General features: G+C 71.0%; 108 protein-coding genes (2 of these 108 only partly in view). 77 read left to right on the plus strand and 31 right to left on the minus strand.

Annotation, left to right across the window (positions count from 1 at the left end; genetic code table 11):
• On the plus strand, positions 1-137 hold the 3' portion of the coding sequence (locus R8Z57_RS05545; RefSeq protein WP_318352786.1) for a type II secretion system F family protein. The gene continues 1,102 nt to the left of window position 1, outside the view; 137 of the gene's 1,239 nt are visible here — the last part of the coding sequence; its start codon lies off the left edge, out of view; its stop codon occupies positions 135-137.
• A gap of 235 nt (positions 138-372) precedes the next feature.
• Here the strand turns inward: R8Z57_RS05545 and R8Z57_RS05550 are convergent, their stop codons facing one another.
• Positions 373-2,046: a GspE/PulE family protein gene (locus R8Z57_RS05550; RefSeq protein ID WP_318352787.1), complete on the minus strand. Its 1,674-nt coding sequence runs from the start codon at positions 2,044-2,046 to the stop codon at positions 373-375.
• 85 nt (positions 2,047-2,131) lie between these two features.
• Between R8Z57_RS05550 and R8Z57_RS05555 the strand changes: the two genes are divergently transcribed.
• Together R8Z57_RS05555 and R8Z57_RS05560 are read left to right on the plus strand one after the other, a co-directional pair.
• Entirely contained in the window at positions 2,132-3,349 is a 1,218-nt protein-coding gene (locus R8Z57_RS05555) for a YihY/virulence factor BrkB family protein (protein ID WP_318352788.1), read from the plus strand.
• Positions 3,346-4,125, plus strand: a complete 780-nt coding sequence (locus R8Z57_RS05560; RefSeq protein WP_318352789.1) for an NAD(P)H-hydrate epimerase — start codon at positions 3,346-3,348, stop codon at positions 4,123-4,125. Before R8Z57_RS05555 ends, R8Z57_RS05560 begins: the two co-directional genes overlap by 4 nt.
• Positions 4,126-4,148: 23 nt before the next feature.
• On the opposite strand, the gene R8Z57_RS05565 is transcribed toward R8Z57_RS05560, so the two are convergent.
• The 3 genes from R8Z57_RS05565 to R8Z57_RS05575 form a co-directional block, all read right to left on the minus strand.
• Positions 4,149-4,697: a hypothetical protein gene (locus R8Z57_RS05565; RefSeq protein ID WP_318352790.1), complete on the minus strand. Its 549-nt coding sequence runs from the start codon at positions 4,695-4,697 to the stop codon at positions 4,149-4,151.
• 80 nt (positions 4,698-4,777) lie between these two features.
• Entirely contained in the window at positions 4,778-5,509 is a 732-nt protein-coding gene (locus R8Z57_RS05570) for a glutamine amidotransferase (RefSeq protein WP_318352791.1), read from the minus strand.
• A 77-nt stretch (positions 5,510-5,586) separates the two neighbouring features.
• Complete coding sequence (locus tag R8Z57_RS05575; RefSeq protein WP_318352792.1) at positions 5,587-8,127, minus strand: rhamnogalacturonan lyase; 2,541 nt, start codon at positions 8,125-8,127, stop codon at positions 5,587-5,589.
• Positions 8,128-8,492: 365 nt separating this feature from the next.
• Between R8Z57_RS05575 and R8Z57_RS05580 the strand changes: the two genes are divergently transcribed.
• Positions 8,493-9,293: an endonuclease domain-containing protein gene (locus R8Z57_RS05580; protein WP_318352793.1), complete on the plus strand. Its 801-nt coding sequence runs from the start codon at positions 8,493-8,495 to the stop codon at positions 9,291-9,293.
• Between the two features lie 247 nt (positions 9,294-9,540).
• On the opposite strand, the gene glgP is transcribed toward R8Z57_RS05580, so the two are convergent.
• The gene (glgP, locus tag R8Z57_RS05585; RefSeq protein ID WP_318352794.1) at positions 9,541-12,090 is read right to left on the minus strand and encodes an alpha-glucan family phosphorylase; all 2,550 of its coding nucleotides are present in this window, start codon (positions 12,088-12,090) and stop codon (positions 9,541-9,543) included.
• A gap of 149 nt (positions 12,091-12,239) precedes the next feature.
• Here glgP and R8Z57_RS05590 point away from each other — a divergent pair, with 149 nt between their 5' ends.
• The gene (locus R8Z57_RS05590; protein WP_318352795.1) at positions 12,240-12,473 is read left to right on the plus strand and encodes a response regulator; all 234 of its coding nucleotides are present in this window, start codon (positions 12,240-12,242) and stop codon (positions 12,471-12,473) included.
• Positions 12,460-13,110, plus strand: coding sequence for a CYTH domain-containing protein (locus R8Z57_RS05595; RefSeq protein ID WP_318352796.1), 651 nt, complete (start codon positions 12,460-12,462; stop codon positions 13,108-13,110). The genes R8Z57_RS05590 and R8Z57_RS05595 overlap by 14 nt, the downstream gene beginning before the upstream one ends.
• 169 nt (positions 13,111-13,279) lie before the next feature.
• Here the strand turns inward: R8Z57_RS05595 and lpdA are convergent, their stop codons facing one another.
• Both lpdA and R8Z57_RS05605 read right to left on the minus strand, forming a co-directional pair.
• A complete protein-coding gene (gene lpdA / locus R8Z57_RS05600) occupies positions 13,280-14,680 on the minus strand; it encodes a dihydrolipoyl dehydrogenase (RefSeq protein WP_318352797.1) in 1,401 nt (466 codons plus the stop codon).
• 9 nt (positions 14,681-14,689) lie between these two features.
• A complete protein-coding gene (locus R8Z57_RS05605; protein WP_318352798.1) occupies positions 14,690-15,388 on the minus strand; it encodes a copper resistance protein CopC in 699 nt (232 codons plus the stop codon).
• A gap of 105 nt (positions 15,389-15,493) precedes the next feature.
• On the opposite strand from R8Z57_RS05605, the gene R8Z57_RS05610 reads away from it, so the two are divergent.
• Positions 15,494-15,895 carry a hypothetical protein gene (locus tag R8Z57_RS05610; protein WP_318352799.1) on the plus strand — a complete coding sequence of 134 codons (402 nt, stop codon included), beginning with the start codon at positions 15,494-15,496 and terminating at the stop codon, positions 15,893-15,895.
• Between the two features lie 61 nt (positions 15,896-15,956).
• Here the strand turns inward: R8Z57_RS05610 and R8Z57_RS05615 are convergent, their stop codons facing one another.
• Complete coding sequence (locus tag R8Z57_RS05615; protein ID WP_318352800.1) at positions 15,957-16,307, minus strand: hypothetical protein; 351 nt, start codon at positions 16,305-16,307, stop codon at positions 15,957-15,959.
• A 161-nt stretch (positions 16,308-16,468) separates the two neighbouring features.
• Here R8Z57_RS05615 and R8Z57_RS05620 point away from each other — a divergent pair, with 161 nt between their 5' ends.
• The 3 genes from R8Z57_RS05620 (at position 16,469) to R8Z57_RS05630 (ending at position 18,334) form a co-directional block, all read left to right on the plus strand.
• Entirely contained in the window at positions 16,469-16,972 is a 504-nt protein-coding gene (locus R8Z57_RS05620) for an FHA domain-containing protein (protein ID WP_318352801.1), read from the plus strand.
• Complete coding sequence (locus tag R8Z57_RS05625; RefSeq protein WP_318352802.1) at positions 16,972-17,661, plus strand: MerR family transcriptional regulator; 690 nt, start codon at positions 16,972-16,974, stop codon at positions 17,659-17,661. The genes R8Z57_RS05620 and R8Z57_RS05625 overlap by 1 nt, the downstream gene beginning before the upstream one ends.
• A 130-nt stretch (positions 17,662-17,791) precedes the next feature.
• A complete protein-coding gene (locus R8Z57_RS05630; protein ID WP_318352803.1) occupies positions 17,792-18,334 on the plus strand; it encodes a MerR family transcriptional regulator in 543 nt (180 codons plus the stop codon).
• Between the two features lie 85 nt (positions 18,335-18,419).
• On the opposite strand, the gene R8Z57_RS05635 is transcribed toward R8Z57_RS05630, so the two are convergent.
• Together R8Z57_RS05635 and R8Z57_RS05640 are read right to left on the minus strand one after the other, a co-directional pair.
• On the minus strand, positions 18,420-19,634 hold the full coding sequence (locus tag R8Z57_RS05635; protein WP_318352804.1) for a trans-sulfuration enzyme family protein: 1,215 nt from the start codon (positions 19,632-19,634) through the stop codon (positions 18,420-18,422).
• A 132-nt stretch (positions 19,635-19,766) separates the two neighbouring features.
• Complete coding sequence (locus tag R8Z57_RS05640; RefSeq protein WP_318352805.1) at positions 19,767-20,576, minus strand: ParA family protein; 810 nt, start codon at positions 20,574-20,576, stop codon at positions 19,767-19,769.
• Positions 20,577-20,649: 73 nt separating this feature from the next.
• On the opposite strand from R8Z57_RS05640, the gene R8Z57_RS05645 reads away from it, so the two are divergent.
• From R8Z57_RS05645 to def, 3 genes are read left to right on the plus strand one after another with little or no spacing between them, the layout of a single operon-like run.
• Positions 20,650-24,057, plus strand: a complete 3,408-nt coding sequence (locus R8Z57_RS05645; protein ID WP_318352806.1) for a pyruvate carboxylase — start codon at positions 20,650-20,652, stop codon at positions 24,055-24,057.
• Between the two features lie 51 nt (positions 24,058-24,108).
• The gene (locus tag R8Z57_RS05650; protein WP_318352807.1) at positions 24,109-26,331 is read left to right on the plus strand and encodes a MinD/ParA family protein; all 2,223 of its coding nucleotides are present in this window, start codon (positions 24,109-24,111) and stop codon (positions 26,329-26,331) included.
• 8 nt (positions 26,332-26,339) lie between these two features.
• Positions 26,340-26,831 (plus strand): peptide deformylase, encoded by a 492-nt coding sequence (def, locus tag R8Z57_RS05655; protein WP_318352808.1) that lies wholly within the window; start codon positions 26,340-26,342, stop codon positions 26,829-26,831.
• 145 nt (positions 26,832-26,976) lie between these two features.
• Here the strand turns inward: def and R8Z57_RS05660 are convergent, their stop codons facing one another.
• Entirely contained in the window at positions 26,977-28,803 is a 1,827-nt protein-coding gene (locus tag R8Z57_RS05660; RefSeq protein WP_318352809.1) for an AMP-dependent synthetase/ligase, read from the minus strand.
• A gap of 153 nt (positions 28,804-28,956) precedes the next feature.
• Between R8Z57_RS05660 and R8Z57_RS05665 the strand changes: the two genes are divergently transcribed.
• From R8Z57_RS05665 to R8Z57_RS05680, 4 genes are all read left to right on the plus strand, one after another.
• Positions 28,957-29,892, plus strand: coding sequence for an ROK family glucokinase (locus R8Z57_RS05665; protein ID WP_318352810.1), 936 nt, complete (start codon positions 28,957-28,959; stop codon positions 29,890-29,892).
• 4 nt (positions 29,893-29,896) lie between these two features.
• The gene (locus tag R8Z57_RS05670; RefSeq protein ID WP_318352811.1) at positions 29,897-30,586 is read left to right on the plus strand and encodes a lysophospholipid acyltransferase family protein; all 690 of its coding nucleotides are present in this window, start codon (positions 29,897-29,899) and stop codon (positions 30,584-30,586) included.
• 74 nt (positions 30,587-30,660) lie between these two features.
• Complete coding sequence (locus R8Z57_RS05675) at positions 30,661-31,998, plus strand: class II 3-deoxy-7-phosphoheptulonate synthase (protein ID WP_318352812.1); 1,338 nt, start codon at positions 30,661-30,663, stop codon at positions 31,996-31,998.
• Between the two features lie 385 nt (positions 31,999-32,383).
• Complete coding sequence (locus R8Z57_RS05680) at positions 32,384-33,334, plus strand: hypothetical protein (protein WP_318352813.1); 951 nt, start codon at positions 32,384-32,386, stop codon at positions 33,332-33,334.
• Positions 33,335-34,741: 1,407 nt separating this feature from the next.
• Here the strand turns inward: R8Z57_RS05680 and pknB are convergent.
• Together pknB and R8Z57_RS05690 are read right to left on the minus strand one after the other, a co-directional pair.
• Complete coding sequence (gene pknB / locus R8Z57_RS05685) at positions 34,742-36,700, minus strand: Stk1 family PASTA domain-containing Ser/Thr kinase (RefSeq protein ID WP_318352814.1); 1,959 nt, start codon at positions 36,698-36,700, stop codon at positions 34,742-34,744.
• Positions 36,701-36,803: 103 nt separating this feature from the next.
• A complete protein-coding gene (locus R8Z57_RS05690; RefSeq protein WP_318352815.1) occupies positions 36,804-37,865 on the minus strand; it encodes a LysM peptidoglycan-binding domain-containing protein in 1,062 nt (353 codons plus the stop codon).
• Here R8Z57_RS05690 and R8Z57_RS05695 point away from each other — a divergent pair.
• Positions 37,858-38,058 carry a hypothetical protein gene (locus R8Z57_RS05695; RefSeq protein WP_318352816.1) on the plus strand — a complete coding sequence of 67 codons (201 nt, stop codon included), beginning with the start codon at positions 37,858-37,860 and terminating at the stop codon, positions 38,056-38,058. The two genes, R8Z57_RS05690 and R8Z57_RS05695, sit on opposite strands and share 8 nt — an antisense overlap.
• Positions 38,059-38,225: 167 nt before the next feature.
• Positions 38,226-38,576 (plus strand): Rv2175c family DNA-binding protein, encoded by a 351-nt coding sequence (locus tag R8Z57_RS05700; RefSeq protein WP_318352817.1) that lies wholly within the window; start codon positions 38,226-38,228, stop codon positions 38,574-38,576.
• A gap of 30 nt (positions 38,577-38,606) precedes the next feature.
• Here R8Z57_RS05700 and R8Z57_RS05705 read toward each other — a convergent pair whose 3' ends face one another.
• Positions 38,607-39,701 (minus strand): polyprenyl synthetase family protein, encoded by a 1,095-nt coding sequence (locus R8Z57_RS05705; RefSeq protein ID WP_318352818.1) that lies wholly within the window; start codon positions 39,699-39,701, stop codon positions 38,607-38,609.
• 64 nt (positions 39,702-39,765) lie between these two features.
• On the opposite strand from R8Z57_RS05705, the gene R8Z57_RS05710 reads away from it, so the two are divergent.
• From R8Z57_RS05710 to R8Z57_RS05755, 10 genes are all read left to right on the plus strand, one after another.
• Entirely contained in the window at positions 39,766-40,131 is a 366-nt protein-coding gene (locus R8Z57_RS05710; RefSeq protein WP_318352819.1) for a DUF3040 domain-containing protein, read from the plus strand.
• Between the two features lie 195 nt (positions 40,132-40,326).
• Positions 40,327-40,758, plus strand: a complete 432-nt coding sequence (mraZ, locus tag R8Z57_RS05715; RefSeq protein WP_056367092.1) for a division/cell wall cluster transcriptional repressor MraZ — start codon at positions 40,327-40,329, stop codon at positions 40,756-40,758.
• A 119-nt stretch (positions 40,759-40,877) separates the two neighbouring features.
• Positions 40,878-41,831 (plus strand): 16S rRNA (cytosine(1402)-N(4))-methyltransferase RsmH, encoded by a 954-nt coding sequence (rsmH, locus tag R8Z57_RS05720; protein ID WP_318352820.1) that lies wholly within the window; start codon positions 40,878-40,880, stop codon positions 41,829-41,831.
• A complete protein-coding gene (locus R8Z57_RS05725) occupies positions 41,828-42,451 on the plus strand; it encodes a hypothetical protein (protein WP_318352821.1) in 624 nt (207 codons plus the stop codon). The genes rsmH and R8Z57_RS05725 overlap by 4 nt, the downstream gene beginning before the upstream one ends.
• 82 nt (positions 42,452-42,533) lie before the next feature.
• Complete coding sequence (locus R8Z57_RS05730) at positions 42,534-44,318, plus strand: penicillin-binding protein 2 (protein ID WP_318352822.1); 1,785 nt, start codon at positions 42,534-42,536, stop codon at positions 44,316-44,318.
• 25 nt (positions 44,319-44,343) lie between these two features.
• Positions 44,344-45,759, plus strand: a complete 1,416-nt coding sequence (locus R8Z57_RS05735; RefSeq protein WP_318352823.1) for a UDP-N-acetylmuramoyl-tripeptide--D-alanyl-D-alanine ligase — start codon at positions 44,344-44,346, stop codon at positions 45,757-45,759.
• A complete protein-coding gene (mraY, locus tag R8Z57_RS05740) occupies positions 45,756-46,868 on the plus strand; it encodes a phospho-N-acetylmuramoyl-pentapeptide-transferase (protein WP_318352824.1) in 1,113 nt (370 codons plus the stop codon). Before R8Z57_RS05735 ends, mraY begins: the two co-directional genes overlap by 4 nt.
• On the plus strand, positions 46,865-48,439 hold the full coding sequence (gene murD / locus R8Z57_RS05745) for a UDP-N-acetylmuramoyl-L-alanine--D-glutamate ligase (protein ID WP_318352825.1): 1,575 nt from the start codon (positions 46,865-46,867) through the stop codon (positions 48,437-48,439). The genes mraY and murD overlap by 4 nt, the downstream gene beginning before the upstream one ends.
• Positions 48,369-49,667: a putative lipid II flippase FtsW gene (gene ftsW / locus R8Z57_RS05750; RefSeq protein ID WP_318352826.1), complete on the plus strand. Its 1,299-nt coding sequence runs from the start codon at positions 48,369-48,371 to the stop codon at positions 49,665-49,667. The genes murD and ftsW overlap by 71 nt, the downstream gene beginning before the upstream one ends.
• Before the next feature lie 44 nt (positions 49,668-49,711).
• Positions 49,712-50,797 (plus strand): UDP-N-acetylglucosamine--N-acetylmuramyl-(pentapeptide) pyrophosphoryl-undecaprenol N-acetylglucosamine transferase, encoded by a 1,086-nt coding sequence (locus tag R8Z57_RS05755; protein WP_318352827.1) that lies wholly within the window; start codon positions 49,712-49,714, stop codon positions 50,795-50,797.
• Between the two features lie 92 nt (positions 50,798-50,889).
• Here the strand turns inward: R8Z57_RS05755 and R8Z57_RS05760 are convergent, their stop codons facing one another.
• Entirely contained in the window at positions 50,890-51,264 is a 375-nt protein-coding gene (locus R8Z57_RS05760) for a GntR family transcriptional regulator (protein ID WP_318352828.1), read from the minus strand.
• A gap of 209 nt (positions 51,265-51,473) precedes the next feature.
• Between R8Z57_RS05760 and murC the strand changes: the two genes are divergently transcribed.
• The 9 genes from murC (at position 51,474) to R8Z57_RS05805 (ending at position 59,248) form a co-directional block, all read left to right on the plus strand.
• A complete protein-coding gene (gene murC / locus R8Z57_RS05765) occupies positions 51,474-52,886 on the plus strand; it encodes a UDP-N-acetylmuramate--L-alanine ligase (protein WP_318352829.1) in 1,413 nt (470 codons plus the stop codon).
• A gap of 108 nt (positions 52,887-52,994) precedes the next feature.
• A complete protein-coding gene (locus tag R8Z57_RS05770; protein WP_404810346.1) occupies positions 52,995-53,909 on the plus strand; it encodes an FtsQ-type POTRA domain-containing protein in 915 nt (304 codons plus the stop codon).
• Between the two features lie 173 nt (positions 53,910-54,082).
• Positions 54,083-55,237: a cell division protein FtsZ gene (ftsZ, locus tag R8Z57_RS05775; protein WP_318352831.1), complete on the plus strand. Its 1,155-nt coding sequence runs from the start codon at positions 54,083-54,085 to the stop codon at positions 55,235-55,237.
• 50 nt (positions 55,238-55,287) lie between these two features.
• Positions 55,288-55,974 carry a YggS family pyridoxal phosphate-dependent enzyme gene (locus R8Z57_RS05780; protein WP_318352832.1) on the plus strand — a complete coding sequence of 229 codons (687 nt, stop codon included), beginning with the start codon at positions 55,288-55,290 and terminating at the stop codon, positions 55,972-55,974.
• Between the two features lie 32 nt (positions 55,975-56,006).
• Complete coding sequence (locus tag R8Z57_RS05785) at positions 56,007-56,471, plus strand: cell division protein SepF (protein WP_318353556.1); 465 nt, start codon at positions 56,007-56,009, stop codon at positions 56,469-56,471.
• A gap of 9 nt (positions 56,472-56,480) precedes the next feature.
• On the plus strand, positions 56,481-56,780 hold the full coding sequence (locus R8Z57_RS05790) for a YggT family protein (RefSeq protein ID WP_318352833.1): 300 nt from the start codon (positions 56,481-56,483) through the stop codon (positions 56,778-56,780).
• A 160-nt stretch (positions 56,781-56,940) separates the two neighbouring features.
• Positions 56,941-57,516, plus strand: a complete 576-nt coding sequence (locus R8Z57_RS05795) for a DivIVA domain-containing protein (RefSeq protein ID WP_318352834.1) — start codon at positions 56,941-56,943, stop codon at positions 57,514-57,516.
• A gap of 3 nt (positions 57,517-57,519) precedes the next feature.
• A complete protein-coding gene (gene lspA, locus R8Z57_RS05800) occupies positions 57,520-58,326 on the plus strand; it encodes a signal peptidase II (RefSeq protein ID WP_378722602.1) in 807 nt (268 codons plus the stop codon).
• A gap of 1 nt (position 58,327) precedes the next feature.
• Positions 58,328-59,248: an RluA family pseudouridine synthase gene (locus tag R8Z57_RS05805; RefSeq protein ID WP_318352835.1), complete on the plus strand. Its 921-nt coding sequence runs from the start codon at positions 58,328-58,330 to the stop codon at positions 59,246-59,248.
• Between the two features lie 21 nt (positions 59,249-59,269).
• On the opposite strand, the gene R8Z57_RS05810 is transcribed toward R8Z57_RS05805, so the two are convergent.
• A complete protein-coding gene (locus R8Z57_RS05810) occupies positions 59,270-59,743 on the minus strand; it encodes an NUDIX domain-containing protein (protein ID WP_318352836.1) in 474 nt (157 codons plus the stop codon).
• A 92-nt stretch (positions 59,744-59,835) separates the two neighbouring features.
• Here R8Z57_RS05810 and R8Z57_RS05815 point away from each other — a divergent pair, with 92 nt between their 5' ends.
• The 7 genes from R8Z57_RS05815 to R8Z57_RS05845 all read left to right on the plus strand — a co-directional run bounded on the left by R8Z57_RS05815 (position 59,836) and on the right by R8Z57_RS05845 (position 68,793).
• Positions 59,836-60,405 carry a GNAT family N-acetyltransferase gene (locus R8Z57_RS05815; protein ID WP_318352837.1) on the plus strand — a complete coding sequence of 190 codons (570 nt, stop codon included), beginning with the start codon at positions 59,836-59,838 and terminating at the stop codon, positions 60,403-60,405.
• A gap of 9 nt (positions 60,406-60,414) precedes the next feature.
• Positions 60,415-60,864 carry a hypothetical protein gene (locus R8Z57_RS05820; protein WP_318352838.1) on the plus strand — a complete coding sequence of 150 codons (450 nt, stop codon included), beginning with the start codon at positions 60,415-60,417 and terminating at the stop codon, positions 60,862-60,864.
• Positions 60,865-61,120: 256 nt separating this feature from the next.
• Positions 61,121-64,591 carry a DNA polymerase III subunit alpha gene (gene dnaE / locus R8Z57_RS05825; protein ID WP_378722610.1) on the plus strand — a complete coding sequence of 1,157 codons (3,471 nt, stop codon included), beginning with the start codon at positions 61,121-61,123 and terminating at the stop codon, positions 64,589-64,591.
• Between the two features lie 121 nt (positions 64,592-64,712).
• The gene (locus R8Z57_RS05830; protein ID WP_318352840.1) at positions 64,713-65,867 is read left to right on the plus strand and encodes a hypothetical protein; all 1,155 of its coding nucleotides are present in this window, start codon (positions 64,713-64,715) and stop codon (positions 65,865-65,867) included.
• A gap of 30 nt (positions 65,868-65,897) precedes the next feature.
• Positions 65,898-67,235 (plus strand): histidinol dehydrogenase, encoded by a 1,338-nt coding sequence (hisD, locus tag R8Z57_RS05835; RefSeq protein WP_318352841.1) that lies wholly within the window; start codon positions 65,898-65,900, stop codon positions 67,233-67,235.
• Between the two features lie 12 nt (positions 67,236-67,247).
• Positions 67,248-67,733: a transcriptional regulator NrdR gene (gene nrdR / locus R8Z57_RS05840; RefSeq protein ID WP_318352842.1), complete on the plus strand. Its 486-nt coding sequence runs from the start codon at positions 67,248-67,250 to the stop codon at positions 67,731-67,733.
• Positions 67,734-67,767: 34 nt separating this feature from the next.
• Positions 67,768-68,793: a quinone-dependent dihydroorotate dehydrogenase gene (locus R8Z57_RS05845; RefSeq protein WP_318352843.1), complete on the plus strand. Its 1,026-nt coding sequence runs from the start codon at positions 67,768-67,770 to the stop codon at positions 68,791-68,793.
• Positions 68,794-68,864: 71 nt separating this feature from the next.
• On the opposite strand, the gene R8Z57_RS05850 is transcribed toward R8Z57_RS05845, so the two are convergent.
• Complete coding sequence (locus tag R8Z57_RS05850; RefSeq protein ID WP_318352844.1) at positions 68,865-69,446, minus strand: DUF3043 domain-containing protein; 582 nt, start codon at positions 69,444-69,446, stop codon at positions 68,865-68,867.
• A gap of 47 nt (positions 69,447-69,493) precedes the next feature.
• Between R8Z57_RS05850 and R8Z57_RS05855 the strand changes: the two genes are divergently transcribed.
• The 5 genes from R8Z57_RS05855 to R8Z57_RS05875 all read left to right on the plus strand — a co-directional run bounded on the left by R8Z57_RS05855 (position 69,494) and on the right by R8Z57_RS05875 (position 74,712).
• Positions 69,494-70,909, plus strand: coding sequence for a dipeptidase (locus tag R8Z57_RS05855; protein ID WP_318352845.1), 1,416 nt, complete (start codon positions 69,494-69,496; stop codon positions 70,907-70,909).
• A gap of 124 nt (positions 70,910-71,033) precedes the next feature.
• Positions 71,034-71,399, plus strand: a complete 366-nt coding sequence (locus tag R8Z57_RS05860) for an iron-sulfur cluster assembly accessory protein (protein WP_318352846.1) — start codon at positions 71,034-71,036, stop codon at positions 71,397-71,399.
• 169 nt (positions 71,400-71,568) lie between these two features.
• The gene (gene coxB / locus R8Z57_RS05865) at positions 71,569-72,474 is read left to right on the plus strand and encodes a cytochrome c oxidase subunit II (RefSeq protein WP_318352847.1); all 906 of its coding nucleotides are present in this window, start codon (positions 71,569-71,571) and stop codon (positions 72,472-72,474) included.
• Complete coding sequence (gene ctaD / locus R8Z57_RS05870) at positions 72,474-74,237, plus strand: cytochrome c oxidase subunit I (RefSeq protein ID WP_318352848.1); 1,764 nt, start codon at positions 72,474-72,476, stop codon at positions 74,235-74,237. The genes coxB and ctaD overlap by 1 nt, the downstream gene beginning before the upstream one ends.
• Before the next feature lies 1 nt (position 74,238).
• Complete coding sequence (locus R8Z57_RS05875; protein ID WP_318352849.1) at positions 74,239-74,712, plus strand: cytochrome c oxidase subunit 4; 474 nt, start codon at positions 74,239-74,241, stop codon at positions 74,710-74,712.
• A gap of 97 nt (positions 74,713-74,809) precedes the next feature.
• On the opposite strand, the gene R8Z57_RS05880 is transcribed toward R8Z57_RS05875, so the two are convergent.
• The 5 genes from R8Z57_RS05880 to R8Z57_RS05900 all read right to left on the minus strand — a co-directional run bounded on the left by R8Z57_RS05880 (position 74,810) and on the right by R8Z57_RS05900 (position 79,843).
• A complete protein-coding gene (locus R8Z57_RS05880) occupies positions 74,810-75,229 on the minus strand; it encodes a rhodanese-like domain-containing protein (RefSeq protein WP_318352850.1) in 420 nt (139 codons plus the stop codon).
• 169 nt (positions 75,230-75,398) lie between these two features.
• Complete coding sequence (locus R8Z57_RS05885; protein ID WP_378722608.1) at positions 75,399-77,231, minus strand: cytochrome b; 1,833 nt, start codon at positions 77,229-77,231, stop codon at positions 75,399-75,401.
• Positions 77,232-77,257: 26 nt separating this feature from the next.
• A complete protein-coding gene (locus tag R8Z57_RS05890; RefSeq protein ID WP_318352851.1) occupies positions 77,258-78,337 on the minus strand; it encodes a ubiquinol-cytochrome c reductase iron-sulfur subunit in 1,080 nt (359 codons plus the stop codon).
• Positions 78,338-78,374: 37 nt separating this feature from the next.
• Positions 78,375-79,178, minus strand: coding sequence for a cytochrome c (locus tag R8Z57_RS05895; RefSeq protein WP_318353558.1), 804 nt, complete (start codon positions 79,176-79,178; stop codon positions 78,375-78,377).
• A 20-nt stretch (positions 79,179-79,198) separates the two neighbouring features.
• A complete protein-coding gene (locus tag R8Z57_RS05900; RefSeq protein ID WP_318352852.1) occupies positions 79,199-79,843 on the minus strand; it encodes a heme-copper oxidase subunit III in 645 nt (214 codons plus the stop codon).
• Positions 79,844-80,030: 187 nt separating this feature from the next.
• Here R8Z57_RS05900 and trpD point away from each other — a divergent pair, with 187 nt between their 5' ends.
• The 3 genes from trpD to R8Z57_RS05915 all read left to right on the plus strand — a co-directional run bounded on the left by trpD (position 80,031) and on the right by R8Z57_RS05915 (position 82,690).
• Positions 80,031-81,092, plus strand: a complete 1,062-nt coding sequence (gene trpD / locus R8Z57_RS05905) for an anthranilate phosphoribosyltransferase (protein WP_318352853.1) — start codon at positions 80,031-80,033, stop codon at positions 81,090-81,092.
• A gap of 91 nt (positions 81,093-81,183) precedes the next feature.
• Positions 81,184-81,672, plus strand: a complete 489-nt coding sequence (locus tag R8Z57_RS05910) for an aromatic ring-opening dioxygenase LigA (RefSeq protein ID WP_318352854.1) — start codon at positions 81,184-81,186, stop codon at positions 81,670-81,672.
• 16 nt (positions 81,673-81,688) lie between these two features.
• Positions 81,689-82,690 (plus strand): PHP domain-containing protein, encoded by a 1,002-nt coding sequence (locus R8Z57_RS05915; protein ID WP_318352855.1) that lies wholly within the window; start codon positions 81,689-81,691, stop codon positions 82,688-82,690.
• Between the two features lie 51 nt (positions 82,691-82,741).
• Here R8Z57_RS05915 and R8Z57_RS05920 read toward each other — a convergent pair whose 3' ends face one another.
• Positions 82,742-83,665, minus strand: coding sequence for a 5'-3' exonuclease (locus R8Z57_RS05920; protein ID WP_318352856.1), 924 nt, complete (start codon positions 83,663-83,665; stop codon positions 82,742-82,744).
• A 152-nt stretch (positions 83,666-83,817) separates the two neighbouring features.
• On the opposite strand from R8Z57_RS05920, the gene R8Z57_RS05925 reads away from it, so the two are divergent.
• Genes R8Z57_RS05925 through R8Z57_RS05940 form a run of 4 tightly spaced genes read left to right on the plus strand, consistent with a single transcriptional unit; the run spans position 83,818 to position 88,230 of the window.
• The gene (locus tag R8Z57_RS05925; protein WP_318352857.1) at positions 83,818-84,729 is read left to right on the plus strand and encodes a hypothetical protein; all 912 of its coding nucleotides are present in this window, start codon (positions 83,818-83,820) and stop codon (positions 84,727-84,729) included.
• The gene (locus R8Z57_RS05930) at positions 84,726-85,973 is read left to right on the plus strand and encodes an acylneuraminate cytidylyltransferase (RefSeq protein ID WP_318352858.1); all 1,248 of its coding nucleotides are present in this window, start codon (positions 84,726-84,728) and stop codon (positions 85,971-85,973) included. Before R8Z57_RS05925 ends, R8Z57_RS05930 begins: the two co-directional genes overlap by 4 nt.
• Positions 85,970-86,842: an N-acetylneuraminate synthase family protein gene (locus R8Z57_RS05935; RefSeq protein WP_318352859.1), complete on the plus strand. Its 873-nt coding sequence runs from the start codon at positions 85,970-85,972 to the stop codon at positions 86,840-86,842. The genes R8Z57_RS05930 and R8Z57_RS05935 overlap by 4 nt, the downstream gene beginning before the upstream one ends.
• Entirely contained in the window at positions 86,839-88,230 is a 1,392-nt protein-coding gene (locus R8Z57_RS05940; RefSeq protein ID WP_318352860.1) for a DUF6716 putative glycosyltransferase, read from the plus strand. Before R8Z57_RS05935 ends, R8Z57_RS05940 begins: the two co-directional genes overlap by 4 nt.
• Here R8Z57_RS05940 and R8Z57_RS05945 read toward each other — a convergent pair.
• Together R8Z57_RS05945 and R8Z57_RS05950 are read right to left on the minus strand one after the other, a co-directional pair.
• Positions 88,149-88,640, minus strand: a complete 492-nt coding sequence (locus R8Z57_RS05945; protein ID WP_318352861.1) for a hypothetical protein — start codon at positions 88,638-88,640, stop codon at positions 88,149-88,151. The genes R8Z57_RS05940 and R8Z57_RS05945 overlap by 82 nt on opposite strands.
• Before the next feature lie 266 nt (positions 88,641-88,906).
• Complete coding sequence (locus R8Z57_RS05950) at positions 88,907-89,449, minus strand: hypothetical protein (protein ID WP_318352862.1); 543 nt, start codon at positions 89,447-89,449, stop codon at positions 88,907-88,909.
• 324 nt (positions 89,450-89,773) lie between these two features.
• Here R8Z57_RS05950 and R8Z57_RS05955 point away from each other — a divergent pair, with 324 nt between their 5' ends.
• From R8Z57_RS05955 to R8Z57_RS05975, 5 genes are all read left to right on the plus strand, one after another.
• Entirely contained in the window at positions 89,774-90,139 is a 366-nt protein-coding gene (locus R8Z57_RS05955; RefSeq protein WP_318352863.1) for a hypothetical protein, read from the plus strand.
• 49 nt (positions 90,140-90,188) lie between these two features.
• Complete coding sequence (locus R8Z57_RS05960; protein WP_318352864.1) at positions 90,189-90,554, plus strand: TraR/DksA family transcriptional regulator; 366 nt, start codon at positions 90,189-90,191, stop codon at positions 90,552-90,554.
• Between the two features lies 1 nt (position 90,555).
• Complete coding sequence (locus tag R8Z57_RS05965) at positions 90,556-90,996, plus strand: YchJ family protein (protein ID WP_318352865.1); 441 nt, start codon at positions 90,556-90,558, stop codon at positions 90,994-90,996.
• Positions 90,997-91,035: 39 nt separating this feature from the next.
• On the plus strand, positions 91,036-91,812 hold the full coding sequence (locus R8Z57_RS05970; RefSeq protein WP_318352866.1) for an isocitrate lyase/phosphoenolpyruvate mutase family protein: 777 nt from the start codon (positions 91,036-91,038) through the stop codon (positions 91,810-91,812).
• A 62-nt stretch (positions 91,813-91,874) separates the two neighbouring features.
• Complete coding sequence (locus R8Z57_RS05975) at positions 91,875-92,969, plus strand: NAD(P)-binding domain-containing protein (protein WP_318352867.1); 1,095 nt, start codon at positions 91,875-91,877, stop codon at positions 92,967-92,969.
• Between the two features lie 4 nt (positions 92,970-92,973).
• Here the strand turns inward: R8Z57_RS05975 and R8Z57_RS05980 are convergent, their stop codons facing one another.
• Positions 92,974-93,555, minus strand: coding sequence for a helix-turn-helix domain-containing protein (locus R8Z57_RS05980; RefSeq protein WP_318352868.1), 582 nt, complete (start codon positions 93,553-93,555; stop codon positions 92,974-92,976).
• 71 nt (positions 93,556-93,626) lie between these two features.
• Between R8Z57_RS05980 and R8Z57_RS05985 the strand changes: the two genes are divergently transcribed.
• Complete coding sequence (locus R8Z57_RS05985) at positions 93,627-94,031, plus strand: VOC family protein (RefSeq protein ID WP_318352869.1); 405 nt, start codon at positions 93,627-93,629, stop codon at positions 94,029-94,031.
• 92 nt (positions 94,032-94,123) lie between these two features.
• Positions 94,124-94,768, plus strand: coding sequence for an NAD(P)H-binding protein (locus tag R8Z57_RS05990; protein WP_318352870.1), 645 nt, complete (start codon positions 94,124-94,126; stop codon positions 94,766-94,768).
• 3 nt (positions 94,769-94,771) lie between these two features.
• Here R8Z57_RS05990 and R8Z57_RS05995 read toward each other — a convergent pair whose 3' ends face one another.
• Entirely contained in the window at positions 94,772-95,065 is a 294-nt protein-coding gene (locus tag R8Z57_RS05995; protein ID WP_318352871.1) for a DUF503 domain-containing protein, read from the minus strand.
• A gap of 51 nt (positions 95,066-95,116) precedes the next feature.
• On the opposite strand from R8Z57_RS05995, the gene R8Z57_RS06000 reads away from it, so the two are divergent.
• The 5 genes from R8Z57_RS06000 to R8Z57_RS06020 all read left to right on the plus strand — a co-directional run bounded on the left by R8Z57_RS06000 (position 95,117) and on the right by R8Z57_RS06020 (position 99,617).
• Positions 95,117-96,166, plus strand: coding sequence for a zinc-dependent alcohol dehydrogenase family protein (locus R8Z57_RS06000; RefSeq protein WP_318352872.1), 1,050 nt, complete (start codon positions 95,117-95,119; stop codon positions 96,164-96,166).
• Between the two features lie 112 nt (positions 96,167-96,278).
• On the plus strand, positions 96,279-96,446 hold the full coding sequence (locus tag R8Z57_RS06005) for a hypothetical protein (RefSeq protein ID WP_318352873.1): 168 nt from the start codon (positions 96,279-96,281) through the stop codon (positions 96,444-96,446).
• 1 nt (position 96,447) lies between these two features.
• Entirely contained in the window at positions 96,448-97,221 is a 774-nt protein-coding gene (locus R8Z57_RS06010) for a PH domain-containing protein (protein WP_318352874.1), read from the plus strand.
• Between the two features lie 246 nt (positions 97,222-97,467).
• Positions 97,468-98,916: a 30S ribosomal protein S1 gene (gene rpsA / locus R8Z57_RS06015; RefSeq protein ID WP_318352875.1), complete on the plus strand. Its 1,449-nt coding sequence runs from the start codon at positions 97,468-97,470 to the stop codon at positions 98,914-98,916.
• 131 nt (positions 98,917-99,047) lie between these two features.
• The gene (locus tag R8Z57_RS06020; RefSeq protein WP_318352876.1) at positions 99,048-99,617 is read left to right on the plus strand and encodes a GIY-YIG nuclease family protein; all 570 of its coding nucleotides are present in this window, start codon (positions 99,048-99,050) and stop codon (positions 99,615-99,617) included.
• Between the two features lie 33 nt (positions 99,618-99,650).
• Here the strand turns inward: R8Z57_RS06020 and R8Z57_RS06025 are convergent, their stop codons facing one another.
• The gene (locus R8Z57_RS06025; RefSeq protein WP_318352877.1) at positions 99,651-100,625 is read right to left on the minus strand and encodes a hypothetical protein; all 975 of its coding nucleotides are present in this window, start codon (positions 100,623-100,625) and stop codon (positions 99,651-99,653) included.
• A complete protein-coding gene (locus tag R8Z57_RS06030; protein WP_318352878.1) occupies positions 100,622-102,076 on the minus strand; it encodes a hypothetical protein in 1,455 nt (484 codons plus the stop codon). Before R8Z57_RS06030 ends, R8Z57_RS06025 begins: the two co-directional genes overlap by 4 nt.
• 195 nt (positions 102,077-102,271) lie before the next feature.
• On the opposite strand from R8Z57_RS06030, the gene R8Z57_RS06035 reads away from it, so the two are divergent.
• The 3 genes from R8Z57_RS06035 (at position 102,272) to R8Z57_RS06045 (ending at position 105,828) form a co-directional block, all read left to right on the plus strand.
• On the plus strand, positions 102,272-102,919 hold the full coding sequence (locus R8Z57_RS06035; RefSeq protein ID WP_318352879.1) for a hypothetical protein: 648 nt from the start codon (positions 102,272-102,274) through the stop codon (positions 102,917-102,919).
• A 75-nt stretch (positions 102,920-102,994) separates the two neighbouring features.
• Positions 102,995-104,665, plus strand: a complete 1,671-nt coding sequence (locus tag R8Z57_RS06040) for a sensor histidine kinase (RefSeq protein WP_318352880.1) — start codon at positions 102,995-102,997, stop codon at positions 104,663-104,665.
• The gene (locus R8Z57_RS06045; protein WP_318352881.1) at positions 104,662-105,828 is read left to right on the plus strand and encodes a hypothetical protein; all 1,167 of its coding nucleotides are present in this window, start codon (positions 104,662-104,664) and stop codon (positions 105,826-105,828) included. Before R8Z57_RS06040 ends, R8Z57_RS06045 begins: the two co-directional genes overlap by 4 nt.
• A 27-nt stretch (positions 105,829-105,855) precedes the next feature.
• Here R8Z57_RS06045 and R8Z57_RS06050 read toward each other — a convergent pair whose 3' ends face one another.
• On the minus strand, positions 105,856-106,665 hold the full coding sequence (locus tag R8Z57_RS06050) for a response regulator transcription factor (protein ID WP_318352882.1): 810 nt from the start codon (positions 106,663-106,665) through the stop codon (positions 105,856-105,858).
• A gap of 498 nt (positions 106,666-107,163) precedes the next feature.
• On the opposite strand from R8Z57_RS06050, the gene coaE reads away from it, so the two are divergent.
• The 3 genes from coaE to uvrB all read left to right on the plus strand — a co-directional run bounded on the left by coaE (position 107,164) and on the right by uvrB (position 110,633).
• Positions 107,164-107,787 (plus strand): dephospho-CoA kinase, encoded by a 624-nt coding sequence (gene coaE, locus R8Z57_RS06055; protein ID WP_318352883.1) that lies wholly within the window; start codon positions 107,164-107,166, stop codon positions 107,785-107,787.
• A 26-nt stretch (positions 107,788-107,813) separates the two neighbouring features.
• Complete coding sequence (locus R8Z57_RS06060; protein ID WP_318352884.1) at positions 107,814-108,470, plus strand: hypothetical protein; 657 nt, start codon at positions 107,814-107,816, stop codon at positions 108,468-108,470.
• 81 nt (positions 108,471-108,551) lie between these two features.
• Positions 108,552-110,633: an excinuclease ABC subunit UvrB gene (gene uvrB, locus R8Z57_RS06065; protein ID WP_318352885.1), complete on the plus strand. Its 2,082-nt coding sequence runs from the start codon at positions 108,552-108,554 to the stop codon at positions 110,631-110,633.
• A 48-nt stretch (positions 110,634-110,681) separates the two neighbouring features.
• Here uvrB and R8Z57_RS06070 read toward each other — a convergent pair whose 3' ends face one another.
• Positions 110,682-110,936 (minus strand): hypothetical protein, encoded by a 255-nt coding sequence (locus R8Z57_RS06070; protein WP_318352886.1) that lies wholly within the window; start codon positions 110,934-110,936, stop codon positions 110,682-110,684.
• A gap of 42 nt (positions 110,937-110,978) precedes the next feature.
• On the opposite strand from R8Z57_RS06070, the gene R8Z57_RS06075 reads away from it, so the two are divergent.
• Both R8Z57_RS06075 and uvrA read left to right on the plus strand, forming a co-directional pair.
• Positions 110,979-111,422: a MarR family transcriptional regulator gene (locus R8Z57_RS06075; RefSeq protein WP_318352887.1), complete on the plus strand. Its 444-nt coding sequence runs from the start codon at positions 110,979-110,981 to the stop codon at positions 111,420-111,422.
• Between the two features lie 68 nt (positions 111,423-111,490).
• Positions 111,491-113,862 carry the 5' portion of an excinuclease ABC subunit UvrA gene (gene uvrA, locus R8Z57_RS06080; protein ID WP_378722572.1) on the plus strand. 598 nt of this gene lie beyond the right edge of the window, so 2,372 of the gene's 2,970 nt are visible here — the first part of the coding sequence; its start codon is at positions 111,491-111,493; its stop codon lies off the right edge, out of view.

The following is a 113,862-nucleotide window of genomic DNA, read 5'->3' on the forward strand; positions in this document are numbered from 1 at the left end:
AGACGGCCACCGCCCAGCTGTCGTCGACGATCGAGCCGATCCTCATCGTGGGCCTCGGCATCGTCATCGGCGGCATGGTGGTCTCGCTGTACCTGCCGATCTTCACCCTCTACGGCGAGCTCGCGCAGCAGGGGTGAGGCACGGGGTTCGGGGCGTTTCGTCTCGCTTCGCTCGCTCAGCGACCGGGGGCCGGTCGGTCGTTGAGCGAGGGAGCGCCAGCGACCGAGACGAAACGGGGTGTGCGGTCGCAGGGCCGCGTTTCGTCTCGCTCCGCTCGCTCAACGACCGGGGGCCGGAGTTCCGGTCATTGAGCGAGGGAGCGCCAGCGACCGAGACGAAGCGGGGTGTGCTGCCGCAGGTCCGGCTGCCGGCTCATACCGTGACCCGGAGCACCTCTTCGATCGTCGTCAGGCCCTGCGCGACCTTCGACCAGCCGTCCTCGCGAAGCGAGATCATGCCCTGCTCGAGCGCGACCTGGCGGATCTCGGTTCCGGTCGACCGCGTGACGACCAGCGACTCGAGCTCGTCGCTGAGCGTCATCACCTCATGGAGCGCGACGCGCCCGCGGTATCCGGTGCTGCTGCATGCGGGGCATCCGACCGCCTTGTACAGCTGCGGCACGTCGGCCGGGTCGTGCGGGAAGCCCAGCGACGAGAGCACCTCGCTCGTCTCGACGAGCGGCTCGCGGCAGCGCATGCACAGGCGGCGCGCCAGGCGCTGCGCGATGACGGCCGACAGCGCCGTGGCGACGAGGAACGGCTCGCACCCGATCTCGGTCAGTCGCGTGAGCGCCGACGGCGCGTCGTTCGTGTGGAGCGTCGACAGCACGAGGTGACCGGTGAGAGCGGCCTCGATGGAGATGTTGGCCGTCTCGTGGTCGCGGATCTCGCCGACGAGCACCACGTCGGGGTCGGAGCGGAGGATCGAGCGGAGGGCCGTCGAGAAGGTCAGCCCCGCGCGGTTATTCACCTGCACCTGGTTGATGCCGGCGATGCGGTACTCGACCGGGTCTTCGACCGTGATCACGTTGATCTTCGGGTTCGCGATCGCGCGCAGCGCGGTGTACAGGCTGGTCGACTTGCCGGAGCCGGTGGGCCCGGTCGCGAGGATCATGCCGTGCGGCTTGGAGATCGCGTCGCGGAACCGCTTCTCGTTGACGCTCGAGAAGAGCAGATCGCGCATCGTCATCGTCTGACCGGTGTTGTCGAGGATGCGCATGACGATCTTCTCGCCCCACACCGTGGGGAGCGTCGCCACGCGCAGATCGACCGTGCGGTTCTCGTGCGTGACCGACAGCCGGCCGTCCTGCGGCTTGCGCTTCTCGGCGATGTCGATGGCCGACATGATCTTCAGGCGCGAGATGATGCCGTCCTGGATCGCACGGTCGGCCTTCTGCATCTCGTGCAGCACGCCGTCGATGCGGAACCGGACCGTCAGCTGCTTCTCGCCGGGCTCGACGTGTATGTCGCTGGCACGGTCGTTGATCGCCTGCGCGATCAGCAGGTTCACGAACCGGACGATCGGCGCCGAGTCGTCCTGCTCTTCGAGGCTCTCGGTGAAGGCCGCCTGGTTGGACTCGGTGGACTCCTCGATCGTCATCGACAGCTCGCTGAGCTCTTCGTCCGAGCGGAGGAACCGCTCGAACATCTGCGTCAGCGCGTCTTCGGCCACCACGACCGGCTCGACGAACAGGTCGGTGATGCTCGCGACGTCGTCGAGTGCCACGATGTCGGTGGGGTCGAGCACGCCCACGGTGAGGCGGTCGCCCCGGAGGTCCACCGGGATCAGCCCGTACTTGCGACAGAGGTTGCCCGGCACCAGCGCGACCACGTTCGGATCGAGCGGCATGCTGGCGAGGTCCACGTAGCGATGGCCGGTGTGCAGGGCGATCGCCTCGGCCACCTGCCCCTCGGTCACGAGCTTCGAGCTCACCAGCAGACGCTGCAGCTCGGGACCGTCCGCGCCGCCCGCTTGGGCGATCGCGGCTGACATGTCGGCGGCTCGTACGGCTCCGGTGAGCACGAGCGTCTGCGCAAGACCCCTCATGGTGATTCCCCTATCCCCAGGGACATACTAGGCCGCGCGCGTCAAGCCTGGGGGGGACGTCGCGCGCGCTGGATATCGTGAGGCCATGGCCTCCTCCACGGACTCCGCGACCGGTTCACGCTCCGCGACCGGAGCGGACGCCGGCGCCACGGACGCCGTGACCGGCACGGACGCCGCAGGCTCCGCGACGGCGAGCGGCTCGGCGACCGGCTCGGAGGCCTCCAGCCCCAAGACCGCCACTGCCGACGCGGGGTGGATCGCCAAGGTCACGGCGTGGGCCCTGTCTATCCGGCCGGTGCGCGTCTGGCTGCACTACGCCGAGCGCCGCGGCCCCATGCTCTCCGACAGCGTGACGTACCGCGCGCTGTTCTCGGTGTTCGCGGGCGTGCTGCTCGGGTTCTCGTTCGCCGCGATCTGGCTGCGTGACAATCCGCAGGCGTGGCGCGCACTGGTCGATGCCGTGGATGCCGCGATCCCGGGTCTCGTCGGAAAGGACGGGCTCGTCGACGTCGCGGCCATCGAGGCGCCCGCCGGCCTCACCGTCGCCGGGATCATCGCGCTCGTCGGTCTCGTGGGCGCGGCGATCGGCGCGATCGGCTCGCTGCGGGTGGCGCTGCGCACCCTCGCCGACAAGGTGCACGACGACGTCTTCTTCGTGTGGGTGCTGCTGCGCAACCTTCTGCTGGCCATCGCGATCGGCGGCGGCTTCGTTCTCTCGGCCGGCGCGACGTTCGCCGGCACCGCGTTCGTCGGCTCGATCCTGGACTGGCTCGGCATCACCCAGGACTGGCTGGCGAGCCTTGCCACGCAGAGCGTCTCGATCCTCGTGGTCTTCGTGCTCGACATGGCCGTCGTCGCCCTCGCGTTCGTCTCGCTGAGCGGCGTGCGCGCGCACCCGCGCTCGCTGTGGACCGGTGCGCTGATCGGTGCGCTCGGGCTCACCGTGCTGCAGCAGCTCTCGGGCCTCTTCGTCTCGGGTGCGGGGTCCAACCCGCTCCTCGCGACGTTCGCCTCGCTCATCGCGCTGCTGCTGTGGCTCAACCTGTCGGCGCAGGTCATCCTCCTCGCCGGCACCTGGATCATCGTGTCTGAGCGGGAGCGGGTCGACCGCGTGCGCGAGCGGTTCGGCTCTCCGACGTTCGTCCTCCGCCGCGTGCGTCAGGCGGAAGATGCCGTGCGCGTGGCCACCGAGGAGCTGCAGCATGCGCGCGCCGCCGCCGACAAGGAGCGCAGCGACGCCGCCACGCACGACGCCAAGCGCGCCAAGACCGACGCGCCCCAGGGCGGGGGAGCCGGGTCGTGAGCGAGCGCGTGCCCGCCTACACCGCCGCGCAGGTGCGGGCCGCCGAGCGCCCGCTGCTCGACGCCGGGGTGCCGCTCATGCAGCGGGCCGCCGCGGCGCTCGCCGAGGTCGTGCGCGACGAGCTCGCGCGCATCGAGCCCACGGCCGTCACACCGCCGCACCGCACCCTCGAGCCGGTCGTGCGGCAGTCGCCCGACGCGCCGCTGCCGCGCGTGCTCGTGCTCGCCGGCAGCGGCGACAACGGCGGCGACGCTCTCTACGCCGCCGCCCGTCTCGCCGCCGACGCCGACGCGGATGTCGACGCGCTGCTCGTCGCCGACCGCTTCCACCAGGACGCCCTCACCTCCGCGATCGGCGCGGGCGTGCGGCGCATCGACCTCGCCGAGGCCGGCGACGTCGGCGTGCACTACGCGCTCGTGCTCGACGGGATCCTCGGGATCGGCGCCTCCGCAGACCCCGCCCTCCGTGGCTCTGCACGTGAAGCGGTCACCGACCTCCTCTCCCGTGCCCGCGCCGAGGGACGGATGCCGCGCATCGTGGCCGTCGACATCCCCAGCGGGCTGCATCCCGACACCGGCGAGGCCGACGACGCGGTGCTCCCGGCATCCGTCACCGTCACGTTCGGAGCCGTCAAGGCGGGCCTCACGTCCGGACGCGGACCGGAGCTCGCGGGCGACCTCGTGCTCGTCGACCTGGGCCTCGGCGAGGGCCTTGCGACGAGCGAGCCGGCGGGCGAGGCATCCGTCACCCGCATCGTCGAGGCGCGCGAGCCGTAGCGCGCCGCCGTCGCCGAGCCGGTTCAGTCGTTCTCGGGCTCGTGCGGATTCCCGCGCCCGTTGCCGGGGAAGTCGGGCGAGTCCTTGTGGTGGCCCCACGCGTGGCCGCGGCCGTTGTTTCCGGGACCGTCGTCGTGCTTGCCCGCGTCGCCCGGGTGCCGGTCGACGTTGTCACCGTTGTTCCCGGGGAAGTCGGGGGAGTCCTTATGGTGCCCCCACGCGGTGCCGCGTCCGTTGTTCCCGGGGAAGTCGGGGGAGTCCTTATGGGGCCCCCACGCGTTGCCGCGTCCGTTGTTCCCGGGGAAGTCGGGGAAGTCCTTATGGTGCCCCCACGCGTTGCCGCGTCCGGTGTTCCCGGGGAAGTCGGGGGAGTCCTTATGGTGCCCCCACGCGTTGCCGCGTCCGTTGTTCCCGGGCCCGTCGTTCCCCGGCCCGTCGTCGGGTGCGACGATCGCTGCGGGCGGGAACAGGCGGGCCATCGGCGCGCCCGCCGCGACGCTCGGCACCACGATCGCGACGGCCGCCACGACGGCGATCACCGCGCCGGTGATCAACAGCTTCTTCGAGCTCATCAGGCACCTCTTCTCGGGCGGGGGAGGCAACCGGTGAGCGGAGGGTACCACCGCGCGGGGGCCGTGCGAAGGGGTGCGCTTCAGCGCGCGTAGCGCGACACGAAGGTGCGCAGCATGCGGCTCGGATGCGACACCGCCGCGCGCCGCACTGCGGTGAGCGTGAGCTCGAGCTCTTCCGCCGCGAAGTAGCCGTGCCCGGCGTACGCGTGGATGCGCGTCGTGATGCCGTCGACGTCGAGCTCGGGGTGGAACTGCGTCGCGTACACGTTCTCGCCGACCTTGAACATCTGCACCGGGCAGGTCGGCGACGACGCGAGCAGCGTCGCCGAGGCGGGCAGCCGCGAGATCGCCTCCTTATGCCCGACGAAGGCTTCGAAGGTGGCCGGCAGGCCCGCGAGCAGGGGATCGGATGCCCCGGCCGCCGTGAGCGACACCGGCACGACGCTGATGGGCTCGGAGTGGGTGCGGTCGATGACGGCGCCCTGGTGCGCACCGAGCGTGCCGACGCCGTAGCAGGCGCCGAGGAACGGGAAGTCGCGCGCGACCACCTCGTCGAGGAGGGCGGCGAACTCGGACTCGACCCGGTGCTGCACCGGGGACTTCTTCTCCGCCGGATCCGACGCGTTGAACGGTCCGCCGCCGACGAAGATGCCCGAGATCTCGTCGAGGTCGAGGCGCGGCATCGGTCCGGCCTCGAGCCGCACACGGCGCAGCTCGTCGGGCGCGAGACCGGTGTAGCGCAGGAAGAGCGCGTACTCCTCGTCGGCCGGGACGTCCTCGGCGCGCGTGGCGAGGAGGACGAACGGCTTCACCACCCCAGCCTACGTGTGAGAGACGGATGCCTCGGCCCGGCGCAGTGCGCCGGGCCGAGGCATCCGTCATCCCGATGTCAGCGGTCGCTGCCGAACTGGTGCGTCCAGGTCGACACCGCGCCCGCGTCGACCGCGTAGCCGGCCTTCGGCACCGCCGTGACGCGCACCTCGGAACCCGCGGGCACCTTGACGAGCGGCTTCTCGGCCTTGACGCCGTTGACGTAGTAGTCGAACGCCGGGTCGGGCGTGACGACGACGTGGTCGGACTTCGAGCCGCGCGGGTCGACGAACCGCGGCTCGCCGGGGGTCGCCGCCTGGGTCAGCACGGGCACGTTCGCGAAGTCCATGTCGCTCGCGAAGTAGTAGCTCGTGTACGACGGCTGGTTGTAGGTGGTGTTCTGCCGGGCCACCTCGGCGCGGTACTGCACGTCGTGCAGCAGCGTCGGCAGCTTGTGCGTCGTCACCTCGGTGCTGATGAAGATGCGCAGCGCCTTCGAGTCCGCGGTGCGGACGAGCAGCTCCTCGCGCCAGTCGCCGAACACGTCGGCCACGAGCGACGGGTTGCCCTTCGTGCCGTTGTTCGTGCGGGTGCCGGTCGCCGTCAGGAGGCGGCCGTCGGTCCAGCTGTCGATCGTGACGTCCTGCTCGCCGCTGCCGTTCACGATCTGCGTCGTGAGGTCGGCCGCCCACCGGATGGACTGGTTCGTGCCGGGGATGGTCGAGCCGAGGATGTCGCCGGTCGCGCTCATCAGCCCCGACGCCTCGGTGCCGCCGGGCATGCTCGCCCACGTCTCGAGGCCGCGGACGTCCGATCGGACATCGCCGACCATGCTGCGGCCGGTGTCGCGGCCGGAATAGGCGCCGAAGATGACTTCACCGGTGGCCGCGTCGCGCAGCACCGAGCCGTAGGGGGCGTACGTTCCGCCCTCGTGCGACGTCCAGATCTCGAGGCCCGGGCGGTCGGGGTCGATGTCGGTCACGTGCATCGCGTCGCCGTGCCCGAGGCGCACAGTGTCGCCCGGTGCCGCGCTGCCCGCGGGCAGCACGTCGAACGAGCTGTAGAGCAGCCCGCCGTCGTCGTCGATCGTGGCCGCGCCGTAGACGATCTCGTGCTTGCCGTCGCCGTCGACGTCGGCCGCGCTCAGCGAGTGGAAGCCCTGCGTGGTGATCGTGCCGTACTCGGGGTCGGTGCCGTCGCGGCCGTGGGGACCGTCGTTGAACGGGTTCGTCATCGGCACATGGCCGCTGTCGACGAGCCAGCGCGTGCTGAGGTGCTCGCCGTCCCAGTCGTAGGCCGCGATCGTCGAGCGCGTGTAGTAGCCGCGGGCGAAGATCGCCGACGGGTGCGCGCCGTCGAGGTACGCCACGCCCGCGAGGAAGCGGTCGACGCGGTTGCCCGGCTCGATGCGCGCCATCGCGTAGTCGCCCCACAGCAGGCCGTCGTCGCCGCGGCCCGGCTCGTAGCGCACCGTCTCGAGCTCTTCACCCGTCGCGGAGTCGAAGACCGTGAGGTACTCCGGCCCGTCGACGATGAACCCCTCGAAGTTGCGCAGCACGTTGCGCGCGCTGCGCGACGGCGCGTAGGTGTCGATGAAGTAGTCGACGAGCGTGGTCGCGTCGGCCGTCGAGAGCGGGTACGTGTAGGCGACAGGGATTCCGAACGCCTGCTCGAGGGTCGCCGGCCAGTTTCCGGCCACCACCTCGGGGTGCTCGCTCCAGCCCTCGAACATCTCGATGAGGTGCTGGCGGTAGTCCGCCGCGCTCATGCGGTAGTCGCTCTCGTCGGTGACGCCCGCCTCGACGTCTTCGGCGAGGAGGGTGATGTAGTCGGATGCCACCACCGACCCGTCCGCGTTGTACGCCGTGGACTTGGTCCCCGGCGCCGTCTTGAGCATCGTCTCGGAGCGCCCGTCGCCGTCGAAGTCGTAGACCATGAACTGCGTGTAGTGCGCGCCGGCGCGGATGTTGACGCCGAGGTCGATGCGGTTGAGGAGCGTGCCGTCGAGCTCGTACGTGTCGACGTACACCGGGCCGGTGTAGCCGACCTGCGACACGTCCTTCGAGTTCGACGGGTCCCACTTCACGATGAACTCGAGCGCGCCGTCGCCGTCCACGTCGGCGACCGAGGCGTCGTTGGCCGAGTAGGTGTACTTCTCGCCGTTGGGGTGGATGACGCCGGGCGGGGTGACACCGTCGGCCGGCTTCTGCAGCGGCAGGTCGTAGTAGCCCGTGCTCCATGCGGAGACAGGCGCCGACTGCTCGCCCGTGATGTCATGCCAGGCGGGCGCGACGGTGTACGTGGAGTCCGCCGTGCCGGCGGCATCGGCGTAGTTCGTGCTGTCGTCGACCGTGGCGATGCGCTCGCCGTCGCGGAAGACGGCGAACGACGGACCGCTCACCCCGGTATCGGTGGCAGGTCCTGCCTCGGTGGCGAGCAGGCGCCAGCTGAGGAAGACGCCTTCGCCGGTCGAGACGGCGACGAGACCCCGGTCGAGGGCTTCGAGCTGTGCGCCGGCGGGGACGGCGCCCTCGGCGGTGGCGGTCTGCGCCAAGCCCAGGGTCAGGGCGCACGCGGCCGTGCCGGCCACGAGCGCGCGGGAGGTTCTGCGGAGGTTCATCGTCGAATCGCTCTCCTGGATCGGTGGCCCGGGTGCGGACCTGCATCGTTGCAAACGCGGGGAATACGTTTTCCTGAGCGACGATAGCCGCCGGGTCCTCCCGGGTCAACGATTTCGGCGGCGGGATTGGAACGATTTAATGTTCAGCGCCGCCGTCACAACATCGGAGCTTTCGCGCGACACGCCGGTCCGAGGCATCCGTACCCGGCGTGTCGCGGGATTCTTCCGATTCTGTGTCGGCAGTCGCCCTTCCTCCCCGTCGGCCGGTGGTGCGCAATGATCCACAGATGGCGCGACGTGGCTGTCTGCCACGCCCGCCGCACGCGAGCCTGGGCCGCATGTGCACGTCAGCATCGCCGGCGGTCGTGACCTTCGCCGAGCTGCGAGCGTCGGGCCTCACCCGCGCGAGTATCTCGCAAGCACTGCAGACGGGCGGGCTCAGGTCGCTGCGGCGGGGAGTCTATGAACGCCTCGGCTGCTGTCCGGCGGTGACGGATGCGGCGGCGCACGGCGGATCTCTCGCGTGCGTGACGGCGGCAGAGCACCTGGGGCTCTGGGTCGCCGAGCACGACGGCGGACTGCACGTCGGCCTCCGCCGGAACGCGCGGGCCTATCCGCACGGCGGGTGCGCGTGCATTCCGCACTGGAACGATGATCACGCGAAGGTGAGCGCCTTCGGCGTGCCGTCCGTCCGGGTCGTGCTGCGCCAGATCCTCCGGTGTCAGGGGCTGGAAGCGTTCTTCGTCGCGCTGGAGTCGGCGCTTCGACAGCGTCGGCTGTCGAAGGCGGACATCGCGTGGCTCGGTGCGCACACGAATCCGGCCGCCCGGGACGCCATCGCATTCGCTCGAACGGATGCCGACAGCGGCCTCGAATCACTGCTGCGCTGGCGGCTGCGTCGACACGGGCTCTCCGTGCGCACGCAGCAGTCGATCGTGGCGGTGGGCCGGGTCGACTTCGTCATCGGGCGGCGGTTGATCGTCGAAGTCGACGGCGCGCCGAACCACGACGGAGAGTCCCACCGGCACAAGGACCTGGTCCGCGACGCCAACGCGGCAGCCTGGGGTTTCGTAACCCTCCGGTTCGACTATGCGCTCGTCGTCCACGACTGGGAGACCGTCGAACTGGCGATCCTCGGTCACGTCGACCGCGGTCTGCACCTCTGAGACCAGCCCGCCCTCCGTCGCCCCAGCGTGCACAACATCGGAAGTTCTCGCCGACACGCCGATTCTCGACGTCGGTTGGCGGCGCGTTGCGAGGAACTTCCGATTCTGTGCACGTCACGAAGGCGACGGATGCCGCGCCCCGGCGCCGTGCGCGAGGACGACGGATGCCGCGACCCGGCGCAGTGCGCAGGGCGCCACGGATGCCGCGACCCGGCGCAGTGCGCAGGGCGCGGCATCCGTCGATCAATCAGGAGGCGTACGTCACCAGGCCGAGCTCGACCGGCGAGACGAGGCGCGGGTGGGCCGGCCGGACGCGGACGGTGTAGCCGAACGTGCCGGTCACGGTGAGCGGGAGCGTGCCGGTGAACGTGACCACGCCGTCGACGGCCGCGCCGGGGGAGAGGCGGTACACCGAGTGGTCGCGGGCGAGCGCGTCGTCCTCGTCGGTGCGGCCGTAGGCCAGCTCCACGGCGACGTCGTCGGGCGAGAGCCCGTCGAGCCGCACGTCCGCGCGCACCTCGAGGGTGTCGCCGGCCTGCGCCTGCTGCGGGATGCCCGAGCTGTCGACGCTCGCGATCGACACGCGACCCCACGCCTCGGTCACCCGGCCGACGAACGCCGCGACGGCGCGCGCCTCGAGGAACCCGTTCGCGCGCAGCGCCACGTCGTGCGCGGCCGCCGGCACGTATAGGCGCTGGACGTAGTCGCGCACCATGCGGTCGCTCGTGGCCTTCGTGCCGAGCTCGGTCATCGTGTGGCGCACCATGTCGAGCCACGCCGTTGGGATGCCGCCCTCACGCTCGTAGAACCTCGGCACCAGCTGGTGTTCGATGAGGTCGTACAGCGCGGCCGCCTCGGCGTCGTCGCGCTCCTCGTCGTTCGCGGCGGTGTCGGCCGTCGGGATCGCCCAGCCGTTGCGGCCGTCGAACCACTCGTCCCACCAGCCGTCGAGGATCGACAGGTTCAGCGCGCCGTTGAGCGCCGCCTTCATGCCGCTCGTGCCGCACGCCTCCAGCGGGCGCAGCGGGTTGTTCAGCCACACGTCGCAGCCGGGGTAGAGGTCCTTGGCGAGGGCGATGTCGTAGTCGGGCAGGAACACGATGCGCCCGCGCACCTTCGGGTCGCGGCTGAACCGCACGAGCTGCTGGATCAGGATCTTGCCCGAGTCGTCCGCCGGGTGCGATTTGCCGCCGATCACGATCTGCACCGGACGCTCGGGGTCGGTGAGCAGCTTCGTCAGCCGCTCGGGGTCACGCAGCATGAGCGTCAGGCGCTTGTAGGTCGGCACGCGCCGCGCGAAGCCGATCGTGAGCACCTCCGGGTCGAGCAGCTCCTCGACCCACGACGGGGTGTGGCCGTTGGAGACGGATGCCGCGACCCGCCGCCGGGCCTCCGCCACGAGCTCGCCCTTCATCTGCTGGCGGACGCCCCACAGCTCGGCATCCGACACGGCGCCGCGGTCGGTCCAGTCGTGCGTGTCGGTGTGCGCGTCACCCCAGGCCCGCTCGCTCACGGACTTGAGCGCCGGATGCACCCAGGTCGGCGCGTGCACGCCGTTGGTGATCGACGTGATCGGCACCTCGTCGGTGTCGACGCCCGGCCACAGCATGCCGAACATGCCGCGGCTGACCTCGCCGTGCAGCACCGAGACGCCGTTGGCGTGCTGGCCGAGGTGCAGGCCGAGCACGGCCATGTTGAAGACGCCCTGGTCGCCGCCGTCCCACGTCTCGAGGCCGAGGGCGATCGCCCGGCCCGCGTCGAGTCCCTGGAAGAGGCCGCTCGCCAGGTAGTCCGCGATCAGGTCGCGGGGGAAGCGGTCGATGCCCGCGGGCACCGGCGTGTGCGTGGTGAACACCGTGCCGGCGCGCACCTGGGCGAGGGCCTCGTCGAAGCTCAGGCCGTCCTGCGTGATGAGCTCCGACATCCGCTCCAGGCCCTGGAACCCGGCGTGGCCCTCGTTCGTGTGGTAGACGTCCGGCGCGGGGCGCCCGGTGAGCTCCGACCACGCGCGCACCGCGCGCACGCCGCCGACGCCGAGCAGCAGCTCCTGCAGCAGGCGGTGCTCGCCGCCTCCGCCGTAGAGGCGGTCGGTGACGCGGCGCATGTCGTCGGTGTTCGACGGCGTCTCGGAGTCGAGCAGGAGCAGGGGCACCCGTCCGATGTCGGCGACCCAGACGCGGGCGTGCAGCCGGCGGTCGCCGGGCAGGTCGAGCGCGATCTCGACGGGCGCGCCCCCGCGGTCGCGCAGCAGCGTCAGGCCGAGGCCGTACGGGTCGAGCAGCGGATAGCTCTCGCGCTGCCAGCCGTCGTCGCCGATCGACTGCCGGAAGTAGCCGGCGCGGTAGAACAGGCCGACGCCGGTGAGCGGCACGCCGAGGTCGGACGCGCTCTTGAGGTGGTCGCCCGCGAGGATGCCGAGACCGCCGGAGTACTGCGGCAGCGAGCCGTCGACGCCGAACTCGGGGGAGAAGTAGGCGATGTGCACGGGCTTGTCGCCCTCGAGCCGCTGGAACCACCGGTCGCCCTCGAGGTAGGCGGTCAGTCGTTCGTCCTCGTCGCAGACGCGGGCGACGAACGCGTCGTCGCGCGCCAGCTCGTCGAGGCGCTCCTGACCGAGGGCGCCGAGCATGCGCGCGGGGTTGGCGCCGATCTCGTCCCACAGGGCGGGATCCATCGACGCGAAGAGCGCGTGGGTCGCCCGGCTCCACGACCATCGCCAGTTCGAGGCGAGCCGGTCGAGCGGGGCGAGGGAGTCGGCGAGGACGGGGCGGACCGTGAACGTTCGGATGGCCTTCACGCGAGCGATTCTAGGGGGACGAGCTGGAAGCGCTTGCACGGCGAGGGAACAGCGGATGAAGATCACGCGAATCGCACCATGCCTGGCATGTCGCGCCGCGTTCCGCAAGGGACCGCGGCGCCGGGCGATGCCGGGTCTACGCTGGCCCCATGGCAATCGCACGACTGCACGGAGGCCCGCTCGACGGGCAGCTCCTTCCCCTCGAAGACCCCGACCTCGATCGCATGATCGTCCCCTACAGCGAGACCCAGGTGGTCTATGCGCGGCGCGGCGACCTCGAGAACACCGGCGAGAACGACGGTCCCACCGAGGCGGAGTTCTGGTTCGTCGAAGCCGAGGACGAGATCGATCCCGACAGCGACCAGCCGCGTGAGCGCCGCTGACCGCTCGCCCGACGACGTCGCGCCGAGCGCATCGATCGAGCTCGAGCTGAAGTTCGACGTCGACGACGCCACGCCCCTGCCCGACTGGTCGGCGGTGCCGGGCGTCGCCGTCGTCGGCGCGGCCGAGCTGCGCGAGCTGGATGCGCTCTACCTCGACAGCGACGACCTCGTGCTGGCGCACGCCGGCTACGCGGTGCGGCGTCGCACCGGAGGCCCCGACGCGGGATGGCACATCAAGGGCCCGCGCCGTGCCGACGGAGGGCGCGTGGAGCTGCAGTGGCCGCTCGGTGACGACGACACGATTCCGGATGCCGTGACCGACGCCCTCGCGGCGGTCACGACGATCACCGGGCTCGCGCCCATCGCGCGCATCCGCAACCGGCGCACCGCCTATGCGCTGCAGGACGAGCGAGGCGGCGTCGTCGCGGAGTTCGTCGACGACCGCGTGGTGGCCCGCGATGAGCGCGCGGGCACGGAGCGCACCTGGCGCGAGTGGGAGTTCGAGCTCGGGCCGGCCGCACCCGCGGCCACCGAGGAGCGTGCCGCCCTCTTCGCCGCCGCGCGCGCCGCCGTGGAGGCCGCAGGCGGCCGGCCCGCGGCATCCGATTCCAAGCTCGCCCGCACCCTCGGGCACTGACGCGCCGGACGCCCAACCAGCGACCGAGACGAAACGGCCCCGGACCATCGAGTAGTCCGGGGCCGTTCGGCGTTAGATCATCGGGTCTCGATACGGCTCGTTCCTCGCCTACTCGACCTTGACCCGAGTCGCATCAACGCGGGCTCCGCTCGCATTGATCCGCCTCGCGTCAAAGGTTGATCATGTGACCCGCCAGGCCGTGGAAGGCCTCCTGCACGGCCTCCGACAGCGTCGGGTGCGTGTGCACGTTGCGGGCGGCCTCGAGCGCGGTGAGGTCCCACTTCTGCGCGAGCGTGAGCTCGGGGAGGAGCTCCGACACGTCGGGTCCGATCATGTGGGCGCCGAGCAGCTCGAGGTGCTCGCCATCGGCGATGACCTTCACGAAGCCGATCGGCTCGCCGAGGCCGTTGGCCTTGCCGTTGGCCGAGAACGGGAACTTCGCGACCTTGACGTCGTAGCCGGCGTCGCGCGCCTGCTGCTCGGTGAGGCCGAACGACGCCACCTGCGGCGAGCAGAACGTCGCGCGCGGCATCATGCGGTAGTCGCCGAGCGTCTGGGTCTCGGCCTTGCCGATGGTCTCGGCGGCCACGACGCCCTGCGCCTCGGCCACGTGGGCGAGCTGCAGCTTGGCGGTGACGTCGCCGATCGCGTAGATGTGCGGCACGTTCGTGCGCATGTGGTCGTCGATGTCGATGGCGCCGCGCTCGGTCAGCTTCACACCGGTCGTCTCGAGACCGAAGCCCTCGACGTTCGGCGCGAAGCCGATCGACATGAGCACCTTGTCGGCGTCGATCGACGTGGTCTCGCCACCCGCCGCGGGCGTGTACGTCACGGTGACGCGGTCGCCGTGGTCGGTGACCGACTCCACCTTCGTCGAGGTGAGGATGTCGACGCCGTACGACTTGTACTGCTTGGCGATCTCTTTCGAGACGTCGGCGTCCTCGTTGGGGAGGGCGCGGTCGAGGAACTCGATGATCGTCACCTTGACGCCGTAGTTCGTCATGACGAACGCGAACTCCATGCCGATGGCGCCGGCGCCGACGATGACGATGGACTTCGGCAGCTCGCGCGAGAGGATCTGCTCCTCGTAGGTCACGACGTTGTCGCTCAGGGTGACGCCCGGCAGGAGCCGGACCTTCGAGCCCGTCGAGATGATCGCGTTGTCGAACGTGACGTCGTCGGTGGTGCCGTCGGCCTTGGTCACGCGGATCGCGTTGGGGCCGGTGAACGACCCACGCCCCTCGTACTCGGTGACCTTGTTCTTCTTCATCAGGTAGTGGATGCCCTTGACGTGGCCGTTCGCCACGGTGCGGCTCCGGTCGAACGCGACGCCGAAGTCGAAGTGCACGTCGCCCGAGATGCCGAAGAGCTCGGCCTTGTGGTGGAACTGGTGCGCGAGGTCGGCGTTCTTGAGGAGTGCCTTCGAGGGGATGCAGCCGACGTTGAGGCACACACCGCCCCAGTACTTCTCTTCGATGATCGCGACCGTGAGGCCGAGCTGAGCAGCACGGACGGCCGCGACGTACCCGCCGGGCCCCGCGCCGAGGATGGCGACGTCGTAGTGAGGCATGCTTCCAGCCTAGTGGTCGGCCGGGGGCTCGGAGCCGGGGCCGGGAGCGGTGCCGTCGGGGCCTCGCGACCCCTCGGCGAGTGCCTTCTCGCGGCGTGCGCGAGAGGCCAGGAGGTAGACGACGGCACCCCCCAGCGCGATCGCGACGAGGCCGACGATCACCCACGGCCACACGTCGGCGAACGTCGAGTCCTCATCGGCCGGCACGGTCTCGGTCGCACTCGGCGTCGGCTCGGCCGTCTCGGTCGGCGCGGCGGTCTCGGTCGGTGTGGGCGCGGTGGTCTCGGTGGGTGCCGGCGCCGGGTTGCCGGCGACCGTGAAGGAGTACTCGCCGGAGATCGGATGCCCGTCGCTCGACACGACCTTCCACAGCACCGTGACGGCACCGGATGCCTCGCCCTCGAGCGGCTGGGTCAGCGTGTTGTCGCGGACGGTCGGCGCGCCGGCGACGAGAGAGGTGCCCGCGGCATCCGTCACCTCCACCACGGAGGCGCCGTCGTCGTCGGCGATCTCGGCGCTGTAGGTGAGCGTGAGCGCGGCCGGCAGCGCGTCGACGGTGGCGCCGGCCGCCGGATCGGTGCCGATGAGCTCGTCGTGGGCCTGTGCCGGCGACGCCGTGGACAGCATTGCGGCGAACGCGAGGAGCAGTGCGGCCAGGAGTACCCAGACGCGGGCGGCGAGGGGCTTGTGAATTGTTTGTGACAACACCCGATCGAGCCTATCCGCCTCTTTGATCCCGACCCTGTGAGGTCTAGCCTGGCGACAGGCGGGCCCCCTGCCCGTCGTTCCCCACACAGCGGAAGGATGCGGCGGATGGACGCGATGATGATGGGCGCGATGTCCAAGGACATGATGTCGATGCCCGGCATGGAGAACATGGACATGTCGGTCATGCAGGCCTGTATGGATGCCTGCTCGGCCTGCGAGCAGGCGTGCACGGTGTGCTCCACGCAGATGATGTCGTGCGCCCCGGCGTGCATGAACTGCGCCGACATGTGCAACACGATGATGCGCGCCATGATGCGCATGCAGGGCATGAATCAGGCCACGATGATGTCGATGCTCGACGCCTGCATCGCCATGTGCCAGATGTGCATGGACGAGTGCGTGGAGCACGCCGACCACAGCGAGGTCTGCAAGATGTGCGCTCAGGCGTGCCAGGCCTGCATGGACGCCTGCATGGCGGTGAAGAACCAGATGATGGCGATGAGCTGAGGCTCGTCGCCCGTTCTCTGTACGGCTGCGGTTGGGGTCGCCGACGCGAACCCGGCTGCTGTCAGCCCCGGACGACGTTGAACCGCGCGCCGCCGACGGCGAGCACGTGGTAGCGCTCGTGCAGCGCGACCGGGGTGCCCGGGGTCGCGGCCGCGGCCGCGCCGGTGCCGTTCCACAGCGCGACGGCCTCGCCATCGCTCAGCGTGCGGACGATCACGAAGCCCGAGCGGGCGTCGGATGCCTCGACGATGGCGTCCGCCCAGTCGGACGGGGTGGCGGCCGCCAGTCGCGCCTGGATCAGGTGCAGCGCGTGGCCGGGCGCGAACGAGGAGCAGCTGTCGCCGTGGTCGCACATGCACGCCGCACGCTCACGCACCTGAAGGGGCGGGATGTGGCTGTGCGGGCTGGACACGGTGATCTCCTCGGTCGACGGAGCGGGTGGGTCCTGCCAGGCTAGGCGGACCGGTTCCGCACGGCATCCCGGGCGACACGCGGCGAAACATTGCTCCGGCAATCCGTCTCGTCGGCGCCGGGATCGATCGGATAGGCTGGCCGGACGCGAAGGAGGAAACCGTGGAGCACGACCGCCGACCCGATGAGGGCGACATCCGCCGGGCCGCCGGGGCAGACCCACACGAGTCCGACCGCGGCGCCGACACGACCCAGACCTTCGGGCACGACTCCGACCTGTCGTTCGTGCCCTTCGGCAGCGAGCTGGGCGAGGCGGAGCTCGACGCGATCGACGCCCTTCCGTCCGGCGCCGCACTCCTCCTGGTGCGCTCGGGGCCGACGGCGGGAGCCCGCTACCTGCTGGACTCCGATGTCACCACCGTGGGGCGGCATCCCGAAGCCGACATCTTCTTCGACGACGTCACGGTCTCGCGCCGGCACGCCGAGATCACCCGCTCGGGCACGGCGTTCGAACTCGTCGACCAGCGCTCGCTGAACGGCACCTACGTCAACGGCGAACGGGTCGACCGCGCGGCGCTCGTCAACGGCGCCGAGGTGCGCGTCGGAAAGTTCCGCCTCAACTTCTTCGTCTCACCGGCCGACCTCTCGCGGGCGGCGGACGCCTGATGCCCGCGGCTTCCGCCCGTGAGCGGGCGTCCGCGGGTCTTCTCAGCATCGGGCAGGTACTGGCACGGCTGTCGCCGGAGTTCCCGTCCCTGACCTCGAGCAAGCTGCGCTTCCTCGAGGTGCAGGGGATCGTCACGCCGCTGCGCACCGAATCGGGCTACCGCAAGTTCTCGCAGGACGATCTGGAACGGCTGCGGCTCGCGCTCACCCTGCAGCGCGACCACTACCTGCCGCTCTCGGTCATCCGCGACTACCTCGAGGACGTCGACGCGGGTCGCGATCCCGCGACGCCCACCGCGGTGCCGCCGCCCTCGATCGTGCCGGCGCCGCGCCGTTACCGCCGCGACGAGATGCTCGCCGCCGCCGGCGCCGCCCCGCAGCTGCTCAACGACGCCATCAGCACCGGCATCATCGCGGGCGCCGAGTCGTACACCGAGCAGTCCGTCACGCTGCTCCGCGCCCTCGTGGCGCTCGACCGCCACGGCATCGAGCCGCGCCACGTGCGGGCGCTGCGGCAGAGCGCGGAACGCGACGTGGCACTGGTCGAGTCGGCTCTCGCGCCGCTGCTGCGGCGGACGGATGCCTCGTCGCGGGGCCGTGCGGGCGAGCTCGCTCCCGAGCTCACCCGGCGCCTGGACGACGTCCGCGGCATCTTCGTGCGGGCCGCGCTGGACCGCATGCTGTCCTGAGGTGCGCACGTCCGCGCCGGGGTGGACTCGTCGACGTGCGCGACACGCCGACGCCCGAAAGCCGGATGTCGTTGCCGGGAGGGGGAGGCTGATCTAGCGTTGAGGTATTCGATCCGGAGGGGGGACGAGCATGACCGGAGACGTGGCTTCTGGAGAGCCGTTCGGCGCTGAACTCCTCTTCACCGACGGACTCCCCGCGATGGACGACGAGGTCGGGTACCGCGGCGCGGCCGCGGCAAAGGCCGCCGGCATCACCTATCGCCAGCTCGACTACTGGGCCCGCACCGAGCTCGTCCAGCCGACGGTGCGCGGGGCGAGCGGCTCGGGATCCCAACGTCTGTACGGCTTCCGCGACATCCTGGTGCTCAAGCTCGTCAAGCGCCTGCTCGACACCGGCATCTCGCTGCAGCAGATCCGCACCGCCGTCGACCAGCTGCGCGCCGCCGGCATCCGCGATCTCGCCGGCACCACGCTCATGAGCGACGGCGCCTCGGTGTACCTCTGCACGTCGAACGACGAGGTCATCGACCTCGTCAGCCGGGGCCAGGGCGTCTTCGGCATCGCGGTCGGCAAGGTGCTCCGCGAGGTCGAATCCGAGCTGGTCGAGTTCGCGGTCGAGAAGCCCGACCCGATGGACGAGCTCGCCGCCCGCCGCGCCGCCCGCACCGCCTGACCCGTCGGCCGCACCGGCTGAACTACCCGCCGCTCGCACCGCCCCACTCGCCGTGCCGCCTGGCGCCCCGGCGGCACGGCCTGACTCACCCCGTCGTCGACGCGGCCCGCTGCCGTGCGAACGCTGAGACGTCGAGCGCCTGCGCGAGATCGGCGATGAGGTCGTCGGCATCCTCCAGTCCGATCGACAGCCGCACCAGCGCGTCGGACGGCTTCGCGTCGGAGGCGACGGGTCGATGCGTCAGCGCCGCGGGGTGCTGGATCAGCGAGTCGACGCTGCCGAGCGAGACCGCGTGGGTGAACAGCTCCACGGCGCCCGTGAGAGCCGCCGCCGCGTCGAAGCCGCCCGCGAGCTCGATCGCGATCATGGCGCCCGGACCCGCCTGTTGCGTGCCCACGAGTCCTCGCGGGTCGCTCTCGGTGAAGCCGGGGAAGTGCACGCGCGCCACCTCGGGCCGCGTACGCAGCCACTCGGCCACGAGGCTTGCGCTCTCCTGCTGCGCGCGCACGCGCACCGGCAGCGTCGCCAGGCCCCGGTGCAGCAGATAGGCCGCCAGCGGATGCATGATCGCGCCCGTGATGGCCCGGGTGCGGCGGAGCGCCGAGGCCAGGCGGGCATCGCACGCGACCACACCGCCCACGACATCGCCGTGGCCGCCGAGGTACTTGGTCGCGCTGTGGAGCGACAGGGCGGCGCCGAGATCGAGCGGATGCTGCAGCACCGGTGTGGCGAACGTGTTGTCCACGAGCACCGGCACGTCGCCCGCCGCAGCGGCGACGGCGGCGATGTCGACGAGTTCGAGCGTCGGGTTGGCGGGAGTCTCGAGGACGACGAGAGCCGTGTCGGCGCGCAGCGCCGCGTTGACGCCCTCGGGAGTGCAGAAAGTGGTCTCGACGCCGAGCAGCCCCGAGGCGAGCAGGTGATCGGTGCCGCCGTACAGCGGGCGCACGCCGACGACGTGCCGGCGTCCGGACTCGTGCGTCAGCGCCAGCAGGACCGCGGTGACGGCCGCCATGCCCGACGAGAAGGCCACCGCCTCCTCGGCGTGCTCGAGCCGGGCGAGCGCCTCCTCGAACCGGGCCACCGTCGGATTCCACAGACGCGCATAGACGTTCGAGCCGCCCTCGAAGGGGTGGCCGCCGGTCGCAAGCACCTCGTACGACATGCCGCCCAGCTCGAGATCGGGGAGCGGGTTCGTCGACGAGAGGTCGAGGGGGAGCGCGTGCACACCCAAGCTCGCGAGGTCTTCGCGGCCGGCGTGCACCGCAAGGCTGTCGGGATGCAGCGTCTTCGGTGCCATGGCGATATGGTCAGCGACTTCGCCGGAGATCGCAAGTCCCGCTCACTCGCACGTGCAGAAATCGTGCAATGTGATCATCCGGTGAGCAAACTGGTCACCCAGCGGATGCCGCGGGCCGCGGCATCCGTCAGATCACGAGCGGGAGTCCTCGGGGACCGGGATGCGGCCGGTGCGCATGATGCGGTCGAGCAGCGAGTCGAAGTCGGCGGCCAGCTCCTGGGCCGAGTCGCCGGGCCAGATGTGCAGCGGCTTCGCGGCGCCCTGCGCCTGCTGCAGCGACGTGCGCTCGGGCAGCTGCGGCGAGAGGACGAGCGGGCCGAACATGTCGCGGAGCTCTTTGATGCGGAACTGGTGCTCGATGGACTGTGGACGCACCCGGTTCACGACGATGCCGAGGGGCTGCAGGCGGGGGGAGAGGCCGCGGCGGATCTCTTCAATCGCGCGGAGTGCGCGGTCGGCCGCGGCCACCGAGAAGAGGCCCGGCTCGGTCACGACGATGACGCGGTCGGACGCCGCCCACGCGGTGCGGGTCAGCGCGTTGAGGGACGGCGCGCAGTCGATGAGCACGAGGTCGTAGTCGGCCTCGATGGTCGCCAGCGCCTCCTCCATCTTCCAGACGTCGCGCACGCTCGGGTGCGGTCCGTCGAAGTTGATGGCCGAGGGGCTCCCGATCATGACGTCGATCGTGCCGGGGTGCACCTTCGCCCAGCCGCTGGAGGTGATGGCCTGACGGACCGTCTTCTCCTTCGGATTGGCCAGGACGTCAGCGACATTGAGGCGGCCGGCCACCTGGATGTCCATGCCCGTCGAGACGTCGGACTGCGGGTCGAGGTCGACGACGAGCGTGCGGACACCGCGGGCGAAAGCCGCCGACGCGAGTCCGAGAGTCACGGTCGTCTTGCCGACGCCACCCTTGAGCGAGCTGACGGATAGGACGTGCACAAGTCACAACGTTACCGTCCCCTAGGCTGAGAGCACACTCAGGCCCGCCCGCACTGTTGCACCCGGAGGTCGTATGTTCACGAAGATTCTCGTTGCCAACCGTGGCGAGATCGCCATCCGAGCCTTCCGCGCGGCCTATGAGCTGGGGGCGCGGACCGTCGCGGTGTTCCCCTTCGAGGATCGCGGCTCGCTGCACCGGCAGAAGGCCGACGAGTCCTACGAGATCGGCGAGAAGGGGCATCCCGTCCGGGCCTACCTCGACGTCGACGAGATCATCCGGGTCGCGAAGCAGGCGGGCGCCGACGCGATCTACCCGGGCTACGGGTTCCTCTCGGAGAACCCCGAGCTCGCCGAGAAGGCCGCCGCCAACGGCATCGTGTTCATCGGCCCGCCGTCCTCCGTGCTCGAGATGGCCGGCAACAAGGTGACCGCCAAGCAGCACGCGATCGAGGCCGGGGTTCCCGTCCTGCGCTCGACCGAGGCATCCGACGACGTCGACACGCTGGTGGCGCAGGCCGACGAGATCGGCTTCCCCATCTTCGTGAAGGCGGTCGCCGGCGGCGGCGGCCGCGGCATGCGCCGGGTGGAGCGCCGCGAGGAGCTGCCGCCGGCGCTGGCCGAGGCCATGCGCGAGGCCGGCAGCGCGTTCGGCGACCCGCGCGTGTTCCTCGAGCAGGCGGTGCTGCGCCCCCGCCACGTCGAGGTGCAGATCCTCGCCGACAAGACGGGCGAGACCGTGCACCTCTTCGAGCGCGACTGCTCGGTGCAGCGGCGCCACCAGAAGGTGATCGAGATCGCGCCGGCGCCGAACCTCGATCCCGGCATCCGCGACTCCCTGCACGCCTACGCGATCGCCTTCGCGCGCTCGATCGGCTACGAGAACGCGGGCACCGTCGAGTTCCTGCTGGAGACCGCCGGACCCCGCACGGGTGAGGTCGTCTTCATCGAGATGAACCCGCGCATCCAGGTGGAGCACACGGTCACCGAAGAGGTCACCGACGTCGACCTGGTCCAGTCGCAGATGCGCATCGCCGCCGGCCAGTCCCTCGCCGACCTCGGACTCACGCAGGGCGACATCCACCTGCGCGGCGCGGCGCTGCAGTGCCGGATCACGACGGAGGACCCGTCGCAGGGCTTCCGGCCCGACACGGGCAAGATCACCACGTACCGGTCGCCCGGTGGCGCCGGCATCCGCCTGGACGGCGGCACGACCGCCGCCGGCTCGCAGATCAGTCCCCACTTCGACTCGATGCTCGCCAAGCTCACCTGCCGTGGGCGCGATTTCACGGCAGCCGTGGCGCGTGCCCGCCGGGCGCTCGCGGAGTTCCGCATCCGCGGCGTCTCGACGAACATCCCCTTCCTGCGCGGGGTGCTCGATGACCCCGCGTTCCTCGCGGGCGACGTCAGCACCTCCTTCATCGACGAGCGCCCGGAGCTGCTGAAGAGCAACCCGTCGCGCGACCGCGCGACGAAGCTCCTCAACTGGCTGGGCGACGTCACCGTCAACCGTCCGTACGGCGAGAAGCCGCTGTCGGTGTCGCCGGGAAGCAAGCTGCCCGCCATCGACCTCGACGCCCCGCCGCCCGCCGGAACCCTCGCGCGTCTGCGCGAGCTCGGCCCCGAGGGCTTCGCCCGGGCGCTGCGCGAGCAGACCGCGCTGGCGGTCACCGAGACGACGTTCCGCGATGCCCACCAGTCGCTGCTCGCCACGCGCGTCCGCACCCGCGACCTCGTGCGCGTGGGGCCCCACGTGTCGCGCATGACGCCGCAGCTGCTGTCGGTCGAGGCATGGGGCGGCGCGACCTACGACGTCGCGCTGCGATTCCTCGCCGAGGACCCGTGGGAGCGCCTGGCCGCCCTGCGCACCGCGATGCCGAACATCCCCATCCAGATGCTGCTGCGCGGCCGCAACACCGTGGGGTACACGCCGCGGCCCGTCGAGGTGACCGACGCGTTCGTGCGCGAAGCCGCCGCCACGGGCGTCGACGTGTTCCGCATCTTCGACGCGCTCAACGACGTGTCGCAGATGCGCCCCGCCATCGATGCCGTGCGGGGCACGGGCACGGCGCTGGCCGAAGTGGCCCTCTGCTACACCTCCGACCTGCTCGACCCGGCCGAGCGCCTCTACACGCTCGACTACTACCTGCGCCTGGCCGAGCAGATCGTCGAGTCCGGCGCGCACATCCTCGCCATCAAGGACATGGCGGGCCTGCTGCGTCCGGCGGCCGCCGCGAAGCTCGTCACGGCGCTGCGCGAGCGGTTCGACGTGCCGGTGCACCTGCACACGCACGACACGGCGGGCGGTCAGCTCGCCACGCTCCTCGCGGCGAGTGCCGCGGGAGTCGACGCGGTGGATGCCGCGGCCGCGCCCATGTCGGGAACCACGAGCCAGCCGTCGCTCTCGGCGCTGGTAGCGGCGCTCGCCCATACCGACCGCGACACCGGGCTCGACCTGCAGGCGGTGAGCGACCTCGAGCCGTACTGGGAGGCCGTCCGCCACCTCTACCGGCCCTTCGAGTCGGGCCTGCCCTCACCCACCGGCCGCGTGTACCACCACGAGATCCCGGGCGGCCAGCTGTCGAACCTGCGCCAGCAGGCCATCGCACTGGGACTCGCCGACGACTTCGAGCTCATCGAGGACATGTACGCCGCCGCCGACCGGATCCTCGGTCGCATCCCCAAGGTGACGCCGTCGTCGAAGGTGGTCGGCGATCTCGCCCTGGCCCTGGTGGCGGTGCGCGCAGATCCCGCGGACTTCGAGGAGAACCCGCAGAACTACGACATCCCCGACTCGGTGGTCGGCTTCATGGCGGGCGAGCTCGGCGACCTGCCCGGCGGGTGGCCGGAGCCGTTCCGTTCGAAGGTGCTCGCCGGACGCTCGGTCGCGATCGACGTGCCGCCGCTCACGGAGGACGAGCGGACGGGGCTCGCGGGCGACGCCGACGACCGGCGCCGCACGCTCAACCGCCTGCTGTTCCCGGGCCCGGCGCGGGAGTTCGAGAAGAACCGCGAGGCGTACGGCGACCTCTCGGCGCTCGGCACGCCGGACTACCTGTACGGGCTCAAGCCGGGGGAAGAGCACGTGGCCGAGATCGACCCCGGCGTGCAGCTCTTCGTCGGCCTCGAGGCGATCGGCGAGGCGGACGACAAGGGCATCCGCACGGTGATGACGACGCTCAACGGTCAGCTCCGACCGGTGTTCGTGCGCGATCGCAGCATCAAAGTCGAGGCCCGGCAGGCGGAGAAGGCCGACACGTCGAAGCCCGGGCAGGTCGCGGCGCCGTTCTCGGGCGTCGTGACCCTCAAGACCCAGGTGGGCGACACCGTCACGGCGGGTCAGCCCGTCGCGTCGATCGAGGCCATGAAGATGGAGGCGGCCATCACCGCCCCCGTCGACGGCGTGGTCGAGCGGCTGGCGATCCCCGAGACCGCCCAGGTGGACGCCGGAGACCTTTTGGTCGTCCTCCGTCCGGCGCAGTAGCCTGGAGGGCGGCATCCGCCCGACACGCCGCCTTCTCAGGAGAACTTCGCAGTGACGCCCGATCGCACCGAACACACGCCCGACGAGCCCGAGAACGGGGTGCTGTCCGAGACCGGCAGCATCGACACGACGGGCCTCGGCATCCTGGGCGGTGCCACGGCGCAGGTCAACGTCGAACTGCCGACGGAGTCCGACGACGACCTCGACGATGACGGCGTCATCGACGGCGAGGTGCCCTTCGTCATCGAGATCCCGGCCGACGCCGACCTGCCCGTGATCGAACCCGTCGTCTTCGAGCCGGCCGCCGTCACCACGGAGGCCGAGATCGTCGGCGAGGACGATGATCTCGAGGAGTGGACCGTGGAAGGCGAGGGTTCGGCGCCCGCGCCCCTCACCGAGGACATCGCCGACGCCGAGGTGCTGCCCGACGTCGAGGAGTCATCCGACGCTGCTGTGCAGGCGGTCGAGTTCGAGCCGGCACCAGGGGCCGACGGGGTCGCGCACGCCGACGGGGGGCAGCCCGACGACGGCGAGTCCTTCGAGGGGGAGTCCTTCGCGGATGCCGCGCTCTCGGGCGCCATCGAGGACGCTCCGGATGCCGCGGCCGACGCCGCCGAAGCCTCCGACGCCGAAGCCGCCCCGCCCGTGGCCGAGGCTGCGACCGACGAGGCGATCGGCACCTCCGAGGCCGCCGAGCCCGAGCCCGAGCCCGAGGCCCGTGTCGAGGAGCAGCCCGCTGCCGTCATCGAGTCCTCGGGCGACATCGGCGACGCAGCCGCGGCCGATTTCCTCGCCGCGGGCGCACCCGCCGAGGGTGACGGCAACCTGGCGGACTTGGACGTGGCCGACTTCGATGTGGCCGACTTCGACGAGGCCGACTTCGACGGCGAGTTCGACCCTGCCGCCGAGTTCGACATCGCGCTGGCGGAAGACGACGCCGCCGCCCTGGCGGAGAACTCCGCCGCGGGGGACGATGTCTTCGCACCCGCAGACACTCCGGAGGAGCCCATGAGCCCGAAGACCCCGTCGGACGACGGCACGGCCGCTGCGCCCGCTCCCGACGCCGGTGCGGCGGCCGAGTCCGCGCCGAAGACGGCTCCGGCCTCGGCGGCGACCGCGGCGGCTGCGACCGCAGCGGCCGCGACCACCGCCTCGGGCTCGATCCCGACCACGCGCCGTGAGGCGCAGCAGACCGGGGCGAATCCGGTGGTCGAACGGCCCGCCGAGCGCCCTGTCGAACGGCCCGCCGAGCGCCCAGTCGAGCGTGCCTTCCCGCGCGCCGACGTGGCGCTGACCTCCAAGCGCCTCGGCGAGTTCGAGCCCGACCGCGAGACGGCCGACCTGCTCACCGCCGATCGGCTGCTCGACCCGCACCAGGTGGTGCGTCCCGAGCCCGAGGGCGCGTGGCAGCACTTCGTGTACTCGATCTCGGGCAAGCGCATCAACCTCGGCGACAGCAAGCGCGCGAAGGCCCGCAAGGACCTCGACCGCCGCATCGCCGCCCCGCTCGCCGGCGGCGCACGCTTCGTGCCGGTGCTCTCGCGCAAGGGCGGCGTCGGCAAGACGACCGTGACGACACTGCTGGGTCAGGCTCTCGCCGACGCGCGCGACGACCGCGTCATCGCCGTCGACGCCAACCCCGACCGGGGGACGCTCGCCGAGCGGATCTCGCGCGACAGCGGCAAGACCGTGCGCGACCTCGTGCGCATCAGCCCGGAGGTCGTGGGCTTCAACGATCTCTCGAGCATCGTCGCGCGCGACGAGACACGTCTGGACGTGGTCGCGTCCGACGCCGACCCGCGCGTCTCCGAGGCGTTCAACGACGCGGACTACCGGGATGTCGCCGCTCTCGCCGCGCACTACTACTCGATCGTGCTCACCGACACCGGCACCGGCATCGTCCACTCGGTGATGGGCGCGACGCTCGACCTCGCCGACCAGCTCGTCATCGTCGCGGGACTCAGTGTCGATGAGGCCCGGCTCGCGTCAGAGACCCTCACGTGGCTCGAGACGAACGGATACTCCGACAAGGTGCGTAACGCCGTCGTGGTGCTGAACAACGCGCGGCCGGGGCATCCGCTCGTCCAGCTCGATGAGCTGGAGTCGCACTTCCGCACGCGCGTCCGCGCCGTCGTGCGCGTGCCCTACGACCCGCACATCGCCGCCGGCAGCGCCATCGTGTTCCGCGAGCTGCAGCCGGCGACACGCGATGCCGCGCGCCAGCTCGCCGCGACCGTGGTCGAGGGCCTGCGCTCCCTCGCGTCGGCGGCCTGAGGCATCCGATGGCAGTCCGTCCCATCCGTGTCTTCGGGGACCCCGTCCTGAAGTCCGTCAGCGCACCGATCGACGAGATCGACGACGGCGTGCGAGCGCTCGTGCGCGACCTCGTCGACACCGTCGAGCTGCCCGGCCGCGCCGGTGTCGCGGCACCGCAGATCGGCGTCGGTCTGCGTGCGTTCAGCTACAACATCGACGGCGACATCGGCTACGTGCTGAACCCCGTGCTCGTGGAGGTCTCGGGCGAGCCCGAGGCGATCGGCGAGGGCTGCCTGTCGGTCCCCGGCCTGTGGCACGACGCGGTCAGGTACCCCTGGGCGAAGGTCGTCGGCATCGACCTCGACGGCAACGAAGTGGTGCTCGAGGGGGAGGGGCTGCTCGCGCAGGCGCTCCAGCACGAGACCGACCACCTCGACGGCACGCTCTACCTCGATCGGCTCACGCCCGAGGGGCGCCGCGTCGCGATGCGCGAGATCCGAGAGTCGGACTGGTTCTGAGTTGACGCGGCGCGGATCAATGCGACGAAGGAGCGTTGATGCGTGCCGGGTCAAGGTTGAGCGAGCGAGGAACGAGCGAGACGAAACCCCGCAACATGCAGAAGGCGGATGCCGGGAGTCCCGGCATCCGCTCTCCATGTCCTGATCAGCTGAGCGAGACGTTCGTGGTGTTCACCGGCACGGCGTAGAGCTCGTCGATGTCGCCGGCGAAGTCGGCCAGGATCACGTTGCGCTTGATGCTCATCTTCGGCGTGAGGTGTCCGCTCGCCTCGGTCCACTCCGACGGGAGGATCGTGAACTTGCGGATGGACTCGGCGCGCGACACGTGCTTGTTGGCGATGTCGATCGCCCGCTGCACCTCGGCGCGCACCGCGTCGTTCTTCGCGGCGTCGGCGAGCGACATGTCGGCGGGGAGGTTGTTGTTCGACAGCCACGCCGGCAGCATCTCGGGGTCGAGCGTGACCAGCGCCGAGATGAACGGCTTCTGGTCGCCGACGACGACGACCTGGCCCACGATCGGGTTGGCGCGGATCGGGTCTTCGAGGGCGGCCGGGGCGACGTTCTTGCCGCCGGCGGTCACGATGATCTCCTTCTTGCGCCCGGTGATGGTGAGGAAGCCCTCGTCATCGAACGAGCCGATGTCGCCGGTCTTGAACCAGTCGCCGTCGAAGGCCTCCGCGGTCGCCTCCGGGTTGCGCCAGTACTCCTTGAAGACGTTGACGCCGCGCACCTGCACCTCGCCGTCCTCGCCCAGCCGGATGCCGACGCCCGGGATCACCGGACCCACGGTGCCGATCTTGGACTTGCGCGCCTGGTTGACCGTGGCCGGGGCGGTGGTCTCGGTGAGGCCGTAGCCCTCGAGGATCGTGACACCCAGGCTGTGGAAGAAGTGCCCGAGGCGCGGCCCGAGCGGCGCCGAGCCCGACACGGCGTACGTGACGCGGCCGCCCATGGCGGTGCGCAGCTTGCTGTAGACGAGCTTGTCGAAGAGGCCGAACTTGATCTTCGTCAGGAACGGGATCTTCTTGCCCTCCTGCTGCAGACGCGAGTGCTCCACGGCGGTGTGCGCGGCGGCGCGGAAGATCTTGCCCTTGCCGCCGGCCTCGGCCTTCTGCTCGGCGGAGTTGTAGACCTTCTCGAAGACGCGCGGCACGGCCAGCAGGAACGTCGGCTGGAACGAGCCGAGCGCCGGCAGCAGCTGCTTCGTGTCGGGCTGGTGACCGGTCTTGACACCCGCCTGGATGTTGAGGATCGAGATGAACCGGGCGAACACGTGCGCCGTCGTGATGAACAGCAGCGTCGAGGCGCCCGGCGTCTCGAAGACCTCGCGGTTGGAGCGCGACGCGTTGCGGGTGAGCTCGACGAAGTTGCTGTGGGTGAGCACGCAGCCCTTGGGACGACCGGTCGATCCCGACGTGTAGATGAGGGTCGCGATGTCGGCGCCGTTGGCCAGGTTGCGGCGGCGCTCGATCTCGTCGTCGCTGACGTCGGCCCCGGCGGTGACGAGCTTGTCGAGGTCGCCGGCGTGCATCTCCCACGCCGAACGGATCAGCGGGAGCTCGGCGCGCACCTCGGCGACGCGGGCGGAGTGCTCGGGGTGCTCGGTGATGACGGCGATGGCGCCCGAGTCGGACAGGTTCCACTGGATCTGCGCCGCCGAGCTGGTCTCGTAGATCGGCACCATGACAGCGCCGGCGTAGAAGAGCGCGAAGTCGACCAGCGTCCAGTCGTACGTCGTGCGCGCGATGAAACCGACCTTGTCGCCGGGCTCGATGCCGCTGGCGGCGAAGCCCTTGGCCAGCGCGACGACCTGCTTCTGGAATTCGGCGGCGCTGATGTCGCGCCATCCGCCGCCCTCGGGCACCGCGAACAGTGCGAGATCGGGCGTCGCCTTGACGCGCTCGACCAGAAGATCGGTGATGTTGGCCTGCGGATCGGCGGGGACGATCGCGGGGACTTCGAACTGGACCACGGCAGCTCCTTCGGTACCGGACGACATAATCTCGGGTGGATCTCATCCGAGTCTAATCAGGTGTCACATCCTGCTCAGGCGTCCATGTGGATGGCGGGGCCTGGATAGACTTCATGGCGCTCGTCGCGCGCGCGACGAGCGGAGAGGGGCACAGTGCTCAAGGTCGGCATCGACATCGGCGGAACGAAGATCGCGGGCGGGGTCGTGGACTCCGACGGCGGGATCGTCGAGCAGCTCCGCGTCGACACGCCGACCGACACCGCCGCGCTCGCCCAGGCCGTCGTCGACATGGCGCGCTACTTCCGCGCCGGGCACGAGGTGGCCGCGGTGGGCGTCGCGGCCGCCGGTTTCATCGACCGCGACCGGGCCACGGTGATCCACGCCCCCAACATCGCGTGGCACAACGAGCCTCTCAAGGCGACCCTCGAAGCGGGCATCGGCCTGCCGGTCACCATCGAGAACGACGCCAACGCCGCCGGCTGGGCCGAGTTCCGCTTCGGCGCAGGCCGCGGCGTCGACCACATGGTGATGCTCACGATGGGCACCGGCGTCGGCGGGGCGATCGTGCTCGACGGCAAGCTCTTCCGGGGCGGGCACGGCATCGCGGCCGAGCTCGGACACATCCGCTTCATCCGCGAGGGCCTGCTGTGCGGCTGCGGTCAGCGCGGATGCCTCGAGCAGTACGCCTCCGGCCGCGCTCTGCAGCGCGAAGCCGGCGCCATCGCCGACGAGGGCGGGATCGGTGCGGCCCTGGCCGCGCATCGCGCGGAGCACGGGTCGATCAGCGGTCCGGCCGTGTCACGGCTGGTGCTCGCCGGCGATCCCGGCGCCGCCGAGGCGCTGCGCCGTGTCGCCACGGCGCTCGGCGAGGCGTGCGGCGGGTTCCAGGCGGTGCTCGACCCCCAGCTGTTCGTGATCGGCGGCGGCGTCGCCCAGCTGGGCGATGCGCTCCTCGAGCCCATGCGCCTGGCGTATGAGCGGTCGCTGCCCGGCTACGGCGACCGGCCGGTGGCGACCTTCGCGATCGCCCGGCTCGTGAACGACGCGGGCCTCATCGGCGCCGCCGATCTGGCGGGAACAGAGGCGTAGCGCGATGTTCTACTGGCTGATGAAGTACGTGGTGATCGGACCGATCGTGAAGGCGATCTGGCGCCCGTGGATCGTCGGCCGTCGCAACGTCCCTGCCGAGGGGGCGGCCATCCTCGCGAGCAACCACCTGTCGTTCGTCGACTCGATCTTCCTGCCGCTCATGCTCGACCGCCCCGTGGTCTTCCTCGCCAAGAGCGACTACTTCACCGGCAAGGGGCTCAAGGGCTGGGCGACGCGCATGTTCTTCAAGGGCACCGGGCAGCTTCCGATCGACCGATCCGGGGGCAAGGCGTCCGAGGCATCCCTCAACACCGGGCTGCAGGTGCTCGGCAACGGCGACCTCCTCGGCATCTATCCCGAGGGCACGCGCAGCCCCGACGGCAAGCTGTACCGCGGCCGCACGGGCATCGCCCGCATGGCGCTGGAGGCCCACGTCCCCGTGGTGCCCGTGGTGATGGTCGACACCGACACGATGATGCCGATCGGCACGACGGTCCCGCGCATCGTGCGAGTCGGCATCGTGATCGGCGAGCCGCTGGACTTCTCGAGGTTCGAGGGCATGGAGGGCGACCGCTACATCCTCCGCTCGATCACCGACGAGATCATGGTCGCGCTGCAGCGGCTGGGGGAGCAGGAGTACGAGGACGTCTACGCCTCCACGGTCAAGGACCGGCTGAAGCCGAAGGCCCGCTGAGCGCTCCGCGCACGCCCGGTCTCGCGGTCGTCACGCGGCGCCGGCCCGCTGCACGCCGCGGCTAGAATCGGGGAATGCTCCAGCACCTCGACGCACTCGACCACTGGCGGACCCTGCCCATCAAGCAGCAGCCGCAGTGGTATGACGCCGACGCGGTGGCTGAGGCATCCGCTGAACTGGCCACGCTGCCCCCGCTGGTCTTCGCCGGCGAGGTCGACAATCTGCGCGACCGCCTCGCGCGCGCCGCGTCGGGCAACGCGTTCCTGCTGCAGGGCGGCGACTGCGCCGAGACCTTCGCTGGTGCGACGGCCGAGCAGATCCGCAACCGGATCAAGACGGTGCTCCAGATGGCCGTGGTCCTGACGTACGGCGCATCCATGCCCGTCGTGAAGATGGGCCGCATGGCCGGCCAGTTCGCGAAGCCGCGGTCCAGCGACACGGAGACGCGCGGCGACGTGACCCTGCCGGCCTACCGCGGCGACATCGTCAACGGCTACGACTTCACCGAGCACTCGCGCAAGGCCGACCCCGGCCGGCTGCTCAAGGGCTACCACACGGCCGCGTCGACCATCAACCTCATCCGGGCGTTCACACAGGGCGGCTTCGCGGACCTCCGCGAGGTGCACTCGTGGAACAAGGGCTTCGCGCAGAACCCGGCCAACCAGCAGTACGAGCGCATGGCGACCGAGATCGATCGCGCCATCCGCTTCATGGAGGCCGCCGGAGCAGACTTCGACGAGCTCAAGCGCGTCGAGTTCTACACCGGCCACGAGGGCCTGCTGATGGACTACGAGCGTCCGCTCACGCGCATCGACTCGCGCACGAACACGCCGTACAACACCTCGGCGCACTTCCTGTGGATCGGCGAGCGCACCCGCGACCTCGACGGCGCCCACGTCGACTACTTCTCCAAGATCCGCAACCCCATCGGGGTGAAGCTGGGCCCGACGACGACGGCCGAGACAGCGCTCGCGCTCATCGACAAGCTCGACCCGAACCGCGAGCCCGGCCGTCTCACCTTCATCACGCGCATGGGCGCCGGCAAGATCCGCGACGCACTGCCGCCGCTGCTCGAGGCCGTGAAGGACTCGGGCGCGACGCCGCTGTGGGTCACCGACCCCATGCACGGCAACGGCATCACGACGCCCACCGGATACAAGACCCGTCGCTTCGACGACGTCGTCGACGAGGTCCGCGGCTTCTTCGAGGCGCACCGCGCCGTCGGCACCTTCCCGGGCGGCATCCACGTCGAGCTCACCGGCGACGACGTGACCGAGTGCCTGGGCGGCTCCGAGCAGATCGACGAGGCCACCCTGGCGACGCGCTACGAGTCGCTGTGCGATCCCCGCCTCAACCACATGCAGTCCCTCGAGCTCGCCTTCCTCGTGGCCGAGGAGCTCGAGAAGCGCTGACGCTGCCCCCGGACACGAAGAAGATCCCGGATGCCTCGGCCGAGGCATCCGGGATCTTCTCTGTCTGCCGGGGTCTCGGCGGCGCCGGCGCCACGGCGCACCCACGCCGCGGCGCACCGGCTGTTGCGATGAGACCTCACGACAGCACCGTCCGCAGGCGTGGTTCGGTGCTGTTGTGAGGTCTCATCGCAAGAGCAGAGCAGGACGAATCCCGCGGGCCGCGTCGGCATCGCCACAACCGCTTGGGTTCCGCCGCCCTCGTTCGTTGTGGCGCGAGACCGCACGATCGCACCGTTCGTGCCCGGCGTACGGTGCGTTCGTGAGGTCTCGTCGTGAGCTGTGGAGAGTCGCGACGCCGTGCGGAGATCTTCGGGAGGATCGACGGATGCCGCGCCGCAGACTTCCCCTCCCACTCACCGGTTCGCCCTTCACAACGGCCGACGCCCGCGCACAGGGTGTTGACCGCGGGCGTCTGCGTGGTCGGGATGTCATCCACCCGCATCACGGGATCCACATCGAGGTCGGCTGCGCGCAGGACGACGGCGCGATGGCGCGGTGCGAGCGGCTCATCCCTGCCCTGGGCCCGAACCACTGGTTCAGTCACCGCACAGCCGCGCGCATCTGGGGCATCCCGCTCGCGCCGGCGTACTCGCCGCACGAAGGACTGCATGTGCTCGCGGTGGGCACACGCGTCGCAGTTCGCCACGCCGGCGTGATCGGATGGGTGACGGGGGATGACCTGGTCGAGCGCGGCATGTTCGATCTCCTGCCGGTGGTGTCGCCGGCGGAGGCCTGGTGCCAGCTCGCTCAACGAGGAGCCGTCGTGAGCGGCCAGGTGATCGCGCACGAGTGGCTCGTGGCAGCTGCCGACTATGTCCTGACCGGCAGACGGCTCGCCGACGGCACGCGTGCCGCGCCCCTGAGCACGGTCGAGGAACTGCGAGCGGCGATCGCGCGGCGGGGGCGAGGCCGGGGAACCGCCGCGCTCCGCCGGGCACTCGACGACGCACGGTTCCCGGTGGACTCGCCGTACGAGACTCTCACGCGGCTCGGACTCGTCGCGAACGGCCTCCCGGAGCCGCAGGTGCAGGTGGCCGTCGAGACGTCGATCGGCGTGCGCCACGCCGACCTGGGGTACCGCCGCGAGAAGCTGCTCATCGAGTATCAAGGCGAGGAGCATCGCACCTCACGCAAGCGGTGGCTCGCCGACCTGACCCGGGTTCAGCTCTTCCAGGACGCCGGGTACGAGGTCTTCCTCATCGGCGCCGACGACGTCGTGCCCGACTGCTCAGCCCTCGCCGCGCGGGTGGCGCGCTTCCTGCGCCGCGGGACCTGACATCTGGGGCTTGTGGCCGGTGCGAGAACGCACGAATGCACCGTGCGGAGCCGAAGTTCGGTGCTGTTGTGAGGTCTCGTCGCGATAGTCAGGTGCGCGCGGATACCGGGGAACGGGGCATCCGCTGTTCAGCTCGTCGGCGCATGCGTGGGGGCGGTGCTGGGCCGCGCGGCCGGTGCGAGACCGCACGAATGCACCGTGCGAGGCTGGACCTTGGTGCTGTTGTGAGGTCTCGTCGCGATAGTCAGGTGCGCGCGGATGCCGGGGACCGGGGCATCCGCTGTTCAGCTCGTCGGCGCATGCGTGGGGGCGGTGCTGGGCCGCGCGGCCGGTGCGAGACCGCACGAATGCACCGTACGAGGCTGGACCTTGGTGCTGTTGTGAGGTCTCGTCGCGAGAGTCAGGTGCGCGCGGATGCCGGGGGCCGCGGCATCCGCTGTTCAGCTCGTCAGCGCATGTGTGGGGGCGGTGCTGGGCCGTGCGGCCGGTGCGAGACCGCACGAATGCACCGTACGAGGCTGGACCTTGGTGCTGTTGTGAGGTCTCGTCGCGAGAGTCAGGTGCGCGCGGATGCCGGGGGCCGCGGCATCCGCTGTTCAGCTCGTCGGCGCATACGTGGGGGCGGTGCTGGGCCGCGCGGCCGGTGCGAGACCGCACGAATGCACCGTGCGAGGCTGGACCTTGGTGCTGTTGTGAGGTCTCGTCGCGATAGTCAGGTGCGCGCGGATGTCGGGGACCGGGGCATCCGCGGTGCAGCTCGTCGGCGCATGCGCGGGGGCGGTGCTGGGCCGCGCGGCCGATGCGAGACCGCACGAATGCACTGTGCGGGGCTGGATCTTGGTGCTGTTGTGAGGTCTCGTCGCGATCGTCAGGTGCGCGCGGATGCCGGGGGCCGCGGCATCCGCTGTTCAGCTCGTCGGCGCATGCGCGGGGGCGGCGCCGGGGCTTGCGGCCGGTGCGAGAACGCACGAATGCACCCTGCGGGGCCGGAGTTCGGTGCTGTTGTGAGGTCTCGTCGCGATGGTCGGGTGCTGCCGGATGCCGGGGCCGCGGCATCCGCTGAACCGGTGGCGGCGCATGCGTGGGGGCGGTGCTGGGCCGCGCGGCCGGTGCGAGCCCGCACGAATGCACCGTGCGGGGCTGGAGTTTGGTGCTGTTGTGAGGTCTCGTCGCGATGGTCGGGTGCTGCCGGATGCCGGGGCTGCGGCATCCGCTGAACCGGTGGCGGCGCATGCGTGGGGGCGGTGCTGGGCCGCGCGGCCGGTGCGAGACCGCACGAATGCACCGTGCCGGGCCGAAGTTCGGTGCTGTTGCGAGGTCTCGTCGCGATGGTCAGGTGCTGCCGGATGCCGGGGGCCGCGGCATCCGCCGTTCAACTCGTCGGCTGACGCGCCAGGCCTGCGGGGGTCAGAGGGCGGCGGCGATGCGCAGGGAGATCACGGTGCCGCGCGGCTCCATGTCGCCGGCGTCGGGCTTCTGCGACTCGACGCGGGTGAACGGGTCGGGGAAGGCGTCCCAGCGGTCGTCGTAGTCGATGGTGAAGCCGGCGTCCTCCGCCGCCTTGCGCGCTTCGGCCAGGGTCAGATCGACGAGGTTGGGGACGGCGAAGAGCGGGGGACCGGTCGACACCACCAGCGTCACGGTGTCGCCGGGGGCGAGCCAGCCGCCGTCGTCCTTGCCGATGAGGCGGATGACGCGGCCCTCGTCGACCTGGTCGCTCGCCTCGGTCTGACTGGGGTCCGCGACGACCAGCTGCAGGCCCTCGAGGGTGCTGCGCGCCTTGCCCTCGCTCTCGCCCGCGACGTCGGGGAGCGGCCCGAGGGAGACCTGGAGGCGGGCGGTGTCGCCCTGGTGCACGCTGCAGCCGTCGAGGCACGCGACGTCGCCGGAGCCGTCGTCGGGTGCACCGGCGGGGCGGATGCTCACGCCGATCACCGTTCCGGCGGCCGCATCGGTGAAGAACGTCGCGCTCTCCTCGGGGACGCCGACGGACTGCGCCTCGAGCGTCGCACGCGCGTCGGCCTCGGCGACCCCGGCGAACGAGCCGAAGTCCGCGGCGGCCGGACCGAGCGAGACGAACACCGTCACCGACGAGTCGCGGTCGACGCGGGTGCCGCCGGTCGGATCGGTGCGGATCACGGTACCCGCGGGAACCTCGAGGCTGTTCTCACCCTGCTCCGTGGCGACCAGCGAATCCTGCGCGAGGATGTCGGACGCCTCCTGGAACGAGGTCACGCCCGTGACATCGGCGACCGGCACCAGCGAACCCGGCCCCGAGCCGAACCACCACCCGAGACCGCCGGCGAGGGCGGCGAGCAGCAGCACCAGCACCACCAGCCATGCCCCGCGCGTGCGGCGGCGCCGGGTCGCGCGGCGCAGGCGGCCGGCGTTGTCGGCGTCGTCGATCGCGGCCGTCGGCCCGGTCGCCGCGGCCGGCAGCACCGCGGTCAGCTCGCCCGTCTGCACGCCGGTCTCGCGGATCACGCCCACGGGCCCGGTGCGCGTGACGTTCGGCGTGATGCCGAGCTCGCGCTCGATCTCGCGCAGCCGCTGCAGCATCTCGCGCGCGTCGATCGGACGCTCGTCGGGGGACTTCTCGGTGGCCCACAGCACCAGCTCGTCGAGCGGCTCGGGGACGCCGGGGTTCTTCACGCTCGGGCGGGGGACCGAGTCGGTCGCGTGCTGGAACGCGATCTGCATCGGCTGCTCGCCCTTGTAGGGCTGCTCGCCGGTGAGCATCTCGTACAGCATGATGCCGATGGCATAGATGTCGCTGCGGGCATCCGCGGTGCCTCGTGTGACGAGCTCGGGTGCCAGGTAGGCGATCGTTCCGAGCAGCTGCGCGCCCGACGCGGTGTTGGCGGTCGTGGCGCGCGCCAGGCCGAAGTCGCCGATCTTGATGCGGCCGTCCTCGGCGAGCAGCACGTTCTCGGGCTTCACGTCACGGTGGACGATGCCCGCCCTGTGCGCGGCGGCCAGTCCCGACAGCACGGCGTCGAGGATCGACACCGCCTGCGGCACGGTGAGCCGGCGCTGCTCGCGCAGCAGCTCGCGCAGCGTGATGCCCGGCAGGTACTCCATGACGAGGTACGCCATGTCGCCGTCCTGGCCCTGGTCGAAGACGTTGACCACGTGCGGGTCGGCGAGCCGCGCGGCCGCGCGGGCCTCCTGGATGAACCGGCTCTGGAACACGGTGTCGTCGCTGAGGTGGCCGTGCATGACCTTGAGCGCGACGCGGCGCTCGAGGCGCAGGTCGGTCGCGACGTACACGGTCGCCATGCCGCCGCGGGCGATGCGAGCACGCACCCGGTACCGGCCGTCGACGAGACGGCCGATCAGCGGGTCCGTCTGCTGACTCGTGCTCACGCTGAGAGTCTACGGACGCGCACCTGCGAGCCGGCGGAGCGGCTCACCCTGCGACCGTTCTGTGACCAAGAGCGGCGTGGCCGCGGCGGCGCGTCCGCATCGATCAGCCGAGCGCGGCGAGCCACGAGTAGGCGGGGGCCTCCCACTTGGCGTATGCGTCGGGGTAGGCCGAGATCTGCACCGCCTGCGCGGCCTGTGCGAAGGTGAGATTCTGCCAGCCCGGCACGTCGAGCAGTCCGCGGGTGCGCGATCCGTTCGGATCGCCCGCACCGCCGTAGAACACCCGGGTGGCGCGCGCGGCGTCCTGCACCTCTGCCGCGGTGCCCCACCCGTAGCTCGGCCGCTGCTGGAAGAGACCCAGCGAGTCGCGGTCGCCGAACGCCACGTTGCGCAGCGAGGACTCCTGCATCGCGGTGCCGAGCGCGATCGCGATCGCCCGGTCGGGCACGCCGATCTCGCGCCCGATCCGGATGATCAGCTGCGCGTTGCCCGCCTGCTCGGCCGTGAGGCCGGGCACGGCGGGAGCCGCTGACGGGATCTTGATGGTCTGACCCGGATAGATGATCGACGACCACCCCAGGCCGTTCGCCGCGAGCACCGCATTCGCGGTCACGCCGTAGCGCCCGGCGATGCCGCTGACCGTGTCGCCCGCGGCGACGGTGTGCGTTCCCGCCGCCGCGTTCGGCGCGGGGGCCGGCGCGGGGGCCGGCGCGGGCGCGGGCGCCGGAGCGGGGGCGGATGCCGCAGCCCCGGCACCCGGGATGCTGAGGGTCTGCCCGGGGTAGATGATCGACGACCAGCCGAGCCCGTTCGCGCCGAGCACCGCGCTGGTCGTCGTGCCATGGCGCCGCGCGATCGCGCTGATCGTGTCGCCGGCCTGCACGGTGTACGTCGCGCTCGCAGGGGCCGGTGCCGGTGCCGGCGCGGGAGCGGCAGGCGCTGCGGTCGCCGCGCTGAGCTTCAGGACCTGTCCGGGGTAGATGGTCGACGACCAGCCCAGTCCGTTGAGCGCCAGCACGTCGGTGGTGCGCAGCCCGTAGCGCGCGGCGATGCGGCTGATGGTGTCGCCGCGCAGCACGGTGTGGGTGGGCGGCGCCGGTTCGACGGCGGTGCGGAGTGCCGCCGCACGGGGCGTCGCGACGCCGGAGACGCGCGGAATGCTCACAGTCGCCGCCGAGCCGGCGCCGACGCCTGCCGACAGTGCTGGGCTGCGCGGGACGCTCAGTGCAGGGCCCGCGGCATCCGTCGTCATCGCGTGCGCCGGCACCGCGCTGAGCGTCAGTGCCACCGAACCCGCGACCGCGACCGGCACGCCGGCGAAGAGCGCGCGCGGCGGGACGGGCGCCCGATGGACGTGATTGCTGGTACTCCGGACTCGTCGCACGAGTTTCCCCCCTCAGCCGACTTCGAAAACCGTGTCACGGAAGTGCACCGGTGTCAACGGGTGCTATAAGGAGTGACTGCTGTGACGGATGTGACAAGTGGTGCGGAGCCCGTGCCGGATGGATCTGGGATAGTTGCTTCCGTGACCTCTGACGACGTTTCGCGGTTCGAGACCGACTGGCTCACCCTTCCCGACCTGGTGGAGGTGCTCGGCGAGCCGCTCGGCCGCGTCCGCCGCCTCCTCGACGAGTCGTATCTCGTCGGCACTCGCCGCGACGGCGCTCTCAAGGTGCCGTCCGTGTTCATCGTGGACGGCGAGCCACTGCACTCGCTCCGCGGCACCGTCATCGTGCTGCACGACGCCGGCTTCTCGGACGACGAGGCGATCGACTGGCTGCTGAGCCCGGACGACACCATCGGCCTCGCCCCGATCGAGGCGCTGCTCGCCGGGCGCAAGAGCGAGGTCCGTCGGGTCGCCCGGACCCTCGCCTGACGCGACCACGCGTCCGCGGTCGGCGCGGGCTCAGGTCGTGCGCACCGTCGCGGCGCGCGCGAGATCGCGCAGCTCGCCGACGGCGGCGTTGCCGAGCCGGGCGCCCGAGAGCGCGCGATCGGCCTCGCGCGCGTACGTCTCGATGAGCTGCTCGACGCGGTCCAGCGCTCCGGCGTCGACGATCGTCTGCTGCAGCGCCGCGATCTGCTCGGCGTCGAGCGACGGATCCCCGACGAGCTCGTCCATGATGCGCCGCGCCGTCGGGCTCAGCGCCTCGCGCGCGTAGGCGATGAGGACCGTGCGCTTGCCCTCGCGCAGGTCGTCGCCGGACGGCTTGCCGGTCGCCGCCTCGTCGCCGAAGACGCCCAGCACGTCGTCGCGGAGCTGGAACGCCATTCCGAGCGGATGCCCGAAGGCTGCGAGGGCAGCGGCCTGCTCGGCGTCCGCTCCGGCCAGGGCCGCGCCGATCGCGAGCGGCTGCTGCACGCTGTAGCGGGCGGACTTGTACGAGGCGACCCGCAGGGCGCGCTCGGCGTGCCGGTCGTCGGGCTCGGTGACGAACGCCGATTCCTCGGCGACGTCGAGGAACTGCCCGAGCGTCACCTCGCGGCGCATGAGTGCGTACTGCCGCCGCGCGGCCGCTGCCCGGTCGGGCGAGGCCTGGGCCAGCCCCTCTTCGAGGAGGTCGTCGCTCCACGCGACGAGGAGGTCGCCGAGAAGGATGGCCGCCGACCGGCCGAACGACGCGGCGTCGCCCCGCCACCCGGACCGGCGGTGGCCCGTCTCGAGCGCGCGATGCGCCGCCGGGCGGCCGCGTCGCGTGTCGGAGTTGTCGATGAGGTCGTCGTGGACGAGTGCTGCGGCGTGGAAGACCTCGAGGGCGGCCGCCGCGGCGACCACCGGGTCCGGGGCGTCCCTGCTGCGCGAGGTGGCGTCCTCCACTGCCCTCCACCCGGCGAGGCAGAAGCGACCGCGAAGGCGCTTTCCACCGGTCACGGCGTCGGCGGCGGCCTCGATGAAGCGCACCGCGTCGGCTCCGGCATCCGTCACCGTCGCGCGTTGCCCCGAGACGAACATGTCCACTCGCTGGGAAATGGCTTCGATCGGCTCTGCGGGGGCGGACACGGGCCTAGCCTAGTGAGGAACGGCACGCGTACAATCGAGCCACTGGAAGTACAGAGGGGGATGCATGCCACTCTCCGAACAGGAGCAGCGCCTGCTGGACGAGATGGAACGCCATCTCATGCGCAACGACGCGGATGTCGTCAGCGCGCCCCGCGACGGACGCACTCTGAGCTATCGCAACATCGTCTACGGCACCGTTCTCGTGCTCGTGGGCCTCGGCGGCCTGATCGTCGGCGTGTCGCAGCAGCTGATCGTCGTCGGGGTCATCGGCTTCGTCGTGATGCTGGGCGGCGTCGTCCTCGCCGTCACGCCGGCTCGCGGACCGGGCAAGATGCGTGTCGAGCCCGAGCGGCCGGCGAAACCCCGAGCCAACTCCTCGTTCATGGATCGCATGAACGATCGCTGGGACAAGAGGCAAGGCGAGCGCTGAGCCGCCCCGCCGCCTGATCCGGCACTGAGCACCGACCTTCGGGTCGGTGCTTTTTTCGTGCCCGCGAACCGCCCGCGCGCACCGTCAGGAGGAGTGCGGGGGAGTCTCATGTCACGTTTCGGTAGCGAAGTGGAGGAGAGTGGAGTAAAGTGGCGGACAACCCGGGGGGCCGGACGAAGGGGGCGTGATGTACCGATGCTTTTGGGCACGCACACTCCCAAGCTCGATGACAAAGGGCGCGTCATCCTCCCGGCCAAGTTCCGCGACGACCTGGGTGGGGGTGTCGTCGTGACACGCGGGCAGGATCGCTGCCTGTACGTGTTCAGCGAGAAGGAGTTCGAGCGGGTGCACGACCGCATCCGCGAGGCGCCGCTCGCGAACAAGCAGGCGCGCGACTTCCTGCGCATGTTCCTCTCGGGGGCGAGTGCCGAGAAGCCCGACAGTCAGAACCGCATCACCATCCCCCCTCCGCTGCGCGCATACGCCGGCCTGGAGCGAGACCTCGTCGTCACCGGCGTGGGCGCTCATGCCGAGATCTGGGACGCCACGGCATGGAACACCTATGCCGAGGCCAACGAAGAGAGCTACGCCGAGCTGGAGCAGGAGGTGATTCCGGGCCTGTTCTGAGGCTCGTCGCCTGGATCCCGACTCCCAGCCGCTCCCGCCCTGTCGCCACTTCCCCGGTGCCAGGTCAGAGCGGATGGGGATCAGGGTCCAGGGGATGGGAACCAGAGGTCCTGTCGATCATGAACCTGCGCGACATCCACACCCCCGTCATGCTCGAGCGCTGCATCGAGCTGCTGGCTCCGGCGCTCGAGCGCGACGGCGCCGTGTTCGTCGACGCGACGCTCGGCATGGGCGGGCACTCCGAGGCGTTCCTCGAGCGGTTCCCGCGGCTGCACCTGGTCGGGCTCGATCGCGACACCGACGCCCTCCGCATCGCGGGGGAGCGCCTGGCGCCGTTCGGCGACCGCGTGACCCTCGTCCACACCGTCTACGACGGCATCGCGGACGCCGTCGCGTCGGCCGGGTTCCCGGCGGCAGACGGCATCCTTTTCGATCTCGGCGTCTCGTCGCTGCAGCTCGACGTCCCAGACCGCGGCTTCGCGTACGCGCAGGATGCGCCGCTGGACATGCGGATGGACCAGTCCGCGGGCACGACCGCCGCCGAGATCCTCGCCACGTACGGTGAGGGCGACCTGCGCCGGATCTTCGAGCGCTACGGCGAGGAGAAGCTCGCCGGTCGCTACGCCCGGGCCATCATCGCGGCGCGCTCCGAGGCTCCCATCGACCGCTCGGGCCGGCTCGTCGAGATCCTCCAGGCGGCGACCCCGGCGGCCGTGCAGCGCACCGGGCACCCCGCCAAGCGCGTCTTCCAGGCGTTGCGAATCGAGGTCAACCGGGAGCTGTCGGTGCTCGAGCGCGCCGTGCCGTCCGCCCTCGGCATCCTGCCGGTGGGGGGACGCATCGTGGTGCTGTCGTACCAGTCCCTCGAGGACCGGCTCATCAAGCGCGCGCTGGCGGATGCCTCGGCCTCGACCGCGCCCGCCGGGCTGCCGGTCGAGCTGCCCGAGCACGCCCCGAAGTTCCGACTGCTCGTCAAAGGCGCCGAGCTCGCCACCGAGGAGGAGCGCGCGGTCAACCCGCGCGCGACGCCGGTGCGCCTGCGCGCCGCCGAGCGAGTGAGGGAAGACGCATGAGCCCGATCGCGAACGCCGCGGCCGCACCGGTCCTGACCGGCACGGCCGCACCGCGTCTGGCCGCTCCCGCGCCGGAGCGGACGGATGCCCCGCACCGGCGCCTGCGGGTGGTCGAGGCGCCGTCTCGCCGCCGCCGCCCGAAGCTGTTCTACGGCGTCGTCGCGGTGCTGGGGGCCTTCCTCATCGCCGCCGCGCAGATGGCGCTGTCGATCATGACCACACAGGGCACCTACGAGCTGGCCGCCCTGACGCAGGAGCAGCGCGACCTCACCTATCAGAAGCAGATCCTCTACGACGACGTCGCAGGACTCAGCTCGCCGCAGTACCTCGCCGCGAACGCGGCCGCGCTCGGCATGGTGATCAACGAGGCTCCGAGCTACCTGCGCCTCAGCGACGGCGCCCTCCTCGGGCCGTCGGAGGTCGCGATGGGATCGTCGTCGGTCGACGCGATCGGCCGCGGGGCCGTGGCCAACGCGCTCATCACCGACACACCCCTGGTAACCGTGCCTGACGCCACGATCGACGGCCTGCCGGTCGACGTCGCCGAGACGACCGACGGCGGGGTCGGCAACACTCCGCCGCCGATCACCGACGGACTGCCCACTCCGAGCACACACTGAACCGACGACACGAGCCCGCGGGACCACGTCCGGCGGAGACCGAGACAGCGATCGAGACCGAGGCGCAGAGCACGAGACGCAGATGACGACACGAAGCACGAGAAGCCCCCGCCGCCGCACCGTCGTGGCCCTCGCCGTCGTCCTCGCGGTGCTCGCGGGGTTCATCGTCCGCCTCGTCGACATCCAGGTCGTCAACGCCGAGGAGCACATCGAGGACTCGCTCAACACCGCCTTCGCCGGGTCGCAGGAGCTGTACGGCACCCGCGGCGCGATCGTCGACCAGAACGGGCAGACCCTGGCGGGGAGCATCCTGCGCTACGACTGCCAGCTGTCGCCGCTGCTGATCACGCAGATCGACGCCGAGGTCCTTGAGGGGGAGTCCGAGGCGCGCCTGTGGGCCGAGGTGTCGGAGGATGTCGCCGAGATCACGGGACAGACCCCCGAAGAGGTGCGGCAGATCGTCGCGACCGCACTGGCTGAGAACGCGAACTCCGAGTACGCCCAGCTGAAGAAGGGCGTGTCGACCGAGCAGTTCCGCGCTCTCGCGGATCTGAAGGCGCCCTACATCACCTGCATGTCGCACCCCGCCCGCGCCTACCCCGACGGGGCGGTCGCCGGCAACCTCGTGGGCTTCGTCGGCACCGACGGCCAGCCGCAGGAGAGCCTCGAGCTGTCGCAGAACGACTGCCTCGCCGCCACGAACGGCGTGCGCACGTACGAGAAGGGCAAGGACGGCGTCGTCATCCCGGGCACCGAGAGCGAGACCCCCGCGACAGACGGCGGCACGCTGCAGCTCACCATCAACCGTGATCTGCAGTGGTACCTGCAGCAGCTGATCGCCGAGCAGACCCAGAACATGGCGGCCCAGCACGGCTCGGTCCTCGTCTACGAGGTCAAGACGGGCAAGGTGCGCGCGGCCGCCGAGTACCCGACCGTCGACCCGAACAACGTCGACGCGACCGACGTGAAGGGCCGCACGAGCCAGATCTTCCTCGGCACGTTCGAGCCCGGGTCGACGTTCAAGGGCCTCACGGCGGCGACCGTCGTCGATGCCGGCGGCCAGACTCCCGACTCGACCGTCGTCGCATCGAGCGAGGAGTTCTTCGCCGACGGCGCGCGCGTGCGCGACGCCTTCAAGCACCCCGCCTACACCTACACGCTCACCGGCGTGCTCATCGACTCGTCGAACGCCGGCATCTCGAAGTTCAGTGAGAAGGTGGACCGCCAGACCCGCTACGACTACTTCCAGAAGTTCGGCATCGGGCAGGGCACCGGTTCGGGCTACCCGGCCGAATCGAACGGCCTCGTCCACCCCGTCGACCAATGGGGCACGCAGACGGCGTACAACACCTCGTTCGGCCAGGGTGTCGTGACGACCATGCCGGAGCTCGCGCGGGCGTACGGCGCCATCGTCAACGGCGGGGTACGGATGCCGCTGCAGATCATCGAGTCGTGCACGAAGCCCGACGGCACCGTGATCGTGCCCGAGGTGCCCGAGCCCGAGCGGGTGCTGAGCGAGAGCACGTCCGCGCAGATGCGCGAGATGCTCGAGAACGTCTTCCTCCAGGCGCCGTACGCCAAGACCGTCGAGATCCCGGGCTACCGCATCGGCGGCAAGACGGGAACCGGTGAGAAGTCCGACGGCAACGGCGGGTACAAGCAGGGCGTCTACTACACGACGATGGTGGGCTTCGCCCCGGCCGAGGACCCGGAGTACGTGGTGGTCGTCACCCTCGACGAGCCGACGAAGGTAACATCGTCTGCGGCCAACGCGACCGCGTTCCAGAAGGCCATGACCCAGGTCCTGAAGACGTATCGCGTCATGCCGTCGACGACGGCGCCGGAGCTGCTGCCCAAGTTCGGGTAGTCCCCACCCGACGGAGTATCCCCCCATGATCGCGCTCACCATCGCCCAGATCGCCCGTGCCGTCTCCGGCCGGGTGCACCTCGCCGGCGACGACACCGACGAGACGGTCGTGGACGGCCTCGTCGACACCGACTCGCGCCTCATCACCCCCGGCGACGTCTTCGTCGCGAAGCCCGGTGAGGAGACCGACGGCCACCTGTTCGTCGGCGCGGCGGTCGACAACGGCGCCGTGCTCGCGATCGTCGAGCGCCGCGTCGACGCCGACGTCAGCCAGATCGTCGTCGCCGACGTCGTCGTGGCGATCGCCGACCTCGCGCGCGCGGTCGTCGCGCAGGTGCGGGCGGGCGGCGACCTGCGGGTCGTCGGCATCACCGGCTCGAACGGGAAGACCACCACCAAGAACCTGCTCGCCCGCATCATGGAGGGCGAGGGCGAGACGGTGTCGCCGCGGGCCTCGTTCAACAACGAGGTGGGCGCGCCGCTGACCATGCTGCGGGTCACCGACTCCACGCGGTACCTCGTCAGCGAGTTCGGAGCCAGCGCGCCGGGCGAGATCGCGCGGCTCGCGGGACTCGTCGATCCCGACGTCGGCGTCGTGCTGATGGTGGGCATGGCCCACGCCGGCGGCTTCGGCGGCATCGAGGCCACCTTCCACGCCAAGTCCGAGCTCGTGAAGGCGCTCGGTGCCGGGGGAGTGGCGGTCCTCAACGCCGATGACGCCCGGGTCGCCGCCATGGCGCCCATCGCCGCGGAGCGGGGAGCGGCCGTGCGCTGGTTCGGGCGCGGTCCCGCCGCCACCGACGTGCGCGCCGACGACGTCGTGGTCACGGCATCCGGAACATCCTTCACGGTCACGGCGGACGGCGTCTCGCTGCCGATGCGACTGCGGGTGCTCGGCGAGCACCACGTGATGAACGCGCTGGCCGCCATCGCGGCCGCCACGACCCTCGGGGTGTCGCTCGCGGACGCCGTCGCGCGCCTGGAGACCGTCGAGATCGCCGAGCGCTGGCGCATGCAGCCGCTCGGGTCGGACCGGGTGCGCATCATCAACGACGCCTACAACGCCAGCCCCGACTCGATGGCTGCCGCCCTGCGCACCCTGGCGCAGATCACCGGCCCAGGCGAGCGCACCGTCGCCGTCCTCGGCGCGATGAGCGAGCTGGGGGAGCACGCCGAGGAGGAGCACGACCGTGTCGGCCTCCTCGCGGTGCGGCTCGGCATCCAGCGCATCGTCGTCGTCGGCGACGATGCCCGCCGCATGTACCTCGAGGCCGTGGCGCAGGGCTCGTGGGACAACGAGGCGGTCTTCTTCGCCACCGCCGACGAGGCGTTCGACTACCTCCGGGGCGAGCTCCGCGACGGCGACCGCGTGCTGGTGAAGTCGTCGAACTCGGCAGGACTCCGGTTCCTCGGCGATCGTCTGGGAGAATCGTTCTCGTGAGATCACTCCTGACGGCGGCGGCGATCTCGCTGGCCTTCACACTCTTCCTCACCCCCGTCTTCCTGCGGCTCTTCCGCAAATGGGGGTGGGGTCAGGTGATCCGCACGCCCGAAGACATCCGCAACCCCAATCACCAGACCAAGCGCGGCACGCCCACGATGGGCGGCACGATCTTCATCGTCGGCACGATCGTCGGCTACCTCGTGGGGGGCTTCGCGGGCAACAACCCGCCGACGATCTCGGGCCTGCTCGTGATCTGGATGATGGTGGGGCTCGGTGCAGTCGGCTTCATCGACGACTACATGAAGGTGCGCCAGCAGAAGTTCATGGGGCTCAGCGGCTGGCGGAAGATCGTCGGCCAGGTGCTCGTCACCGTGCCGTTCGGCATCGTGGCGCTCAACTTCCCGAACGAGTTCTCGCAGACCCCGGCGTCGCCGTACGTGTCGGTGTTCCGCGACGTGCCGGTGCTCGGGTTCATGACCCTGGGCCTGGTGGCCGGCTGGATCCTCTACCTCGCCTGGGTGTCGTTCATCGGCGTCGCCTTCTCGAACAGCGTCAACGTGACCGACGGCCTCGACGGCCTCGCGGCCGGCGCGGGCATCTTCGTGACCGGTGCCTACAGCCTCATCGCGTTCTGGCAGTTCAACCAGGCGTGCTGGGGCGGTGAGGGACTCTCGGCCGCAGCCAAAGCCGCCTGCTATCCGACGCGCGACCCGTTCGATCTCGCCATCGTGTCGGCGGCGTTCGTCGGCGCGCTCGTCGGTTTCCTCTGGTGGAACGCGCCGAAGGCCAAGGTCTTCATGGGCGACGTCGGCTCGATGGCGATCGGCGGCGTCATCGCCGCGATGGCGATCCTCACCCGCACCGAGCTTCTCGCCGTGCTGGTCGCCGGTGTCTTCATCATCGGGCCCGGATCGGTCATCCTCCAGCGCCTCTACTTCAAGCTCAGCCGCGGCAAACGCCTGTTCCTCATGAGCCCCTTCCACCACCACCTCGAGATGCGCGGCTGGTCTGAGGTCACGATCGTCGTGCGCATGTGGATCATCGCGGGCCTGCTGGCGGTGTCGGGCATCGGATTCTTCTACGTCGAATGGCTCTCTCGCACATGACCTCGGAACGCCTGTCGTCCCTCACCAGCTGGAACGCCGACTGGAAGGGCCTGCGGGTGGCCGTGCTCGGGATCTCGGTCACCGGGTTCTCGGTCGCCGACACGCTCGCAGAGCTCGGCGCCGACGTGCTCGCGGTCACCGAGAAGGCCGACGAGGAGTACGCGCGCCTGCTGCCGGTGATCGGCGCGCGGCTGTGGACCGGCTCGCTCGAGTCGGTGCCCGATGACCTTGTCGATTTCGAGCCCGACGTGGTGGTGGCCTCACCCGGCTTCGCGCCGCGGCATCCGCTCATCGGGTGGGCCCGTGAGCGCGGGATCGCGGTGTGGGGCGACGTCGAGCTCGCGTGGCGCGTGCGCGACAAGGTCGTCCGGGCCGACGGGACTCCCGCCGACTGGATCCTCATCACCGGCACCAACGGCAAGACCACGACGACGCGGCTCACCGCGACCATGCTGGTGCAGGGCGGGCTGCGTGCGGCGCCCGTCGGCAACATCGGCACCCCCGTGCTCGACGCGGTGCGCGACCCGGCCGGGTTCGACGTGCTGGTGGTCGAGCTGTCGAGCCACCAGCTCTGGTACCTGGGGCTGCAGGACTCGCCCGACCCGCTGTCGCCGCACGCGGCGGTGTGCCTCAACCTCGCCGACGACCACCTCGAGTGGCACGGCTCATTCGACGAGTACCGGGCGGCCAAGGCCCACGTGTACGACAACACGCGCGTCGCGTGCGTCTACAACAAGGCGGATGCCGCGACCCAGGCGATGGTCGAAGACGCCGAGGTCGTCGAGGGCGCCCGTGCCATCGGGTTCGACCTCGGCGTGCCGGGCCCGAGCGACCTCGGCGTGGTCGAGGGCATCCTCGTCGACCGGGCGTTCCTCGAGGAGCGGCACCGCAGCGCGCTCGAGCTCACCACCGTCGAGGAGCTCGCGGGGCTCGGCCTCGCGGCCCCGCACATGGTGGCGAACATCCTCGCCGCCGCCGCGCTCGCGCGCTCGGTCGACGTCGCGCCGGCCGACATCCGCGACGCGCTGCGGGGGTTCCGCCTCGACCCGCACCGCATCGAGGTCGTCGCGCGGCACGAGGGCATCACGTGGGTCGACGATTCGAAGGCGACCAACCCGCACGCGGCGGCCTCGTCGCTCATCGCGTACCCGGGCGCCGTGTGGGTGGTCGGCGGACTCCTCAAGGGCGTCGACATCTCGGGCCTCGTCGCCGGCCGCGGGGCCGGCGCGAAGGCCGCCATCGTGATCGGCCGGGATCGCACCCAGGTCGTCGCCGCGTTCGAGCGACACGCGCCCGCGGTGCCCGTGTTCGAGGTCGACGCCGATGAGACTGAAGAGGTCATGGCGCGTGTCGTCGAACTGGCGGCAGGGGTGGCGCGTGACGGGGACGTGGTTCTGCTCGCTCCCGCTGCGGCATCCTTCGACCAGTTCGCGTCGTACGCCGACCGCGGTCGCCGCTTCGCGGCGGCGGTGAGGAATCGGATCGGGACGGGGGACTCGGGTGACCACGACACAGCCACCACGGCCCCGGACGACCCGGACAGCGCCGGAGGCGACGTCACCCGCGGCTGACCGGTCGGGAGCGCGCGGGCTCGCCGCACGCGTCACGCTCGGGCGCATCTTCGCGCCGGTTCCGAGCGAGTTCCTGCTCATCGCCTCGACGACGCTGCTCCTGACCGTCTTCGGGCTCGTCATGGTCCTCTCGGCCACTTCGGCGATCGCGACCGCCCGCGGCGTCGCGCCGTGGGAGGACGTCATCAAGCAGGTCGCGTTCGCCGCGATCGGCATCCCCCTGATGTTCCTCGCGAGCCGGCTGCCGCTGACGTTCTGGAAGAAGATCGCGTGGCCCGCGCTCATCTTCGGCGTGGCGTTCCAGCTGCTGGTGTTCGTGCCGGGGCTCGGGGTCGCGGCCGACGGCAACCGCAACTGGATCAACATCGGCGGCATCCAGGCGCAGCCCTCGGAGTTCCTCAAGCTCGGCCTGGCGCTGTGGGTCGCGTACGTCCTCTTCCGCAAGCAGACGCTCCTCGGTCTCTGGCGGCACGTCTACATCCCGCTCGTGCCGGTGGCGATCCTCGCGATCGGCGCCGTCATCGCCGGGCACGATCTCGGCACCGCGATGGTCCTCGTGCTCATCGTGCTGGGCGCGCTCTTCTTCTCCGGCGTCAAGCTGCGGATCTTCATCCTCCCGGCGATCGGCGCGGCGGCCGCTGTGGCCGTCCTCGCGGTCGCCAGCCCCGACCGCATGCGGCGGTTCATGAGCTTCCTCAATCCGAACTGCCTCGACGACTACTTCAACGACTGCTACCAGCCCCTCCATGGCATCTGGGGTCTCGCCAGCGGCGGGATCTTCGGCCTGGGCCTCGGCAACTCGCGCGAGAAGTACGACTGGCTCCCCGCCGCCGCCAACGACTACATCTTCGCCATCGTGGGCGAAGAGCTCGGCCTCATCGGCTGCGCCGTCGTCCTGACGCTGTTCGCGCTGTTCGCGGTCGGCGCGTTCCACGTCATCCGCAAGACCGACGACCCGTTCGTGCGGATCGCGGCCGGTGGCATCACCGTGTGGATCGTCGGCCAGGCCCTCATCAACATCGGCGTCGTCCTGCGCGTGTTCCCCGTGCTGGGTGTGCCGCTGCCCTTCATGTCACAGGGCGGCACGTCGCTCGTGTCGGTGCTGATCGCGTCGGGCGTGCTGCTGGCGTTCACCCGGACGCTCCCGGCATCCATCGCCCGTCGGGAGGCGCGGATCGCCCAGGCGCGGGCCGCCCGCGAGCGCGCGAAGCTCCGCGCCGTCCGCTGACCCGGGTGCCGGGGCGCGCACGGAGCGCCGGGTAGGCTCGGGGAGTGACGACGTACCTCCTTGCCGGCGGCGGCACCGCCGGACACGTCAACCCGCTGCTGGCTGTCGCCGACGCGCTGCGCGCGCGCGACCCCGAGGCCGAGGTGCTCGTGCTCGGCACGCGCGAGGGACTCGAGGCGCGGCTCGTGCCCGAGCGGGGCTACGAGCTGCTGTTCGTCGACAAGGTGCCGTTCCCGCGCCGCCCGAACAAGGCGGCGGCGGCCTTCCCCGCGCGCTTCCGTCGCGCCGTGGCGCAGGTGCGCGCGCATCTGACGGAGCGCGACGTGGATGTCGTCGTCGGGTTCGGCGGCTACGCGTCGGCGCCGGCGTATGTCGCCGCCCGCCGCGAGCGGGTGCCGTTCATCGTGCACGAGGCGAACGCGCGGCCCGGGCTTGCGAACGTCCTCGGCGCGCGTCGGGCCGCCGGCGTCGGGGTCGCCTTCGAAGGGACGCCGCTGAAGCGCTCGCGGGTGGTGGGGATGCCGCTGCGCCGCGAGATCGTGACGCTCGACCGTGCGGCGGCCCGCGCCGAGGCGGCCGGGTACTTTGGGCTCGACCCGTCGAAGCCCGTACTGCTGGTCTTCGGCGGATCGCTGGGCGCGCTGCGACTGAACGAGGCGTTCGGTGAGGGATACGGCCGCGCCTGGCGCGATGTGCTCGATGCGGGCTGGCAGCTGCTGCACGTGACCGGCGAGCGTTCCGAGCTCGCCGACCCGGGCGTCGCCGGCTACGCCGTCCGGCGCTACGTCGACCGCATGGACCTGGCCTTCGCCCTCGCCGATGTCGTCGTCTCGCGCGCCGGCGCCGCCACGGTCAGCGAGCTCAGCGCGCTCGGCATCCCGACCGCGTACGTGCCCTACGCGGTCGGCAACGGCGAGCAGGCACTGAACGCCTCGTCGGCCGTCCGCGCCGGGGCCGCGATCCTCGTCCCGGACGCCGAGTTCACCGGCGATCGCGTGCGATCCGAGATCCTGCCGCTCCTGGCCGACGAGGGCCGGCGCGACGCGATGACGGCGGCTGCGGCATCCGTCGGCACCCGGAACGGCACCGAGAACGTCGTCGCGATGATCGACGAGGCCCTCCGCGGCTGACCTGCTGCCGTCGCAGCGGACTTCAGCGGATGCGAGGAGGAATCTACGGGATCCGTCCTCGAACCCGCAGATCTCCGCTCCTGCGCCGTGGCTCAGGGCGCGGGGGAGGGCTCGCCGCCGCGGAGCGCGGCCGTGACCATCGCGAGCGCCTCGTCGGCGTCGAGGCGCAGGTCGCGCACCTGCGCGGCGAACGCGGCCGCGGCGCGCTGCAGCTGCTGACGCGCCGGGTCGGCGTCGAAGGAGACGAACGTGCCGTTGCGTCCGCGAGTCTCGATGATCCCGGATGCCTCGAGCTCGCGGTACGCGCGCGCCACGGTGCCGGGCGCGATCCCGAGATCCTCCGCGAGCCGGCGGACGGTCGGCAGCCGCGCACCGGGTGCGAGCTCGCCGGAGGTCACGGCGTCGACGAGCCCGGCGCGGAGCTGCTCGAACGGCGGGACGGGAGAGGAGGGGTCGATGACGATCACGCGGGTGTTCCTCCTGCCGGAGCGGGCGCGGCGAACAACCCCGACAACACGGCGTTGAACGCCTCGAGCGACATCTCGAATCCCGCCGTCATGTCTCGATTGTGCCGCGTTCTGTATCAATGTGTCAATACAGAATGGATGCCGCCACCCGCTGCCGCCGGGCGCGCCGGGGCCGCGGCATCCGTCGCCCAACTTAGACTTGACCGGTCATGATCAGACCCGATCTCAGTCTTCCCATCCCCGCCGACATCACCGCCGCCCACTTCATCGGGATCGGCGGATCCGGCATGTCGGGGCTTGCCCGCATGTTCCTCGAGCGCGGCATCCGCGTGTCGGGGTCCGACCGCGCCGACAGCGCTGCGCTGCGTGAGCTCGCCGCGCTCGGTGCGACCGTGCACGTCGGCCACGACGCCGCGAATCTCGGCGACGACGTCGACACGGTCGTCCACACCGGCGCCATCTGGCCCGAGAACCCCGAGTTCGTGCTCGCCAAGGAGCGCGGGCTGCACGTCATCCACCGCTCGCAGGCGCTGTACTGGCTCATCGGCGGTCGCCGGCTCGTGTCGGTCGCCGGCGCGCACGGCAAGACCACGTCGACCGGCATGCTCGTGACGGCGCTGCGCGACCTCGACGTCGACCCCACGTTCGTCAACGGCGGCGTCATCGCACAGCTCGGCGTGTCGAGCGGCAGCGGCCAGGACGACCTCTTCGTCATCGAGGCCGACGAGTCCGACGGCACCTTCCTGCTGTACGACACGTCGATCGCGCTGATCACCAACGTCGATCCCGACCACCTCGACCACTGGGGCACGCGCGAGGCGTTCTATGCCGCGTTCGCGCGGTTCGCGAACGAGGCGCGCGAGGCCGTCGTCATCTCGTCGGACGACGCCGGGGCGAGGCTCGTGGCCGAGCAGCTCACGCACCCGCGCGTGATCACGTTCGGCGAGGCGTCTGACGCCACGGTGCGGGTGAGCGACATCGTGACCGACGGCCCGGTCTCGTTCCGCCTCACGCACGACGGCGCCACCGTCGAGGCGCAGCTGCCGATCCCCGGCGCGCACAACGCGATCAACGCCGCCGGCGCGGTGGCCGTGCTGCTCACCCTCGGCCACGACCTCGAGCCCGCCGTGCGCGCCGTCGAAGGATTCGCCGGCACGATCCGCCGCTTCGAGCTGCACGGGGTCGAGCGCGGGGTGAGCGTCTTCGACGACTACGCGCACCACCCGACCGAGGTGGCCGCCGCCCTCGCCGCCGCGCGCACCGTCGTCGGCGACGGACGGATCATCGCGATCCAGCAGCCGCACACGTACTCGCGCACGCAGGAGATGTACCGCGAGTTCGCGCAGGTGCTCGAGCAGTACGCCGACCACACGGTCATGCTCGACGTCTACGGCGCGCGCGAGGACCCCGTCCCCGGCGTCACCGGCGAGCTCGTCAGCGGGGCCTTCGACGACCCGTCGCACGTGCACTTCGTGCCGGACTGGCAGGAGGCCGCCGACTACACCGCGTCGGTCGCGCGCGAGGGCGACTACGTCATCACCCTCGGCTGCGGCAACGTCTACCTCATCATCCCGCAGGTGCTCGACGCCCTCGGGCGCACGCCCGCCGCCGCGGGGGAGTAGCCCGTGCGCCGCCCGTCGCCGCTTCCGCAGCCGCCGTCGCCGAGCGCCCGGCCCGCCGCGGACAAGGCGGGTGCGCGCGCGGCGCGGCCGTCGCCTCCCGATGGCGAGATGACGGATGCCGCAGCCGGCGCCGTGCTGGTGGACGCCGACGACGCTCCCACGACGCCGGTCGTGCCGCTCGGGTCGCCGGCACCGCTGCCACTGTCGCCGACGGCCGGGGTCGAGGAATCGGCCCCGGCGTCCGACGGCGAGGCGGCCGACGTCGGCTTCCGCGAGGTGTGGAAGGCGGCCCGGGCGCGACGCAAGGCGCTGCGGGCCGAGATCCGCCGCTTCACGGTGCGTCAGCGTCGCCGGCGCGCGCTCTGGCTCGGGGCCGCGGCATCCGTCGTCATCCTCGCCCTGGCCACCGTCGGTGCGGCGTACAGCCCGCTCTTCGCCGTGCAGCAGATCTCGGTCGTGGGCGCCGAGCAGCTGGACGCCGCGGCCGTCGCAGACGCGCTGTCGGGCCAGCTCGGCACGCCGCTGCCCCTCGTCGACGAGAGCGAGGTGAAGGCCGAGCTCGTCGCCTTCCCGCTCATCGAGACCTACGCGCTCGAGGCCCGGCCGCCGCACGAACTCGTGGTGCGCATCGTCGAGCGCACGCCGGTCGGGCTCATCGAGACGCGCGCCGGCTACACCCTCGTCGACGGCGCCGGGGTGGCGCTCTCGACGACCGCGACACCGAGTGCGGGCACCCCCGTGCTGACGGTCCGTGGCGGGGTCGACTCCGACGCCTTCGCGGCGGTCGGTCAGGTCATGCGCTCGCTCCCCGACGACATCCGCGCGCAGGTGACCGAGGTATCGGCGACGACCCCGGACGACGTCACGCTCGCCCTCGGCGGCACCAACACGCAGGTGGTGTGGGGGAGCGCGGAACGCTCCGCTCGAAAGGCCCTCGTGCTGCAGACCGCGATGGCCGGACGGCCGCCGGCGGACGTCGCGACCTACGACGTGTCGTCGCCCGACGCCGTCGTCATCCGCTGACGCGGCACCCATCCGGACGACTTGCCGACCGGGTTGGCGCGACACGCCGATCCGCTCCGGATTCCGGCGCGCCCTCCGCTTACTTTCGTGACATCGGAATTGCATACCGGGCAATTCTTTACACCTCTACTAGAGGTTGAAGGTTTAGAAGGTCCAGGGCTACGGAGGCCGGCATGAGCCAGAACCAGAACTACCTCGCCGTGATCAAGGTCGTCGGCGTCGGCGGCGGCGGTGTCAACGCGGTCAACCGCATGATCGAGCTCGGTCTGCGGGGCGTCGAGTTCATCGCCATCAACACCGACGCCCAGGCGCTGCTGATGAGCGACGCCGACGTCAAGCTCGACGTAGGTCGCGAGCTGACCCGAGGGCTCGGCGCGGGTGCCGACCCCGAGGTGGGCCGGCGCGCGGCCGAAGACCACGCGGAGGAGATCGAGGAGGCCCTGCGCGGGGCCGACATGGTCTTCGTCACCGCGGGCGAGGGCGGCGGCACGGGCACCGGCGGTGCGCCGGTGGTCGCGAAGATCGCGAAGTCGATAGGAGCTCTCACGATCGGTGTCGTGACGAAGCCCTTCTCCTTCGAGGGCCGTCGCCGCCAGCAGCAGGCCGAGACCGGCGTCGCGCGCCTGAAGGAAGAGGTCGACACCCTCATCGTGGTGCCCAACGACCGCCTGCTCGAGATCAGCGACCGCGGCATCTCGATGATCGAGGCGTTCGCGACCGCCGATCAGGTTCTCCTCGCCGGTGTGCAGGGCATCACCGACCTCATCACCACGCCGGGTCTGATCAACCTCGACTTCGCCGACGTCAAGTCGGTCATGCAGGGAGCGGGTTCGGCCCTCATGGGCATCGGCTCGGCACGGGGGGCGGATCGCGCCATCAAGGCCGCCGAGCTCGCGGTCGAATCGCCGCTGCTGGAGGCGTCGATCGAGGGGGCGCATGGCGTGCTGCTGTCGATCCAGGGCGGGTCGAACCTCGGCATCTTCGAGATCAACGACGCCGCTCAGCTGGTCAAGGAGGCCGCGCACCCCGAGGCCAACATCATCTTCGGAACGGTCATCGACGACACGCTCGGCGACGAGGTGCGCGTCACCGTCATCGCCGCCGGCTTCGACGGCGGCGAGCCGCAGGCGCGCATCGAGCCGATCACGGCCGCGCGCGTGGTGTCGACGCCGGCCGTGCCGGTCACTCCGGCCGACGAGGCCGCGAAGGACCGCGATGTCGTCGAGGCGCAGCCCCCCGTCCCCGTGACGGTCGGCGCGGTGACCGAGTCGTCGTACGACACCGCCTTCGGTGACGACGACCTCGACATCCCCGACTTCCTGAAGTAGACCTCAGGCAGTCCGCACGACGATCGCTTCGAGACAGGCCCAGGAATCGCATGGAGGATCTCTCCGCCCGTCTCGCGGCGGTCGACGAGAGGATCGCGGATGCCGCCCACGCGGCGGGCCGCGATCCGTCCGAGGTGACCCGCATCGTCGTGACGAAGTTCCACCCTGCCTCGCTCGTGACCGAGCTCTACGGGCTCGGGGTGCGCGACGTGGGGGAGAACCGCCAGCAGGAGTTCAGCCGCAAGGCCGTCGAGGTCGGCGATCTCGACGGCCTGCGGTGGCACTTCATCGGGCAGGCGCAGACCAACAAGGCGCGTGCGGTGCGGGCCGCGGCATCCGTCGTCCACTCGCTCGACCGCACCCGCCTCGCCGACGCGCTGCACGCGGCGGCCCAGCCGGGTGATCCGGTGCTCGACGTCCTGCTGCAGGCGAACCTCACCGACGATCCGGGGCGCGGCGGCGTCGCACCCGCCGAGATCGAGGCGCTGGCGGCCCATGCCGCAGGCCTGCCGTCGCTGCGCGTCCGCGGGGTGATGGCCGTCGCGCCGCTCGGCGAGCCGCCCGCGGCGGCCTTCGAGCGGCTCCGCGGGCTCGCCGACACCGTGCGGGGCGTCGTCCCCGATGCCACCTGGATCTCCGCCGGCATGACCGGCGACTTCGCCGAGGCGATCGCCGCCGGCGCGACACACCTTCGGATCGGTTCCGCAATCACCGGCCCGAGACCAGAACGCGGTTAACCTCGGAACAGATGAGCACTACGGAGGATCAGATGTCGAACCCGCTCAAGAAGACCATGGTGTACCTCGGACTCGCCGACGAGGAAGAGGTCTACGAAGAGCCGGCGCCGCAGCCCCGTGCTCGCGCCGCCGAGAAGGTGGTCGACAAGCCGGCCGCGCCGGTGACTCCGATCCACCGGCCCGCCGTCGTGCGGCAGCCGGCGCCGACGGCGATCAACGAGATCCTCACCGTGCACCCGAAGCAGTACCGCGACGCCCAGATCATCGCCGAGAACTTCCGTGACGGCATCCCGGTCATCATCAACCTCTCGCAGATGAGCGACGCCGACGCGCGCCGCCTGATCGACTTCGCGAGCGGGCTGTCGCTCGGCCTGTACGGGCGCATCGAGCGGGTCACCAGCAAGGTGTTCCTGCTCTCGCCCGAGAACGTCGCCGTGTCGGGCGACGGTGCGGTGGCCCAGGCGGATCCGGAGTCGGTTCCGTTCGCGCAGCCGTAATCTGGCTACGTGGCAGTCGTCCAACTCATCGCAGCGATCCTCAACCTCGCGCTGCTGCTCTATGTCTTCGTGTTGCTCGCGCGGCTGGTGCTCGACTGGATCCCGTTCTTCAACCGGGAGTGGCGTCCGCGAGGTGCGGGGCTCGTCGCCGCGGAGATCGTCTACACCGTCACCGACCCGCCGATCAGGCTGTTCCGGCGCTTCATCCCGCCGTTGCGCGTCGGCGCCATCGCGATCGACTTCGGATTCGCGCTGACGATGCTGCTGTGCTTCATCCTGCTCAGCGTCACGCGCACGCTCGCGGGATGATCGATCGCGTCGAGGGCGCCGTGCGCCTTCGACACTCTCAGAACCGATGACTATGCTTTGCTGATACGAACGGTCGCCGACTCGGTGACCGCACCGACATCGGCCCCCGGGCACCGGTCGAACGGCCGGCACCGTCCAGACGCTCGAAAGAGGAATCACCATGGCTTTGTCCCCCGATGACGTCGTCACCAAGCAGTTCCAGCACGTCCGCTTCAAGGAGGGCTTCGACCCCGACGAGGTGGACGACTTCCTCGACGAGATCGTCGTCGAGTGGCGCAAGGCCCTCGCCGAGAACGAGGAGCTGAAGGCCAAGCTGGCGGCGTACGAGTCGGGTGCCGCTCCGGCGCGCGCCGCCGAGCCCGCCGCCCCGGCCCCGGCCCCGGTCGAGGCCGCTCCGACCGCCGGCGGCCCCGCCGCGAGCGCCGGCATCATCGAGCTGGCCCAGCGCCTGCACGACGAGCACGTGGCCGAGGGCATCGCCCAGCGCGACCAGCTGATCGCCGACGCCAAGTCGCAGGCCGCCTCGATCGTGTCCGAGGCCGAGACGCGTGGCCGCGAGGAGCTCTCGAAGCTCGAGCGCGAGCGCACCACGCTCGAGGGCCGCATCTCCGAGCTGCGCAACTTCGAGCGCGACTACCGTGCGCAGCTGCGCAGCTACATCGAGGGCAAGCTCCGCGACCTCGAGACCACGGCGACGACGTCCGGCGCACAGCCGGTGTCGGCTCTCGGCCTCTAGGCCTTGACGCGCCGGACTCCCCTTCGTCAGGCGGCGGCCGGCACCATCATCGCGGGTCTCGCGGTGCTGGTGCTGGCCGCCGACCAGTTGGCGAAGTACTTCGCTCTCGAGAACCTGCCGTACCAGGAATCGGTCCCGGTCCTCGGCGACTTCCTGAGCTTCTACCTGACCCGCAACCCGGGCGCCGCCTTCTCGCTCGGCGAGGAGGTCACGTGGATCTTCACGATCGCGCTGGGCGCTGTGGCCATCGTCATCGGATGGCTCGCCGCGACCCGCGTGCGCTCGCGTCTGTGGGCGGTGGCGCTGGGCCTGCTCCTCGGCGGCGTGCTGGGCAACCTCACCGACCGCCTGTTCCGTGAGCCGGGCTTCGGCGTCGGCCACGTCATCGACTTCATCAACACGCCGTGGATGTGGTTCTTCCCCGGCATGTCGCCGGCGATCTACAACATCGCCGACATCTTCATCGTGTGCGACATGATCGCGATCGCACTCTTGGTACTCGTGGGGGTTCACATGGACGGTACGCGCGACCACAGCCGCAAGGAAGAGCACGACGACGCGGACGACGAGACGCTGCTCGGCGCCGAGGGCGACCAGTTCGCGCCCGGCGGTGCGGTGGAGGGCTTCGGCAGCGAGTTCCCCGTCGCCGATCCGGATGCCGGCATCCCGGCCGCCGAGCGCGGCCTCCCGCCACTGAGCGAGAGCGAGCAGCGCGCGGTCGAGGCCGAGGCTGAGCGCGAGGCCGAGGAGTACGAGGCCGGCCGCGAGCCTGGGCCGGACGGACGTCCCGGCTCCGGCGCCCAGCTCTGACGTGGAGTCGCGCAGCCTTCCCGTTCCCGACGGGCTCGACGGCAGCCGCGTCGACGCGGCCCTGGCGAAGATGCTCGGCTTCTCGCGCACGTTCGCCGCGGAAGTGGCCGAGGCCGGCGGCGTCGTCATGGACGGGCGTGAGCTGACCAAGTCCGACAAGCTGCGGGGCGGCGCGTGGCTCGACGTGTCGTGGGCGCCCAAGGAGGAGCCCCGTGTCGTGCCGGTCGATGTGCCCGACCTCGGCATCGCCTACGACGACGACGACATCGTCGTGGTCGACAAGCCCTCCGGAGTCGCGGCGCACCCGTCGCTCGGCTGGGAGGGCCCCACCGTGCTGGGCGGCCTCGCCGCGGCCGGCTACCGCATCGCCACGACGGGCGCCGCCGAGCGCCAGGGCGTCGTCCACCGGCTGGACGTCGGCACCAGCGGCCTCATGGTGGTGGCGAAGACCGAGCGCGCCTACGTCGCGCTCAAGCGCGCCTTCAAGGAGCGGGAGGTGGAGAAGATCTACCACGCCGTCGTGCAGGGCCACCCCGACCCGCTGGCCGGCACCATCGACGCGCCGATCGGGCGGCATCCTTCCCACTCGTGGAAGTTCGCGGTGACGCCCGAGGGCAAGGACTCGGTCACCCACTACGAGACGCTCGAGGCGTTCCCCGGCGCGTCGCTGCTCGAGATCCATCTCGAGACCGGCCGCACCCACCAGATCCGCGTGCACATGGCCGCGCACCGGCATCCGTGCGTGGGCGACCCGCTCTACGGCGCCGACCCGACGCTGTCGGCGCGGCTGGGGCTCACGCGGCAGTGGCTGCACGCGCACGAGCTCTCGTTCGTGCACCCGGCGACCGGCGAATGGGTCACCTTCACGTCGGAGTATCCCGCCGACCTCGCCCACGCGCTCGAACTGCTGCGCGGGGACTGAGCCCGCGTTTCGGTGGGCGCGTCAGCGGCCGCCCTCGAAGTGCGCCGGCCCCTCGGTGCGGGCCAGCGCGATGCGGCGGTACATGTCGGGAAGCTCCAGCTCCGGAAGCGCGTCGAGGTCGTACCAGCCGACCTCGGTCATCTCGCCGTCCACCGGGCGGGGCTCGCCCGAGAGCCACGTGCACCGGAAGACCAGGTCGAGGTAGTCGACCTGGTCGCCGTGCGGGTACACGACCCGGGGGAGCTGGTGCACCCACGCGAGACGCTCCACGCGGCACGCCACGCCGGCCTCCTCGAGGGTCTCGCGCACGGCCGCGTCCGCGGGCTGCTCGCCGGGGTCGACGATCCCGGTCACCGGCGTGAGGTGGCCGTTGTCGCTGCGCCGGCCGAGCAGCACCTTCCCGTCGCGCAGTACGACGGCGGTCACGCCGACGAGGGGGAGCGGGGCGGTTCCGACCTTGCGGCGCAGGTCGAGGACGAAGTCGGGCGTCGGCATGGGTCCCACCATAGGGCGCCCGGCCGGCACGCCTCGCGGATGCCGGTGCGGATGTCAGTGCGGATGTCGCAGGCCTCCGGCAGAGTGTCGTCATGACGATCGAAGTGCGGCCGGCGACGGTCTTCGCGGATGTCGCGACCATGGTCGGACCGAAGAATCCGCAGTCGAGCGTGTGCTTCTGCCTGAGCTATCGCATCCCGAGCAAAGAGGCGACGGCCCTCCGCGGCCCCGAGCGCGCGGAGCGCGTCCAGCGGCTCATGGCGGAGGAGGGGCCGATCGGCGTCCTGGCATACGACGGCGACGAGGTCGTCGGCTGGGCGGCCGTCGCGCCGCGCACGCGTACCCATTTCGCGACGTTCCGCAAGATCCCGCACGTCGACGACCAGGACGTGTGGTCGCTGTGGTGCTTCCGCGTCCGCCCCGGACACCGCAAGAAGGGCGTGATGCACGCGCTCATCGACGGGGCCGTCGATTTCGCGCGCGAGCAGGGCGCGCCGGCGCTCGAGGGCTACCCCGTCGACAACGGCGACGAGAGGGTCGACCTCACGATGGCGTACGTCGGCACGCGACGCCTGTTCGAGCGGGCCGGCTTCACCAAGGCCGCCGACACCGAATCCGTGCTGTCCGGATTCCCTCGCGTGCTGATGCGCCGCGACCTCTAGCGTGGACGCGTGAACCACCTGCTGCAGCGTCGCTTCGAGCGCTCCAACACCCTCTACCTCGACCTCCTCGACACGGTCCCGCCCGAGCACCTCGGCTCGCATCTGCGCGATCTCCCGTCCGACACCGTCGGACACCAGCTGTGGTGCGTGCTGGGTGCGCGCGAGAGCTACCCGCGGGCGGCGCGCGCGGGGGAGTGGCAGGGCTTCACGAGTCCGGTGACCGCGGAAGAGTCGACGGATGCCGCGGCCCTCCGCGCGGCGTTCTCGACGACCGCTGCGGAGGTCGATGCGTGGGTGGCGTCCATCGATGCCGGTGACGAGGACTCGCTCCGGTACGCGCTCGCGCTGCTGGAGCACGAGACGCAGCACCACGGCCAGCTCATCCGGTACCTCTACGGGCTCGGGATCGACCGCCCGCACACCTGGCAGCAGCAGTACGCGCTCGACGAGGACTTCTGACATTCCGTGAACCGCAGGCGCGGCATCCGGCGGACGGACACGAGGCCGCACGAACGCACCGGGTGGCGGCATCCGTCGATGCGGTCGTGCTGTCTCGTCGCGACGCGACCTTCACGTTGAACTGGAGGGTGAATTGACCTCCGCGGGCGAACTTGGCAAATCCCGGGTCGCCCGCGGACGATGTCGGAGGGCTTCGTAGACTCGTTGCGTGGCATCCGACTCCTTCGTACATCTGCACGTTCACAGCGAGTACTCGATGCTCGACGGGGCCGCCAAGATCGGCGCGATGACGCAGGCGGCGGCGGAGTACGGGATGCCGGCGATCGCCGTCACCGACCACGGCAACACCTTCGCGGCGTTCGAGTTCTACCGCGCCGCGCAGGCGGCCGGCGTCAACCCGATCATCGGCCTCGAGGCGTACGTCACCCCCGGCACGCACCGCAGCGACAAGTCCCGGGTGGCCTGGGGAACGCCGGAGCAGAAGAGCGACGACGTGTCGGGATCCGGCGCCTACACGCACATGACCCTGTGGAGCGAGAACACCGGGGGCATGCACAACCTGTTCCGGCTGAGCTCGCTCTCGAGCATGGAGGGCTACTACTTCAAGCCGCGTATGGATCGCGAGCTGCTGCAGACGTACGGCAAGGGCCTGATCGCCACGACCGGCTGCCCGTCCGGCGAGGTGCAGACGCGTCTGCGGCTCGGACAGTACGACGCGGCGCGCGCGGCGGCGGCGGAGTTCCAGGACATCTTCGGCAAGGAGAACTACTTCGCCGAGATCATGGACCACGGGCTCTCGATCGAGCGCCGGATCATGACGGATCTGCTGCGCCTCGCGAAAGACCTCGATATCCCGCTCGTGGCGACGAACGACTCGCACTACACCCACCAGCACGAGGCCGACGCGCACGCGGCGCTGCTCTGCGTGCAGTCCGGCTCGACGCTCGACGATCCCAACCGGTTCAAGTTCGACGGCGACGGGTACTACATCAAGACCGCGCAGGAGATGCGGCAGCTGTTCCGCGACCACCCCGAGGCGTGCGACAACACGCTCCTCATCGCCGAGCGGTGCAAGGTCGAGTTCAACACCTCCGCGAACTACATGCCGCGCTTCCCGGTGCCCGACGGCGAGACCGAAGACAGCTGGCTCATCAAGGAGGTCGAGCGGGGGCTGCACTACCGGTATCCCGGCGGCATCCCCGAAAAGGTCCGGAAGCAGGCCGAGTACGAGACCGGCATCATCCTGCAGATGGGATTCCCCGGCTACTTCCTGGTCGTCGCGGACTTCATCAACTGGGCCAAAGACAACGGCATCCGCGTCGGCCCGGGGCGTGGCTCCGGTGCCGGCTCGATGGTCGCGTACGCGATGCGGATCACCGACCTCGACCCGCTCGAGCACGGCCTCATCTTCGAGCGCTTCCTCAACCCCGACCGCGTCTCGATGCCCGACTTCGACGTCGACTTCGACGACCGTCGCCGGGGCGAGGTGATCGACTACGTCACCGCGAAGTACGGCTCCGAGCGCGTCGCCCAGATCGTGACGTACGGCACGATCAAGTCGAAGCAGGCCCTGAAGGACGCCGGTCGTGTGCTCGGCTTCCCGTTCAGCATGGGGGAGCGGCTCACGAAGGCGATGCCGCCGCCCGTCATGGGCAAGGACATGCCACTGGACGGCATGTTCGACCCGCAGCATCCCCGCTACAAGGAGGCGGTGGAGTTCCGGACGCTCATCGACACCGACCCCGAGGCGAAGACGGTGTTCGACCGTGCGCTCGGGCTCGAGGGGCTCAAGCGTCAGTGGGGCGTGCACGCCGCCGGCGTGATCATGTCGAGCGAACCGCTGCTCGACATCATCCCGATCATGCGGCGCGAGCAGGACGGCCAGATCGTCACGCAGTTCGACTACCCGTCGTGCGAGACCCTGGGCCTCATCAAGATGGACTTCCTGGGGCTGCGCAACCTCACGATCATCTCGGACGCCCTCGACAACATCCGCATGAACCGGGGGGAGGAGCTCGACCTGGAGCACCTCGCCCTCGACGACCGCGCGGCCTACGACCTGCTCACGCGGGGTGACACGCTCGGCGTGTTCCAGCTCGACGGCGGACCCATGCGGTCGCTTCTGCGGCTCATGAAGCCCGACAACTTCGAGGACGTCTCGGCCGTCATCGCGCTGTACCGTCCGGGACCGATGGGTGCGAACTCGCACATCAACTACGCGCTGCGCAAGAACGGCCAGCAGCCTGTCACGCCGATCCATCCCGAGCTCGAAGAGCCGCTCAAAGACATCCTCGACATCAGCTACGGCCTGATCATCTATCAGGAGCAGGTCATGGCGATCGCGCAGAAGGTCGCCGGGTTCTCGCTCGGACAGGCCGACATCCTGCGTCGCGCGATGGGCAAGAAGAAGAAGTCCGAGCTCGACAAGCAGTACGAGGGCTTCTCCGGCGGCATGAAGGAGCGCGGCTTCGGCGACGCCGCCATCCAGGCGCTGTGGGACATCCTGCTGCCCTTCTCGGACTACGCCTTCAACAAGGCGCACTCCGCCGCCTACGGCCTCGTCTCGTACTGGACCGCCTACCTCAAGGCGCACTATCCCGCCGAGTACATGGCGGCGCTCCTCACCAGCGTCGGCGACTCCAAGGACAAGATGGCGGTGTACCTGAACGAGTGCCGCCGCATGGGCATCCGGGTGCTCCCGCCCGACGTCGGGCAGTCGATCCGCTACTTCGCCGCCGTGGGCGAAGACATCCGCTTCGGTCTGGGGGCCGTCCGCAACGTCGGCGCGAACGTGGTCGACGGGATCGTCGCCGCGCGTGCGGACGCGAACTACGCGAGCTTCCACGACTTCCTCGCGAAGGTGCCGATGCACGTCGCGAACAAGCGCACCGTGGAGTCCCTCATCAAGGCCGGGGCGTTCGACTCGCTGGGGTCGACGCGCCGGGCGCTCATGGAGATCCACGAGGACGCGACCGAGGCGGCCGTGCTCGACAAGCGGCGCGAGGCCAACGGCGAGGTGGGCTTCGACTTCGACTCGCTGTGGGGCGACGACGAGCCGCAGCAGGCCGCCAAAGTGCCCGAGCGTCCGGAGTGGACGAAGAAGGACAAGCTGGCGTTCGAGCGCGAGATGCTCGGCCTGTACGTCTCGGACCATCCGCTCGCCGGCCTCGAGATCCCGCTCGCCAAGCATGCGTCGACCAGCATCCACGACCTGCTCGCCTCGGAGGACGTCGGCGACGGCGACCAGGTGACCATCGCCGGACTCGTCACCAGCGTGCAGCACCGCGTGGCGAAGCAGAGCGGCAACCCCTACGGCATGATCACCGTCGAGGACTTCGACGGCGAGATCACGGTCATGTTCATGGGCAAGACCTACACCGAGTTCCAGCACATGCTCCAGGCCGACTCCATCCTCGTCGTGCGCGGACGCGTGTCGCGTCGCGACGACGGCATGAACCTGCACGCGCAGTCGGCGTTCAGCCCCGACCTCGGGGCGATGGACGAATCGGGGTCGCTCGTCCTGGTCATGCCCGAGCGCCGCGCCAGCGAGATGCTGATCGGCGAGCTGCTGCAGACCCTGACGCGACACGCCGGAGACACCGAGGTGTCGCTGAAGCTGCACAGCGGCAGTGTCGCGAAGGTCTTCGAAGTGCCGCAGACCGTGCGGATCACGCCTGATCTGTACGGCGAACTGAAGGGTCTGCTCGGGCCGCAGTGCCTCGGGTAGAAACCCCTCGAGGCAGGGGCGCTGGTGTCGCCGGACGCCGTGCCATCTCATCGGCGTCTCATGCGCCGTGGGTAAAATCGGGTCGACGCGGGCCTCGGGAGCTCGCACGGAAGGGACGATCGTGACGGACGCGCAGCAGGACGGGAACATCGACGAGGCGGTCACGACGGAGGAGCCGCCGCAGTACGGCGTGGGTCCGTTCTCGATCCGCGAGGTCGCCCTGCTGGGCACGTGGTTCGTCGCCTTCGTGGTCTCGTTCTTCCCGATCATCGACCTCGACCGCGTGTGGGCGTCGGTCTGGACCAGCGGCATCCAGTGGGTGCTGACCATCGGGGTCCCCACCGTGGCGGTGTTCCTGATCGTGCTGCGCCGCCTGTCGCCCGAAGGGATCCGCCGGGTCGGCTCGCTCGGCATCGACCAGTTCGCCTCCGTCGCCTTCTCCGTCTCCGCCGTCGTCTGGCTCTCGATCCTCTGGGACTCGTTCGTCTCGCTCGCCAATGACTCGTTCTTCGTGTCCACGTGGGTCGTCTGGGTCGAGCTGATCCTCATGCTCGCCGGCGTCGTGCTCACGGTGTGCGCGCCCCTCATCCCGCCGTTCGCCGAGGACTTCCGCGGCCGCCCCGAGCTGCCGGCGCACCGCAACGCGCGCCCGGTGCGGCGCGTCTCGCCGCGTCCGGTCGTGGCGCGCCCCGACCGCGCCGCCGACGACGACTTCCAGCCGTACGCGCAGGGCGCCGCGCCCACCGCGGCCGGTGCCCCGTACGGCGCCGAGCAGGCGGGCCCCTACGCCTCGGAGAACGCCGCGCCCTACGCCGCTGAGAACTCCGCGTACCGCACGCCCGTCGTCGACGCGCCGCAGGCCCCCGACGCCGGCGACGCGGTGACCACCGTCATCCCCGTGGACGAGGCCGTTTCGGCGCCGGCGCCCGCCGAGCCCGCGACCTCCGTAGAGGATGCGACTCCCGCCGCCCGCACGACCACCGAAGACACCCCGGCGATCGCCGAGCCCGTCCAGACGCGCGAGTCGTTCGAGCAGGTCGAGAACCCGTCCTCCACCGTCGAGCCCGCCGCGGCGACGGCCCCGCAGCACCAGGCCTTCTGGGCACTCGTGCCCGAGGAGCGCGACGTCGTCGACGAGATCGGCATCCCGGTGTTCCGCATCGGGCCCACCGCGTGGGCGCTCGTCATCGAGGATCGGGGCGACGCGTTCGTGGTGCGCCACGAGGACGGCCGCATCGGCTACCTGCACGACGTCTCGGGCGTCACGCGCGGCTGAACGCGGCGACGCGGGCGGTAGCGTAGACGGATGCTCCGGACGATCGATCTGCGCGGGCGCACGCTCTCGCCCGCCGAACTCCTCGCGACCGTTCCCCGCGCCGTCGCGGCGCGGGAGGAGGCCCTCGCCATCGCCGCCCACATCGTGGACGACGTCGCGACACGGGGTGAGGCCGCGCTCCGCGAGCAGGCCGAGCGCTTCGACGGCGCGACCGGGCACGACATCCGGGTACCCGCGGCGCACCTCGACGAGGCGCTCGACGCGCTCGACCCGGCCGTGCGCGCCGCGCTCGAGCAGGCGATCGAGCGCGTGCGCGAGGCATCCGCCGCTCAGGTGCCCGCGCCGTCCGTCACGGAGCTGGGTCCGGGTGCGCGGGTCGAGCAGCGCTGGCAGCCGGTGCGCCGCGTCGGCCTCTACGTGCCCGGCGGCAAGGCCGTCTACCCGTCGAGCGTCGTCATGAACGTCGTGCCGGCCCAGGTCGCCGGTGTGTCCGAGATCGCCCTCGCCTCCCCGCCGCAGCGCGAATACGGCGGGCGCGTCCACCCCGTCATCCTCGGCGCCGCCCGCCTGCTCGGCGTCACCGAGGTGTACGCGATGGGCGGTGCCGGCGCGATCGGGGCGCTCGCCCACGGCGTGCCGTCGCTCGGGCTCGAGCCCGTCGACGTGGTGACGGGTCCGGGCAACAACTTCGTCGCTGCCGCCAAGCGCGCGGTCGCCGGACTCGTGGGGACGGATGCCGAAGCCGGCGCCACCGAGATCCTCATCGTCGCCGACGACAGCGCCGACGCCGACCTCGTCGCGGTCGACCTCATCAGCCAGGCCGAGCACGACGAACAGGCCTCGGCGGTGCTCGTCACCACCTCGGAGCGTCTCGCGCGCGAGGTGGAGCAGGCGATCGGGCCCCGCGCGGCGGCGACGCGGCACGCCGAGCGCGTGACGGCGGCGCTCACCGGCCCGCAGTCCGCGATCGTGCTCGTCGACGACCTCGCGACGGCGACCGCGTTCAGCAACGCGTACGCCCCGGAACACCTCGAGCTGCACCTCGAGGTTCCCCGCCCCAAGGACTTCGTGCACGCGGGAGCGGTGTTCGTCGGCGCCGACTCGCCGGTCAGCCTCGGCGACTACCTCGCCGGCAGCAACCACGTCCTCCCGACCGGCGGCCAGGCGCGGTACTCGGCCGGACTGTCTGCGGCCACCTTCCTGCGGCCGCAGCAGGTGATCTCGTACGACCGCAACGCGCTGGCGGTCGTCCGCGACGCGATCGTCACCCTGGCCGAGGCCGAGGCGCTTCCCGCACACGGCGAGGCCATCACCGCCCGCTTCGCGGACGCCGCGCACGGCGAGCCCGGCGGCGAGAACCGCGCGTAGGCTGGCTCTGTCATGCACTGCCCGTTCTGCCGCCACGCCGACTCCCGCGTCATCGACTCCCGCACGAGCGATGACGGACTCAGCATCCGTCGCCGTCGTCAGTGCCCGCAGTGCGGTGGCCGGTTCACGACCGTCGAGACGGCCAGCCTCAACGTCATCAAGCGCTCCGGCGTGATCGAGCCGTTCAGCCGCGAGAAGGTCATGTCGGGGGTCCGCAAGGCGTGCCAGGGGCGTCCGGTGACCGAGGCCGACCTCGCGGTGCTCGCGCAGACCGTCGAGGAGAGCATCCGCCAGACCGGCGCGTCGCAGCTGGACGCGAACGAGATCGGGCTGGCGATCCTCGGGCCGCTGCGCGACCTGGACGAGGTCGCGTACCTGCGCTTCGCGAGCGTCTACCAGGCGTTCGACTCGCTCGAGGACTTCGAGTCCGCCATCGAGCAGCTCCGCGCCGATCACGGCCACGCGCGCACGCGCACCGAGGACGCCGCCGCCGAATGAGGGAGCGGCGGAGGCGACCGATAGCCTAGGAGGGATGTATCCCCTCCTCTTCCGCACCGTCCTGTCGCGCATGGACCCCGAGTCCGCCCACCACGCCGCGATGCGGGTGATCCGGATACTGGGTGTCCCGCCGGTCTCGTGGGCAGCGCGCGCGCTCACCCGTCCCGCACCCGAACTCGCCACCACAGCGCTCGGCCTCCGCTTCGAGTCCCCGTTCGGCGTCGCCGCCGGGTTCGACAAGGACGTCACCGGCGCGGCCGGGCTGCACGCCCTCGGGTTCGGGCACGTCGAGGTCGGCACGGTCACCGCGATCCCGCAGGACGGCAACCCGCGTCCGCGGCTGTTCCGGCTCATCCCGGATCGCGCGGTCGTCAACCGCATGGGCTTCAACAACCACGGCGCCGACGCCGCGGCGGCGCGCCTGCGCACGCTGCGCAAGCGCTCGCGGCGCTCGGTGCTCGGCGTGAACATCGGCAAGAGCCGCGTCGTCGACGTCGCCGACGCCACCGCCGACTACGTCCGCAGCGCCACGCTGCTCGCGCCCCTCGCCGACTATCTCGTCGTGAACGTGTCGTCGCCGAACACCCCGGGGCTCCGCGGGCTGCAGGCGGTCGAGACGCTGCGGCCGCTGCTCGACGCGGTGCGCGAGGCCGCCGGCGCGACACCGCTCCTGGTGAAGATCGCGCCCGACCTGCCCGACGACGAGATCGCCGCGATCGCGCAGCTGGCGGTCGACGCGGGTCTCGCCGGCATCATCGCGACGAACACGACCATCTCTCGCGCCGGCCTCATGACCAACCCCGCCACGGTCGCCGCGGCGGGGGACGGCGGGCTGTCGGGCGCCCCGCTGAAGGTGCGGGCGCTCGAGGTGCTGCAGCTGCTGCGCGCGACCGTGCCCGCAGAGTTCTGCGTGATCTCGGTCGGCGGGGTCGAGACCGCCGCCGACGTGCGCGAGCGGTTGGATGCCGGTGCCACCCTCGTACAGGGCTACACGGCGTTCCTGTACCGCGGGCCGCTGTGGGCGCGCCAGATCAACCGAGGCCTGATAAAGGGGGCCTGAGCGCCGGGACTCGGCGTCGCGACTGGGACGCCTCAGACCTCAGGACGCCGACGCGGCGACCGCCGAGCCGGTCAGGCGGGCTTCTGGCCGCGCTTCACCTGGGGCTTGGGCAGGCGCAGGAATCGCATCTGCACGGTCCGCATCGCGGCGTACCAGCCGAGCCCCTTCTCCATCTTGCCCTCGCCGAACTTCCGCTTCACGGCGCGCTTCACGGTGATCGAGGTGAGCACCATGTCGCCGATGACGAAGAAGATGAAGATCCACAGACCCACGAACGCGTAGTACTGCAGCGCAGGGATGGGCAGGAACGTGGCGAGGATCACGAGCACCATCGCCGGCATGACGGCCTCACCGAGGTGCCAGCCCGCGTCGACCCAGTCGCGCACGAACTTGCGCTGCGCGCCCTGGTCGCGAGCCGGGAGGTAGCGCGGATCGCCGTTGGCCATGCCGATGCGAGCCTTCTCGCGCTGCGCGGCGAGATCCGCCTTCGCGCGCGCACGCGCCTCCTTGGTGTCGGCGACGAGGGGGCGCTTGCGCGCGGCCTCCTGCTCGGCGCGCGAAGGGGTGGCGCGACCCTTTCCGACAGGCGCGCCGTTCAGGACGGTTCCCTCGGAGGGAGCGTCGTTCGGCACGGGGGCGGAGTCTTTGGCCACGGGTGATCCTCGATGTGCGGAGTAGGGGTGTGCTTAAGATTACCCGCATGACCACTGAGCTCTCCCGACAGGCTGCTGTGCGCGACGCCGCGACCTCCGGCATCCCTTCGGCACTCGCCGATCTCGGCGCCCTCGTCCGCATCCCGTCCATCGCGTTCCCCGGCTTCGACCCCGCGGAAGTGCGGCGGAGCGCGGATGCCGTGGCCGAGCTGGTGCGCGAGACCGGGCTGTTCGAGACCGTCGAGATCCGCACCGCTGCCGTGCCAGGGACCGACGAGCAGGGCAACCCCGCCGTCCTCGCCACCCGTGCGGCGCGCAACGGGCGCCCGACGATCCTGCTCTACGCGCATCACGACGTGCAGCCGGTGGGCGACGAGTCGCTGTGGGAGTCGGCGCCGTTCGAGCCGACCGTCCGGGGCGGGCGTCTGTACGGACGCGGCGCAGCGGACGACAAGGCCGGCGTCATGGCCCACCTCGCGGCGCTGCGCGCGCTCAAGGAGGGCATCGGCGACGACTTCGACCTCGGCGTGGTGCTCTTCTTCGAGGGGGAGGAGGAGGCGGGCTCGCGATCGTTCGCGCAGTTCCTCTCCGACAACGCCGACGCGCTCCGCGCCGACGTGATCGTCGTGGCCGACTCGGGCAACTGGGACGCGAAGACGCCGGCGCTCACGGTCTCGCTGCGGGGGAACACGCGGTTCACGCTCCGGGTGCGCACGCTCGAGCACGCCTCGCACTCCGGCATGTTCGGGGGAGCGGTCCCCGATGCGATGATGGCCACGGTCAAGCTGCTGTCGACGCTCTGGGACGACGAGGGCGCGGTGGCGGTGGCGGGGCTGACGGAACGGGATGCCGACACGCCGCCGTACAGCGAGGAGACGCTCCGCGACGAGGCCGGCCTGCCCGACGGGGTCTCGCCGGTCGGTCGCGGCACGATCCTCAGCCGCATCTGGAACAAGCCGTCCCTCACGGTGACCGGCATCGATGCACCCAGCGTGGTGAACGCGTCCAACACGCTGAGCCCGGAGATCTCCGTCGTCATCAGCGCGCGCGTCGCCCCCGGCCAGACGGCGCGCGACGCCTATGCCGCCATCGAGGAGCACCTCCGGTCCCACGCGCCGTTCGGTGCACAGCTGCAGTTCACCGACCAGGACTTCGGCGATGCGTTCCTCGTCGACACCTCGGGCTGGGCCGTCGCCGCCGCGCGCGAAGCGCTGCACGAGGGCTACGGCGTCGAGCCCGTGGACATCGGCGTGGGCGGATCGATCCCGTTCATCGCCGACCTGGTCCGCGAGTTCCCGGGCGCCCAGATCCTCGTGACCGGCGTCGAGGACCCGCACGCCAAGGCGCACAGCCCGAACGAATCGCTCCACCTCGACACGTTCCGCAACGCGGTGCTCGCCGAGGCGCTGCTGCTCGAGAAGCTCGACGCGCGGACGTCGACGAGCGCCGGGGGAGCGGCGTAGCGGCGAAGAGGGCGGTCTCGGAGCCGGTTCCCGGCGAGCGCGCGTAGAATCGAGGCATCCCGCCGCCCGGCGAGGATCCTCGGCCCGTCAGCCGGGATCTGGGCGGCCCGTCCGGAGGAGTGCCATGACCGACACCGCACTGACGACCGAGCCGACCGCCCGCGAGCACGGTGTGCTGCTGACCGACGCCGCCGGCGCCAAGGTCAAAAGCCTGCTCGAGCAGGAGGGACGCGACGATCTGCGCCTGCGCGTGGCCGTGCAGCCCGGCGGATGCAGCGGCCTCATCTACCAGCTGTACTTCGACGAGCGCTATCTCGACGGAGACAAGACGGTGGATTTCGAGGGTGTCGAGGTGATCGTCGACGACATGAGCGTCCCGTACCTGGACGGCGCCACGATCGACTTCAAGGACACGATCTCGGAGCAGGGGTTCACGATCGACAACCCCAACGCCGCGGGCTCGTGCGCCTGCGGTGACAGCTTCCACTGATCGGCGGCGAATCCAGCACTTTTCCGGCGGGCCCGGGGCGCTTCTAATGGCGCCCGGGCCCGCCTTTTTCCGTCCTGGCGACACGATCCAAGCTGGGTGGATGGCCCGAATCCCCTGGGTGCTTGCCCTAGACTGGCAAGAGTCCTGTTCGTGATCGGAAAGGTGCACCGTGCCTTCGAAACGCCGTATCCGCTGGGCCGTTCTCCCCCTCGGGATCGCAGCGGCAGCAGTCCTCGCGGGATGCACCCCGACCGAGCTCAACGGCTTCCTCCCTGGTTTCACCGAAGACGGTCAGGCGGCGACCAACCGCACCGACGTGGTGAGCGGCCTGTGGGTCAACTCGTGGATCGTGCTGCTCGTCGTGGGTGTCATCACCTGGGGTCTCATGGGATGGGCGGCGATCGCGTACCGGCGCCGCAAGGGGCAGATGGGTCTGCCCGTCCAGCTGCGCTACAACATGCCGATCGAGATCTTCTACACGATCGTGCCCCTGATCCTGGTCATCGGCTTCTTCGCCTTCACGGCGCGTGACCAGGCGATCCTCGAGACGCAGTACGGCGACGACGCGGACGTGCAGATCACCGCGATCGGCAAGCAGTGGTCGTGGGACTTCCAGTACGACGGCGAGACCGAGGACGACACCGTCTGGACCATGGGCGTCCAGGCGCAGACCGATGACCGCGGCAACGTCGTCTCGGAGCTTCCGACGCTGGTGCTGCCGGTCGACCAGAAGGTCCAGATCAAGCTGCAGTCGCGCGACGTCATCCACTCCTTCTGGATCATCGACTTCCTCTACAAGAAGGACATGTACATCGGCAAGGACAACTACTGGTCCTTCGAGCCGACCCGCGAGGGCACGTACGCCGGCAAGTGCGCCGAGCTCTGCGGCGAGTACCACTCGATGATGCTGTTCAACGTCGAGGTCGTGAGCCAGGCGGAGTACGAGGACTACCTCGAATCGCTCCGCGACGAGGGTCAGACCGGCGACATCAACGACGCATACGACCGACTTCAGAATCTCCCCGGCACGGGCGACGATTCGATCGATGAGAACGTGGAAGAGGTGGACCACTGATGGCGACGACGCTTCCCCTGCAGGAGACGTCCCAGGGGCGTCCGACGACACTGCCTCCGCGGCAGGCGGCCCTGCTCAGCGCGTCGCGCGTTGAGCAGAAGGGCAACATCATCGTCAAGTGGATCACCTCCACCGACCACAAGACGATCGGCTACCTGTACCTCATCTCGTCCGTCATCTTCTTCCTCCTCGGCGGAGTGATGGCGCTGATCATCCGTGCGGAGCTCTTCGAGCCCGGGATGCAGATCATCCCGACGAAGGAGCAGTACAACCAGCTCTTCACGATGCACGGCACGATCATGCTGCTGATGTTCGCGACCCCGCTCTTCGCGGGCTTCGCGAACGCGATCCTGCCGCTGCAGATCGGCGCCCCCGACGTCGCGTTCCCGCGTCTGAACGCCTTCGCGTTCTGGCTCTTCCTGTTCGGCTCCACGATCGCGGTCTCGGGCTTCCTGACGCCGCAGGGTGCCGCCTCGTTCGGATGGTTCGCCTATCAGCCGCTCGCGAACGCCTCGTTCTCTCCCGGCGCCGGCGGCAACCTCTGGATGCTCGGCCTCGGCATGAGCGGTTTCGGCACGATCCTCGGCGCGGTGAACTTCATCACGACGATCATCACGATGCGCGCCCCCGGCATGACCATGTGGCGCATGCCGATCTTCTCCTGGAACACCCTCATCACGAGCATCCTCGTGCTGATGGCCTTCCCGGTGCTGGCGGCCGCCATCCTCGCCGCCGCCGCCGACCGCGTGCTGGGTGCACACATCTACGACCCTGAGAACGGCGGCGTGCTGCTGTGGCAGCACCTGTTCTGGTTCTTCGGACACCCCGAGGTGTACATCATCGCGCTGCCGTTCTTCGGCATCGTGTCGGAGATCTTCCCGGTCTTCAGCCGCAAGCCGATCTTCGGCTACAAGACGCTCGTCTACGCGACCATCGCCATCGCGGCGCTCTCGGTCGCGGTGTGGGCGCACCACATGTACGTCACCGGGGCCGTGCTGCTGCCGTTCTTCGCGCTGATGACGATGCTCATCGCGGTGCCCACGGGTGTGAAGATCTTCAACTGGATCGGCACGCTCTGGCGAGGGTCGGTGACCTTCGAGACACCGATGGTCTTCGCGCTCGGCTTCCTCGTGTCCTTCGTGTTCGGTGGCCTGACCGGCGTCATCCTGGCCTCTCCGCCGCTGGACTTCCACCTGTCCGACTCGTACTTCGTGGTCGCGCACTTCCACTACGTCGTGTTCGGCACCGTCGTGTTCGCCATGTTCGCCGGCTTCTACTTCTGGTGGCCGAAGTGGACGGGCAAGATGCTCAACGAGCGCCTGGGCTACGTGCACTTCTGGATGCTGTTCATCGGCTTCCACATGACGTTCCTCATCCAGCACTGGCTCGGTGTCGACGGCATGGTGCGTCGTTACGCGGACTATTCCGAGGCCGACGGCTGGACGTGGCAGAACCAGGTGTCGACGATCGGCGCGATCCTGCTCGGCGCCTCGATGATCCCGTTCCTGTTCAACGTCTGGATCACGTCGCGCAAGGCGCCCAAGGTGACCGTCAACGACCCGTGGGGCTACGGCGCGTCGCTGGAGTGGGCGACGTCGTGCCCGCCGCCGCGCCACAACTTCACGTCGATCCCGCGCATCCGCAGCGAACGGCCCGCGTTCGACCTGAACCACCCCGAGGCGGGGATTCCGGTCGGCGTCGGTCCTGCGAAGGACGCCCCCGAAGCCCCCGTTGCCGATCTCGCCGATGGAGAGGTGAAGTAAAGTGCGCACGAACACCGGACTCTGGTGGCTGCTGTCCGTCTTCTTCTTCCTCGTCGCCGTGGCCTACACGGCCTGGAACCTCATCGCGCACTGGTCCACCGTGGCCGCGGACCTGCCCGAGGATGCGAGCCCGTGGCTGATCGCCACCGGCTCCATCGAATGGGTCGGCAGCGTCGCGCTGCTGTTCACCGCCCTCATGGGTGTGCTGATCGCCTTCTACATCGGCCGGGTGCACCACGCCCAGGGCGGCGAGCTGCCCGAGGACGTCCTCACCGCCGACATCGACGACGGCGACCCCGAGCTCGGTGAGTTCAGCCCGTGGTCGTGGTGGCCCATCGTCCTCGCTTTCTCGGCGGCACTCGGCATGATCGGCCTGGCGGTCGGAGCCTGGCTGATGCCGATCGGCATCGCGGTGTTCGTGGTCGCGATCGTCGGCTGGGTGTACGAGTACTACCGCGGCTACTTCGCGCGCTGATCCTCGCGTCGGCGCGGGCGCGAGGGCTCGCGCCCCACACGCAGAAAGGCTCCCGTCGAACGACGGGAGCCTTTCTGCTTTCGCCTTTTTGCTCGTATCAGCCGGTGACCTTCTCGCGCACGACCATCACCTGGGGGTCGAAGACGCGAGGGAGAGGGCCTTCGTCGTTCTCGATCGGCTGCCCTTCGCGGACCCAGTACTCGTACCCGCCGATCATCTCGCGGACGGTGTAGCCGAGGCGCGCGAACTCGAGCGCGCCTTTGGCGCCGGCGTTGCATCCCGGGCTCCAGCAGTAGACGACCACCGGCGTCGAGGGATCGATCTCTCGCGGTGCACGATCGGCGATCTCGCGATAGGGCATGTGGACGGCTCCCGTCAGGCGCCCCTGCGCCCAGGCTTCCTCACCGCGGACATCGACGAGCACGAACTCGTCGCCGGCTTTCTGGGCGGCGTACACGTCCGAGGAGTCGGTCTCGAGGGCGAGCTTGGCGGAGAAGTAGGAGAGGGCATCGATCATGCGTCCACGCTATCCCGGGGACGCTGCCGCACTGCCGATCTCCGGCGCCACATGGCGTCGGAATCCTGCCGATCCGGAGGTCGCGCGGCTCGCCGTGGAAGAGCGCCGGAAACGCCGGATGCCCGGCGCGATCTCAGTGATCGCACCGGGCATCCGGGGGAGAGAGGACCTACTGGTCGCCCTCCTTCTCACGGTTGCGCGGCGGCTTCGTCCCGGCCTCAGGCTCGGGGACGATCACGTTCGACGGGCGCACGGCCGTCTCCGAGTTGTGGCCGTCGTCGATGGGCTTGTGCGGGGCGTCGGGCACACCGGCGCGCTCGTGCGCGCCCTGCAGCTCGGCGTCCTCCTCGGCCGCGATGTGGTCGAGCGTGTGGTGCTGGTGGGCCAGCGCCGCGTCGAGCTCGGTCTGCGTGACGGGGGTGAGGCGGTCCTCGAAGAACCAGCGCGAGATGGATGCGCGCACGTTCTCGTGCCACGGGATGCGTCCCTTGGCGTTCGGACGCACCACGAGCGGCTCGTAGGTCTCGAAGTCGACCAGGCGGTAGCGCTCGTACTCGTCGACCGGCTGGTGGACCTCGATGTACTCGCCGCCGGGGAGGCGGACGATGCGACCGGACTCGTAGCCGTGCAGCGCGATCTCGCGGTCCTTCTTCTGGAGCGCGATGCAGATGCGCTTCGTCACGAAGTAGGCGATCACCGGACCGACGATGAGCAGCGTCTGCAGCGTGTGGATCACGCCCTCCATCGTCAGCCAGAAGTGGGTGGCGATGATGTCGGAGGATGCCGCGGCCCACAGGACCGCGTAGAACGTGACACCGGCGGCGCCGATCGCCGTGCGGGTGGCCGCGTTGCGCGGGCGCTGAGCGATGTGGTGCTCGCGCTTGTCTCCGGTCACCCACGCCTCGATGAAGGGGTAGATGAGCACGAGGACGATGAACAGTCCGAGCACGACAAGCGGCACGATGATGTTGAACGACCACGTGCGGTCGAGGAACACGATCTCCCAGCCCGGGGGCACCAGACGCAGGGCGCCGTCGGCGAAGCCGATGTACCAGTCGGGCTGAGTACCCGCCGACACCGGGGACGGGTCGTAGGGACCGTAGTTCCAGATCGGGTTGATCGTGAACAGCGACGCGATGAGCACGATCACGCCGAACGTGATGAAGAGGAAGCCGCCCATCTTCGACATGTAGACGGGCATCATCGGGTAACCGACGACGTTGCTGTTCGAGCGTGCGGGGCCTGCGAACTGGGTGTGCTTGTTGATCACCATCAGCATGAGGTGCACGACGAGCAGGCCGACGAGGATGGCCGGCAGCAGCAGGATGTGCAGCGTGTACAGACGACCGACGATCGCGTCACCAGGGAACTGGCCGCCGAAGAGCAGGAACGAGGTCCACGTGCCGATGATCGGGATGCCCTTGACCATGCCGTCGATGATGCGCAGGCCGTTGCCCGAGAGCACGTCGTCGGGGAGCGAGTAGCCGGTGAAGCCCTCGCCCATCGCGAGGATGAACAGCACGAAGCCGATGACCCAGTTGAGCTCGCGCGGCTTGCGGAACGCGCCCGTGAAGAACACGCGGAGCATGTGGACGCCGATGCCGGCGACGAACACCAGAGCGGCCCAGTGATGGATCTGGCGGACCAGGAGGCCACCCCGCAGATCGAACGAGATCTCGAGCGTGGAGGCCATCGCGGCCGACATCTCGATGCCGCGCATCGGGATGTACGCGCCGTCGTAGTGGGTCTCGACCATCGACGCCTGGAAGAAGAAGGTCAGGAACGTGCCCGACAGGAGCACGACCACGAAGGCCCACAGGGCGATCTCACCCAGCATGAACGACCAGTGGTCGGGGAAGATCTTCCGGCCGAGCTCCTTGACGAAGCCCGACAGGCTGGTGCGCTCGTCGATGTAGTTGGCGGTGGCGCCGATGAAGCGGCCGCCGAGCGGCTTGTCACGCGGGGGCAGCGGCCCCGGTGAGACGGCCGGCTCCCGAGTCACGTTCTCGGTGGGGTGAGTGGCGGTACTCAATGACGCTCCCAGAAGCTCGGGCCGACGGGTTCGAGGAAGTCGCTGCGCGCGATGAGGTAGCCCTCGTCGTCGACGGTGATCGGCAGCTGCGGCAGGGGACGGGCGGCCGGGCCGAAGATGACCTTGGCGTGGTCGGTCACGTCGAACTGCGACTGGTGGCAGGGGCACAGCAGGTGGTGCGTCTGCTGCTCGTACAGCGCGACCGGGCAGCCGACGTGCGTGCAGACCTTGGAGTACGCGACGATGCCGTTGTACGACCACTCCTTGCGCTCCTCGGACTCGGTCAGCTGCTCGGGGAGCAGGCGAACGAGGAGGACGATGGCCTTGGCCTTCTCATCGAGGTAGCCCTCGTTGTGGTGCAGCTCGGCGAGCGCCTCGGGGATCACGTGCACGGCCGAGCCGAGCGTGAGGTCGGCGGCGCGGATGGGCTCACCCGACGGGTCGTGCGCGAGGCGCATGCCCTTCTTCCACATGGTGTGCTCGAGGAGGAACACCGGGTCGCCGCCGTGCGGGTGCTCGGGCGAGTTGAAGGGCGCCAGTCCGCGGAACAAGACGATGCCGGGGACCACCGAAGCCACGACGGCGGCGATCAGCGAGTTGCGGATCATCACGCGGCGCCCGAAGCCGGACTCCTCATTGGCGTCGGCGAACGCCTGGATCGCCGCGGCGCGCGTCGTGTCGCGACCACGCGTGGCGTGGCGGGGCTCGATGAACTCCTTGTCGGACATGATCGCCTTCGACCAGTGGATCGCACCGATGCCGATGGCCAGCAGCGCGAGCGCGATGCCGAGTCCGATGAAGAGGTTGTTGTGGCGGATGTCGATGATCCGGCCGCTCTCGATCGGGAAGAGCATGTAGGCGGCGACCGCCCAGATGCTGCCCGCGATGGAGAGGTAGAACAGCGTGTACACGGTGCGGACCGCGCGCGTCATCGACGCCGGGTCCTTGTCGGTCATCCGCTCGCGGTGCGGGGGGAGGCCAGGGTTGCTCACCGGGTCGGGGACCGCGACGGCGAGCCCGGGGGAGGGCTTCCAGGAAGCCCTCTCGTGCTCGAGCGGGTCGTCCTCGTGGGCCATGCTGCTCCTCGTCAGTGTTACGTGGGGTGTTCGTCGATCAGTTGGACTTCGCCGTGATCCACACGGTGAGGGCGATCAGCGAGCCGATCCCGAAGATCCAGATGAAGAGGCCCTCGGAGACGGGGCCCAGCGAGCCGAGCGAGAATCCGCCCGCCGACTCGTTGTCCTGCAGATAGAGCAGGTAGGTGATGATGTCGCGCTTCTCTTCGGTCGTCAGCGTCATGTCGTTGAAGACCGGCATGTTCTGCGGGCCGGTGACCATGGCCGCGTACATGTTGAGCGGCGTCGTGGTGTGCAGCGCGGGCGCGTACTTGCCCTCGGTGAGCGCACCGCCGGCACCGGCGACGTTGTGGCACATGGCGCAGTTGATGCGGAAGAGCTCGCCGCCCTCGGCCTCGTCACCGCCGCCGTCGAGAACTTCCTCGTCGGGGAAGGTCGGCCCGGGGGCGATCGACTGGACGTACTCGCCGATCGCGGCGATCTGCTCGTCCGTGAACTGCACGGGCTTCTGCGGCGCCTGGGGGCCCTGCATCTGCAGGGGCATGCGGCCGGTGCTCATCTGGAAGTGCACGGCGAGCTCGCCGACGCCGTACAGCGACGGGCCGTCGTCGGTGCCCTGCACGTCGAGGCCGTGGCAGGTGGCGCAGTTCGCCTGGAAAAGCTTCTCGCCGTCCTCGACCGTGAGCGCGGAGTTGACCGCGGTCTCGGGGGTTGTGGCGGCCATCGCCGCCGACGCACCGGCGTAGACGCCGCCGGTGATGAGCAGGCCGAGGCCGATCAGTGCGGCGGCGGCCCAGGGGCTGCGGCGGCCTTTCGAGCGGCGCGTGGTCTCGCGTGCCATATCGGGGTTCAGCTCCGCTCTCACTTGAGGAAGTAGATGACGAGGAAGAGGGCGATCCAGACGACGTCGACGAAGTGCCAGTAGTACGACACGACGATCGAGGACGTCATCTCTTTGCGCCCGAAGTTCTTGACGGCGTAGGCACGACCGATCACGAGGAGGAAGGCGATGAGGCCGCCCGTGACGTGAAGGGCGTGGAAGCCGGTGGTGAGGTAGAAGGCCGACGCGTACGGGTTGGCGTCGATCGGCATGCCCTCGGCCACGAGCTGGGCGTACTCCCACACCTGACCCGAGACGAAGATCGCGCCGAGCGCGAACGTGAGCCAGAACCACTCGACCATGCCCCAGCGGTGCCAGAACCTGTTCGACTTCACCGTGTAGGGCTGGAAGCGCTCCGCCGCGAACACGCCCATCTGGCAGGTGACGGACGACAGCACGAGGATGATCGTGTTCACCGTCGCGTAGGGGATGTTCAGCAGCTGCGTCTCTTCTGCCCACAGACCGGGCGAAGTGCTGCGGAGGGTGAAGTAGATCGCGAAGAGTCCCGCGAAGAACATCACCTCGCTGCCGAGCCACACGATGGTGCCGACAGCGACCGGATCCGGCCGCTTGACGGACCGCATGGCCTGGGAGTAGGTCGCTGTGGAGGTCGTCACGCTCCCCATTATGGCCGATGCGGAGGCCCGATCTTCGCATCGGCGGGCATCTGTTTGGCCGTCCGGGAACTTAGGGTCACCTAAAAGAAGTCTGCGACTCTGCCATGAACACGTGGTGAAGACGCAGAATCCCGCCGACCGGTACGCGGTGTCACGAAACGGTTCCGATTCCGGCGCCCGGCTAGGCTTCTGCGTTATGGCGGAGCTGTACACCTGGCCGGGAATCCTCACCACGCTGCTCGAGCGGCGCGACCTCAGTGTCTCGGAATCGACGTGGGCGATGCGCCAGATCATGTCGGGCACCGCGACGCCCTCGCAGCTGTCGGGATTCCTCGTCGCACTGCGCGCCAAGGGGGAGACCGTCGACGAGATCGTCGGCTTCCGCGACGCCATCCTCGAGGCCGCGCTGCCGCTCCCGGTGGACGCCGCCGTGCTCGACATCGTGGGCACCGGCGGCGACCGCTTCGGCACCGTCAACGTCTCGACCATGTCGGCGCTCGTGGCCGCGGCATCCGGAATCCCCGTCGTCAAACACGGCAACAAGGCGGCGAGCTCGTCGTCCGGCTCGTCCGACGTGCTGGCGTCCCTGGGCGTCGACCTGACGCTGTCGCCCGACGCCGTCGCCGAGACGCTGTCGCGCGCGGGCATCACGTTCGCGTTCGCCGCCGCGTTCCACCCCGGGTTCAGGCACGCCGGCCCCAGCCGCAGCGAGCTCGGCGTGCCGACCGTCTTCAACTTCCTCGGCCCGCTGTGCAACCCCGCCCGCGCCGAGGCGAACGCCGTCGGCGTCGCGCACCTCGACCGCGTGCCTCTCATCACCGGTGTCTTCCGCACCCGCGGGGCGACGGCGCTCGTCTTCCGCGGCGACGACGGCCTCGACGAGCTCACGACGACCGGCCACAGCCGGCTGTGGGAGGTGAGCCTCGGCGACATCCACGAGCACGACCTCGACCCGCGCGACCTCGGCATCCCGCTCGCCGACATCGACGACCTGCTCGGGGGCGACCCGGCGCACAACGCCGCGGTGGTGCGGCGTGTGCTCGGAGGCGAAGAGGGCCCCGTCCGCGACATCGTGCTGCTGAATGCCGCCGCCGGCATCGTCGCCTACCGGCTCTTCCGCGAGCCGACGCAGGTGCAGCGGCCGATCCTGGAGCGACTGGCCGAGGCCCGTGACGAGGCGGCGGCGGCGATCGACAGCGGCGCGGCGGCCACGACGCTCGACCGGTGGGTCGAGACCACGCAGGCGCTGGCGTCCTGACGCCGCGGGGTTTTCCACGGCCCGGGGTCTTTCACCGCGGCCGGCCGCGCCGATAGCGTGTGGGACGACAGCCGATCTCGAGGAGAGCGCAATGAGCCAGGAAGAGCCCCGGACCGCCGACGTCATCGAGCACCCCGAGAAGAAGGTCGGCCTCGTGAAGGCCGTCGGCATCCTCGGAATCATCGGCGGCGTCCTGCTGATCCTCGTCGGGATCATCGCCTGGATCGGCGTCACCAACCAGCTGACGGCCGAGAACATCACGATCCCGGACGACGCCGCCGCGTTCCAGGGGCAGCAGGTCACCGGGCCCTTCACCGCGTACGTGCAGGCCGACATCATCAACACGCACGCGCTCGAGGCCTCCGGCGGCAAGACGTACGCCGAGCTCGACCAGGACGACCCGGTGCGCGCGACGGTGATGCAGGCCTCGTTCCTGCGCGCGTCGCTCTTCACGTCGGTCGTCGCGTACGGCGTGGCGCTCTTCGCCGCGGGCATGGGCGTGCTGGCCATCCTGTTCGGCTGGGCGATCCATCGCCTGGCGAGCGTCCCGGTGGTGGTGCGCCGCTCGACCGTCGTCTGATCCGGTCGCCAGACGCGTGGATCCCCACGACGCGCTCAGCGAGATCGCCACGCTCCTCGAGCGCGAGCGCTCGTCGCGGTACAAGTCGAAGGCGTTCCGCGCAGCGGCCGACGCCATCGAGGGGCTGAGCGACGCGGAGTTGAGGGATGCCGCGTCCCTCCGCCGTCGGAAGGGCATCGGCGATTCCACCTTCGCCGTGATCCAGCAGGCGCTGGCGGGCGAGGTCCCCGGATACCTCGTCGATCTGCGGGAGCGCGCCGGGGTGCAGCGCAGCTCGTCGCTGCGCGGTCTGCTGCGGGGCGACCTCCACTCCCACAGCGACTGGTCGGACGGGCTCACGTCGATCGACCTCATGGTCGACGCGGCGCGGGCGCTCGGCCACGAGTACCTGGCGCTGACGGATCACTCACCCCGGCTGCGGGTCGCGAACGGGCTGTCGCCCGAGCGGCTGCGCGATCAGCTCGACGTCGTCGCCGGCCTGAGCGGCGACGGGTTCACGCTGCTGTCGGGCATCGAGGTCGACATCCTCGAGGACGGCGCCCTCGATCAGGAGCCCGACCTCCTCGACCGGCTGGACGTCGTGGTCGCCTCCGCCCATTCGAAGCTGCGGATGGAGCGCGCGCCGATGACGCGCCGCCTGGTCGCGGCCGCCTCGAACCCCCGCGTCGACGTGCTCGGGCACGTCACGGGACGGCTCGTGGAGGGGTCTCGGGGCACGCGCCCGCCGTCGACGTTCGACGCGCGCGCCGTGTTCGAGGCGTGCGAGGCCCACGGCGTCGCGGTGGAGATCAACTCGCGGCCCGAGCGGCAGGACCCTCCGGACGAGCTCATGACGCTCGCGCTGGAGATCGGATGCCTCTTCTCGATCGATTCGGACGCCCACGCTCCCGGGCAGCTCTCGCTGCTGGACTACGGCGCCGAACGCGCCGAGCGGCTCGGCGTCCCCGCGGAGCGGATCGTCACGACCTGGCCGCTCGAGCGACTGCGGGCCTGGACCGGGCGCGCGCGGAGCGCCTGAGGACCCCAGCAGCGGGAGCGTCGCGGGGCCGTACCCCGACGCTCGCGCGGCTCAGACGGTGTCGAGGGCGTCGATGATCCGGGCCATCGAGGTGCCGAGGGCCCACCGCTCGGCGAGGGCTGCGGCATCCGCCTTCGCCGCCTCGTCCAGCGGACGCAGCCGAGGATCGGCGACGTCGAGCGGGAGGTCGCGGACGACGGCGACCACCTGCGGCGCCACGGCGAGGTAGGGAAGCCCGGCGAGCACCTTGGCTCGCACGCCCGCGGTCATCCCGTCGCCCGCCTCGGCCGCGGCGATGATGCCGGCGAGGTCGCCGTGCGCGGCGAGCAGTCCGGCTGCCGTCTTCTCCCCGACGCCCGCGACGCCCGGCAGGCCGTCCGACGAGTCGCCGCGCAGCGTCGCGAAGTCGGCGTACTGCTGGGGAAGCACGCCGTACTTGGCGACGACGGCGGCATCGGTCAGCACCTCGAGGTTGCTCATGCCGCGTGCCGTATAGACCACGCGGACGTCGCGGGCGTCGTCGACGAGCTGGAACAGGTCTCGGTCGCCGGTGACGATGTCGACCGGCATCGCCGCGGTCGAGGCGAGCGTTCCGATGACGTCGTCGGCCTCGTGGGCGGGAGCGCCGACGATCCGGATCCCCAGCGCGCCGAGAGCCTCGCGGATCACCGGCACCTGCACCTCGAGCGGGTCGGGCACCTCTTCGACGTCGGGGCAGCTGGCGACCACCTCGGCGACGCGGTGCGTCTTGTAGGTCGGGATGAGGTCCACGCGCCACTGCGGGCGCCAGTCGTCGTCCCAGCAGGCGACGAGATGCGTGGGGCGATAGGTGGTCACGAGCCGGGTGATGATGTCGAGGAATCCGCGCACCGCATTGACCGGTGTGCCGTCGGGGGCGCGCACCGTGTCGGGGACGCCGTAGAACGCGCGGAAGTACAGCGAGGCGGAGTCGAGCAGCATCAGGCGGTCGGTCACGCGTTCATCCTGACACGCGCCGCCGACGCGCGCGGGGGAGCGCCCGGCGACACCGGGCGTTCACCTCCCGGACCGCCGGCGGTCGCACGTCGGCACCCGTCGCGTTCACGTCGCCCGCCCACCGTGGGGAGACAGCCGCGAGAGGAGGCACCATGGGGCGTGAAGACGTGCTGGCGTGGGTCGAGTCCCCGCTGCAGCTCATCGGCGCCGCCGAATGGGCGGCGGCGCACGGCACCGCCGTTCCCGTCGCCGGCCGGCTGACGGCGCAGATCTCCGAGACCGCGGACGAGCTGCTCGCCCGTGGTGCGCGCTTCGGCGAGCTGGAGCCGTACCTCGGCATCCCGTGGAGCCTGCTCGCCCGTCACGGCCACTGGCTCGTCGGCGACGGCTTCTCGGGGCAGTTCCGCCTCGCCGCCGCGGTGCTGCGCCCGCGCCGCCTCACGTTCCTCGACGACGGCGGGCTCGCCGTCGCCTACGCCGACACCCTGCTCGGTCGGCGGCCGTACGCGCGTCCCTCGGTGCAGGAGCGAGGGCTGACGACCGCCGCGGCGCCGTTCGCGGCCGAGCTCGTCCACCGGCGCGCGGCCGCACGCCGCGCCGATCTGTTCACGGCCTTCGATCTCGGCGCGGAGCGACAGGACGCGCTCTCGGACCGCGGGTTCGGCATCCGTCATCACGACTTCTCCTGGACCCGCGCCACCGCGCCCGCCGCACCGGAGCTCGGCCGCCGCGTCGTGCTGGGCAGCGCCCTGCCCGTCGACGGCCGCATGCTGCTGGTGGACTACGTCCGCTGGGTGAGGGATGCCGCAGCCGACGCCGCGGTCTACCTCCCGCATCGCCGCGAGACCGCCGAGCAGCTCGACGCCGTCGCCACCGTGCCCGGCCTGCGGGTGCACCGGACCGGGCTTCCCGTCGAGCTGGTGCTGGCCGGCGCCCGCGGGCCGCTCGACGTGCACACGCTGCCGTCGAGCACCACCACGACGTTGCCGCTCGTGCTCGCCGGCACCGGGGTGACCGTACACACGGGCCGCGCCCGCCGATCGATGCGGGAGGCCGCGGCATGAGCGAGGTCGTCGCGATCATCCCCGCGCGGGGCGGCTCGAAGGGCATCCCGCGAAAGAACCTGCAGCGGGTGGGCGGGGTGCCGCTGGTGGCTCGCGCCGTCGAGGCGGCGCGGCGCTGCCCGGCCGTGGACCGGGTCGTGGTCACCACCGACGACACCGACATCGCCGCGGTCGCGGCCGAGTGGGGCGCGGAAGTGGTCGAGCGACCGGCCGGCCTCGCCGGCGACGAGGCGAGCTCCGAGAGCGCGCTGCTGCACGCGCTCGACGCGCTCGAGGCGCGCCGGGTGGACGTGGGCGTGGTCGTGTTCCTGCAGGCGACGTCGCCCTTCATCGACGCAGACGCGCTCACCGCGGCGGTGCAGCTCGTGCGGTCGCGGCGCCGCGACAGCATCTTCTCGGCCGTCGAGACGTACGGATTCCTCTGGGAGAAGGGCGGCGGCGGTGCGGCCGCGGCCGTCAACCACGACGTCGACGTCCGCCCCCGCCGCCAGGACCGCGAACCCCACTACCTCGAGACCGGCGCGTTCTACGTGATGCGCGCCGCCGGGTTCCGGGCGTCGCGCCACCGCTTCTTCGGCAGCGTCGGGATCGCCGAGGTCGCGGCCCGGACCGCCATCGAGATCGACAACGCCCACGAGCTCGAGATCGCGCGCACGGTCGCGCCGCTCCTGGACACGGCCGGACCGGTCGCCGTCGACGCGGTGGTCACCGACTTCGACGGCGTCCACACCGACGACAGCGTCCGGGTGGATCAGAACGGCCTCGAGTCCGTCACCGTGAGCCGCGCCGACGGCATGGGCGTCGGGCTGCTGAAGGCCGCCGGCATCCCGTTCCTCATCCTCTCGACCGAGGCGAATCCGGTCGTCTCGGCCCGCGGGCGCAAGCTCGGCGTCGACGTGCGGCAGGCCGCCGCCGACAAGGCCGCGGTCCTGCGGGAGTGGGCCGACGAGCGCGGCATCGCGCTGTCGCGCGTGGCCTACCTCGGCAACGACGTCAACGACCTGCCGTGCCTCGAGATCGTCGGGTGGCCGGTCGCGGTGCCCGACGCGCACCCCCTCGTCCTGTCCGCCGCGCGGCTGGTCCTCGACCGCCCGGGCGGTGCAGGCGCCGTACGCGACCTCGCCGAGCGCGTGCTCGCCGGGCGGGCGGCACAGACCACCCCGGACGCCCGCGGGGCGGCCGGACGGCCGGGCCGGCGGGACACCGCACCCGGTCACCCCATCGCACCACAGGAGGCCTCATGACCGTCACCATCGGGAACCACGTCGTCGGAGGCGGGCGCCCCGCGTACGTCATCGCCGAGATCGGCCTGAACCACAACGGCGACGTCGAGCTCGCCAAGCGCCTCATCGACGTGGCCGCCGACGCGGGCGCCGATGCGGTGAAGTTCCAGAAGCGCACGCCCGAGATCGCCACGCCCGAGCACATGCGCGACGTGCCCCGTGACACGCCGTGGGGCACCATGACCTACTTCGAGTACCGCCAGCGCGTGGAGTTCGACCGCGACCAGTACATCGAGATCTCGGACCACGCGCTGCTGCGCGGCCTGGAGTGGTTCGCGTCGCCGTGGGACGTCCCGAGCGTCGAGTTCCTCGAGGACCTCGGCGCCGTGGCCCACAAGGTCGCGTCGGCGTCGCTCACCGACCGCGAGCTGCTCGAGGCGCTGCGCGACACCGGGAAGCCCGTGATCCTCTCGACCGGGATGTCGACGATCGAGCAGATCGACGCGGCCATCGACGTGCTCGGCACCGACCGCCTCGTGCTCATGCACGCCACCTCGACGTACCCGATGGAGCCGGAGGAGGCGAACCTTCGCATGATCCCGGCGCTGCGCGACCGGTACCCCGGCGTTCCCGTCGGATACTCCGGCCACGAGCGCGGCCTGCAGATCTCGCTCGCCGCCGTCGCGCTCGGCGCGGTCGCCGTCGAGCGGCACATCACGCTCGACCGCACGATGTGGGGCTCGGACCACGCGGCCTCGCTCGAGCCGACCGGTCTGACGCACCTCGTGCGCGACATCCGCGTCATCGAGGCGGCGCTCGGCGACGGCGTGAAGCGCGTGTACCCCGGTGAGCTGGCCCCGATGGCGAAGCTGCGCCGCGTCCCCGCGTGAGCCCCGCAGTGCGTGGCGCCGGCAGGCCGCGGGTGGTCGCGATCGCCGACACCGACTCGTACGTGAAGTGGGCCGCGGCGCTGCTGGGCGGCGTGGGGGAGCGATGGGATGCCTCGCTCCTGGTGCTCGAGACGCCGCTGGTCGTCAGCGACGAGCAGCTCGCGTCCGCGCTGAGCGGCAGCGGACTCGCGGCCGAGCGGGTCGAGCGCCTCGAGCATCGCCGGCTGGCCGCCCGGCTGGCCGAGCTCGGAGCGGACGCGGTCGTCCTCGGCGGCCGCGGTCCGCTCGTGCGCGTGCTCGCGCGGGAGATCTCCGCTCTCGCGCCGCGCCCGGTCGTGGTCACCGGATTGCCCGGCATCTCGATCCCCGCCACGCGGAGGGCGGTCGTCTACCGCCTGCAGTGCGACCTTTTCGTGGTGCACTCGCACCGCGAGGTGCGCGAGTTCGCCGCGTTGTCGGCCCGCACCGGCTATGCCCACCGTTACGCGCTCGCGACGCTGCCGTTCGCGAGGGGCGCAGTCGTCACGGGCAGCGGCGAGCGTCCCCCGGGCGACGTGCCCGGTCGCACCGACCTCGTCTTCGCGACGCAGGCCAAGGTGCCCGCCGATCGCGAGGACCGCCTGCGGATCGCGCGGCTGCTCATGCAGGCGGCGGAGGCCGACCCGTCGCGCCGGGTCGTGGTCAAGCTGCGAGCGGGTGCGGGCGAGCACCAGACCCATCACGAGGAGGACGGCTATCCGGAGCTCCTCGCCGGGCTCGGCCCCCTTCCTGCGAACCTCGTGATGTCCATCGCGCCGATGCGCGAGGCGCTGGCGACCGCGGAGGGGCTGGTCACGGTGAGCTCCACCGCCGCCATCGAAGCCGTCGCGAGCGGGATCCCCGTCATCGCGCTCGACACGTTCGGGGTCTCGCCGCGGCTCATCAACGAGACGCTCGCCGACGCGGATCTGCTCTCAGGGGAAGAGGACGTCGTCGCGCGGCGGTTCCGGCATCCGGATCCGGAATGGCTCGACGAGAACTACTTCCACCCTCCGGCGGCCGACGACTGGATCGACCAGGTGGATGACCTGCTCGCCCAGCGAGCGGAGGGGCGGCTCGCCGCGCGCCCAACGGTCCGGCGCCGTGGCGGAGCGCTGCGCGACGCATGGGAGCGGAAGGTCGCGCTGGGACGCAGCGACACCTCCGCCGCCGGCGCCGTCGCGTACGCGGTCGGTGTGCCGCTGCGCGCGGCGGTGCGGGCATCAGCGCGCGCGCGGCGGGCGCTGCGGACGAGGCCCCGACCGGCTCCCGGATGGGAAGACGCGGCTCAGCAGCCGGGCGCGGCGGGGTCTTCGGCGCAGGTGCGTTCGACGAGCGCCGTGCGCACCTCGACGACCCGCACGTCGTAGCCGGACGCCTGCGCGCGGACCACGCCCGGCACGGGCCGCCAGGTGCCGCTGCCGAAGTCGACGGATGCCGCGTACTCGACGGTCACCGACACCCCGTAGGTGCCGCGCGCGTCGTAGACGTGGCTGGTCGCCGTCGGCGTGAACTGGCCCTGCCCGAGGCTCTGCCACGACGTGCCGCCGGTCGCCGCGCGGGTGGTCGTGCCGTCGCCGTTGTCGAACACGAACGCGACGGGCTGGAAGCGGACGGTCACGTCCCAGTCGAGCACGGTGCCCGGAATGCGCTGCTCGGATGCCGTGGCCACCAGGTTCGTCGGCATCCCCACGACACCGAACCCGGCCGGCTCTCCGGCGAGCGTCGGTGTCGCCGGCCGGAACGACGCCAGGTCGGCGAGCGTCAGATCGGGCGGCATGATGACGCTGTACCCGACGCCGCACCGGTTCAGCGCTTCGCAGGGCTGGGGAGTGGCGGGGGCGGAGGTATCACTTACCCCTGGACGCTTTGGTGGCGAACCTGGTGGTGCGTTCGCGCCTGGCGCGACTTCCGACGCGGACACCTCGACGTCGCTGCCAGTGTTTGAGGCGCACGCGGAGATCAGTATTCCCGCCGAGTCACAGGCGGAGCCCGATCCCCCCAGGGACCCCATAGCCAGCGCCAGCCCCATCACGATGGCGGCGCCTAACACGTTTCTTGGCCTTCTGCAGGATTGAGGCTGATAATGCGTAGCTGACTTGGCGCCTCTTCGGCCTCGACAAGCGCCACCTCGAGCGCTTGAACTGCGGGACGATCTGCCCCCACGACCGACAATCCACCCGCATCGCGAATGTCGACGGCTGAGATGTCCAGGCATGCGGTGACGACGACCGAGCTACCTGGTGACAGTTGAGCTGATTGAGGCGCAATTGACACGACTGTGGCCTCGCCCGACTTGACGTAACCGTCGGCATGCCACGCGGTGAATGACTTGCGATCGGACGCATTCAAGTCGCCGGTCGTGAGGTCGTACACCGCCTCGAACGTCGCCGGGTCACTCAGATCCACCTGGTTCAGCGCGTCGACGTATGCCCGGTACGTCGCCTCGGCGGCGGCGAAGGCCTCGTCCTCGCTCGAGAACGCGGGGGTCGGCGTCGGCTCGGGTGCCGGGGGCTGTGTGCAGCCGGCGACGGCGAGGACCAGGGCGGCAGCGATCGCGGTCGTCGCCGTGGCCGTCCCGATTCGCACGCCCCACGGTAACCCGCCGCCCGGCGCGGCCGCCGGAGTTATCCACAGCGGAGGCGGACGCGAAGAAGCCGGCGATCACGACCGGGGGGTTTCGGATCGCCGGCTCCGGGCGGCTCGCTGAGACCGCCCATCGTGCCCCCGGGGGTCGGGCACGAGGAGTGGTCCCCGTCGAGGCGGCGCCATGCGGGGAGAACGGCGGGGGATCGGGTGTCCTTCCCGCCGGTATGCATCGAGGTTCCCACCCTGACCTGGGAGAACCTTATGGCGCGGCCCCGTGTCGGCCGGGCACTGGCCGTGCATCGGCCCTCCTGCCATCATGGCCGCATGAATTCGGTCAGACCCTGGTGCGCCGTCGTCGTCGTCGGATCGCTCGCCGTGCTCGCCGGCTGCGCCGCCCCCGACCCCGTGATCGCGCCGGTCACGCGCGACGTGGCGTCGCTGCAGGGCGCGACGGTCGAGCTCGAGGTGGGGCAGGCGCTCGACATCGACACCGGCGATCTCGCCGTCGACAGCTACGCCGGCGAGGTCGCAGACCCCGCGGTCGCGAAGTTCGTCCCCGGGCGCGAAGAGGGCGGCACGACGTACAACCCCGGTGTCGAGGGTCTCGCCGAAGGCACCACACGGGTCGTGCTTTCGAACGCGGACGGCGGCATCCAGGACGTCACCTTCACGGTGGAGGTCGACGAGTGAGACGGCACGGCTCCGCCCGGGGCGCGGCATCCGGGCATATCCTCGTGCGATGACCTCCGCCGCGAGTCGCACCGAGCTCCGTGCGCTGCTCGACGAGCTGCACGACGCGGCCTCGGCGCGCATCGCGTCCATCGACGAGACGCTGGCCGAGCTGCGGGCCGACCGCGGCTCCGACGTCGCCGACGACGAGCACGACCCCGAGGGGGTCACGCTGTCCGCGGAATGGGCCCGTGCCGTCGGGATCGAAGAGGCCGCACGCCGCGAGATCGCCGAGATCGACGATGCCGTCCAGCGGTGGGAGGACGGCACCTACGGCGTCTGCATCGACTGCGGACGCGGCATCCCGCTCGCCCGCCTGCGCGTGCGGCCGTTCGCGACGCGATGCGTCTCGTGCGCCGAGAAGGCCGGCGCCTGACGTGTCGTTCGGAGCTGCGGCGTCCCGTGCCGCCGCCGGCGGCTTCCCGCGCGTCGCAGACACCGACCCGTGCCCGTGCGGCAGCGGGGATCGCTTCCACGGATGCTGCGGCCCCGTGCTGCACGGCACCCCCGCGCCGACCGCCGAACGCCTCATGCGGTCGCGCTATACGGCATTCGTGGTCGGCGACGCGCGCCACCTCGCCGGCACGTGGCACCCGGGGACCCGCCCAGACGACCTGGCGCTGGACCCCGCCCAGCGGTGGACCGGGCTCGAGATCCTCGCGACCGAGGGGGGAGGTCCGGGTGACGCGCGGGGCACGGTGGAGTTCCGCGCCGCGTGGCGGTGGGGGCGGGAGCGCGGCGAGCTGCACGAGCGCAGCAGGTTCGTGCGTCAGAGCGGGCGCTGGTGGTACCTCGACGGGGAGCTCGATCCGGCGTGACCGGCCCCGGGGTCTCGGGCCACCGATAGCGTGAGGTCCATGACCACTCAGGCAGAGAAAGCACAGACCCTCGCCCGGCTGCACGCGGCTCCGGAGATCCTCCGCGTCGTGAACGTGTGGGACGCCGTGTCGGCGCGCACCATCGCCGCACTTCCCGAGACCCGCGCCATCGCGACGGCCGGCCACTCGATCGCCGCCTCGTTCGGCTACCCCGACGGCGAGGTGCCGCTCGACCTGGCGCTCGACATGATCGGCCGGATCGTCGAGGCCGTGGGAGACCTGCCCGTGAGCACCGACCTGGACGACGGCTACGGCGACGCGGGGGAGACCGTCCGTCGCGCGATCGGCAAGGGTGTGGTCGGAGCCAACGTCGAGGATCGCCTGCGGCCGCTCGACGAGGCCGTGGCGACGGTCGAGGCCATCGTCGCGGCGGGCGCCGCCGAAGGCGTGCCCTTCGTCCTCAACGCCCGCACCGACGCGTTCGTGCGCGCGGGCAAGCGCCCGGTCGAGGAGTCGATCGCCGACGCCGTCGAGCGCGGCCGCGCCTACCTCGCCGCCGGCGCCGACCTCGTGTTCGTCCCCGGCATCCTGGACGCCGACGTGACGCGCCAGCTCGTCGAAGGCATCGGCGAGCGCAAGGTCAGCGTCATCGGCCTGCCCGGCGCGCTCTCGGCGTCCGAGTACGAGGCGCTCGGCGTCGCCCGCATCTCGTACGGGCCCATGACGCAGCGCGTCGCGCTCACCGCTCTGCAGGACGTCGCCGCCGACCTCTATGCGGACGGCGTCATCCCCGCCGCCACGCGCGCCCTGAACTGACGCGCACCCGCATCCGATCGGCCCGCGGGAATCCCCGCGGGCCGATCGTCGTTGTGCCGGGCATGGAGCCCGCACCCGTCGACGTCATCGTGGTCGGTGCGGGCCAGGCGGGCCTCTCGGCCGCGTACCACCTCCAGCGGCGCGGATTCGTGGCGCTCGCGCGCGCGACCGGGGCCGACCAGACCTTCGTCGTCGTCGACGCGAATCCCGGGCCCGGCGGAGCATGGCAGCATCGCTGGGCCTCGTTGCGCATGGCGACGGTGAACGGCATCCACGAGCTTCCCGGGTTCGCGGTGCCGCCCGCCGATCCGCGCGCGGCGAGCCGCGACATCCTGCCCGCGTACTTCGACGAGTACGAGGAGCGCTTCGGGCTCGATGTGCTCCGGCCCGTGCAGGTGAAGGCGGTGCGCCGCGCCGACGACGACCCGCACGGTCGGCTGCGGGTCGAGACCGACCGCGGCGCCTGGGCCGCGCGGTTCGTGATCAACGCCACGGGCACGTGGACGCGGCCGTTCTGGCCGCGCTACCCGGGGCAGGAGCGCTTCCTCGGCCGGCAGCTGCACGTCGGCGACTACGTCTCGGCCGAGGAGTTCCGCGGGAAGCGGGTCGTCGTCGTCGGCGCCGGGGTCTCCGCCGTGCAGCTGCTCGACGAGATCTCGCACGTCGCCGACACGCTCTGGGTGACGCGCCGCGAGCCGGAGTGGGTGGAGGAGGACTTCGACATCCCGGCGCGCGTCGCCGCGATCGCCGGCGTCGAGGATCGCGTGCGCCGCGGCCTGGCTCCCGGGAGCGTGATCTCGGTGACCGGCATGCGCTGGACGCCGTGGGCTCGTGCGGCCGAGGCGCGCTGCGTGCTGGTGCGACACCCGATGTTCGCCTCGATCGAGGAGGACGGCGTGCGCATGCCCGACGGGACGTTCGAACGCGCCGACGTTATCCTGTGGGCAACAGGGTTCCGCCCCGCGCTCGACCACCTCGCGCCGCTGCGCCTTCGCACCCCGGAGGGCGGCTTCCGCGTCGAGAACGGCCGCTCGATCGACGAGCCGCGGCTGTTCCTCATCGGCTACGGGCCCTCGCAGTCGACGGTCGGCGCCAATCGCGCCGGGCGCGACGCCGTCCGCGCGATCGTCGCCGACCCCGTCGCGCTCGCCGCCTGAAGACTCAGGAGGGCGTGAGCGCGACGAGCAGCAGGTCGAGCGCGGAGTGCGCCGCCTCGCGAGCCCGCGCATCGCCTGGGCGGTCGGCGAGCCACAGCGCCGCCTCGTTCATCGCTCCGCTCAGCTGCTGCGCGAGCGCGTCGACGAGGTCTTCCGGGACGGTCTCCAGCGCCTCGACGGCCTCGCGCAGCTCCCTGCCCGAGGCGGCTGCGTCGAGCTCCCGCCACCGGCTCCACCCGAGCGCCGCGGGCGCGTCGACCAGCAGGATCCGGGCGGCACGGTCGTCCGTGATCGCGTCGAGGAACGCGTGGCTTCCGGCCCGCAGCTGGGCGGCAGCATCCGTCTCCTTCTCCGCCTCGGCGACCACGCGCGCCGCGATCTCCGCCTGCAGCCTCTCGGCGACGGCCACGAACAGGCCGAGCTTGCCGTCGTAGTGGTGGTAGACGGCGCCGCGCGTGACGCCCGCGCGGCGCGCGATGTCGTCGACGGATGCTGCGGCGAATCCGTCCGCAGCGAATCGGTCGCGCGCCACCTCGAGCACACGACGGGCGGTCTCGGCGGCGACGGCGGCGGTGGCTCTCGGCATGCGGTTCCTTTACGTGCACGATGTATGTATCTTGGATATACGGACACATTGTATGTAAAGGAAGGGTCGACATGGAGACCATGACGAGTTTCTACCCGGTCGTGATGACGACGGATGCCGCCGCCTCGGCGCGCTTCTTCCAGGACCACTTCGGGTTCACGCAGACGTTCGCGGCCGATTGGTACGTCAGTCTCGTGCGGGACGGATCCGAGGTGGCGTTCCTCGCGAGCGACCACCCGACGATCCCTGCGGGCTTCGGCGCCACGGCGCGCGGCCTGCTCCTCAACGTCGAGGTCGACGACGCCCGTGCTGCCCACGAGCGCCTCGTGGTGGACGGCGGGCTCGAGTGCGTGCTGACCCTGCGCGACGAGCCGTTCGGGCAGCGGCATTTCATCCTCGTCGCGCCCGGGGGCGTGCTCGTCGACGTGATCGAGCCCATCGAGCCCTCTCCCGAGTTCGCCGCGGCCTTCGCGTGAGCCGGCATCGTCGCGGCCGCCGCCGCGCCCGGGGAGTGATGCGCGGGGGACCGACGCTGACATAGCGTGGAACGCACGACGAAGGGGGACCCATGGCCCGCATCCTGATCTTCGGCGGCCACGGCAAGGTCGCGCTGCTGCTCGAGCCGCTGCTCGTGGCGCACGGGCACACCGTGACGGCCGTCATCCGCAACGCCGACCACGAGGCGGAGGTCGCGGCGACCGGCGCGCAGCCGCTCGTGGCCGATGCCGAGGCGCTCGATCTCGACCAGCTGACGAACCTCATCGCCGGCAACGACGTCGTCGTGTGGTCTGCGGGCGCCGGCGGTGGCAACCCGTCGCGCACCTACGCCGTGGACCGCGACGCCGCCGTCCGCTCGATGGATGCGGCCGCGGCCGCCGACGTGCTGCGGTACGTGATGGTGTCGTGGGTCGGCTCGCGCGCCGACCACGGCGTCGCACCCGACTCGTCGTTCTTCGCATACGCCGACGCGAAGTGGGCCGCCGACGCGCACCTCGCCGCGAGCGCGCTCGACTGGACGATCCTCGCTCCGGGGACGCTCACCCTCGAACCGCCGACGGGCCGCATCGCCCTCGATCCGAGCGGCGACGGCGCCGTGCCGCGGGCCGATGTGGCCGCGGTCGTCGCCGCGACGATCGCGGACGACTCCACGATCGGGCGCACGATCCGGTTCGGCGGCGGCGACGAGTTCATCGGCCACGCGATCGCGGACTGAGTCTCAGTCCTCGCTGGAGTGCAGACCGCGGCGGGCCGAGAGCAGCGTCACCTCGGGGTGCTCTGCGACCAGGCGCTCGGCGTGATCGAGCACGTCCCGCACGTGCGACGATCCGGAGGCGACGATCGAGACCCCGATCCGCGCGCGCCGGTGCAGGTCGTGCTCGCCGACCTCCGCGGCCGCCGCTTCGGTGCGCCGGCTCAACTCCGCGACGAGAGGGCGAAGGACGCTGCGCTTCTCCTTCAGCGAGCGGACGTCGCCGAGGAGCAGGTCGAACTCGATCCACCCGATCCACATGGGTCCATCGTGCCAGCGCCCGGGCCGCGCGCGCGGCCCTAGGCTCGGAGCATGCTCGCCACCGTCATCCACGCCGCCCGCCACATCCGCGTCGAGAACGTCCCCGATCCCGTGCTGTCCACCGGTGCCGATGCGATCGTGCGCGTCGTCGCCGCCTGCGTGTGCGGCTCCGACCTGTGGCCCTACCGCGGCGTCACGCCCACGCACGAACCGCACCGCATCGGGCACGAGTTCGTCGGCGTCGTCGAAGAGGTCGGCGCCGAGGTCGAGGCGGTGCGCCCCGGCGACTTCGTGATCGCGCCGTTCTACGTGTGCGACGGCACCTGCGCGAACTGCCGGAACGGCGTCAGCACGTCGTGCCTGAACGGCGGGTGGTGGGGCGCCGACGACCGATTCGGCGGCTTCGCCGACGGCGGCCAGGGTGAGCGTGTGCGCGTGCCGCTCGCCGACGGCACGCTCGCCGTCGTACCCGGACCTGTCGCGGACGCCGAGGTCCCGGGGCTGCTGACCCTCAGCGACGTCATGGGCACCGGCCACCATGCCGCGGTCTCGGCGGGCGTCGGCCCCGGCGACGCGGTCGCCGTCGTCGGCGACGGCGCCGTGGGCCTGTGCGCCGTCATCGCCGCCAAGCGCCTCGGCGCGACGACGATCATCGCCATGTCGCGCCACCCGCAGCGGCAGGCGCTCGCCCGCGACTTCGGCGCGACGCACGTCGTCGAGGAGCGCGGCGACGCCGGTGTCGAGGCGGTGCGCGCCCTGACCGGCGGCGTCGGCGCCGACCGGGTGCTGGAGTGCGTGGGCACGAAGGAGTCGATGGACCAGGCGCTGCGCTCGACGCGCCCGGGCGGCATGGTCGGCTACGTCGGCGTCCCCAACGGCGGACCGGAGCTGCCGGTGCGGCAGATGTTCAACCGCAACGTGGGCGTGAACGGCGGCGTCGCGCCGGTGCGCGGGTACATCGAGGAGCTCCTGCCGGACGTCCGCTCCGGGGCGATCCAGCCCGGACGCGTCTTCGACCTCGAGCTGCCGCTCGCCGAGGCCGCCGAGGCGTATGCGGCGATGGACGAACGGCGCGCGACCAAGGTGCTGCTGCGCCCCTGAGCGTCGACGCCCGGGCGGCGCGGCCGTCGGGCTGATCCGCGACGCGCCCGCGCGCCTGCGCGTGTGCGCGCCGCCATGAGGTAGAACATCAGAAGTCGAAGGGACCCGGACCGTGAAGCTCGTCAAGCGCATCATCGTGGTGCTCGTCATCGCGTTCGCGGCCTTCTACCTCATCACCCGCCCGCAGGACGCGGCGAACGCGGTGCAGGGCGCCATCGGCGCCGTGTGGGGCGCCGGCGTCGCGGTCGTCGACTTCTTCGTGGCGCTCGCCGCGGGCTGACATGTTCGATCCGCGGATCGAGAAGCACCTGATCGCCGATCAGGGCGAGCGGGTCGTCGACGAGGTCCGCAAGCACTGGGCGGCCACCGTCTCGGCGGTGCTCGAGCTGTTCGCCGGTGTCGTGGTGCTGCTGCTGGTCTTCTGGGTGCCGGCGCAGGCGTGGTGGGTCCCGGTCCTCCTCGGCGGCGCGATCACCGCTCACGCCGTGTGGCGGTTCTTCGAGCAGCACCTGGACCGCTTCGTGATCACGAACATGCGGGTGTTCCGCGTCCACGGCATCCTGTCGCAGCGCATCGCCACGATGCCGCTCACCCGCATCCTCGACATCTCGGTGCACAAGCCGGTCGTGGGCCGCCTCTTCGGCTACGGGCACTTCGTCTTCGAGTCCGCCGCGCAGGAGCAGGGGCTGCGCGACATCCGCTACGTGGGAGATCCCGACCGGCGCGGTCTCACGATCCAGCGGGTGATCCAGCAGGCGGGCCTGCGCGGGGCGGCCGGACGCGCCGAGCAGTTCGGCGGCGCCCCGATCCTGCCCCCTGCCGCCGAGCCGGCGCGGGTCACCGTCACCCCGGCCGCGGAGTACGACGCGAACGTCACGGCTCCGGTGACCGAGGCCGCGCGCCCGGTGGCAGCGCCGTCGGGATGGGACTGGCTCGCGGAGGCGCAGCGCCGCGAGGACGAGCGCCTCGCGCAGCTGCGCGGCGAGCCGGCGCCGGCGCCGCCGCCGTTCGACCCCGATCGCACGAGCACGGCCCCGATCAACCTGCCGCGCTGAGCTCCCGGCCGTCGGATGGCGGCCGGATCGGGAACATCGCGGACCACCCCCGCGTTCTGATAGCCTTGAGTGTCACTCGTGTGGCCGTTTCGGCACGCCTGGGCGCTGGTTCGTCCGGAGCTCGCGAGTGGCATCGCACGAACAATCCGCTTCGCCTCGGCTCGAGGCATCCGCTCGCCCCCGCGCGGCCGGAGGCCGTCGACAGCTCTGGCCCGACACCCCAACCCAACAAGGACAACCCACTACATGACTACCGCAACGACCGCCACGGCCACCAAGCAGGTCGCGATCAACGACATCGGATCTGCTGAGGACTTCCTGGCCGCGGTCGAGAAGACTCTGAAGTTCTTCAACGACGGCGACCTCATCGAAGGCACCGTGGTGAAGATCGACCGCGACGAGGTCCTCCTCGACGTCGGCTACAAGACCGAGGGCGTCATCCCCTCGCGCGAGCTCTCCATCAAGCACGACGTCGACCCGAACGAGGTCGTCAAGGTCGGCGACGAGGTCGAAGCCCTCGTTCTCCAGAAGGAGGACAAGGAAGGCCGCCTCATCCTCTCCAAGAAGCGCGCCCAGTACGAGCGCGCGTGGGGCGACGTCGAGAAGATCAAGGAGAACGACGGTGTCGTCACCGGCTCCGTGATCGAGGTCGTCAAGGGTGGTCTGATCGTCGACATCGGCCTCCGCGGCTTCCTCCCGGCTTCGCTCATCGAGCTGCGCCGCGTCCGCGACCTCACGCCGTACCTCGGCCAGGAGATCGAGGCGAAGATCCTCGAGCTCGACAAGAACCGCAACAACGTCGTGCTCTCGCGCCGCGCCCTGCTCGAGCAGACGCAGTCCGAGTCGCGCACCACGTTCCTCAACAACCTCCACAAGGGCCAGGTCCGCAAGGGCACGGTCTCGTCGATCGTCAACTTCGGTGCGTTCGTCGACCTCGGTGGCGTCGACGGTCTCGTCCACGTCTCGGAGCTCTCGTGGAAGCACATCGAGCACGCGTCCGAGGTCGTCGAGGTGGGCCAGGAGGTCACCGTCGAGATCCTCGAGGTCGACCTCGACCGCGAGCGCGTCTCGCTGTCGCTCAAGGCGACGCAGGAGGACCCCTGGCAGGTCTTCGCCCGCACGCACGCGATCGGTCAGGTCGCGCCGGGCAAGGTCACCAAGCTCGTTCCGTTCGGTGCGTTCGTGCGCGTCGCGGATGGCATCGAGGGCCTCGTGCACATCTCGGAGCTGTCGGGCAAGCACGTCGAGCTCGCCGAGCAGGTCGTGTCGGTCGGCGAAGAGGTCTTCGTCAAGATCATCGACATCGACCTCGAGCGTCGCCGCATCTCGCTGTCGCTCAAGCAGGCCAACGAGTCGGTCGACCCCAACGGCACCGAGTTCGACCCGGCGCTGTACGGCATGGTCACCGAGTACGACGAGAACGGCGAGTACAAGTACCCCGAGGGCTTCGACCCCGAGACCAACGCCTGGCTCGAAGGCTTCGACGAGCAGCGCGAGAAGTGGGAGCAGGAGTACGCCGCCGCCCACGCTCGCTGGGAGGCCCACAAGGCTGCCGTCACCAAGGCCCTCGAGGCCGAGGCTGCGGCTCCCGTCGAGACCGGCGCGTCCTCGTACTCGTCCGACAGCGGCCCCGCGGGCACGCTCGCGGACGACGAGGCTCTCGCGGCTCTGCGCGAGAAGCTCTCGGGTCGCTGATCCTGAGCTGATCCGCCGGTTCGCTCGAACCGCCTGATCACAAGGGCCGTCACCTCCTGGCCGCAAGGCCGGGGGTGGCGGCCCTTTCGCATGCCCGCCGGGACGTCGGCGCCCCGGGGTAGTCTCGCCGCGTGCCTGTCGATCCTCGTGCAGTCCGCTGCCTGGTGGACGATGACGGATGCCGCGGCCCCGTGCCCGACGGCTCCCCGATCGCGCTGTGCGAACGGCACCTCGCCGTGGCGGCCGACTGGGGCGCGGCCGAGCACGGGGTGACCGATGTGCTGCCGTCGCCGTGCGTCCTCTGCGGTTCGCGGCTCGGCGTGCACCACCCGTCGGGATGGCTGTGCGCGGTGTGCGAGTGGCGGCACGGGGAGGTGCCCGACGCCGAGCTGCCGTCGCCGCGCGTCGACGTCGTCTACTACCTCCGGTACGACGATCGCGTGAAGATCGGCACCACCGCTCAGCCGCGCCAGCGGCTGGGCGCCATCTGGCACGACGAGCTGCTGGCGTTCGAGCGCGGCGACCGCACGCTCGAGCAGCGCCGGCACGCGCAGTTCGCCGCCGAGCGCTTCGCCCGCACCGAGTGGTTCCAGCTGAGCGACGCGCTGCGCCGTCATATCGCCGTCGTGGCCGCGGGGGTCGACGACCCGTGGGCGCTGCACCGGCGCTGGGTGAGCGAGGCGGTGGCGCTGCGCGGCTGATCCAGGACGGGGCGGGCTGCGGCATCCGTCCCCTCAGCCGCCGGACGGGACCACCGCGGCGACGTCTGCGGCGTCGGGGTCGCACGGCGGGAAGTCGCCCGCGCGCCCGCCCTGGAGGTCACGCACGAACGTGTAGCGGATGCCCTCCGCATCGGCCGGCAGCACCACGACGACCCCGTACTCCGGCGTCCACCCGTCGGAGATCAGGAAGTACTGGCCGCCGGTCGACTCCAGGAGCCGCAGGCCTCGGTAGTGGTAGCGGGTGCTCTCGCCCTCGCCGAAGCACGACGTCTCGACGCCAGGGGCCACGATGTCGAGGTGCTCATCGCTGTCGACCTCCACGCCGGGCAGCGTCGACACCGTCCGCGGGAACTCCTGCGCGAGCTCGGTGCCCTCGACGGTGGCGAAGTTGGTGGCGGTCCAGAACAGCCCCACCGCGACGAGCACGGCGACGGCGCCGCGGAGGACGCCGTCGGTCAGCGGTGCCAGGCCCACCGCACCCGGCAGCTGCGCACGCAGGCTGAGCGCGTAGAGGAACAGCAGCACGCCGCCCGCGCACACGAGCGGTGCGGCGATGTAGGTGGCCGCGTAGCCGACGAGCCAGAGCGAGACCCCCGCCACGAACACCGCGATCGCCGCCAGCCAGAGCCGGCGCGCCACCAGCACGACCAGCCGGTCGTCGGCGCCGAGCCGCAGCCGCCGGCTGCGCCACCAGTGGTCCAGAGCCACCCACGCCAATCCGCCGGCCGCTGCGAGGACGGGGATCAGCACGACCGATCGCACGCTGCGACGCACGTAGTCGTCGACGGTCATGCCCAGGATCGCCTCGTCGATGCCGAGCATCGAGGCCATCCGCTCGCTGCGGATCCAGCCGAAGTACACCAGCATCGCGGTGAGCACGCCGACGTTGACGAGCACGGCGAGGAGCGCCTTGACGACGCCGCCGCGGAGTTCTTGCGAGGCTTCCGACTCTTCGGCGCCGCCGGCGGCCGCGGAGTTCGCAGTCATGACGATTCCGGCGTGGTCTCGGTTGGCGCGGGCGCTTCGGGGGCCGTCGCGGCCGGCGCCGGAGCAGGTTCGGCCGGGGGCGCAGACTCATCGGGCACAGCCGCGACGGGTGCCGGCGCGGGCTCGGCCGGCGCGGGCTCGGCCGGCGCGGGCTCGGCCGGCGCGGGTGCGGCCGGCGCGCGCTCGGGAGCCGGCTCGGCCGGCGCAGGCTCGGAAGACGGCTCGGCCGGCACGGACTCGGGAGCCGGGTCGGCCGGAGCGGGCGCAGGAGCGGGCTCGACGGGTGCGACCGCCGGATCTGTGCGGTCGGCGGGTGCGGCGGCGATCCTCTCCTCGGCTGTCGCCTCGATCGCCTCCCCGGGCTCCGCGGGCGGGGTGCCGTTCTCATCGGTCTCCTCGCGCCGGGCCACCTCGCCGGTGACGGCGGCCGGCGCAGGGGGATCGACGTAGCGGTAGATGAGCCCGAGGTCCTGAACAGGCGCGCACAGGCTCGCCGGCGGGGTTCCGGCCCCCGTCCACGCGAAGTCGCTCTCGATCACGCCGAAGGTGCAGGGGTCGTCCCAGACGGTCTGGCCGTTCTGCTGCTTCGAGACGTGCACGAGCGAGGTGCCTCCTCCCGGGCAGGCGATCGACGCGGGGGGAACCTGATCGCGCACGCTGACGAACATGCGGTACAGATCGCACTCCGGTTCGCCGTAGCCGGGGATGCCGTACGGCTGGCCGGTGGCGGGATCGATGGGCTCGGGGTCGCCGTCGAGCCCCTGGTCGCCGTACGTCGCGAGGGCGTTGAACGCCATCTCGTCCGACAGCCCGGCGTCGCTCTCGCACACCCGCAGCAGGGCGGCCATGTACAGCACGGTGTACCTCGGGGTGAGGAACCCCCACGACACCGGGTTGGGGCCGCCGGCGACGTTCAGCGGCTCCCCGATGTCGTCGCCGGTCGAGCGGATCACCCGGTTCAGGTACGACTGGGCGCTCGCGCAGCCGCCCAGCAGTGCGGCGAGGGCGGGGCCGTTGTTGCCGTTCACACTCGTGTCGGACTTCGGCAGCTCGAACCGGTAGCGGAACGGCTCCGCCACGGGCGGAGAGGAGGGCGTGGATGGTGCGCCACCGGGCTGCGTGCCGCCGCTGCCGCCGGAACCATTCGAACCGCTGTTGCCGCGCGAGCCACCCGCGCGACCCTGCCCGTCGGACCCGCCGGGCCCGCCGTTGCCGCCGGGCCCGCCGTTGCCGCCGGGCCCGCCGGGCCCGCCGTTCGCCGCGGGAGGCGTGCCGGGGTTCGCAGGATCGCCGGGAGACGGGGCCGTCTCAGGCTGCGCCTCGTCCTCCGCGGGGTCGCGGTCGGCGGGGCGGTCCTGGACGGCGTCGACGCTGTTCGCGTCCTCCTTCGGAGACACGGGCGAGTACGCGCCGCAGCCCGCGAGAGCGAGCGCCAGGGCGAGCGATGTCACGACCGCGAGCGTGCGCAGTGCGTGATGAGAGGCGGGGGGACGCTCCGATCGCGTCCGTCGGGTGCGGGCGATGGTACTCATACCCTGAAGAACAGTCCGCCCGGACGCGTGATACATGCCGAGCGCGCCGCGCGTCCAGCCGCTTCAAAGGATCGCGCCCTAGCGTGGCCACCCCATCCAGACACGGAGGACGCCATGGGATTCCTCGACCGACTGTTCGGCACCGACGACGCGAGCCGGCCGGCCGCCCCGACGCCCCCGCCCGCGGCGGGCTACCCGGGGACGGCGCCCGGCAGCCAGCCGCCCCGCAGCGAGGACGAGATCGCGATCGAGCGCTATCGCTATCTGCTGCGCACCGCTCCGCCCGAGACGATCGAGCAGGTGCACGCCGAGGCCTTCGCGAAGCTCACCGAGCCCCAGCGACAGCAGGTGCTCGCCGACCTCTCGGCGGGCCTTCCCCCTTACGAGCAGCCGCGCTCGACCGATCCGCAGGCGATGGCCCGCGCGGCCACGCGCGCCGAGTACACCAACCCGGGTTTCATGGAGCGCACGCTCGGCCCGCAGCGGCAGGGACCGTCGTTCGGTTCGATGCTCGGCTCGTCGATCCTCGGCACCGTCGTGGGCTACGTGATCGGGTCGGCGCTCGTGAGCTCGTTCCTCGCTCCCTCCTTCGCCGACCAGGGCTACGAGGACGGCTCCGGGCAGGACGCGTCGGGGGATGCCGGAGCCGACGCCTCCGCCGACGCGGGCGGCGATGCGGGCTGGGGCGACCCCGGCTCGGGCTGGGGCGGCGACGCGACCGGGGGCGACTTCGGCGGGGGATTCGGCGACTTCGGCTTCTGAGCCCGATGGCGCCACGCGCACCTCATCTGCGCACGCCCCTCACGCCGACGGCCCCGCATCCGTTAGCGTCGCGGTATGACCGCCGTGACGCCGCCGGGACCCGGGGCCTCCCCGGCGCCGTCGCGCGATGACGCGAACGGCACGGACGTCGCCGACCGCACGCGGGGCCGCACCGCGACGCTGAACCAGCTGCTGCTGGCGGGCGTCGTGCTCATCCTCGGGGTGCTCGTCGCCATCGGTCCCTTCCACGGCGACCCGGTCACGTTCTTCCTGGGGGTCGTCGTCGTGGTCGTCGTGACCGCCGCCACGCTCGCCGTCCCCTGGAACCTGCTGCCCCATGGGTGGGTGGCGGTGGTGCCCGCGGTCGACATCCTGGCGATCACGCTGATGCAGATCGCGGCACCCGACACCGTGCTCGGGCTGCTCTGGATCTTCCCCACGATGTGGCTCGCCGGCGGCTTCGGCCTGCTCGGGCTCTTCGGCGTGATCGTCGCCATCGCCGGCATCGTCAGCGTCCTCACCGCGCTGAGTGCGACCGAGGTGACCTACCGGACGTTCCTGCTCCCGCTCGTCCTCATCGCCGTCGCCGCCACGAGTCACCTCAACGCCCGCCGGTCGGACGCGCAGCGCACGCTCCTGGCCAAGCAGTCCCAGCTGCTGCGCAGCATCCTGGCCCGCACGCGCCGTCAGGAGCAGGTGGTGCTCGAAGTGCTGGACGCCGTCGACTTCGGCGTCGTGCGCATCGGCGCCGACGGGGCGTTCGCGGTCACCAATGAGGCGCACGGCAGGCTGCAGCAGGGCCTCGAGCCCGAGGATCAGGCCGAAGTGCCGGCGTTCCGCGACGACGGCACCTCGCGGCTGCCGCCTGACGAGCTTCCCCTCGAGCGTGCCCGTCGCGGCGAGGCGTTCGACGACCAGGTGGTGTGGTTCGGGGTGGACCCGGGGCCGCGTCGCGCTCTCACGATCACCGCCCGGCGGCTCACCGACCCGGACGGCGGCGACATCGGCGCCGTCGTCGTCTCGCGCGACGTCACTGCGGAGCTCACCGCGCTGCGCGCGCGGGACGAGCTGGTCGCGTCCGTCTCGCACGAGCTGCGGACGCCGCTGACCTCGATCCTCGGCTACCTCGATCTCGCCATCGAAGACCCCGACACGCCCGAGGCCGTCCGCGCGACGCTCGACGTGGCCGAGCGCAACGCGGAGCGGCTGCTGCGCATCGTCGCCGACATCCTGACGGCCTCGAGCTCGTCGTCTTCGTCGGTCGAGGCATCCCTCCGTCCTCAGCTGCTCGACGCCCGGGAGCTCGTGCGCGCGGCCGCAGCCGATGCGCTGCCGCGGGCGGCCGCCCGGGCCATCACCGTCGACGACACGGGACTGGAGTCGGCGACCGCCTGGGCGGATCCGCTGCGGCTGCGGCAGGTCGTCGACAACCTCGTCTCGAACGCGATCGCGTACAACAAGGACGGCGGAACGGTCTTCGTCGGCACGACCACCGACGGGGCGTCGAGCTGGATCCTGGTGCGCGACACGGGCGTCGGGATCTCGGAGGCCGATCGCTCGCGCCTGTTCCAGCGGTACTACAAGGCCGGCGGCGAACGGCGGGGCGGCACCGGGCTCGGCCTCGCGATCACGCGCGACATCGTCCGCGCCCACGGCGGCGAGCTCGCCCTCCACAGCGCGCAGGGCGTCGGCTCGACCTTCATCGTCAAGCTCCCCGCGATCCCTCCGGAAGGAGACGCGCCATGACCCTGGACCTCGCGAGCGTCCTGATCTTCACCGCGCTGGTGGTCAACGTCAGCGGCGTGCTGTTCATCCTCGAGACGCTGCTGCGCCGGGACGAGGGCGCGGGACGCATCTGGTCCATCGCCTTCCTGTCGGCCATGCTCACGACGCTCGCTTACACCATCTGGGCGCAGTCGGACGGCGTGTGGTGGGCGGTCGCCGTCGGCAACGCGGCGTTCGTCGCGGGGACCGGCTGCATGTGGCTGGGATGCCGGCGCTTCAACGGGCGGAGCATGCGCTGGCCGTCCGTGCTCGTCGCCGCGGCCGTGGTCGCCGCGTGGGTCGCGGTGGCGGTCGAGGGCGACGCCGGAGGCGACTGGGCGGGCGCGCTCTGGATGTTCGTGCCGCTGGTGGTCTTCGCCGGCGCGGGCGCGGTCGAGTGCCTCCGCGGTGAGATGCGGCGCTCGCGCACCGCGTGGGTGCTGGGCGCGGTGCTCGGGTTCCAGTCGCTGTACTACGTCTCTCGCACCACCGCCTTCGTGACCTCCGGTCCCGACAGCGCGCTCTTCGAGGCGGCGTTCGGCACCATCAGCACGAGCTTCCTCACCGTGACCCTGACCATCGTCGCGGTCGTGGTGACCTCGGTGCTGCGCGCCGGACGCGCGCCGATGCGCGGCTACATCCGGTCTGCGGCCCAGCCGGCCGGCGAGGAGGGCATCCTCGACGAGGACGCGTTCACCCGCACGCTCGACGGTCTCTGCCGGCGGGCGGCCGGCCGCGGTGAGCCGCTCGCAGTCACCGCAGTGCGCCTGGACGACCTGGACCAGATCTCCACGGCATTCGGGAGCGACGTGGCCGGGGCGGTGGCCCAGGCCTGGCGCGCCGGGGTGCGGCGCCACTCGCCCACGAACGCGGTGGTGGGGGAGGACGGCCCGACCGGTCTGGTGGTCGCCCTCGCCGTCGTGTCCGCGCCGGAGGCGCGCCGTCAGGCGGCGGCGATCTACCGCGGCCTCTTCGACGACCTCGGCAAGGTGGGCGGGGGAGTGATCCCGGTGGTCGGCGTGGGCGTCTCGCTGAGCGACGCCGCCGGGTACGAGCCGGCCGAGCTCACCCGCCTCGCGCGCGAGGCGGCGAGCCGGGCAGCGGCCACGGTCGAGACCTCCGTGCTCGTCGACGAGGGCGAGTAGCGGCATCCGCTCCCGTCGCGTGGCGTGTCAGGCGGTGAGCCGGTAGCCGACTCCGCGCACCGTCTCGATCCACCGCGGCTGCGCCGGCGACTCGCCGAGCTTGCGGCGCAGGTTGGCCATGTGCACCTCGATGGCCCGCGCGTCGCTGTCGGACACGAAGTCGCTGACGGCGTACTGGTCGCCTCGCAGCATGAGCGCAAGATCGGACTTGGCCCGCACGCGCCGGCCGGCGACGAGCAGATCGGCGAGGATGTCGAACTCGCTGCGGGTGAGCTCGATGTCGCGATCGTCGACCGTGACGATGTGCGTCGCGGGGTTCAGCCGCAGCCCGTGGTGCTCGTGCCAGACGCCGTCGCCGTCGCCGTCGATCGTCGCCACGGCTGATGCCGGCGCGCCGTCGGCCGTGGCCACGTGGCGGGGCCGGCGCAGCATCGCGTCGATGCGCGCGCGCAGTTCGCGCGGCCGGAAGGGCTTGGCCACATAGTCGTCGGCCCCGGCCTCGAGTCCCTGGAGCGCGTCGATCTCCTCGGTCCGGGCGCTCAGCATGACGATGTACGTCGAGCTGAACGCGCGGATGCGCTTCGCGGTCTCGAATCCGTCCATGCCGGGCATGTTGACGTCGAGCGTCGTGACGAGCGGGCGGTGCTCCCTGACCAGTTCGACGCCGGCAGCGCCGTCCGGTGCGCCGTGCACCTCGAATCCCGCCTGGGCGAGGACCGTGGCCAGGAGCGACCGGATGTCATCCTCGTCCTCGATCACGACGGCGACACGCGTTTCTTCCACCGATGCACCCCCCGGATCCGGTGATGCGGTCGACGGATCCTGGACGTCGGTCATGATATCCCAGAACGCCACCCGAAACGGGCGTGGCGGGGCATCCATCACGCGTCGCACGCGTCGCGGCGGCGGCGACCTGCGGCGGAGACTGCAGCGGCACGCGCGCGCACCGCGGGCGCGAGACCTGCGGCACGGGCCGCGCGGAGGGCGGGAGATCTCCCCACATCCCGCCCTGCGCGCGTCCTCGGTGCACGGACCGGAGCCGCACTCGTCCCCACTCGAGCGGCCGGTCCGCACCTCAGGTAGATCCCACCGCCGGCGCCGTCACCCGGACGGGCGGTTGTGCCTGTGCGGTGAGGCGGGATCACGTCGCACGCGGCATTCATGCGTCCGGCGTTCATCTCCCGCCCCTCCCAGTCCGCATCAGCGGATCTGTCCTTCGGGTGCCCCGAGGCTATCCCGCGCCCCTCAGTGGTCCCTCAAGCGCGCCTCAGGAACCGCGCAGGCTTCGGGGGGCGCGGGCGCCGTCGCCACGGCCGGGCGTGGCATCCTCGATACATGCCCCTCGTCGCTCTCACCGGAGGCATCGCCTCGGGGAAGTCCACGATCGCCCGCCGTCTGGCCGACCACGGTGCCGTGGTCGTCGACGCCGACCAGCTGGTGCGCGAGGTGCAGACGCCCGGCTCGCCGGTGCTGGCCGCCATCGCGGCGGCCTTCGGCGACGGGATGCTGCGGGCCGACGGATCGCTGGACCGCGCCGCCCTGGGCGGCCGGGTGTTCGGCGACGACGACGCGATCGCCCGGCTCAACGCCATCGTCCATCCCGCGGTGCGAGAGGAGTCGGCGCGCCGGTTCGCGGCGGCGTTCGCGGCCGATCCCGCCGCGGTGGTCGTGTACGACGTGCCGCTGCTCGTGGAGGCCCGCGTGGAGGACCCCTGGGAGCTCATCGTCGTCGCGCACGCGCCCGCGGAGGTCCGCCTGCGCCGCCTCGTCGAGCTGCGCGGCCTGAGCCCGGCAGACGCCGAGGCGAGGCTGGCCTCGCAGGTGCCCGACGAGGCCCGCCTGCGCATCGCCGACGTCGTGGTCGACACCTCGGGCACCCACGACGACACGAACCGCCAGGTGGACGAGCTGTGGGCGGGGCTCGACGAGCACCTCGCGCGGCGGGCCGCGCGAACGTAGCCTGGAGAGGGAGCGAGGAGGTCCTCATGGCCGTGTTCTCGAGGTTTCGCCGGCGCAAGACGCCCTACGGAGCGACGACCGACGAGGAGCGCATCGCGCGCTACGTCTACCTGCTCAACACCCTGCCCGCGTCCGTGATCGAGAGCGCCCACGCGTCGGCGTTCGCCGACCTTCCGCCGGAGCGCCGTCGCGAGCTGTTCGAGCAGCTCCGGCCCTTCCTCGCGGAGTCCGAGCGCGACGCGGCAGCCGAGGATCCCAGCGTCATCGCGCGCCTCGTCCGCCGCGCCGAGGAGCACAGGGTGCGCCGCACGGCGGCGGAAGCGGATGCCGCGACCCGGCCGGCGGCGGACCCCGCCCGCACGGCGGTGGGGGTCGACGAACGCGACCCGCGCGACAGTGTGGATCCGCGCACGATGCTCCTGAACGTCGGTGTGATGACGATCGTGGCGAACCAGTTCCTGCTGTCCAGCTCGGTGGCCGCGTACTACACGGTCGGCGCGGGATCCCTGCAGCTCGGCGACGGCCCGGCATGGATCGGCGACACGTTCGACCCCGGCTCGGGCGGCTACGACGGCGGTGGGTTCGACGGGGGAGGCGGTTTCGACGGGGGCGGCTTCGGCGGGGGATTCGACGCCGGCGGCTTCGGTGGCGGGTTCGACGGCGGCGGGGGCTTCGGGGGCTGAATCCCGCGCGGGCCGCGGGCCGCGGCATCCGCTCCTCGCGAACGCCGCCCCGGTGTCGGAGGCGCCGCCTACGCTGGACGGGTGCAGACCACTCGATCCGTGCGGCCGTTCGAGGTCGTGAGCGAATTCGCGCCGTCGGGCGACCAGCCGCAGGCGATCGCCGAGCTCGCCGCCCGCATCAACGCCGGTGAGACCGACGTCGTCCTGCTGGGCGCCACCGGCACCGGCAAGTCGGCCACGACCGCCTGGCTCGTCGAGGCCGTGCAGCGGCCCACGCTGGTGCTGGCGCACAACAAGACGCTCGCGGCTCAGCTGGCCAATGAGTTCCGCGAGCTCATGCCGAACAACGCGGTCGAGTACTTCGTCAGCTATTACGACTACTACCAGCCCGAGGCGTACGTCCCGCAGACCGACACCTTCATCGAGAAGGACTCCTCGATCAACGCCGAGGTCGAGCGCCTGCGGCACTCCACGACCAACTCGCTGCTCAGCCGCCGCGACGTCGTCGTGGTCAGCACCGTGTCGTGCATCTACGGCCTCGGCTCGCCCGAGGAGTACCTGCGGGCGATGGTCGCGCTGCAGGTGGGGGAGCGCTACGACCGCGACGCCCTCATCCGCAAGTTCATCGCGATGCAGTACAACCGCAACGACGTCGACTTCTCGCGGGGCAACTTCCGCGTCCGCGGCGACACCATCGAGATCATCCCGGTGTACGAGGAGTACGCCGTGCGCATCGAGCTGTTCGGCGACGAGATCGAGGCGATCTACATGCTGCACCCGCTGACGGGCGACGTCGTGCAGCGCATGGACGCCGTGCCGATCTTCCCCGCGACGCACTACGCGGCCGGCACCGAGACCGTGCAGCGTGCGATCGGCACGATCGAGCACGAGCTCGAGGAGCGCCTGAAAGAGCTCGAGTCGCAGAACAAGCTGCTCGAGGCCCAGCGCCTGCGCATGCGCACGACGTTCGACCTCGAGATGCTGCAGCAGCTCGGCTTCTGCTCGGGGATCGAGAACTACTCGCGCCACCTCGACGGGCGCATGCCGGGCGAGCCGCCGCACACGCTGCTCGACTTCTTCCCCGACGACTTCCTCATGGTGATCGACGAGTCGCACGTGACGGTGCCGCAGATCGGGGCGATGTACGAGGGGGATGCCTCGCGCAAGCGCACGCTCGTCGAGCACGGCTTCCGGCTTCCCAGTGCGCTCGACAACCGGCCGCTGCGGTGGGACGAGTTCAAGAACCGCGTCGGGCAGACGGTGTACCTGTCGGCGACGCCCGGGCGCTACGAGATGGGGATCGCAGACGGGGTGGTCGAGCAGATCATCCGCCCGACGGGCCTGGTCGACCCCGAGATCGTGGTGAAGCCCTCGAAGGGTCAGATCGACGACCTCCTGGAGGAGATCCGCATCCGCGTGGATCGCGACGAGCGCGTGCTCGTGACGACCCTCACGAAGAAGATGGCCGAAGAGCTCACCGACTTCCTCGGCGAGCACGGCGTGCGCGTGCGCTACCTGCACTCCGACGTCGACACCCTGCGCCGCGTCGAGCTCCTCAGCGAGCTGCGGGCGGGCGTCTACGACGTGCTCGTCGGCATCAACCTGCTGCGAGAGGGTCTCGACCTGCCCGAGGTGTCGCTCGTGTCGATCCTCGACGCCGACAAAGAGGGGTTCCTCCGCAGCGGCACGTCGCTCATCCAGACGATCGGTCGTGCCGCCCGCAACGTGTCAGGCCAGGTGCACATGTACGCCGACACCGTGACCGACTCGATGGCCAAGGCGATCGAAGAGACCGACCGGCGCCGCGAGAAGCAGATCGCCTACAACACCGCCAACGGCATCGAGCCGCAGGCGCTGCGCAAGCGCATCGCCGACATCACCGAGGTGCTGGCGCGCGAGGCGTCCGACACCGACAGGATGCTGCGCGGCAAGGCCGCGTCGAAGACGAAGTCCGGCATGGGCAAAAGCCCGACGCCGCAGCTGCGGCGCGAGGGCATCGCCGCCGAGGGGGCCGAGCAGCTCGAAGCGACGATCGCCGACCTCAGCCAGCAGATGCTCTCGGCCGCCGGCGAGCTCAAGTTCGAGCTCGCGGCGCGGCTGCGCGACGAGGTGCAGGACCTCAAGAAAGAGCTGCGCGCCATGGAGCGCGCCGGCCACGCCTGACCCTTCGACGTCGCGCAAGAACGGGGTGGCGGGCCTGCCGCGCAGGACTCAGGGGCAGTGCATCAGCGGCTTGGGGCCCGACCGGTCGAACGTGTGCTGCGTGATGGGCGCACCGCACAGCGGGCAGGCCCGCTCGGCGCGCTCCGCCGCGGTGGGCGGGGGAGTCGTCTCGTACGGTCCGACCGCGGCGGGGCCGGCCGCCCGGATGAGGTTGGCGTTGATCCAGGCGTACCAGCCGCCCGCCTCTCGCACGCGTTCGCGGAGCGGGCGACGGTCGCGGGGGGAGGCGTTCGATTCCGGCATGTTCTTAGTGTACTAACGATTCGTGCGCGATACGATCGGATCGTGACGGATGCCGCACTCACTCCCGACGACCTGCTCAAGCTCGACAACCAGGTCTGCTTCGCCCTGGTCACGGCGGCCCGCAACGTCGTCGGCCTGTACCGCCCGATCCTCGAACCCCTCGGTCTGACCCACCCGCAGTACCTCGTCATGCTGGCGCTGTGGGAGCGGTCGCCGCGCTCGCTCCGGGAGCTGGCCGGCGAGCTCGCACTGGAGCCCGCCACGCTGTCTCCGCTGGTGAAGCGTCTCCAGGCGCAGGGGCTTGTGACGCGCGCACGTCGCGACGGCGACGAGCGCGTGCTCGACGTCGGACTCACCGACGAGGGCCGCCGCCTGCGGGAGCGGGCACTCGAGGTGCCGGGCAAGGTGATGGCGAGCGTCGGCACGGATGCCGCGGTGCTGCTGGCCCTGCGCGACGCGCTGCAGCCCTTCGCCGGCGCGCGCTGAAGACCGGCCTTCGCCGCGGGCGAACGCCTCCCGGGCCCGATGTCGGAGGCCCCGCCTAGACTTGTCGGGTGCCCATCGTCCCTGTCGCCCTGCCTGGAAACACGCCCCTGAACGCCGTCGGCGGCACCAGCGGAAAGCTCAGCGTCCGCGGTGCCCGCGTGCACAATCTGAAAGACGTCGACCTCGACATCCCCCGCGATTCGCTCGTGATCTTCACCGGCCTCTCCGGCTCGGGCAAGTCCAGCCTCGCGTTCGACACGATCTTCGCCGAGGGGCAGCGCCGCTACGTCGAGTCGCTCAGCGCGTACGCGCGCCAGTTCCTCGGGCAGGTCGACCGCCCCGACGTCGACTTCATCGAGGGCCTCAGCCCGGCGGTCTCGATCGACCAGAAGTCGACCAACCGCAACCCGCGCTCCACGGTCGGCACGATCACCGAGATCCACGACTACATGCGCCTGCTGTGGGCGCGCATCGGCGTTCCCCACTGTCCCGAGTGCGGCGAGGTGATCCAGCGGCAGACGGTGCAGCAGATCGCCGATCAGCTCGTCGATCTGCCCGAGCGCACGCGCTACCAGATCGTCGCCCCCGTCGTCACGCAGAAGAAGGGCGAGTTCGTCGACCTCTTCAAAGAGCTCGGTGCCAAGGGGTATGCGCGCGCGATCGTCGACGGCGAGCTGGTCCAGCTCGCCGAGCCGCCGACCCTCAAGAAGAGCTACAAGCACGACATCGCGGTCGTGGTCGACCGTCTGGTCGCGGCCCCCGGCATCCTCGACCGCGTCACCGACTCCGTCGAGACGGCGCTGTCGCTCGCGGGCGGCGTCCTGCAGATCAACTTCGTCGACGAGGAGGGCGACGCCGCGTGGCAGTCGTTCTCCGAGAAGCTCGCCTGCCCGAACGGCCACCCGCTGCAGCTCACGGAGATCGAGCCGCGCACGTTCTCGTTCAACGCCCCGTTCGGCGCGTGCCCGGCGTGCTCGGGCCTCGGCACCCGCATGTCGGTCGACGTCGAGCTCATGCTCGGCGACGAGGAGCTGTCGATCCGCGACGGCGTGCTCATCCCGTGGACGACGCAGGGCAAGGGCCTCTTCCAGTACTACGAGCGGCTGCTCGAGGGGCTCGCGAGCGACCTCGGCTTCTCGCTCGACACCCCGTGGAAGAAGCTGCCCGCCGCCGTGCGCGAGGCGGTGCTGCGCGGCGAGAACTACAAGGTCACGGTCAAGTGGAAGAACCGCTACGGCCGCGAGATGCGCTACTCGTCGGGCTTCGAGGGTGTCGTGCCCTACATCGAGCGGCAGTACACCCAGGCTGAGTCCGACACCCAGCGCCAGCGCTGGGCGGAGTACCTGCGCGAGGTGCCGTGCCCGGTGTGCGACGGCGCCCGCCTCAAACCCGAGGTGCTGGCCGTGCAGGTGCACGGGCATTCGATCGCGGATGCCTCGCGCCTGAGCCTCGGCGAAGCGCGCGACTACTTCGCGAAGCTGACGCTGACCGACCGCGAGGCGATGATCGCCGCGCAGGTGCTGCGCGAGATCCGGCTGCGGCTGGACTTCCTCATCCGCGTGGGGCTCGACTACCTCAGCCTGAGCCGCGCGGCCGGAACGCTCTCGGGCGGCGAGGCGCAGCGCATCCGGCTCGCGACGCAGATCGGATCGGGCCTCACCGGGGTGCTGTACGTCCTCGACGAGCCGTCGATCGGCCTGCACCAGCGCGACAACCGCCGCCTCATCGAGACGCTGGTGGCGCTGCGCGACCTCGGCAACACGCTCATCGTGGTCGAGCACGACGAGGAGACGATCCACGCCGCCGACTGGGTGGTCGACATCGGCCCCGGCGCCGGCGTGAACGGCGGCGAGGTGGTCCACTCCGGGCCGATCGGCGAACTGCTCGCCGACGCCGACTCCATCACCGGCGACTACCTGTCGGGCCGCCGCGCCATCGCGACGCCGAAGAAGCGCCGCAAGATCGACAAGAAGCGCCAGATCACCGTCGTCGGCGCGCGCGAGAACAACCTCAAGAACGTCACGGTCGACTTCCCGCTCGGCGTGCTCACCTCGGTCACCGGCGTGAGCGGGTCGGGCAAGTCGTCGCTGGTCAACGGCATCCTGTATCAGGTGCTCGCGACCCGCCTCAACGGCGCACGTCGCGTCGCCGGCAAGCACACGCGCGTCACCGGTCTCGAGAACCTCGACAAGGTCGTGCACGTCGACCAGGCGCCGATCGGCCGCACGCCGCGGTCCAATCCGGCCACCTACACCGGCGTCTTCGACCGCATCCGCACGCTGTTCAGCGAGACGCCCGAGGCGAAGGTGCGCGGCTACCAGCCGGGGCGCTTCAGCTTCAACGTCAAGGGCGGGCGCTGCGAGGCGTGCTCGGGCGACGGCACGATCAAGATCGAGATGAACTTCCTGCCCGACGTGTACGTCGACTGCGAGGTGTGTCA

This window comes from Microbacterium sp. M3 (genome assembly GCF_033548675.1).
Classification (GTDB): Bacteria; Actinomycetota; Actinomycetes; order Actinomycetales; family Microbacteriaceae; genus Microbacterium; species Microbacterium arthrosphaerae.

Bases quoted from the DNA above. Each gene is read 5' to 3' on its own strand.
- R8Z57_RS05550 (WP_318352787.1), bottom strand. From the start codon at position 2,046: ATGAGGGGTCTTGCGCAGACGCTCGTGCTCACCGGAGCCGTACGAGCC.
- R8Z57_RS05555 (WP_318352788.1), top strand. From the start codon at position 2,132: ATGGCCTCCTCCACGGACTCCGCGACCGGTTCACGCTCCGCGACCGGA.
- R8Z57_RS05565 (WP_318352790.1), bottom strand. From the start codon at position 4,697: ATGAGCTCGAAGAAGCTGTTGATCACCGGCGCGGTGATCGCCGTCGTG.
- R8Z57_RS05575 (WP_318352792.1), bottom strand. From the start codon at position 8,127: ATGAACCTCCGCAGAACCTCCCGCGCGCTCGTGGCCGGCACGGCCGCG.
- R8Z57_RS05590 (WP_318352795.1), top strand. From the start codon at position 12,240: ATGGCAATCGCACGACTGCACGGAGGCCCGCTCGACGGGCAGCTCCTT.
- lpdA (WP_318352797.1), bottom strand. From the start codon at position 14,680: ATGCCTCACTACGACGTCGCCATCCTCGGCGCGGGGCCCGGCGGGTAC.
- R8Z57_RS05610 (WP_318352799.1), top strand. From the start codon at position 15,494: ATGGACGCGATGATGATGGGCGCGATGTCCAAGGACATGATGTCGATG.
- R8Z57_RS05625 (WP_318352802.1), top strand. From the start codon at position 16,972: ATGCCCGCGGCTTCCGCCCGTGAGCGGGCGTCCGCGGGTCTTCTCAGC.
- R8Z57_RS05630 (WP_318352803.1), top strand. From the start codon at position 17,792: ATGACCGGAGACGTGGCTTCTGGAGAGCCGTTCGGCGCTGAACTCCTC.
- R8Z57_RS05635 (WP_318352804.1), bottom strand. From the start codon at position 19,634: ATGGCACCGAAGACGCTGCATCCCGACAGCCTTGCGGTGCACGCCGGC.
- R8Z57_RS05645 (WP_318352806.1), top strand. From the start codon at position 20,650: ATGTTCACGAAGATTCTCGTTGCCAACCGTGGCGAGATCGCCATCCGA.
- def (WP_318352808.1), top strand. From the start codon at position 26,340: ATGGCAGTCCGTCCCATCCGTGTCTTCGGGGACCCCGTCCTGAAGTCC.
- R8Z57_RS05670 (WP_318352811.1), top strand. From the start codon at position 29,897: ATGTTCTACTGGCTGATGAAGTACGTGGTGATCGGACCGATCGTGAAG.
- R8Z57_RS05675 (WP_318352812.1), top strand. From the start codon at position 30,661: ATGCTCCAGCACCTCGACGCACTCGACCACTGGCGGACCCTGCCCATC.
- R8Z57_RS05680 (WP_318352813.1), top strand. From the start codon at position 32,384: ATGCCGCGCCGCAGACTTCCCCTCCCACTCACCGGTTCGCCCTTCACA.
- R8Z57_RS05695 (WP_318352816.1), top strand. From the start codon at position 37,858: ATGCTCACAGTCGCCGCCGAGCCGGCGCCGACGCCTGCCGACAGTGCT.
- R8Z57_RS05710 (WP_318352819.1), top strand. From the start codon at position 39,766: ATGCCACTCTCCGAACAGGAGCAGCGCCTGCTGGACGAGATGGAACGC.
- mraZ (WP_056367092.1), top strand. From the start codon at position 40,327: ATGCTTTTGGGCACGCACACTCCCAAGCTCGATGACAAAGGGCGCGTC.
- rsmH (WP_318352820.1), top strand. From the start codon at position 40,878: ATGAACCTGCGCGACATCCACACCCCCGTCATGCTCGAGCGCTGCATC.
- R8Z57_RS05725 (WP_318352821.1), top strand. From the start codon at position 41,828: ATGAGCCCGATCGCGAACGCCGCGGCCGCACCGGTCCTGACCGGCACG.
- R8Z57_RS05730 (WP_318352822.1), top strand. From the start codon at position 42,534: ATGACGACACGAAGCACGAGAAGCCCCCGCCGCCGCACCGTCGTGGCC.
- R8Z57_RS05735 (WP_318352823.1), top strand. From the start codon at position 44,344: ATGATCGCGCTCACCATCGCCCAGATCGCCCGTGCCGTCTCCGGCCGG.
- murD (WP_318352825.1), top strand. From the start codon at position 46,865: ATGACCTCGGAACGCCTGTCGTCCCTCACCAGCTGGAACGCCGACTGG.
- murC (WP_318352829.1), top strand. From the start codon at position 51,474: ATGATCAGACCCGATCTCAGTCTTCCCATCCCCGCCGACATCACCGCC.
- R8Z57_RS05770 (WP_404810346.1), top strand. From the start codon at position 52,995: ATGACGGATGCCGCAGCCGGCGCCGTGCTGGTGGACGCCGACGACGCT.
- ftsZ (WP_318352831.1), top strand. From the start codon at position 54,083: ATGAGCCAGAACCAGAACTACCTCGCCGTGATCAAGGTCGTCGGCGTC.
- R8Z57_RS05780 (WP_318352832.1), top strand. From the start codon at position 55,288: ATGGAGGATCTCTCCGCCCGTCTCGCGGCGGTCGACGAGAGGATCGCG.
- R8Z57_RS05785 (WP_318353556.1), top strand. From the start codon at position 56,007: ATGTCGAACCCGCTCAAGAAGACCATGGTGTACCTCGGACTCGCCGAC.
- R8Z57_RS05795 (WP_318352834.1), top strand. From the start codon at position 56,941: ATGGCTTTGTCCCCCGATGACGTCGTCACCAAGCAGTTCCAGCACGTC.
- R8Z57_RS05810 (WP_318352836.1), bottom strand. From the start codon at position 59,743: ATGCCGACGCCCGACTTCGTCCTCGACCTGCGCCGCAAGGTCGGAACC.
- R8Z57_RS05815 (WP_318352837.1), top strand. From the start codon at position 59,836: ATGACGATCGAAGTGCGGCCGGCGACGGTCTTCGCGGATGTCGCGACC.
- dnaE (WP_378722610.1), top strand. From the start codon at position 61,121: ATGCTCGACGGGGCCGCCAAGATCGGCGCGATGACGCAGGCGGCGGCG.
- hisD (WP_318352841.1), top strand. From the start codon at position 65,898: ATGCTCCGGACGATCGATCTGCGCGGGCGCACGCTCTCGCCCGCCGAA.
- nrdR (WP_318352842.1), top strand. From the start codon at position 67,248: ATGCACTGCCCGTTCTGCCGCCACGCCGACTCCCGCGTCATCGACTCC.
- R8Z57_RS05845 (WP_318352843.1), top strand. From the start codon at position 67,768: ATGTATCCCCTCCTCTTCCGCACCGTCCTGTCGCGCATGGACCCCGAG.
- R8Z57_RS05855 (WP_318352845.1), top strand. From the start codon at position 69,494: ATGACCACTGAGCTCTCCCGACAGGCTGCTGTGCGCGACGCCGCGACC.
- R8Z57_RS05860 (WP_318352846.1), top strand. From the start codon at position 71,034: ATGACCGACACCGCACTGACGACCGAGCCGACCGCCCGCGAGCACGGT.
- ctaD (WP_318352848.1), top strand. From the start codon at position 72,474: ATGGCGACGACGCTTCCCCTGCAGGAGACGTCCCAGGGGCGTCCGACG.
- R8Z57_RS05880 (WP_318352850.1), bottom strand. From the start codon at position 75,229: ATGATCGATGCCCTCTCCTACTTCTCCGCCAAGCTCGCCCTCGAGACC.
- R8Z57_RS05890 (WP_318352851.1), bottom strand. From the start codon at position 78,337: ATGGCCCACGAGGACGACCCGCTCGAGCACGAGAGGGCTTCCTGGAAG.
- R8Z57_RS05895 (WP_318353558.1), bottom strand. From the start codon at position 79,178: ATGGCACGCGAGACCACGCGCCGCTCGAAAGGCCGCCGCAGCCCCTGG.
- R8Z57_RS05900 (WP_318352852.1), bottom strand. From the start codon at position 79,843: ATGGGGAGCGTGACGACCTCCACAGCGACCTACTCCCAGGCCATGCGG.
- trpD (WP_318352853.1), top strand. From the start codon at position 80,031: ATGGCGGAGCTGTACACCTGGCCGGGAATCCTCACCACGCTGCTCGAG.
- R8Z57_RS05910 (WP_318352854.1), top strand. From the start codon at position 81,184: ATGAGCCAGGAAGAGCCCCGGACCGCCGACGTCATCGAGCACCCCGAG.
- R8Z57_RS05925 (WP_318352857.1), top strand. From the start codon at position 83,818: ATGGGGCGTGAAGACGTGCTGGCGTGGGTCGAGTCCCCGCTGCAGCTC.
- R8Z57_RS05930 (WP_318352858.1), top strand. From the start codon at position 84,726: ATGAGCGAGGTCGTCGCGATCATCCCCGCGCGGGGCGGCTCGAAGGGC.
- R8Z57_RS05935 (WP_318352859.1), top strand. From the start codon at position 85,970: ATGACCGTCACCATCGGGAACCACGTCGTCGGAGGCGGGCGCCCCGCG.
- R8Z57_RS05945 (WP_318352861.1), bottom strand. From the start codon at position 88,640: ATGCCGCCCGATCTGACGCTCGCCGACCTGGCGTCGTTCCGGCCGGCG.
- R8Z57_RS05955 (WP_318352863.1), top strand. From the start codon at position 89,774: ATGAATTCGGTCAGACCCTGGTGCGCCGTCGTCGTCGTCGGATCGCTC.
- R8Z57_RS05960 (WP_318352864.1), top strand. From the start codon at position 90,189: ATGACCTCCGCCGCGAGTCGCACCGAGCTCCGTGCGCTGCTCGACGAG.
- R8Z57_RS05970 (WP_318352866.1), top strand. From the start codon at position 91,036: ATGACCACTCAGGCAGAGAAAGCACAGACCCTCGCCCGGCTGCACGCG.
- R8Z57_RS05975 (WP_318352867.1), top strand. From the start codon at position 91,875: ATGGAGCCCGCACCCGTCGACGTCATCGTGGTCGGTGCGGGCCAGGCG.
- R8Z57_RS05980 (WP_318352868.1), bottom strand. From the start codon at position 93,555: ATGCCGAGAGCCACCGCCGCCGTCGCCGCCGAGACCGCCCGTCGTGTG.
- R8Z57_RS05985 (WP_318352869.1), top strand. From the start codon at position 93,627: ATGGAGACCATGACGAGTTTCTACCCGGTCGTGATGACGACGGATGCC.
- R8Z57_RS05990 (WP_318352870.1), top strand. From the start codon at position 94,124: ATGGCCCGCATCCTGATCTTCGGCGGCCACGGCAAGGTCGCGCTGCTG.
- R8Z57_RS05995 (WP_318352871.1), bottom strand. From the start codon at position 95,065: ATGTGGATCGGGTGGATCGAGTTCGACCTGCTCCTCGGCGACGTCCGC.
- R8Z57_RS06000 (WP_318352872.1), top strand. From the start codon at position 95,117: ATGCTCGCCACCGTCATCCACGCCGCCCGCCACATCCGCGTCGAGAAC.
- R8Z57_RS06010 (WP_318352874.1), top strand. From the start codon at position 96,448: ATGTTCGATCCGCGGATCGAGAAGCACCTGATCGCCGATCAGGGCGAG.
- rpsA (WP_318352875.1), top strand. From the start codon at position 97,468: ATGACTACCGCAACGACCGCCACGGCCACCAAGCAGGTCGCGATCAAC.
- R8Z57_RS06025 (WP_318352877.1), bottom strand. From the start codon at position 100,625: ATGACTGCGAACTCCGCGGCCGCCGGCGGCGCCGAAGAGTCGGAAGCC.
- R8Z57_RS06035 (WP_318352879.1), top strand. From the start codon at position 102,272: ATGGGATTCCTCGACCGACTGTTCGGCACCGACGACGCGAGCCGGCCG.
- R8Z57_RS06040 (WP_318352880.1), top strand. From the start codon at position 102,995: ATGACCGCCGTGACGCCGCCGGGACCCGGGGCCTCCCCGGCGCCGTCG.
- R8Z57_RS06045 (WP_318352881.1), top strand. From the start codon at position 104,662: ATGACCCTGGACCTCGCGAGCGTCCTGATCTTCACCGCGCTGGTGGTC.
- R8Z57_RS06050 (WP_318352882.1), bottom strand. From the start codon at position 106,665: ATGACCGACGTCCAGGATCCGTCGACCGCATCACCGGATCCGGGGGGT.
- coaE (WP_318352883.1), top strand. From the start codon at position 107,164: ATGCCCCTCGTCGCTCTCACCGGAGGCATCGCCTCGGGGAAGTCCACG.
- R8Z57_RS06060 (WP_318352884.1), top strand. From the start codon at position 107,814: ATGGCCGTGTTCTCGAGGTTTCGCCGGCGCAAGACGCCCTACGGAGCG.
- R8Z57_RS06070 (WP_318352886.1), bottom strand. From the start codon at position 110,936: ATGCCGGAATCGAACGCCTCCCCCCGCGACCGTCGCCCGCTCCGCGAA.